Here is a 111,402-nt window from a genome sequence, read left to right on the forward strand (position 1 = left end):
TGCCGGGGGATCTACGGTAAACGTCAATGTTGGCGGCAACGAATTTGAGATGTTCACCGAAGGCGAATGGGCCTGGCCTGCCAGCACGGCAGATGACGCCAAAATCATTGCGGCCCTCAAGCGCGGTGCATCTGCGGTACTGACTGCCCGGTCGGGGCGTGGCACGATAACCAAAGACACCTTCTCGCTGTCTGGGTTTACCGCAGCCATTGAAGAAGCTGAGAAGCGCTGCCAGTAACCCCCCCGGGTTCAAACGGTTTTCGGAAAAGGGCTGCCACAGGCGGCCCTTATACTTTTTGTACGGTGTTTTTCAGGAGCCCTAAAGCGCCCGCGAACACACCGTCGCTTCAATGCGGTGCGAATGCCGGCTTCTACAGACCCCATGAATTTTGTAGGGTTAATGTAGGACGTTCAACGATTTCAGGGGTCGGACGGTGAGACGACGGGAAGTTGTTTTGGGCGGAGGGGTTCTGAGCTTGATTGGTCACATTGGCGGCGCGGCGACATCATCCGCAACCGGATACTTTGTTCCACCAGAGGAAGCGTTGCATCAGCGCACGTTCATGCAATGGCCGGTCAATCGCCGGGTCCACTCCGATCCGGTTTTTCTGGATATGACGCAACGGACAATTGCGGATATCGCAAATACGATTGCGGAATTCGAACCGGTAACAATGCTGGCCGCGTTGCAGGATCACGATAGCGCGCGAAAGAAACTATCCGCGGCTGTGGAATTGTGGGACATCCCAACCGAAGACCTGTGGTGCAGAGATGCCGGCCCGATCTTTGTGCGCAACGATGCGGGTGACCTGGCCATCAGCCATATTCAGTTCAACGGCTGGGGAGAGAAACAGGTACACCGCCGCGATTCAAAAATTGCGGAGCGTGTCGCCAAGCAATTGGGGTTACCGTTGCTCCCAACCGGCTTGCGGGGCGAAGCTGGCGGCGTTGAACAAGATGGCCACGGTTTGCTGATGGCGCACGCAAGCAGTTGGGTGAACAAAAACCGCAATCCCGGTCTTTCACAGCGGGAAGTTGAGGCACTTTTGCTGCAGGCCTATGGGGCTGACCGCATGATCTGGTCCGATGGTGTTTGGGGTGAGGACATTACAGATTACCACATTGACAGTCTGGCGCGTTTCACGGGGCCCGGACGCGTGTTGATCAATCTGCCGGATGAGCCCGACTTAAACGACCCGTTTCATGTGGCTGCCCTTGATACACATGACGTGTTGATCGCTGAAGGCATGGCCGTGGAAGTCATCCCCGAACCAGAGGTGCGCCGGGTGAAAAGCATCGATTTTGTTGCGTCTTATGCCAACTACTATGTATGCAACGGTGCCGTCATCGCCGCGGAATTCGGGGACACCCAAAGTGATCAGATTGCCGTAGAGGCTCTCGCACGCCACTATCCGGGCCGGGAAATCATTACCTTAAACGTCGATCCGCTGGGCGAGATGGGCGGCGGTATTCACTGCGCCACACAGCAGATGCCAGCGACATAAGCGCAAAGAAAAACAGTCAAAAAGCAGCCGTTGGTGCAGGCGCCACGACGGTTCGAATTATCGAATGCTCCGCTGTCATGATCTGGGTGCCGCGGCCCGTCTGAGGCGGTCATTGATGGCGCGACCCAGCCCGTGGTCTGGGACAGGCGACACAGCGATGGCTTTGGCCTGCATGGCGTCAAGCGCATGAAGATGCCCGAAGAGGTTGGCGGCCGCTTCGACCAGATCGCCCGCCGGCGAAAGATTTAGCGTCGCGTCCACGGGCCCAAAGCCCAACAACACCTCGTCCGGTAGAGGTGTTTCGGCATTTAGCCGAACCGGTGCACGTGGCGCATAATGCGAGGTCAGTTGCCCCGGTGCATTGAGAGGATCGCCGTCGGAATGCCGGGCAAGCGGGTGCCCCAGTGCAGCCTCCAACGCTTCGATGGGTAATCCGCCGGGGCGCAGGAGCGTTGGTTCAGACGCAAGCCCCAATATGGTGGATCTCGACCCCCACGTCGCAGGCGCCCCCATCCAGAATGGCCGCGATTTGACCGGATAGGCCTTGCGCCACATGCGCGGCGGTCGTTGGGCTGATACGACCCGATGGGTTGGCGGAGGGTGCCGCAATTGGCCCGCCAAAGGCCCCCAACAGCGCCTGTGCCACCGGGTGCGCTGGCACACGAATGGCGACGGTCGGTAGATCAGCCGTCACCAGAGGCGACAGGCCCGCATCGGCGCTCACCGGCAAAACCAAAGTCAGCGGGCCGGGCCAGAACGCGTGTGCCAAACGATCGGCATGATCCGACCAACAGGTCAGTTCTTGCGCAGCGTCAATGGAATTAACATGTACAATCAACGGGTTGAAGTGGGGGCGGCCCTTGGCTTCAAAAATCCGCGCAACCGCAATGTCATTTCTGGCGTCGCCTCCAAGTCCGTACACAGTCTCGGTCGGGAACGCCACCAGACCTGCGGCGCGCATGATTTCAGCAGCGGCGCTGAAGCCCTGAGCATCTGGAGAAAGCATTTTGGTCTGCACTGCGCGACCTCATGATTTTGACGCGGCGTTTTGGTTGATGGCAATAGCCGTTCGGATACGGTAGATCGCGAAAGAATTGCATATAGGGTGCGGCTTTGATTGCCAAGCTGCCCGATATTTTAGCTCAGGAGCCACTTATGCCGTATCGCGCACCGGTCGAGGAATACAAGTTCCTGTTTGATCACGTGGTCGGGCTGGAACAGGTCACTGAAACAGATCGATTTGCCGAAGCGACATCCGATATCACAGGCGCGATCCTGTCCGAAGCTGGCCGGTTGAGCGAAGAGGTTTTGTACCCGCTTCAGCGTGATGGTGATCTGCACCCTGCAAAACTGGAAAACGGAGTTGTCCGCACCAGCCCCGGATTTGATGAGGGCTATAAAGCGATTGCGGATGGGGGTTGGGTCTCGATCAGCGCCAGCCCCGATTTTGGCGGCATGGGACTGCCGATGACCGTGGCCACCGCAGTAAACGAAATGATGGCCTCGGCCTGTCTCAGCCTTCAGGTCAGCCCCTTGATGACCCAAGGCCAGATTGAGGCTTTGGAACACCACGCCAGCGATGCCATCAAGGACATTTACCTGCCCAAACTAATCAGCGGTGCGTGGTCCGGCACAATGAACCTGACTGAGGCGCATGCAGGTAGCGATGTGGGCGCATTGCGCAGCAAAGCGGAACCCAATGGAGACGGCACGTACGCGATTTCCGGGCAAAAAGTGTATATCAGTTGGGGCGACAACGATTTTACGGAAAACGTGTGTCATCTGGTTCTGGCGCGTTTGCCGGACGGGGTGGACGGAACCAAAGGCATCAGCCTCTTTCTTGTGCCCAAGCTGATCCCGGATGAAAACGGTGTGCCGGGTGTTGCAAACAACCTGAGCGTGGTCAGTCTGGAACATAAACTGGGATTGCACGGCAGTCCGACCGCGGTGATGCAGTATGACGGCGCGACAGGATGGCTGATTGGTCAGGAACATGATGGAATGCGGGCGATGTTCACCATGATGAACAATGCGCGTCTTGGTGTGGGGGGACAGGGGATTGGTACGGCTGAAGCCGCCTACCAACACGCGCTTGCCTATGCGTTGGAACGCAAACAAGGGCGCAGTCCGATGGCAAGTGGTGCCGGCGCGATTGTGGACCATGCGGACATTCGCCGGATGCTGACCACGATGAAGGCAGATATTTACGCGGCGCGCAGCATAGCGTTGGCTTGTGCAGTGGCCATCGACATGCAAACGGCAACTGGGGCTGACGAATGGGCGTCGCGCGCGGCGTTCCTGACCCCGATCAACAAGGCATTCGGGACGCAAACCGGCATTGATGTTGCGGACATGGGCATCCAGATTCATGGCGGCATGGGATATGTCGAAGAAACCGGCGCGGCGCAATATACCCGCGATGTGCGGGTGACGGCGATTTACGAAGGCACAAATGGTATTCAGTCGATGGATTTGGTGGCACGCAAGCTGATGGATGGTGGCGATGCGGCCCATGCTCTGCTGGACGAGATCGAGGCCCAGGCCGAAGCCGTCCGCACCGAGTTTCCAGACCTCGCAGAACCCGTGTGGCAAGCCTCAGAATCTCTGCGTGAAGCCGTCGAATGGATGCTGGCTCAAAAGGACATGAACCAGCGGTTTGCGGGTTCTGTCCCCTTTCTAATAGCATTTGCACGTGTTCTGGGCGGGCATTTTCACCTGACCGCGGCGATTGCGGAAAAGGGCGATGGTCCGCGCAGCAAACTCGCGCGTTTCTACATCACACGCCTGTTGCCGGAACATGTAGGCTTATTGGCCCATGCCACGGCGGGCGCGGACGATCTTTATGCAATCGATGTGCAGGATCTGAGCGCGTGATGAGCACAAAAAACGGCGTTTTGCGCTATCCTTGGGAGACACCGCCCGAACCCGGCCAGTCGATTGAAATTGCTGAAGGTGTATTGTGGATACGCCTGCCCCTCCCGATGGCGTTGGATCATGTGAACGTCTACGCGTTGGACGAAGGGGACAGCTGGAGCATTGTGGATACGGGCATCTATTCCAAACGCTCGGTATCTCTATGGGAAAACGTGTTGAGCGGGCCTCTGGGTGGCAAACCCGTGGGCCGTGTGATTCTGACCCACCATCATCCGGATCATGTGGGGATGGCCGGATGGCTGATGGCGCGCTTTGACGCCGAACTGGTTGCCACGCGGACCAGTTGGCTGATGGCGCGGATGCTGATTTTGGACGCCGAAGATCGCCCCACCCCTCAGGCGCTGAAACTATGGCGTGCGGCCGGGATGGATGAGGCGATCTTCGAGGAACGCAAGAACAGCCGCCCCTTCAATTTTGCTGATACATGCCACCCGCTGCCTGTGGGTTATACGCGGATCAAGCAAGGTGATGTCTTTTCCGCCGGAGGGCGGGAATGGGACGTGCATATCGGGAACGGCCACGCGCCTGAACACCTGACGCTTTGGAGCCGGGACGATAATCTGGTTCTGGCAGGGGATCAGATACTCCCGTCCATCAGCCCCAATATCGGTGTCTATCCGACCGAGCCGGAGGCGGACCCGCTGTCTGATTGGTTGGAGGCTTGCGCGCGATTTGCCACTTTGGCGCGCGAGGATCACCTGGTGTGTGGTGGGCACAAAGTGCCGTTTACCGGCCTTCCTGTTCGCATGCGCCAATTGGCGGAAAATCACCATGGTGCTTTGGCGCGGTTGCGGGAACATTTGGTGACGCCGCGCAGTGCCGGCGAGTGTTTTGCGCCCCTTTTCAAACGAAAAATTGATCACGGAACCTATGGATTGGCCCTTGTAGAAGCGGTTGCACATCTCAATCATCTATATCAGGCTGGCGAAGTCAGCCGCCACCGCCGCGAGGACGGGGCATGGATGTGGCTGATGAAGGGATGAGATGTGATGGACAATAAAATCGAAACGTCGGCGGAAGCGCTGGAAGCCGACGCGATACCGCGCTGTCATGAAGTGCACTCCGACCCTGAACGCTGTCGGGGCGGCAAGGACGTCACCGAGGGTGTTGATCTTCAACCGGTTAAACAAAAAAGCCCGGCACAATGGGCCTACGAGCGCCTGATCCTCTACATCCAAAATTTCGAAAAGACGCTGGATAATGAACACGAGGTCGCCATGGGTTTCACAGGCGGAGACGCCGGTGTGCTCAGGATCGAAGGCATGGGATATTTCGACCCGGATATCGTCACCTTCTACGGAAGCGATCCGACCGGGGGCAAAACCCAGCTGGTCCAGCATGTCAGCCAGTTAAACGTGATGTTGCGTACCCTGCCAAAACAGTTGGAGCAGGACGAACCAAACCGTATCGGTTTCCGTCTGGCGGAAGGCATCGAAAAAGCGTGAACAATGCTGTTGGTTTCGGGTGGTGACAGCCCTGATGAAATCAAGTATCCAACAGCGGAATTATGATGATACCTGCCTCAGGGGAATTGAAAATGGCTGATCACAAGCATGGCGAAATGAATACGGACGTTCAGGAAAAGACATTTGATGGTTTCATGAAAATCGTCACATGGACATGTGTGGGTATCGCCGTATTCCTGGTTTTTCTGGCACTGGTGAACGGCTGAAACCGCCTGCCTGACCGGTAATCTGGGGAAAACAATGCGAAATTTAATCCTCGCTTTGGCGGCGGCCATCGTATTGACGGGCTGCGCCGGGCAGCGCGTTTGGGCGCCGGATGAGGATGTGGCGCGTGCCGCCTACCGCCATGACGGACCGCCGCGCCTGACGCTTTTCACCATGATCAACAATCGCACGGGCGCGGGCGCGCATACGTCCTTGATGATCAATGGATCACAACGCATCATTTTTGACCCGGCAGGCTCCTTCAAGCACGAAACGCTACCGGAGCGGAATGATGTTGTCTTCGGCATTACGCCGCCGGTGGCAGACGTCTACACCCGCTATCACGCGCGCAAGACCTACCACGTGAAAGTGCAGGAGCTTAATGTGTCACCCGAAGTGGCCGAAGCGGCCATTCGCGCGGTTATGGCATACGGCGCAGTTCCTGCCGCGCAATGTTCGCGTAGCACATCATCGGTACTGGCGGGTTTGCCGGGTTTTGAGGCCATTCAGACGACGTGGTACCCGGTGAAATTGGCGGATCAATTCGGCCGAATCCCGGGCGTGCGCGAGCAAGATCTTTACGAATATGACAGCGACGACAACAGCAAGGTGCTGCGTGAATGGAACCCAAACGCCGTCGCCCGTGATGCGGTGGTGGTCCAGTAGACATTCAACCCCTTTGAAACGGCCCTGCACATTTGGTGGTTTCCGTTGCTGCGACTTGGCCCTAGATTGCGGGAAATGACGCCCCATCATGGGATATTCAATTGGCCAAGAATGAAAACCTTAGTGATTACCTGATCGCGCCCGACCCCGGTGCACACCGTTTGACCCGGGCCGTAGATGGTGTGGATCACGCAGGGCAGTCCACACGGATTTCCGTGGTGGAAGAACGGCCATTGACGATTTTCCTGAACGGGCAGGAAATCGTTACTGCTATGACAATCGGTGACTACCCCGAATATCTGGCGCTTGGCTTTTTGCGCAATCAGGGCATGTTGGGGACGGATGAAACCGTCGAGCGGGTTGACTACGATGATGATCTGGAAACCGTTGTCGTGCGCACCGACGGGCAGACCAGTTACGAAGAAAAGCTGAAGAAAAAGACCCGGACCAGCGGATGTGCCGTCGGTACCGTTTTTGGGGACATGATGGAAGGGTTGGAGAACGTCGTTCTGCCCGACCAACAGGTCAGAACATCGGATCTCTACACCCTTGCCAGCAAGATCAACCGTACCCCGTCACTTTACCTCGAAGCTGGGGCTATTCATGGCACCGTGCTCTGTCAGGGTAGCCGCCCTTTGGTCTACATGGAGGATGTCGGACGTCACAACGCGGTCGATAAAATTGCGGGATGGATGTTGTCCGAAGGCGTCGCCGCCGATGACAAAATGCTCTACACCACGGGCAGACTGACCTCGGAAATGGTGATTAAAACGGCGCTTATGGGCATACCGGTGCTGGCCTCGCGCTCGGGATTCACAGCGTGGGGTGTTGAGATTGCCAATGAAGTCGGTCTGACACTGATCGGTCGCATGCGAGGCAAACGATTTGTCTGTTTGAGCGGCGAAGCGCGCCTGTTGCGGGACGCGGACCCGGATCAGATTGCGGATGAACCAAGCAAATCCGGGCGCAAGGGAGCGCGCGGATGAAACAGCCACAAGGTGTAATACTTGCGGGCGGTTTGGCCACGCGGATGGGGGGCGGGGACAAGTCGCTGCTGGATCTGGGGGAAACCTCGCTTCTTGATCAGGTGATCGCGCGACTAGAACCACAAGTGGTCAACATAGCCCTGAATGCCAACGGTGATCCCTTTCGGTTTGCCCGGTTCAACCTGCCTGTCGTCCCGGACAATATTGAGGGTTTCGCGGGACCTTTGGCCGGCGTATTGGCGGGCCTTGATTGGGCGGCAGAACAGGGTGCTGAGACGATCGTGACTGTCGCCGGTGACACGCCGTTCTTTCCCTGTGATCTGGTGCCACGCCTTATGCTGGCCGCCGAAGGTCAGGACGTACCGCTTGTCTTGGCCGCGACGCCAGATGGCCGACACCCGACATTTGGATTGTGGCCCGTGGCGCTCCGGGATGATCTGCGAGAGGCGCTTCAGAATGGATTGCGCAAGGTTGTGGCCTGGACCGATGGGCATGGTGGAAACGAGGCATTGTTTGAGGGCGAAGGTGATCCGTTTTTCAACGTCAACACACCGGAAGACCTTGAAAAAGCGCGTGAAATACACAAGGCAATGACATGAAAATTTACGGAGTGGTCGGGTGGAAAAACGCTGGCAAGACCGGTCTGATGGAACGGTTGGTGACCGAAATTACCGGTCGGGGCTTCAGCGTATCAACCATTAAGCATGCGCATCATAGTTTTGATGTGGATCACCCGGGCAAAGACAGTCATCGCCACCGTGTTGCAGGTGCGCAGGAGGTTCTTCTGGCCTCACGCAACCGATGGGCCTTGATGCACGAGCTGCGCACCGAAGACGAACCTGTTTTGTCCGTTCTGTTGGCCAAGCTTTCGCCTGTCGATCTGATCTTGATCGAAGGCTACAAGCGCGATGCGCACCCTAAGGTCGAGGCGTTTCGCAGCGTGACGGGCAATAAATTGATTGCCATCGGCGACCAGACAATCCGGGCGGTGGCAAGCGATACAGACATTGATCTGGACCGCCCGGTTTTTGATTTGAACGACACGGCCGCTATTGCCGATTTCATATTGGCTGAGGTGGGGCTGTGACACCGAAACCGCCCCCTCTGCGCGACGATTGCTTTGCCTTGCCTGCAGGTGTTGACTGGACGCCGGTGGACCAAGCTTTGGCGATGTTGCGTGACAGGCTACATCCGGTTGTGGGCTCGGAACGCGTCTTGCTCAACGCCGCGCTTGAGCGTGTGTTGTCAGCACCTGTCGTGGCCGCGCGTTCCAATCCACCACAGGCCAATACAGCCGTGGATGGCTATGGATTTGCCTTTGGCAGCCTGCCGGATGGTGACCCCGTACTGCCATTGGTTGAGGGTCGTGCCGCAGCGGGTCTTGCATATGAGGGCGCAGTACCAGCAGGTCATGCGATCCGCATCCTGACGGGCGCGGCGCTGCCACAGGGCGTCGATACTGTGATCCTGCAAGAAGACGTAACGGTCGAAGGCGGTCAGATTGCGTTTCGTCAGGGCATTAAACGGGGCGCAAATACGCGCAAGGCGGGAGAAGATATCAGCGCGGGTGAAACGGCATTGCCTGCCGGACGGACGCTGACGCCGGCAGATCTTGCGCTGATGGCGGCCATCGGCATCGCCGAAGTGGACGTCTACCAACCCCTGCGGGTGGCAGTGATTTCAACCGGTGACGAGTTGGTCGAGCCAGGCACACGGGCGGCCGATGGGCAGATTTTTGATGCCAACAGGCCCATGTTGATTGGATTGATCCGCAAATTTGGGTACGAGCCTGTTGATCTGGGCAAAGTTGCCGATGACAGGGACGCGTTACGGAACGCGTTGGATCAAGCGGCAGAAAAAGCGGACGTGATCCTGACGTCGGGTGGGGCGTCCTCGGGCGACGAAGATCACGTCTCGGCGCTTCTGAATGATGCGGGTGCCATGGCTGAATGGCGGATTGCCCTCAAACCTGGCCGACCTTTGGCATTGGGGATGTGGCAGGGCACGCCGGTTTTTGGCCTGCCCGGCAATCCCGTGGCGGCCATGGTCTGTACCTTGATTTTCGGCCGACCTGCCATGGGCATCCTGGCGGGGTCGGGCTGGCACAGACCTCAGTCGTATCTTGTGCCCGCCGCGTTCGCGAAAAACAAAAAGCCGGGGCGGCGCGAATATCTGCGGGCCCGCCTGCGCGACGGGCAGGTCGAGGTTTTCAAGTCAGAAGGGTCCGGGCGCATCAGTGGGCTGAGCTGGGCCGAGGGTCTGGTTGAGATTTCCGACGAAGCGCAGGTGATCCAACCTGGCGATATGGTGCACTTTTTCCCATTCGGCAGCTTCTTTTGACCATGCGTGCGGCGCAATCCCGTCTGGACCCAACCGGATAATGGTGCAGGGCTCTGATTTCAGCCGCGATGGAGCGGTAAGGCTTACCAGGCCTTGTCCGATCACGCAGAGTTTGCTGGTGGGACCCGCTAATGATGTGCCAGAAGAGACGTTGATCTATCCCAAAGCGTTCGAAACCCTCTGATGCGTCTTTTCCTGCTGACTGCCCTTACCATGATTGCCTTTGCGGCCAATTCAGTGCTCAACCGCATGGCGTTGGCCGGGGGCAGTATTGATGCTGTCAGTTTTGGGATTGTCCGACTGCTATCCGGGGCGATCATGCTGGCAGTGTTGTGTTTTTTCTTGCGTGGCGGGCTGCGGCTTGGTGGCGCTGGCCGGGTGGCGGGCGTCCTGTCGCTCTTGGTTTATCTCTACGGATTTTCAACGGCTTACCGGGAATTGGATGCCGGTTTGGGCGCGCTCATTCTGTTTGGTATCGTTCAAATCACAATGTTCGCCGGTGGGCTGATCAAATCCGAACCCATGCCCGTGCGGCGCTGGGTCGGGGCAGGGTTCGCGTTTGCGGGTCTGGTCTGGCTTTTATGGCCCACGGAAAACGCCTCCATTAGCCTTGTGCACGGGCTTCTGATGGCTTTGGCCGGCGTTGGATGGGGTGTCTATTCATTGGCAGGCCGGCTCAGCGACGATGGTTTGCAGGGCACAGCTGCCAATTTCATTTTGGCCGCACCCATCGGGGTTCTGGTCGGGCTTGCCCTACCCACGGCGGAGCCTACAGTCTGGACATCACATGGTATTGTGCTGGCCATTCTGTGCGGTGCGATCACATCGGGTGTCGGATACGCACTCTGGTATACGGTTTTGCCCTCGTTGGCCGCATCGGTGGCTGCTGTGGCGCAACTCACCGTGCCGGTGATTGCCATGGCAGGCGGGATGCTCTTTTTGTCCGAAGCGCTGACATTGCAATTTGCTCTGGCCTCTATTCTGGTGCTGGGCGGCGTGGCCATATCCGTGGTCTCGTGGCCAAACCGCTGAAAAGAGTGCCATGCGACAACCATCGAGCTACATCACCAGTCGTTCCAACGGGTCATAGAGGACGGCGTCAGAAAAGGCGACATCCGCGAGACTGTCTGGTTTGACCTGCAATTCGGACATTTCAGAGCGCGTAACGAACCGCCTTTCCGTGACCACATCCTCAGGGTCTTGCCACGTGTCGTCAAGCGCGCCGCCAATAATGGTACAGCGAAAAAAGATATCCACCTGATGAAATCCCTTGTCCGGATCATGAAATTCGTTGACCAGACAAGGCGGGCCAACTTCAATGCGTAAACCGGTTTCTTCGTAAACTTCCCGCATCAGGTTTTCGGGCAACGATGCGCCCATTTCCGCGCCGCCGCCCGGAACGCACCACAGATCACTGACCCCGCCGGGAAAGGCGTTCACCAGTAACAAGCGGTTTTCATGGACAATTATGGCGCGTGTCGCCAGCCTAATGGGCATGTTTCATGTCTTCCGTTACGTGACAAACCCTTTTGTAATCGGGGTTTTGCGCGTATCTCAAGGGAATGAAGCGTCTTTTGTTTATCCTGTTTTTGCTTTTGCCCGCGACCGTGCGGGCTGAATGCGTGGTTTTGCTACATGGCTTGCAACGTACGGAAACATCTTTTCTGGTTCTCCAAGAAGTTTTGGAAGCTGAAGGCTATCAGACGGTCGCGCCGGGGTACCCATCGACAGAAAAGCGCATTGCGCGCCTTGCCGAAGAAACCCTGCCCCAAGCGGTTGCGGCCTGTGGCGATGAAACGGTGCATTTCGTCACCCATTCGATGGGTGGCATATTGCTTCGGGCGTGGCTCAAGGATCACCGGCCGGCAAATCTGGGCCGTGTTGCAATGCTGGCCCCGCCAAACCACGGATCGGAAGTGGTTGATGAATTGGGTGCATTGGAAGTGTTCGAATGGATCAACGGGCCCGCGTCGGTGCAATTGGAAACCGGGCCGGAAGGATTGCCAGAAAGACTGCCGCCCGTGGATTTTGAACTTGGTGTCATCGCCGGGACACGTTCGCTCAACCCCTATTTTTCGGTTCTGATTGAGGGGCCGGATGACGGTAAGGTGTCAGTCGATTCCACCCGGGTTGAGGGCATGGCGGATCACATCGAATTGCCGGTGACGCATACATTCATGATGAACAACCCGATCGTCATTGCGCAGGTTCAGGCATTCTTGCGGGATGGGCAATTCGACGATGATCTGGATATCGGAGAGCTTTTCTGGGGCGGCAGTGAATGACGGCACTTGAAGTTAAGTTCGTCGGTGCAGAGGTTCTGACGCCAGAAGGTATTCGCGTGCAACCGTTGTCGATTGCGGGAGGCACTGTCGTGGCTGATGACGTGTCACGCGCGGTCGATCTGAGCGGGTACTATGTACTGCCGGGCATCGTCGACATCCATGGCGACGGGTTTGAGCGGCATCTGGCGCCACGTCGTGGTGCGATGAAGGATCTCGATCAAGGGTTGGTCGCCGCCGAAGCGGAACTGGCGGCCAGCGGCATCACGACAGCCACATTGGCGCAATTCTATAGCTGGGAAGGCGGCATGCGGGGCCCTGAATTCGCAGGTCGGGTGTTCACCGCTCTGGCCGAGATGCGGGACAGTGTTGAGACCGATTTGCGTGTGCAACTGCGGTTTGAAACGTCGATGTTGGATGACTATGCGGCTGTCGAGGCGATGATTGCAGAACATGATATCAGCTATGTCGTTTTCAACGATCACCTGCCACATGACGCATTGGAAAAAGGGAAAAAACCGCCAGGTCTGACGGGCCAGGCTCTCAGGATCGGGCGCAATCCGGAAAAGCACCTTGAGATCATCAAAGGTCTCCATGAGCGTCTGCCCGAAGTTGGTCCGGCGGTCGATGACCTGTGCAAACGGCTGGCCGCGCGGGGCGTTCGCATGGGCAGCCATGATGACAACAGCGCTGACCAACGCACGGCGTGGCGCGCGCGCGGGGCGATCATTGCCGAGTTTCCCGAAACACTGGAGGCCGCAGAGGCGGCGCATTCCGCTGGTGACGGGTTGATCATGGGCGCGCCAAACCTGGTGCGCGGAGGATCACATAAAGGCAATGCCAGCGCGATTGAGATGGTGATGATGGGATTAGTCGACGCCTTGGCGTCCGATTATCACTACCCGTCACTGCGACGTGCGGCTTTTTTGCTGACCGACGGCGGCGTAATGGATCTGGCGGGTGCATGGGCACTGATTTCTGCTGGACCAGCGCGGGTATTGGGGCTCAGTGATCGTGGATCGTTGGCCCCGGGGCAACGCGCGGATGTGGTCGTGCTGCACAAAGCCAGCCGTCGCGTCGCAGCCACGATTGCTGGGGGTCGGCCAAGTTACATGAGTGGCGAAATTCTATCCCGTTTCATGGGGTAATCCCAAGGTGCACCTTCGGTGCGCCGGTTTCCCTCGTCCTTCGCCTGACGGCGGCGTCCTCAGCGCCTGCATCGGATGTGACATGCCAATTCCAGCGTATCGCCTTGGGGACACGGTGCAGATTGAGGCGTCAGCCCGATTTAACGATCCGATTGACGTGCCCCATTTTTCGGCCCGCCTTGGTCTGCGCCTTACCGTAGAGATGCAGTGACGCGGAGGGATCGCGGCTCAGCTCAGGCACGCGGTCCATGTCATCACCGATCAGGTTTTCCATCACAACATCCGCATATCGGCTGCCATCGCCAAGCGGCCAGCCAGTGATGGCACGGATATGTTGTTCGAACTGATCCACGGTGCATCCCTGCTGGGTCCAATGGCCCGAATTGTGTACGCGGGGTGCGATCTCATTGACGATGAGCGCATCAGGGGTGACGAAAAGTTCGACGCCCATAACCCCGATGTAGTCGAGCTTGTTGAGGATTTTGGCCGCCAGCAGGATCGCATCGGTACGCTGCGCCGCCGTCAGTCTGGCGGGCAGGGTAGTTGTACGCAAAATGCCGTCTTCATGCACGTTTTCACCGGGGTCAAAACACGAAACATCACCGGCAGCGTTTCGCGCTCCGATGACAGACACTTCGTGGGAAAACTCAACAAACCCTTCAAGGATTGCGGGTGCGCCCGCCATGTCTTTCAGGGCCTGTTCGGCATCTTCCGGCGATTTGATCCGGGCCTGGCCTTTACCGTCATAGCCAAAACGCCGGGTCTTCAGAATGGCGGGCAATCCGATTTCGGACATCGCCTCGGCAAGGTCAGTTGGGTCATCAACGGCCGCGAAGGGTGCCGTTTTTAGTCCAAGATCGGTCAGGAAGGCCTTTTCCACCAACCGGTCCTGACTGACCCGTAATGCCATGCGATCGGGCCGCACAGGGCAGAGGTCTTCGAGCAGGTCCAGTGCAGAGGTCGGTATGTTTTCAAATTCATAGGTGATGACATCAACGCTCTCAGCAAATTGGCGCAGCGCGTCCTGATCGTCGTAGTCGGCCTTGTAATGATAGTTGGCGACATGGCTGGCGGGACAATCGCCACCGGGCTCAAAAACGCAGACCTTGAAGCCGAGACGCGAGGCGGCAACGGCCAACATCCGGCCCAGCTGACCACCACCCAAAATGCCGATGGTTGCGCCCGTGGGGAGTGCGTCAGTCATCTTGTGGCACATCCGGGATCGAGGCCGACAGAGCCGTGCGCCAGTCATCCAAACGTTCCGCCAGGGCGGCGTCTGACGTGGCCAGGATCCCGGCCGCCATCAATCCTGCATTGGCGGCACCCGCCGCACCGATTGCCATGGTTGCCACGGGAAAGCCTTTGGGCATCTGGACGATGGAATAAAGGCTGTCCACACCGGATAGCGCTTTGGATCTCGACGGGGACACCAACCACAGGCACACGGGTTTTGGACGCCATCATGCCGGGTAGATGTGCTGCGCCACCGGCGCCGGCAATGATCACCTTGAGGCCACGATCAACGGCAGTTTTGCCGTAGTCCCAAAGCCGGTCAGGCGTACGGTGAGCGGACACAATCCGCGCCTCGAACGGCACGCCCAATTGGTCCAGAATGTCTGCGGCTTCGCGCATAGTGGGCCAGTCGGATTGACTGCCCATGATGATGCCAACCTGTGGATTTGCCATGACATGCCCTTTAGCAATGAAGCGCGCACTATACTGATCCTCTCAGAGGTTTCTACCAATAAGATGCAATGCTACGATGATTGCGCAGCAGTGCAGTCACGGCGCAAAAATTGGATGTGGGTATGATGGATAAAACCGAGGATTATACTGAGGCCAATCGCAATGCCTGGAACGCTTCGGCGGCAGCCTTTGAGCAGACCGAGTTTTGGCAGGACATGGTGGCGCAACTGCGCACACCGGGGTTTTCGGCTTTTGACGACACCATAAGTGCCACCCTGCGCGAGATCGGCGTTGAAGGGCGGCGGGCGGTGCAGGTTGGCTGTAACAACGGGCGCGAATTGCTGTCGCTACCGGCCTTTGGGGCAGAGCCGGGGTTGGGGATTGATATCGCGGATGACTTTTTGGCGCAGGCCCGCAAGCTGGCTGAGATTGCTGGATCGGATTGCCAGTTTCTGCGCGCGGATATCTATGACCTGCCCGCCGATGTGCCACGGGGCTTTGATCTGGGATTGATCACCATTGGCGTTTTGAACTGGATGCCCGATATTTCGGGATTTTTCCGCGCGGTTGCTTCGCTTTTAGCGCAAGACGCGGTGCTTGTGGTCTATGAGACGCATCCGGTGCTGGAGATGTTCGATCCGGAGGGGGACGATCCTTACACGCCAGATGAATCCTATTTCAGGAAAGATCCGTATGTCGAGGAAGAGACAATTGCCTATTTGGGTGCTGAAAGCACGAAAGGACCACCGCTTTATTGGTTTGTGCACACCATGGGCGATATCATCAACGCCTGCATCGAAGCGGGGCTTTCGATCGAGCGGCTGACCGAACATGCGCACAGCAATCGCGAAGAGCTATATGACAAATACGAAGAGCAGGATGCGCAATTGCCGATGTGTTTCACGCTGGTTGTGCGCAAGACCACGTAAGGGCGCTTAGGCGATGATGTCTGGGATCAGGCGATCTTCGATAATTGCGATGATGTCTTTCAGGCGCAACTTCTGCTGTTTCAAGCGTTTTATCGTAAACGGATCACGTGCGCCTTTTTCCTCTAGCGCGCAAATCGCTTCGTCCAAATCGCGGTGCTGACGGCGAAACTCTTCGAGCTCAACACGTAACACTTCTTCGGATTTCATCGACAGATCACGATAGGCGTTCATTCCTGGGCGATTCCTTGGTCACGTGGGAGTTGTAATATACTGTTTAACCAAGCATTCGCATAGCCCTTGCGCGGATCACCCTTAATGCCCATATTTATCGATGCAGGCTGCCAAAACGGGGCCCGCAAATGGACTGTCGCTTAACGCCAAGGACGTGTCGATGACAAAGCTTACTCTGGGGTCGCACCCTTATATGCTTGGGTTCGAACAACTTGAGCGCCTGCTGGAACGCAGCGCCAAATCAGGTAACGAAGGCTATCCGCCGTTTAATATCGAGCAAACTTCGCAGAATTCTTATCGCATCACGCTGGCCGTTGCCGGCTTTGGCGAGGATGACCTTTCGATCACGGTAGAAGACCGCCAATTGGTGATCCGTGGACGCCAAACGGATGATAGCGAAAACCGGATGTTCCTGCATCGCGGCATCGCCGCACGGCAATTTCAACGCTCTTTCGTGTTGGCGGATGGCGTCGAAGTGGGCGAGGCCATTATTGAAAACGGCTTGCTGCACGTGGATCTGACACGCGCGACGCCTGAAACCGTGGTTCAGACCATCAAGATCAAAAAGGGGTAAGCGATATGAATACGCAGTATAATTTTGGCACTGAAACAGACCAGCCGATTGTTTATATTCGCGCAGTCAACGTAGCGGACTTGCCTCAGGATATGCGTGAACAGGCGATGGGTCACGAGACACTCTATGCGGTTCATAGCGCCGAGGGTGAGCGTTTAGCATTGGTGCGCGACCGGTCGCTGGCCTTTGTACTGGCGCGTCAAAACGACATGGATCCTGTTGCCGTTCACTAACCGGTTCTTCCAACACTTAAATCTTAATGAATGGAGCGGTCAAACGCTCCATTTGTGCTGAATTTGTTTCGACGATAGCATCACGGGCATTTGGGTCTGAAAGGATCAAAGCATATGTCCAAATCGATTGTGGTCTGCTGCGACGGAACCGGTAACGAAATCAAAGAAAATCAATCTAACGTCCTGAAGTTCTTCAGGATCCTGAAGAAAGACGACAAGCAGGTCGTGTTTTATGATCCGGGTGTCGGCACGATCAGCAACAGCGGCCCGTGGTCCGTGTTCAAAAACAAAGCCAAGGGCGTTTTTGGCCTGGCAACGGGATACGGTCTGGATACCAACGTTCTCGAAGCTTACCGATTCATCATCCGGCACTACCAGCCGGGTGATCAGATTTACCTTTTCGGGTTCAGTCGCGGGGCGTACACGGTACGGGTCTTGGGTGGCTTCCTGAAACTCATCGGCCTTTTGTCGCCCGAGCAGGATAATCTATGTGGCTACGCGCTGACGGCCTACAAACAAGCCAGCCACGAAGATGATTTCAAGATCGCCTGGCGCATCCACCGGGTCTTGCAAACCACCTACGCGCCCATTCGGTTCATGGGGTGCTGGGACACAGTCGGATCGGTGATTATTCCGCGTCCGGATCGATTTTACATTCCATCCTTGGAGCGGCTTCCCTTTACAGAATTTAACCCGGCCGTGCAGTGTTTTCGTCATGCAATGGCCATTGATGAACGACGCCGCATGTTTCGGCTGACCCCTTGGGCCGAGCCACAATTGTACAAGTCCAATCCCTTTGTCAAAGACGAAGATGCTGAAGAACAGGATATCAAACAGGTCTGGTTTTCCGGCGTGCATTCCGACATCGGTGGCGGATATCCGGAGGCGGAAAGCGGGGCTGCCAAGATTGCCTTGAAATGGATGATGGATGAGGCCGCGGAAAACGGCCTTCGATTCCGTGAAAGGCTGCCCAAGTTGTTGGTTTTGGGCGAGAACCCTGAAAACAGTAAATGGCAATACACGGCCCCGGATGACACGGCAGATCTTCATAATTCCATGACGCTGGCATGGCGGGTGTTTGAATATCTGCCCAAACGGGTGCGTCATTTGGAATGGAAGAAACGCTTGCAGCTTCTTGGTTTTTACATTCCTTGTTCTGAGCCGCGTGCCATTGATCCCGACGCGCAGATTGATCCAAGTGTTTACAGCCGGTTTGACAAGCGATCTGATTATCGGCCGGAAAACCTGCCACCGCGTCAATAAAGGATGCCTCGAACGCGCGTCCCGTCAAGCAACAGCCATGCACCTGTCTGGTATGCTGCGATTGGGTTAAACCTTGTGAAATAACGGTCTTGAGCGTATGTCTGCGGCAATGGTCCCAAAGGGCAAACGAGGCAATGAGCGACGACACCCCCCATTTTCCAGCCGCTTGCGCGACAGGTTCATCGGCCTTGCCATGTTTGCGCCGATCGCCGTGGCGCGCCTCTTTCCCTATCGGCTGCGCATCCCGCTGGTGGGGTGGATGACATCGCGGCTGGTGGCACCGATTGCCGGGTACGACAGGCGGGTTCGCGAAAACCTGGCGCATGTACTGCCCGATCTGCCTGACGCAGAAGTGCGCCGCCTGATGCGGGCCGTGCCCGACAATGCCGGGCGCAACATGATCGAGCTTTTTTCGCATCGGGAGTTTTCCGATCGGACCCGCCATTCTCGGGTTTTTGGTCCCGGCATGGAAACGATCCGACAAGCACAGAAAGACGGACGTCCTATCATCTTCGTTACCGGCCATTTCGGTAGTTTCAACGCCGCGCGAGTGGCGATGATCGAACAGGGTTTCGAGATGGGTGTTTTCTACCGTCCCATGCATAATGACTGGTTCAACACGCGTTACACGGCTGCCATGGGCGCGCTGTCGCAGCCAATGTTTGAACAGGGCCGTCGTGGCATGATGCAAATGGTCAAACATTTGCGCAGCGGCGGCGTGTTGGCCATTTTGACTGATCTCAACGCCCATGATGGCGTGCCGTTGCAGTTTTTTGGCAAGCCTGCCATGTCTCCATTGGCGACGGCAGAATTGGCGCTGAAGTTTGATGCGCCTTTGGTACCTGTCTGGGGCATTCGGTCAGACAACGGCTTGGATTTCGAAATTCTGGTCGAAGAGCCGGTCGAACCTTCCGATGCGGTGACCATGACGCAAGAGGTCAATGACCGGCTGGAAACGCAAGTGCGCGAACGCATGGATCAGTGGTTCTGGATTCACCGCCGGTGGAAAGATGGCATCGGGCCTTTGGCGGATCGTGGCGCGCAGCAGCTGAATGAGCGCCAAAAAGGCTAGTCGTCATGCTCTGGCCAGATGCCATATTCATCGTGCATCAGGGCGGCACAGGCGCGGTTGGCCTTATCCCGGTTCATGCCGTTAACCGTTATGTTCTGTAGGCTGTGTGCGTCATCAAAGGCTAAGGACATGCCTTTGCGCGCTTTATCGGCAATCTGGATGAGTATGCCTTGTCGGGCCAAATGACCTGATAACCAGATGTCATCAACGGGCCACGCGGCGGCTGGCGGATCCATGGCATTACCAGACAGCCAATCTGGCTGCACCAGGACGCCGGAATACCCTTGCGCGATATCTGTCAGAGGCGCGCGTTTGCTTGATGAACGTCCCAGACGTTCGATGTCATAACCCGCGCCGGTCACTGCATGACCCGGTAGCTGGGCGCATAACAATTCGTTGGCCCAATGGGGCGGCATCAACCAATCATCGTCGCAGTAGATCAAGTGTTCCGATGTGCCCTTCAAAGCGTTGGCCGCAGGGATAACCTTTGTGGCGGGTCCGAAATCAACGTCCGACCAGAGCAAAGAGACACCAGTCGGCAAGTCAGGCAGGTCAAAACGGCCGGGAAACCGGCGAAACTCGCGGGGCAGGCAAAGCAGAACCTGCGCCGGAGCCGGATCTTGGGCCAGGAGGTGGTGTAGTACCGGGCGCAACCGGTGAAGGCGCGGCGGGATTGAGGTGAGCGAAATCCTGTACATTCCGGCCATACAACCAAAAACGGGCCGCTCCGCAAAGAGCCGCCCGTTTGTTGATGTGATCTGCGATATGCTTATCCGGCGATCAAACCCATTTGCTCAAGCTTCAAAATCACTTGGTGCGCGCAGTTGTCGACGTCCACATTTTCAGTCTCTACGCTCAACTCAGGATTCTCTGGTACATCGTAAGGGTCTGAAATACCTGTGAATTCCTTGATCTTACCTTCACGCGCCAACTTGTAGAGCCCCTTGCGGTCACGGCGTTCGCATTCCTCGATTGTCGTGGCCACATGCACTTCGACAAAGGCACCAAAGGCTTCGATGTCCTCGCGCACGGCACGACGTGTTGTGGCATAGGGCGCGATGGGCGCACAGATGGCGATGCCACCGTTCTTGGTGATTTCCGAGGCGACATAGCCGATCCGGCGGATGTTGAGGTCACGGTGCTCTTTCGAGAAACCGAGCTCAGAGCTGAGGTTTTTCCGTACGATATCCCCGTCCAGCAAGGTCACCGGGCGACCACCCATTTCCATCAGCTTGACCATCAAAGCGTTGGCAATGGTCGACTTGCCCGAGCCTGAGAAGCCGGTGAAGAAAACGGTAAAGCCCTGTTTGGAGCGTGGCGGACGCGTCTTGCGCAGCTCGGTCACGACCTCAGGGAAACTGAACCATTCCGGGATTTCCAGACCTTCCGCCAGGCGGCGACGCAGCTCGGTGCCCGAGATGTTCAAAATGGTGACGTTGTCTTTGTCGGCGATCTCGTCATTGGGCTCGTACTGTGCACGTTCCTGAACATAGACCATGTGTTTGAAGTCGACCATTTCACAACCAATTTCGGACTGGTTCTCACGGTAGAGATCCTGCGCGTCATAGGGGCCATAGAAATCTTCACCGGCGGAGTTCTTACCGGGGCCGGCATGATCGCGACCAACGATAAAGTGGGTGCAGCCGTGGTTGGCGCGGATCAGGCCATGCCATACCGCCTCGCGGGGGCCCGCCATACGCATCGCCAGGTTCAGCAAGCTCATTGTGGTGGTCGAGCCGGGATATTTGTCCAGTACGGCCTCGTAACAGCGCACGCGGGTAAAGTGATCGACGTCACCCGGCTTGGTCATGCCCACGATCGGGTGGATCAGCAAGTTGGCCTGTGCTTCCTTGGCGGCACGGAAGGTCAATTCCTGGTGCGCGCGGTGCAACGGGTTACGGGTCTGGAAGGCCACAACCTTGCGCCAGCCCAGTTTGCGGAAATAGGCGCGCAATTCGTTTGGCGTGTCGCGGCGACCGCGGAAATCATAGTGTACAGGCTGCTGGATGCCGGTGACCGGACCGCCCAGGTACACGTTTCCGGCGGTGTTGTGCAGGTAGTTGACGGCAGGGTGCGCATCGTCATCGGCGCCAAACACCTTCTCGGCTTCGCGCGCTTTGTTGGGAGTCCAACTGTCGGTCACGGTCATTGTTGCCAGGATCACACCTTCCTGATCGCGCAGGGCAATGTCCTGGCCTTCTTGCAGACCTTCGGCGAATTTCTCGGACACATCCAGCGTGATTGGCATTGGCCAGAGTGTGCCATCAGCCAAACGCATGTTCTCTACGACGCCAACGTAGTCTTCCTCCGACAAGAAGCCCTTGAGCGGGGCGAACCCACCGTTCATCAAAAGCTCCAGATCGCAAATCTGGCGTGGGGTCAGATCCCAGCTGACAAGGTCAGCCGCTTCAACTTTCAGCTTCTGCGCACTTTCATGCGACACGTAGAGTTCGGGGATGGGGGTAAGGTTGTTCTGCACGATACTGGTCCTGTGTTTAAGGGGAGCAAGGTTGCTTGCGGTGCCGGTTAGTTCGGCATGCAGAGCGTCATATTCTGCAAATTTCCGCGCGAGGAATTCGTCTGTTAAGTGCACTTTTTTGGCGGCGCCGCGGGAGGTGAGCGCATAAGCAAAGCGTTGACGTTTGTCTGCACCTTTGCGCTCGCTGATACGAATGAACCCGGCATCTGCCGCCGCGCGAAGCTGTGAATTAAGACCACCAAGCGACACGCCCAACGCCTCGGCGATTGAACGTTGGGACGCATCTGGCGCCAAGTCCAGTTGGCGCAACAGGCGAAAGAGCTGATCGTCTTCCGGCAGGCTGGGTTTGTTAGCAATCGAATTCATACTCGCGACTCAAAAGTGTGTTCACGGATGAACACATGTCACACCTCACAAAATTTCGAAAGAGGGAATTTGCCCGGCAACAGACTGTTTCGCGACTGTGGCCAGTTGAACACGGGCATCACCTTTCAGGTGCCCGCCCCTTCAGCGCGAAAGTTGGTATTTGAAGTAGCACTTTTTTGCTTCGCGGAGGTGGTCAGCCTTGGTCGCTGATCAGTGAACACAAAAACCGCACACCGCGATTTCACGCAAAGATTGCTCACCATTTTGGACTATGCCATTCTCATGTAATGACAAAATCCGCAGCCGTTATCGCGTCTAAACAGTTTCTGGATGAAGTGTGGACAGGGGAGCCGCCCTCCATTCCAAGGCTCATTGAGCTTCTCGATCGGTTGCTGGTGAGCTACCATAACACCGCCAGTACAAAAGCGCCTTACCACCTGTCCGAACCACCGGAAAAAGACTGGAAAGCCATTTACGATCAGGCAGGAAAACGATTTCAGGGGCTTGGGTTATATCCGATAACAGATCCATCAGAAGAAGGCGCCGGTACTTTGATGATGGGTGATGCGATTGACGATATTGCTGATATCACCTCAGATCTCCGCGAAACAATTTGGTACGCGGACAACCATAGTGATGAATACGCTGATGCCCACTTCAGGGCACTCTACTTTCATTGGGGTCAGCATGCGCGTGAACTACTTTTGTTATTGCACAGAAAACAAACCGGTTAACTCTTGTTGCAGCCCTAAAACAGCCCGTCGGGCGGATCGGCCACGATGCGCGCCGCCGTCAGATCAACGGTAGGCACGGCGGCCACGGTGAAGGGGAGTAAGACCGTTTCACCAGCAGCAGGTTTGATTTCCAAAAGATCAGACGCGCCGTGGTTCAGAACGTTTTCCACCCGGCCCAAAAGTGCACCACCCGTGTCGTAAACCTCCAAACCGATCAAATCGGCATGGTAATATTCATCATCGGGCAGGTTTGGCAAAACCTCGCGGTCCACAAAAAGACGCACGCCTTTGAGCGCATCGGCCTGTTCCTTGGTCTGCACGCCCGTAAGCCGCGCGGTAAATCCATTCTTGGTTTGACCAATCAGGCTGACAGAGAAACTCTGACTGCCATCTTCTGAGTGAACCGGGCTGTATCGCTCTATATCTTCAGGTGACGCGGTGAAACTTTTGAGGCGTACTTCGCCTCGCACCCCAAACGCCCCGGCGATGGCCCCGACACAAATGCGCGTGTCTTTTGTCATTTTGACGCTCCCGTGCAGAGGCCTGACTGCATTTCACCGCCAGCGGCGACACAACGTTCGCCATGTTGGAAACGCTCATAAAAAATGCCGGAGATAAAAACCATCGACATCATGATCAATGTGCGGATCGGTCGAAACATATTACCTGACCTCCACGGGCAAGCTGCCGCGGCGGGTTTCCCATCCTGCGGTTTCCAGCTCTGGCGTCAGGGTTTCTTCCTCCGGCCAGCCGACGCAGAGATAGGCGACCAATCGCCAGTCATCGGGTGTGTTCAGATCGCGGCAAAGCTGCGCGGGATCAAGAATTGAAACCCATCCGACGCCCAGCCCATGGGCCCGTGCACTGAGCCAGAATTGCGTGATGGCGCCAACAACGGAATAGGCGCGCGTTTCGGGCATGGTGGCCGCGCCAAGCCCCTCGCCCTTCTCGGTATCGTCGGCGCAAAAGATTGCCAGATGGACTGGCGCTTCCTGCATTCCCGACAATTTGAGCCCGCTATAGAGTTTGGCCTTGTCGCCGTGATACCCGGCAAGCGCCTCGGCATTGGCGGTCTGGAAATTACCAAGTGCGGCCTGTCGGCTGGCGTCACTTTGCACCCGGACAATGCGCCACGGCTCCGAAAGTCCGACGGACGGGGCCAACAGAAAGCTGTCGAGGCAGCGCGTCAGCACCGCCTCGTCCACATCATCTGTGCGGAAGCGGCGCACATCACGCCGCCACCGCATCAGATCGTGCAGGTCGTTCTGGAAGTCTGGTGTAAACTGCGACATTCCAGTGATTTCCTGTCTTACTTGTCTGCCGCTTCTTCTTCGGCAGGCGCTTCCTCAGCAGGTGCCTCTTCGGCGGCTGGTTCTTCTGCTGCGGCTTCTTCCACAGGCGCTTCTTCTGCGGGTGCTTCCTCGGCAGGTGCTTCTTCTTCCGCTGGTGCGGCAGCAGCTTCGGCAGCCGCGGCTGCTTTGGCCGCTTTCTCTTCTACGCGTTCCTTGGCTTTCGCGCCGGGCTCGCCTTTTTGCGGGTTGTTACGCTCTTTCTTTTCCAGAACGCCTGCTGCTTCCAGCATGCGGCTGATCCGGTCCGTCGGCTGTGCGCCTTCACCCAGCCAGTACTGAACGCGTTCGATGTTCATTTTCACGCGCTCTTCGCTGTCTTTTGGCAGCAACGGGTTATAGGTGCCCAGCTTTTCGATGAAACGGCCATCGCGTGGCATGCGGCTGTCGCTTGCCACGATGCGGTAAAAGGGACGTTTTTTCGAGCCGCCGCGGGCGAGACGAATTTTCATAGCCATGATGTATTCTCCTATTTCTTAGCTATTTGAGGGGCTTGGCGCCCCGTCATTCCTGATGTTTCTTGTGGTGTTGGATCACTTCGCCAATGATGAAGTTCAGGAACTTCTTGGCAAATTCGGGGTCTAGATCGGCATCAAGCGCCATGCGCTGAAGCCGCTCGATCTGCTGGCTTTCGCGCAACGGATCAGATGGAGGCAGGGTGTGGCTCGCTTTGAGCTCACCAACCGCTTGTGTGTGTTTGAACCGTTCCGCCAGCGTGTACACCAGCACCGCATCCAGACGGTCGATGCTGTGACGATGCTCCTTGAGCAATTCGGCGGCAACTTTGGAATGATCATCTGTCACGTGGCATTCCTTTCGGATTGGCTGTCATGGGCGCGCGCCGGCGTGTGGCGGTAGACCAGGATGGTATTGTCATGTGCGGTTTCCGCGCTTGCGTCACGACGGGCCCCCAGCCGTTTCGCCAGAGCGCGTGAGCGCGTATTGTCAGGATCAATCGTGCTGACGAGACTCGGCAGACCAAGTGTTTCGAAACCATAGGCACGGGCAGCGATCGCCGCTTCGGCGGCCAAGCCCTGACCCTCGGCCATTTCACGAAACATAAACCCAAGCTCAGGCTCGTGATCGCCGGGTTCAAACCCCAGCAAAACGAACCCGGCAACCTGACCATCGCTCTTTTGCTCAGCTGTCCACAACCCAAATCCGCGCAACATCCAGGCCGCGATCATTTGCGTGAAATCGTACCATGCGTTTTCGCGGCTCGGCTCCTCAAGCAGATGGGATCCACGCGGATCAAGTGTAATTTCCGCGTAGAATTGGAAATCCTTAATTGCGGGGGCACGCAGGATCAACCGATCTGTTTCCAGACGCGGGACATGGCGGCGCATCTCTTCGGAAAAGTCTGCAGCCCGTCCGGTGGATGGTTTTTCACATGCCATCATCACGTGCCTCCTTCCGCCGGATGCCGGTAAACCAGGCAATGTTCGTTCAATAACCTGCCTTCGCGCTCAAACACTGCGCCCAGTCGGTTTGCCAGGGAAATGGATCGTGTGTTTTCGGGGTGGATGTAAGACACGACGGCGTCCAATCCAAAGTGTTTGGCAGCATATGAGCGCGCGGCGAGGGTTGCCTGATAGGCATATCCCTTGCCCTCAAATCCGTCATAGATATGCCATCCCAATTCGGGTTCTTCCCACCCATCATTGAAGATCATGCCAACGCGACCCGCGACCTTGTGAGTTGCGCGGTGTTCGACGATCCACATACCGTAGCCGCGCAGCGCCCAATGCCCGATCCCGGCCATGAAGGACCGCCAGCAGCCCCAACGGTCCTGCGGGCCACCTGCAAATTGCGCACGCTCCGAGGTGCAGAATTCCGCAAAAGGCTCGAAGTCGTTTTCGCGATACCCGCGCAATATCAGATCGTCGGTTTCAACGATGGGGGCGTGACGGGCAGTGGTCATTGGATCGCCTCCGGTGCCGGGTGACGATAGACGAGCGTCCCCTCCCATTGTGGCAGGTCCGGGACGGCGGCAGTCTGATCCAATGTGCATCCCAACCGCTTGGCCAGCGCGATGGAGCGAGCATTTTCCGGATCGATATAGCTGACGGCCGTTGTCCAACCCAGGGTTTGATAGACATAGGTTCTTGTGGCCGTCACAGCCTCGAACGCATATCCATTGCCTTCGTTTTCAGGGTCCCAGACGCCCCAGCCCAATTCGGGCTCGACCCATCCTTCGGTAAAGAGCGGCCCGGCATCACCCAAAGCAACATCGGTTCCTTTCAGGCAATATACAAAGAGGCCAAAGCCGTGCACGGCCCAGTGGCCGATCAGATGGCACGAATGTACCCAAGCATCATGGCGCGAATACGGCCCGCCCATGTAAACGGTCCGATCGGTTCCGAGATAGGTCACACCGCGATCCATGTCTTGCGGACCAATGGCGCGCAAGGTCAGGCGTTCGGTTTCCAAAACCGGTGTGTCGGCCAAATGCGGTGTCATTCGCAGGCCTCCGATTGGGTGCCTGTGGGCGCCGAAATATCAAGCTCCGCAGGGGACGGATGACGGTACAGAAGGTCTTCGCCCAGATGCACATTGTCGTAGGTACGCTCATAGGCGGCCCCCATACGCTCGGCCAACGCGATGGAACGATCATTGCCCGGCTTAATGTTGGACGTCAGCGTGGTCAGCCCAAGCTCGCCATAGGCCCACTGACGCGCGCATTCCGCGCCTTCACGTGCCAGTCCTTTGCCCTCAAACCCGTCAAAGAGAATCCAGCCAAGCTCCGGCTCGGGCCAGCCTTCAGGGTTCCAAAGACCCGTGAGCCCGCAGGCCACGCCATTGTCCTTCTGTTCCATCGTGAAAAAGCCGTACCCGTGCAACGCCCAGTGGCCGATTGATGTGGCAAGCCAGCGCCACGCATCATCACGCTTAAGCGGCCCGCCAAATCCCCAGGATCGGCCTTCATTTGCATAGAATGCCGCAATCGGTTCGAAATCGCGCGCCTCTGGTCCCCGCAGGATCAGGCGGTCGGTCTCGAGCAGAGGGATATCAAGCGAAAGCGGCACGTGATTACTTCTTTTTGCCAAAGCCGGAGAGGCCAGGAGGCAACGCTGCCCCGCCGCCCAAACCTGGCAAACCACCACCAGGCAGGCCTTTGCCCATCTGTTTGGCCGCTTGTTCCAGCGCCTTGGGGTCCATGCCAGCGGCCATTTCTTCGGGGCTGGGGCCTCCTTTGCCAAACATGCCCTTCATGGCCTGTTTCAGCATGCCGCCTTTACCCATTTTGCCCATCTTTTTCATCATGTCGCCCATCTGGCGCTGCATCTTGAGAAGTTTGTTGAGCTCGCTAACTTCCATACCCGCACCCTTGGCAATGCGCTTTTTGCGGCTGGCCTGCAGGATCTGGGGGTTGGCGCGTTCCATCTTGGTCATCGACTGAATGAGTGCAATCTGCTGCTTGAGGATCTTGTCGTCAAAGCCCGCATCCTGCACCTGTTTGGCCATTTTCCCCATGCCGGGCATCATGCCCATCATGCCTTCCATGCCGCCCATCTTGATCATCTGCTCAAGCTGCATCTTCATGTCGTTCATGTTGAAACGGCCCTTCTGGAACCGCTTCATCATCTTCTCGGCCTGTTCGGCCTCGATGGTTTCCTGAGCTTTTTCAACCAGGCTGACAATGTCGCCCATGCCCAGGATACGGCCCGCGATACGCTCGGGCTCGAAGGTCTCGATGGCGTCCATCTTCTCGCCAAGACCCACGTATTTGATCGGCTTGCCGGTGACGGCACGCATACTCAACGCCGCACCACCACGTCCGTCGCCGTCCATCCGGGTCAGCACCACGCCGGAGACACCGATCTTATCGTCGAATTCCGTCGCTACGTTGACCGCGTCCTGGCCCGTCAGGCCGTCAACGACCAGAAGCGTCTCGCGCGGGTTGGCCACATCACGCACCTGCGCGGCCTGTTGGATCAGTTCAGCATCAATATGTAGCCGGCCCGCGGTATCCAGCATGTAAACATCGTAGCCACCAAGCCCGGCCTGTGTTTTCGCGCGTTTGGCAATCGCAACCGGGTCTTCGCCCTTGACGATGGGCAAGGTGTCCACGCCGATCTGGCGGCCAAGGATTTCCAGCTGTTCCATCGCCGCTGGGCGGTTGACGTCCAATGACGCCATCAGCACGCGCTTGCCGTCTTTTTCCTTCAGACGTTTGGCCAGCTTGGCGGTGGTAGTCGTCTTACCCGAGCCTTGCAAACCGACCATCAGGATCGGGGCAGGCGGGTTGTCGATTTTCAGTGCACCCGGTTCGCCTTCGCCGGTCAGCGTATCGATCAGCGCGTCATGTACGATCTTGACCACTTGCTGGCCGGGCGTGATCGATTTTGTGACGGCTTGGCCGGTGGCCTGTTCCTGAACCTTTTTGACAAATTCGCGGGCGACGGGCAGCGAGACGTCGGCCTCAAGCAAAGCCACGCGCACTTCGCGCAGCGCGGTTTTCACGTCATCTTCGGACAACGCACCCTGTTTGGTCAGCCGATCAAAGACACCAGACAGGCGTTCGGATAGATTTTCAAACATGCCTCGGCCTCCTTTGCCGGTTTCATCTCTGCCGCCTCAATCTAAGGGCAACGGTTCAAATCATAAACGCCCCCGTGGGCGCAACGCGCTGACGGAGGTCGATCCCAGGGCGATCCCTTGGGACCGGAAGTTTTAACGGACTTCCGAATGTGCCGTGCTGTTACTGTGCCCTAAGCCGGGAGTCAATTGCCCCGGTGGATTTCAAGCCATTTATTGATAACTGGGACCAGATTTTTTGTCCCCGGACCGCTGGTGTAAATTTCGGTCACGGGAATGGTCTTGGTTTGATCGCCATCCGTAACCACAAGTGACGGGCGGGTCATGGGTGGGCCACCGCCACGGCTCCGGTACGTTTTTTCGATAACGGCCTGGCGTACATCGTCCAGTGGTACGACGGTTTCCTTGTAACGGATCATCGTACGCGATCTGATCGTGGCCCTTTCTGCACGTCCATCCAGGATAACTTGCAGGCGTTCCACCAGAAAGGCCATTGCCCCGATACCCATACCGCCACCTAGGACAATAAACATCAGACCAAGCCATTGGCCGTCGGATATGGTGAACAGTCCAACAGCGACGAAAACCAGCGTGAATACCAGCAACAGTATGGCCATGATCCACGGGGTATCGTCGGCGATCAGCAGATCAGGTGTGTTTTGCGTGATCTTCATTGCCGAACGTTACGCAGCTTTCCAGATCAATGCACCTTGCATTTACGAACGAATAAGCGAATATTCGGTTTCGGTGTTGGTAATCGCACAGATGGAATTATGGATAATTGGGACGAGATCAGAACCGCCTACAACGTTGCGCGGATTGGAACGGTCAGCGGGGCTGCCGAAGTGTTGGGCGTGCATCATGCCACGGTCATCCGGCACATAGATGCCTTGGAGGATCGGCTGGGCGTGCGGCTCTTTCAACGGCATGCGCGCGGGTACACGCCAACAGAGGCGGGTGATGATCTGTTGCGTGTGGCACAGGCAACGGATGATCAATTCAGCCAGTTGGCGGGCCGGATCAAAGGGCAGGGTGACGCGGTCAGTGGCGAATTGGTCGTTACCTCTCTGGGTGGGCTCAGCCATATGCTTGTGCCAGTGCTGGCGGATTTCCAGATCGAATATCCCGATCTGATCGTGCGGTACCTGACCGGAGACCGCCTCTTTCGGCTTGAATATGGTGAAGCGCATGTGGCGATCCGGGCGGGATCCGTTCCGGATCAGCCGGACAATGTCGTGCAGCCGTTCATGAAGCAAAATTTCACGCTTTATGCCAGCGAGGCTTACGTGGCGCGGCATGGAAAACCCAGTGCTGTAACTGAATACGAAAATCACAGGTTTGTTGGCAGCGACGACGCAAAGTCGCGCGCGCCGTTTTACCGATGGATGCGCGAAAACGTTCCGTCGGAATGTGTGGTGTTCCGCAGTGGTGATGTCCATGCCCTGCGCCGAGCGGTTCAGAATGGCATCGGGATCGGGTTTATGTCGCAACTCCACGCGCATGAGTTGGGCGGGTTGGAGGAAATCCATACACCTTTGGATGAATGGCAAGCCCCCCTGTGGCTGGTCACGCATATGGACTTGCACCGCACAACCAAAGTGCAGACCTTTTTGAATTTCCTCAAAGCGCGGGCCAAATCCTGGGAAATTGCATGACCGACGCAATGCGCGGCCATCTAGCGATGTTGTCCTTTTCCGGGTTGATCGCAGGATCATTCGCGCTCGGCTCTATGGCCGCGCCGCATATTGCGCCCACGGCATTGAATGCGGTGCGATTTGTTTTGGCCTCCGCGTTGGTCGGTGCCGCGGTGATGGCCACCACCGGATTTTCGCGAGCATCCTTTGCAGCCCCATGGCGATATCTGCTGATGGGCGCCGCCATGGGCATCTATTTCGTGCTGATGTTTGAAGGGCTCAAAACAGCGCCACCGGTTTCGGCCTCGGCGGTCTTTACCCTGACGCCGATCCTGTCGGGCCTTTTTGGGTATTGGATGCTGCGACAGATCACAACGCGGCGCATGGCGCTGGCGTTGACCGTGGGTGGTGTTGGCGCGTTGTGGGTGATTTTTCGCGCTGATCTGCAGGCGCTGTTAGCGTTTCAGGTGGGCCGGGGTGAAATGATCTATTTCGTAGGGTGCGTGGCACACGCGTTCTACACCCCTTTGGTGCGCAAACTGAACCGGGGTGAGCCTGCGATTGTGTTTTCCTTTGGTGCGATGGCGGGTGCCGCCCTTTTGGTAACGATCGCCGGCTGGTGCGACATCCAGGTGACCGATTGGTCGAGCCTCCCCTCCATCGTCTGGATCACCATCGCGTATACGGCGATATTTGCCACCGCCGTGACGTTTGTCTTGCTGCAATACGCGTCGCTCAGACTGCCAAGCGCGAAAGTGATGGCATACACCTATCTCACGCCCAGCTGGGTGATCCTATGGCAGGCCGCGTTGGGCCATGGCTTGCCACCCGGGATGATCCTGATCGGGGTCTCGCTGACCATTCTGGCCCTGATGCTGTTGCTCAAAGACGAGGCGTGAGGGCAATTTCCGGGGAAATCTGCGGATTTTTCCCGTTATGGGCGAGTAATTCTCCACGTAGAAGCATTTTTGTTGTTTTTTCCGTGGGGGGAATCACCATGCTTAGTATTGAAAGTACCGTGTTACTTATTGCCTTCGGGCTATTTTTCGTCGGGCTTATTTGACGCTTCTGTCAAATCTTCCGTCTCCAAAAAACGTTCGAATGCATCCAAATTTACGGGCTCGAACTGTCCAAATCCTTGCATCCAGACGCTTGTTTCCTTCATGGCGTCTGGTTCAAGTTTGCACCACTTCACGCGGCCCCGGCGCTCCTGACTGATCAGCCCGGCGCGGCTCAGGATGTTGAGATGCTTGGAGATTGCCGCGAGCGATATATCAAACGGCTCGGCCACATCCGTAACGGCCATGTCATCCTCCAGCAGCATCGACAGGATCGCGCGGCGGGTTGGATCGGCAAGGGCTGCAAATACGATATCAAGACGCTCCGGCATGGCACCGGTGGTACGGGCATTCGAAAGCCGAGGTCAATTGCTGAATTTTTCGACCGTTTTGTTGCGTTTACTGTCAGACCGCCATGCAGTGATACAAAAATTCTCATCTAACTTGAAAAACGTGGTGGTGTGCTGGTCGGTGCGGCAGCGCAGATATCATGACCCGCGCCATTGCTTCTCTCCGGTCCTACATTCGGAGAGTTCTCACGCTGATGCCGGTTCTGGTCGCCCAGGGTACTAATCAAGTTGCCTCGCCGCACCTGAGTTGCGGCGGGGCATTGATGCGCTCCAGAATTGACATGGAACAAAGACCCATTTCCGCGTGCCCGATATCTTGAGGCATGACCTGCGTTCAAGAGGATGGGACATGTTTCAGCATATTATGGTGCCATACACATTGGCCGATCGCCACAAATGGGCCAAGGCCGTCAAAGTAGCTGGCGCATTGGCCCGGCAGTTTGATGCCAAGGTAACGCTAGTGACCGTTGGTGGTGGCATGCGCGGACCCCATATGAAATTTTCGCGAAATGACGAGCGGCTACTTGAGGCCTTCGCAGCAGGTATCAGTGAAACTGAAGGTGTAGATGTGGCAACACGAACCTACAGCGTCGGTGCGCCAAGTGCAGAATTGGACCGTATATTGATCGACGCCGTTGATGATATCGGCGCTGATCTGGTGGTCATGGCTTCCCACAAACCGGGCTGGATAGATTACTTCGTGGGCTCGCATGGCGGTCGCATGGCCGCGCGCGCGCAGGTCTCGGTATTCGTTGTTCGCGACGATGCGTGATCATCCATCACACTGAAAGCTCAACCAAATGGTTGAATATCGGCAAATCGGCATTAGGACGGATTTTGCCTCCACCGGGGCAGATGCGGTATTTTCGCGCGTCATAATAATATATTTGAAACAACAGCTTAGTCTGGTTCAGCGCTGGATGCGTGCTCGCTTGACTCACGGGACCCCGGCGCATAGCAAAGGGCATCCGATTGATGGGGGTAATTCCGCGTGACAGAGCCGGATCAAAGCGAGCGTTTAGCGCAGCTTGAGGCCAGGATCGAAGCGCTGAAGGCACAGGACGCGCCGACGCCACATCAGGAAACCCACTACTCTCAGGCACATTTGGCCTGGCGAATGGTGATCGAATTAGTGGTCGGTCTGTTGATCGGCTTTGGCATGGGGTACGGGCTGGACAGCCTGTTCGGGACACTCCCGTTATTCCTCGTGATTTTTACGTTGCTGGGCATGGCAGCAGGCATCAAGACGATGATGCGCAGCGCCAAGGAAATCCAGCAAAAGACAGAGACCGCGCCCGATCAGGGCGATGACGAGAGGACGAAAGATGGCGACTGAGCAGCACGACGGCGCAGAAAAAGGCACCGAGCTGGTATTCCACCCGATGGATCAGTTTATCGTCAAGCCGCTGTTCGGTGATGGCGCTGTTGGTCTTTTCACGGTAACGAACGTGACGCTTTGGATGGCTCTGACAGTGCTGTGCGTCATCGCGCTCTTGGTGCTTGGAACGTCCGGTCGCTCGATCATCCCATCGCGGATCCAGTCGATTGCCGAACTGTGCTACGGTTTCATTCGCAAGATGGTTGAAGATGTGGCGTCGAAAGAGGCCCTGCCGTACTTCCCCTACATCATGACGCTCTTTATTTTCATCGTCTTCTCGAACTTCCTGGGCCTTCTGCCGGGTGCGTTTACGACAACCAGCCATATTGCGGTGACTGCCGTGATGGCGATGGCGGTGTTCCTGGCGGTCACAATCCTGGGCTTTGTCAAAAACGGCATGGGTTTCCTGAGCCTTTTCTGGATTTCTGCCGCACCACTGCCGTTGCGGCCCATCCTGGCCCTGATCGAGATCATCTCGTACTTTGTGCGCCCGGTCAGTCACTCCATCCGTCTTGCCGGTAATATGATGGCCGGCCACGCGGTGATCAAAGTTTTCGCGGCCTTCGCGCCCATGGTCCTGATCTCAACAGGTATCGGACTTGTGGTGACGCCCTTGTCGATCCTCGCGATCACGGCGATCTACGCGCTTGAGGTGCTGGTGGCCTTCATTCAGGCCTACGTCTTCACGATCCTGACCTGTGTGTATCTCAAGGATGCGCTGCATCCGCACCACTAAGGACAACCGAAACAACGGCGGAATGATCCGCCACTCGAACAACAAGAACAACTCAATTCCATCGTAAGGAGAAATCAAATGGAAGGTGACGTCGTACAAATGGGTGCATACATCGGTGCTGGTCTGGCCTGTACAGGCATGGGCGGTGCTGCTGTTGGTGTGGGCCACGTTGTTGGTAACTTCCTGTCGGGCGCCCTGCGCAACCCGTCAGCTGCCGGTGGCCAAACCGCAACCATGTTCATCGGTATCGCGTTCTCGGAAGCGTTGGGGATCTTCTCGTTCCTCGTCGCACTTCTGCTGATGTTCGCCGTCTAAGCTTACGGAACCTGATCCTTGCGGCCGGGTGGCGGGCAACCCCTCCACCCGGTGTAATCGGAAAGTTTCCTAAGAAAGGACGACGACATGGCAACCGAAACCCACGATACGGCCAGCGCATGCGTCGACTCGTTCGGCGGCGCCATTGGCATGCCACAGCTGTGTGGCGAATGGTTTGGAAACCAGATCTTCTGGCTTCTGGTCACGCTCGTCGTGATCTTTTTCGTCCTGTCGCGTATCGCCCTGCCGCGGATTGCATCAATCTTGGCGGAACGGCACGGGTCGATCACCAATGATCTGGCCGCGGCCGAGGACTTCAAAGCCAAAGCCGTTGAAGCCGAAGAAGCCTACAACAAGGCTCTGGCAGATGCGCGCGCTGAAGCACAAAACATCGTTGCTCAGACCAAGGCGGAAATTCAGGGTGATCTGAATGATGCGATTGCCAAGGCAGACGCTGAAATCGCGGCCAAGGCCGCCGAGGGTGAAAAAGCAATTGCCGAAATTCGGGCCAACGCGCTTGAGAGCGTGAAGGTTGTCGCGAAGGACACCACCAAGGAAATCGTCTCGGCGATGGGTGGTAAGGCAGATGCCAAGTCAGTAACGGCTGCCGTCACCGCACGGATGAAGGGGTGAGACCATGCGCACAACGATTGCAACTCTGATCGCCCTGAGCGCCGCAAGCCCCGCATTTGCAGCATCCGGACCGTTCTTTTCGCTCGCCAACTCCAACTTTGTGGTGCTGATCGCGTTCCTGCTCTTTGTGGGCGTTCTGCTGTATCTCAAAGTGCCCTCCCTTCTGGGCGGCATGCTGGACAAACGCGCCGAAGGCATCAAATCCGATCTCGACGAGGCCCGCGCCCTGCGTGAAGAGGCCCAGACCGTCTTAGCTGGATATGAGCGCAAGCAAAAAGAAGTGCAGGAGCAGGCGGATCGCATTGTGGCGCAGGCCAAGGAAGAAGCCAAAGCCGCTGCTGAGCAAGCCAAGGCTGATCTGAAAGTGTCGATCGAACGCCGCATGGCGGCCGCGGAAGATCAAATTGCTTCGGCTGAATCCAGCGCGCTGAAAGAAGTGCGGGATCGCGCCGTCTCGATCGCAATTGGTGCCGCCAAGGATGTGATTGCCAAGCAGATGTCTGCGGCGGAGTCGAACAAGCTGATCGATGGTGCCATCGCAGATGTGGACGCCAAGCTGCACTAAGACCTGAGCGCTTGAAATTCGAAATTGGGGAACCCCGGGCCTGAGCGTCCGGGGTTTTCCGTTGGCGATCAGATACAAAACCAATCTAAGTTTTCAGGTGGCTGGAATTCAGCGTGGTTTGCGGTCAAATTTAGGGGCCACAAAAGAAAGGGGGCCGTTGATCCGGCCCCTCAGTCTGTCCTGCCTGGTGTCTTCAGTGAATAGAGAAATGCTGAAATGCCAGTGCGATGTAATCGATTGCAACAGGTATAGGCGACGCGAGATCAGAATCGGTCAACAGAAACTGATTCTATTCTGTCAAAAACGTCGTTTTTCTATCGTTTTAACGGTCAACCGGATGCTTCATCCGTGATCCCGCAGGATATGCCCAGCCAGATATAGCGAGCCGCAGATCAAGATCCGCGCATGGGGGAGTCAGCCACAATCTTTTGCACCGCTTCAAGAGCGTTCTCAGCCGTCGTGGCCGAGAGACCCACGCCGCGCGCAGCCTTAGCGGTTTCATCCGCGGGCAGGGTATTGGCCTCGCCGGGGATGGAAATGGCGATCAGCTGCGCCGCTTCCTGCGCAAGAGGCTTCAGATACCCGGCGATATCTTTGGTATTCAGCATCCCACAGACCAAATGCGTCGGACGGCGCGGTAACGACGCAAGGTGGCGCCCAAGGGCTTGACCCGCAGCGGCATTGTGCCCGCCATCCAGCCATAGCTCAGCCTCAGGTGCGGCATCAATCAGGGGGCCTCTCGCCAGTTTTTGCATCCGGGCGGGCCAGGACGCGGTGGTAACAGCGGCTTCGCAGGCCGCTTCATTCAAGCCCAGATGACGCAAGGCGGCCAACGCTGCCCCTGCATTCTCGATCTGGTGCGCGCCGGGCAGGTTGGGCATCGGCAGGTCAAGCAAGCCTCGCTCGTCCTGGAACACCAGACGCCCCCGTTCCGTAAACACATGCCAGTGTTGGCCCTGTGCTATAAGGGGCGCACCGACTTCTGCGGCCCTGGCTTCGATCACATCCATGGCATCGTCCTGCTGGGGGCCAACAACACACGGTATCTGCCGTTTGAGAATACCAGCCTTTTCCGCCGCGATTTTTGCAAGTGTATTGCCGAGGAACTGTTCGTGATCGATCGACACAGGCGTGATCACGGTTAGCGCAGGGTTGGCGATGACGTTTGTGGCGTCCAACCGCCCGCCCAGACCCACTTCGAGCAGGGTAAAATCCGCAGGCGTTCGCGACATTGCCAGCAAGGCAGCACAGGTCGTGATTTCGAAATAGGTGATCGCCTCTCCGTTGTTCGCAGCATAGCATTCGTCCAGCACAGCCATCAATTCTGGCTCGGAAATCAATTCACCCGCCAGCCGAATTCGCTCGTGAAACCGCGCCAGATGGGGCGAGGTATAGGCATGCACGTGATGGCCCGCCGCTTCCAGTCCCGCACGTATCATGGCTTGGGTCGATCCCTTGCCATTGGTGCCCGCCAGATGAATGACAGGGGGTAGATTGTCCTGCGGATTACCCAATGCGTCCAGCAGACGCCAAACGCGGTCTAGTGTGAGATCGATGATTTTGGGGTGCAGCGCCATCATCCTGTCGAGGATGATGTCAGACGTGCCGGCCGTCATTTTTTTGCAGTCTTCTTGTCGGCCGGAAGTTCCGTTGCGGCCGGATCGGGTGTTTGTTCCGATGGATCAGGGGCGGGTAGATCGCCTTTCACTGCCGGGGGAGGCCCAACAGCATGCGCGTTATGGTGATCAACTCGTCCCGCATTTGTGGACGCGGTGTGACGCGGTCGAGCATGCCGTGATCCAACAAGTATTCCGCACGCTGGAACCCTTCGGGCAGCTTTTCGCGAATGGTTTGTTCAATCACCCTTGGCCCGGCAAAACATATCAGGGCATTGGGCTCGGCAATGTGGACATCACCCAGCATCGCGTAGCTGGCGGTCACGCCGCCGGTCGTGGGATGCGTTAGCACCACAATGTAAGGCAGGCCTGCTTCTTTCAGCATCTGGACGGCCACCGTGGTCCGGGGCATCTGCATCAGGCTCAGAATGCCCTCCTGCATGCGCGCGCCGCCCGCCGCGGAAAACAGGATCAACGGGCGTTTGAGGCGCACGGCCTCTTCGGCGGCGGCAATGATCGCGTTGCCCACATACATGCCCATCGACCCGGCCATAAAGCTAAAATCTTGTGCCGCAGCGACGATGGGCGTCCGCCCGATTTCGCCCGTGGCGACCAGCATGGCGTCCGGCTCACCGGTCGACTTTTGCGCGGCTTTCATGCGTTCCGGATATTTCTTTTGATCGCGGAATTGCAGCGGGTCTGCGGTGGGCGCAGGGACGGCGACATCGCTGAAAATGCCCCCGTCGAACAGGGCCTTCAAGCGTTCACGTGGGGTGATCACCATGTGGTGGCCGCACCCGGTACACACCATCAGGTTTTCGCTGAGTTCGCGGTGGAACAGCATGGTGCCGCATTCGTCACACTTGGACCACAGGTTTTCGGGCATCTCGCGGCGCGAAAAGATCGAATTGATCCGAGGGCGCACGTAGTTGGTGATCCAATTCATCGAAAGAGGGTCCAGTTCGTCATGTTTCGGATCAGAAATAAGCGTGCGTGTCGGGAATTGCAATCAACGACGCAGTGCTACGCGTGCGGCCAGCCAACTGCAGAGCAGGATCATTAAATCCAGCGGTGCCCAAACATAAAGCTCATCCGGGGAGGCGAGCGAAAACGGGAAAGTATAGAGCGACAAACCATCAAAATTCCCCTCTGGGGCGGCCACAGCGATGGCGCTGAAATTATTGACCATGTGCAATGCAATAGCCGGACCTAACGTGCCCGACCGGGCCGTCAAATCGGCGGCTACAATACCAAAAATCGTGGCCCACGCGAAAACGACCAGCGCATTGGCCTGCGGTATTTCAGGATCGTAATGAAGGAACCCGAAAAGCACGGACGGCGCTACGATCCAGACCGCCGGATTGGAAAACCGCGCGGCCAGCTGGCTCTGAATATACCCGCGAAACGCAATTTCTTCTGCGGAGGTTTGAATAAGCAAACCAAGAAGAGACAAAGGCAGCAATAGCAACCACTGCCCCGCCGCCAGATTGGGTGTGACTGACAACCCATCCGGCAGTGGCATCAAGGCTGTAACGGCGAAGAGGATCATCAAAGCCAGACCCACCCGCCGGAACTGTTTGACCGCCAAAACCGTTGGTCCAATCAAGGAGCCAAGACCACGTTGATGAAGTACCCGCAGGGTGATCGCGATTGATATCGTGAGCAGCGCGAAGAAAAAGAGGTTCACCAGAACGCCCATCGGGGTTCGGGCGGTCTCAAGCTCGTCAGAGAAAGAGGCCCATCCGCCGCCCGGTAATAGCGCGCCCAACAGGAAGGACAGCATGTAGACCAGAACGATATAGGTCAGCACCGTCATCACCAAGCCGGTTGCAAGCAAATGCACGCGTGCGGTTGGGCGGGCGGGGGCGATCAGATGTTCATAAGGGTCATACCGCATAAGAGCGACCCTAGGACCGTGCGCGACCATGCGCAATCGCGCAAGGCCTTGTGGCACGTCTTCAATCCCGCTTGCCCAATGGCTGTCCGTGTCCTAGACCGATGCAGACAATTTTCCACGAGGCCTCGCCATGACAAAATTCGACAAAGCCAAGCTCCCTAGCCGTCACGTAACCGAAGGGCCCGCCCGTGCGCCGCACCGGTCTTACTATTATGCGATGGGCATGAGCGAGGAAGAAATCCATCAGCCGTTGATCGGCGTGGCCACCTGCTGGAACGAGGCAGCACCGTGCAACATCGCGCTCAATCGTCAGGCGCAGTCGGTCAAGATGGGCGTCAAGCACGCCAGCGGTACGCCGCGCGAATTCACCACCATCACCGTAACCGACGGGATCGCGATGGGCCATGAGGGCATGCGCTCTTCTTTGGCATCGCGTGAGGCAATTGCCGACACGGTTGAGCTGACCATGCGCGGTCATTGCTATGACGCGCTTGTTGGCCTGGCGGGCTGTGACAAATCCCTGCCCGGTATGATGATGGCGATGGTGCGCCTGAATGTACCGTCCGTTTTCCTGTATGGCGGGTCCATCCTGCCAGGCCGTCTCGATGGCAAGGACGTAACGGTGCAGGATGTGTTCGAGGCCGTCGGTCAAAACCAGGCTGGCAACCTCAGCGAATGTGAGCTTGAGAAGCTTGAAAAGGTCGCCTGCCCCTCGGCGGGTGCCTGTGGCGGCCAGTTCACCGCAAACACCATGGCCTGCGTGTCCGAAGCGATCGGGTTGGCCCTGATGAATTCCTCCGGCGCACCTGCGCCTTATGAAAGCCGGGATCAATATGCCGAAGCCTCAGGCTCCGCCGTAATGACGCTGCTTGAAAAAGGTATTCGGGCGCGTGATGTGGTCACGCGCAAAGCATTGGAAAATGCAGCGCGTGTCGTGGCGTGCACCGGCGGATCGACCAATGCAGGGCTGCACCTACCAGCGATCGCCCATGAGGCCGGAATCGAGTTTTACCTTGATGATGTCTGCGACATTTTCAAGGACACGCCCTATTTCGTTGATCTCAAACCGGGCGGTCAGTTTGTGGCCAAAGACCTCTACGAAGTGGGTGGCGTGCCGGTCGTGATGAAGGAATTGCGCAAAGCAGGCCTGATCCACGAAGACTGCATGACCGCCGATGGCATCACCATGGGCGAAGCGCTCGACAAGATCACGCGCGAGGCGGATGGCCGCGTGATCTATCCCGTCGAAACACCGCTCACGAAAACCGGCGGTGTCGTTGGTCTCAAGGGGAACGTGGCCCCGTCCGGCGCCATCGTCAAAGTCGCAGGCATGAGCGAAGAACAGCAGGTATTCACCGGCCCCGCACGCGTCTTCGAATGCGAGGAGGATGCTTTTGCTGCCGTGCAGGAGCGCTCTTACAAAGAAGGCGAGGTGCTTGTGATCCGCAACGAAGGCCCCGCGGGTGGCCCCGGCATGCGCGAAATGCTGGCGACCACTGCTGCGCTTAGCGGCCAGGGTATGGGCAAGAAAGTAGCCCTGATCACCGATGGTCGTTTCTCGGGTGCCACACGTGGTTTCTGTGTCGGTCATGTTGGCCCGGAAGCGGCCCATGGCGGCCCGATAGCCCTGTTGGAAAACGGGGACATGATCACCATTGATGCCCTCAAGGGCGAGATCAGTGTAGCGGTGAGCGATGAGGATATGGCCAAACGCAAAGCGGCATGGCCCGGCCCGCGAGAGACGATTTACGCCTCCGGTGCGCTCTGGAAATATGCGCAGCTGGTGGGCGAAACCTATAAAGGGGCTGTCACCCACCCCGGTGCTGTCGAAGAACGCCATATCTACGCTGACCTCTGATCTGCGAATGGCCCGGCAGCACAGTTGCCGGGTCTTCAAATCAGCTCGATTACAATTTCGTGAAGCGATCCCAAGGTGGATAGTAAGCCATCCGGTGAATTCCTATATTGGTCCAAACATTCCGCAGGGCAGTCAGGAAGAAAAACCATGTCACACAAGGTATTCACGCGTCGCGCGGCCGTTTTGAGCGGCATCTCGGCCTTGGCCGCACCTACATTGGTGCGCGCGCAGGACGCCAGCGCAAATCGCCGGAACGCATCCTCTTTCCTCACGCGCCATTGGAGTGATCATTTCGACACGCTTGGCAAAGGGGCGATTGTCGCTGATATTAGCAGTCGTGCATTGCATTACTGGGGACCGGACGACGAGACATATCGGCTCTATCCGTCTTCGATCCCGAAAACCGAAGAACTGACGCGCCGTGGTTACACGAAAGTGGTGCGTAAGAAAGTCGGCCCAAGCTGGACGCCGACCGCCTCGATGCGCGAACGCGATCCTTCACTGCCTGAATTTATGCCACCGGGCGAGGGCAATCCGTTGGGCACCCACGCCCTGTATTTGTCGTGGCCTGCGTATCTGATCCACGGCACACATGACACGCGCAAGATCGGTCGCATGTCATCGTCCGGGTGCATCGGGCTCTACAACGAACATATCGCGGCGCTTTTTGCCGAAGTGGACGTTGGAACCCAAGTGCTGCTCTTGTAAATCGACCTCGGGTCGCCCCCCCAACCGCTTGTCATTGGCGTTGACCGGCCCTCAGCCGGTGCTGTGGGATTTGGATCTATCTTCCAACGAATAGGGTGGATTGTTTCCAAATCATGGTTAATGCTATGGAAGGGCGACTTGGGGCAGACTGGGACGGAACCAGGGCAAGATGGATCCGCAATGATAAAACTACGCAGTGCTTTATTGGACTGGGCGCGTCACAAACGTGAATTGCGCCGGTGGAGCCGTGTGGCCCGTGATGCGCCAAAACTGCGTCATTCCTTACTGCGATCTGAGCGTGCGCGCGCCCGTAAGCTTATGTATTCACTCAACGAAGTTGTGTCAGTTGCGGATAATCGGTTGGCATTGCCGATGATCGGCTCCAACGCGTTCCCCAAGCCCCATGGTACAGACTGGTCGTGGCGTCCGTCTTTATGGCGCGAGCCGCTTTCCAACCCCGGAATGTCTTCGGTGGAAAGCAAATCCATGTTGGGCGACGAAGTAACACTGTTTCATGATTGTGCACATTCCGAGCTCACTTTGCGCCAATTGCGTAACAGTCGTGAGGCGGATTTGGCCCCGTTCGGCTTACGTATGGATGTTTTCAGCTTTGACGGTTCGTTTCTGTCTCTGGTGTTGGATTTGCCGTTCGAAGCGGTTGACCGTTTGACCCGGAACCACCTGATCCGCATGGATACGATTGTGGAACTGGAAAAGCCGCTGGAAATTTTTGCCCGTCTCAACATCAAACACGGGCCCAATACCGAACAGATCGTGCGCGAACTGCCCTTGCATGAAACCGATGTAATGGTCGAGTTTGATCTGGCCTATAGCCAATTGAATGAGAAACGCATTGAGCGCGCCTGGATCGATCTGATTTTTGAAAACCCGCAGATGAGCCAAGTGATCCTGCGCGATCTGACTTTTGGCCGCCGTCCACGGGCCGAGTTTTGACGGAGGCACTTATGCGAGATCTCACATTGACCAAAACGCGCCTGTTTGAAGGCGTATGGGAGGGGGTGCTGACCCATGAAGGGGAAGGCAACTATCAGCCTGAGATCGAAGTTACACATTTGCAAAAGCCTGTTCCCGGTGTGCAAGTCACGGAAAAACCGGCGGAAAACCTGTGGGTCTTGCGGGTACCGATCCCGGTCGAGATGATCGCGGATGGTGTGCAGACGTTCGTCATCTGCGATAAGCGCAGCGGTGAAATGCTGGACAGCTTCGCCCTGATGTCTGGCGACGCGCTAAGCTACGATATTCGCGCAGAGGTGGCGCTTCTGCGCGAAGAGCTGGACCTGCTCAAGCGCGCCTTCCGACGGCACTGTCTCGAAACCACTTAGGCTCGCAGGTCATTTCTCGCTTCTGACAACGCGTAGCTATTTCGCTGGTGGGCCAGAGACCTCCCAGTTTTCGATGATGTCCATGGCGTCCTGAGCCGTTTCGACAAACCGGAAGAGATCAAGATCTTCGGGCGAAATGGTGCCCGCGTCAGCCAGTGCTTCCCAATTGATGATCGAGCGCCAGAACTCTTCACCAAAGAGCAGGAAAGGCACGGGGTTCATCCGATCCGTTTGAATCAGAGTCAACGCCTCGAAGGTTTCGTCCAAAGTGCCAAACCCGCCCGGAAAGACACAAATCGCTTTTGCGCGCATCAAGAAGTGCATTTTGCGAATGGCGAAATAGTGGAAGTTGAAGCACAGATCGGGCGTCACATATTCATTGGGCGCCTGTTCATGGGGCAAAACGATGTTAAGGCCGATTGATTTGCCGCCTGCATCATCCGCTCCACGGTTGCCGGCCTCCATGACGCCCGGGCCGCCGCCCGTCACAACAACATTCTCGCGGCCATAGCTGGCCATGGATTTTTCTGTCATCAACCGGGCAAATTCCCGGGCTTCATCGTAGTAATGCGACAGATCAGCCAGCGTCTTTGTCCGGGCCTCATCCTTTTTGGACGGTTCGGGAATCCGGGCGCCGCCAAACAAAACCACTGTGCTTTCGATACCGCTTTCGTTGAGGATCATCTCGGGCTTGAGCAGCTCCAATTGCAACCGTACCGGCCGCAATTCATCGCGGCACATGAAATCCTGATCGTCGAACGCCAACCGGTAGGCGGGCGCACGGGTTTGGGGCGTATCGGGCACTTGTTCCACAGTTGAGCGGTCGGAATGTGCGTCGCGGAACTGGCTACGGCGGTCGTCTTTCATGGGTGGGACATCCTTGCTTGGGTATCTTCTGTAAGGGGTATAGGTTCTCTGTGGACTTGACCAGTGAAGGGCGTGAAATGGACTGGAAAGATAAAATATCCGAAGCGGCAGAGCGCATACGCGGCCATGTCAGACAGACGCCTGTTATCAAGGCGGATGTGCCGGGCGTGGCGCATCAGGTGACGTTCAAGTTGGAGCATCTGCAGCATACCGGCAGCTTTAAAGCACGGGGTGCTTACAATTCATTGCTGAGCGGTCCGGTGCCACAGGCGGGTTTGGTGGCGGCTTCGGGTGGCAACCACGGTGCGGCGGTTGCCCATGCGGCCCAGCATCTGGGTCATGTGGCGCAGATTTTTGTGCCTGAAAACGCAGGCCCCGCAAAAATCGCGCTTATTGAACGGTGCGGCGCAAAACTGACGGTTGTGCCGGGGGAATATGCGAATGCGCTCAATATGGCGCGAGAGGTGGAAGAGGCCAGTGGCGCGATGCAGATCCACGCGTATGACGCGCCCGCGACGGTGGCGGGGCAGGGCACCTGCATGGCGGAATGGGAAGCACAAGGTTTGGATGCGGACACGGTGATGATTGCCGTTGGCGGTGGCGGTTTGATTGCGGGGTCGTTGGCCTGGTTGAACGGTACGCGCAACGTCGTCGCGGTTGAGCCGGAAACTTGCCAAACCTTGTATGCGGCCCAAAATGCAGGGGATCCGGTGGATATTGCCGTGTCGGGCATCGCCGCAAATGCGTTGGGAGCCCGCCGTATTGGTGGAATTGGTTTTGAGATTGCGCAGAAATTTGGCATCAAAACGGTTCTGGTGAATGACGAAGAGATTACCGCGGCGCAGCGATGGCTGTGGCAGGCGATGCGCCTGTTGGTGGAACCTGCCGGGGCGGCTGCATTAGCGGCATTGATGTCGGGCGCCTACACGCCGGCACCCGACGAGCGGGTTGCGATCTTGCTCTGCGGTGGGAACATCGCGCCTGAGCCTTTGACGTAAAAGCCGCGCTCGGGCGGTCCCGCCCGCCCAAACCCCATGCCCTCGCGCGTCTTTGCTGCCGCGGTTTGCCCGCACGTGGTCGCATTGCGCATCGCGACGGGGCATCTTATAGGCGATGACAGAACATATCTGATCACCGCAAGGGAGCCCCGTCATGTCGAACGCACAGCTTGAAACAGCCATCGAAGCCGCATGGGATGTGCGCGATACCATCAATACCGACACGACCGGTGAAACGCGCGAAGCCATCGAAGACACGCTGCATGCGCTGGACAGCGGCACATTGCGTGTGGCCGAGCCCCGCGACACCGGTGAATGGCATGTCAATCAATGGGCCAAAAAGGCCGTTCTCTTGTCGTTCCGCCTCAATGACATGGCGATCATCGAGGGTGGTCCGGATAATGCTGGGTGGTGGGACAAAGTGCCTTCGAAATTCGATGGCTGGAACGAGAGCCAGTGGCGCGATGCAGGGTTCCGTGCGGTGCCGGGATCAATCGTTCGACGCTCGGCCTTTGTGGCGCCGGGCGTGGTGCTGATGCCGAGCTTTGTGAACATCGGTGCCTATGTTGACGAGGGATCGATGGTTGACGGATGGGCGACTGTGGGCAGTTGCGCTCAGATTGGGAAGAACGTGCACCTGTCGGGCGGCGTTGGAATTGGCGGCGTGCTGGAACCGATGCAGGCGGGCCCCACGATTATCGAAGACAATTGTTTTATCGGCGCGCGCTCTGAAGTTGTTGAAGGCTGCATCGTGCGCGAAGGCTCGGTTTTGGGCATGGGCGTGTTCATCGGACAGTCCACCAAGATTGTCGATCGTGAGACAGGTGAAGTGTTTTATGGCGAAGTGCCCCCCTATTCGGTTGTAGTGGCCGGTTCGATGCCGACCAAGAACAATATCAGCCTTTACTGTGCTGTGATCGTCAAACGCGTGGATGAGAGAACCCGCTCCAAGACCGGCATCAACGAGTTGTTGCGTGACTGACAAACCCAAGAAAAAGTCCCGCCAGCAGGCATTTACCCTGCTGGTGGAGATCGGCCGCAAGGAAGGTGACGGGTTGGACGCGAAAGCGACCGGCGCCGCTCTTGTGATCTATGCCAGCGGTATCGACGAAGCCGAAGCGGTGCGCGAGACAGTTGCCATCCTCAAGCAAGCCGATACGGCGCCGCTTGATGTCACGGGGTATGGCACATTGGATGAGCGTCTGGCAGAAGGCCATGAGATCAGCGATGAGGAGCGCGGCCTGATGCAACGCGCCTTGGACGAAAACGCCGTGATCGTCGCGCAGGTATCCCCGTTTTACGATTGACCCCTGCGAACAATCCTATGCAGCGCGGTGCATGGCCAATGTAATGGCTTCGAAAGGTTTCAGGACCGGCCATATCGGTTGTGGATGCTCTGGCAGATGTGATCTGTTTGCACCCGCCAACACACTTGCGTTCAACTGATCCGGTTTGCGCCGCAACCGACCGACAAACAGGCTCTCCACCTCGCACCCGGCGGCAATGATCGCCTCATGTCCTGGCAGCAATATGTGGTGATACGTCATGAGATCGGGACTGTCCGCGAAACGGGTGGATATGCCGTTCACAAGATGCCATGCCGGTGCCAATACGGCCTCTTTACCGAACATGTACTCAACTTCGGAGCCCCCCATCACCAGTCGTTGCTGCGGGGCCAGTACAACGTCGCGGTAGAGCCCGAAATACGGCGCGCGGATCAAAACGGGCCGGAAACTGCCGCGTGCGGGCACTGTGCGGCTGACGGTTTGAAGCACAGGCACAACGGTGCCATCCGCCGTCAGAACCAGATCACCGCGCCGCAGCCGATCGGCAAAAGTTGAACCCCGGGGCGTCGCGATCGGCACGCTTCCGGCCAATCCCGGCATGGGACCGACCGGCTCGATCCGCGAGGATACCGCGATGAAGTCGACCTCGTCATGCAGTTCTCGTTGGCGAGGGTCCGTGATGACATTATGCATGTCGCTCAGCGGAATGGGATGTGGCGGGTCCAGCATCACCGTATGTATTTTGTCTGTTTCCGGCTGCTCCAGCGTGAGGCGTGCCCATTTTCCTGGCGCGTCCCAGCAATAGGTCAGGCGCAAGACGCTGATCCGGTTGTTGGGGTCGTGGGGCAGCGTCACATGACGCACATCATCGCCTTGCGTTTCGACCAGAATGATGCCGCCTCCGGGCAGCATTTGTAGAGAGAAAGCGCCGATCCACGGATAGTGCCGACGGAAAGAAAGCAGGGTTTGTGGTCTCTTGGCCGGTGTAAGATGAGTTTCCAACATCAAGGTGCCACGCGGCATCAGTGTTTCGGGATCCCGCGGGTTGCCATCATGGCGGGCATTGGCGCCAAGGCCGCGCTCATCGAATCGACTGCCGATCTGATCGGCGATGCCAATCCAACCCATCCTAGGCGACCTTTGTGCCGGTCATGAGCAATTGCGCCTCGTAGCGTTTCAGCGTGCGTCGGGCCGCGGGGCTGTAGCCGGCACCTGTCTCAGGGTCGATTTCGGGAAAGAGGGTGCAAATCTCCTGCACGATTTCGGCTTCAAAACTTTTTGCAGTCTGTGGCCCCGGCAGGAAGCTTTCGGTTTCCAGACCCTCCGAAAACACCACCTGATGACGATCAAAAAGGATATGTACGTAGTCCACGCTACCGCCCTCCACGCGGCGGACGGACCGGTCATTGACCAGATCGCGGGCGGCGACCAAAACCTCTGCCTCGCCGAACAACAGCTCGGCCAGACTGTCGCGGATCAAAACCCGGTGCAGCGGCGACAACAAGAGCTCGCGGTGACTGCCAAAGGTTTTTGCAGCAATGCGGATTGGGGCAAAATCACCCACGGCGTCAACGCGCCGTTGCCCGATCCAGCGCAAAGGCTGCGCACCGTCATCTTGCGTCATCACCAGATCACCCGGTTCCAGGTGATCCACAGGAACTTCACCATCTGGTGTGCGGATCAGCGTGCCTGCCACAAAACACGGGATCGATGACACGGTGACAAAACCGACATCTGTCGCGCCGGTCGTGCTCGAAACCTCGTAGGTGAAATTGACATCTTCAACATCGCCGTCGCCCACGATGGTAATCGTGCCATCACCGTTCACCGTGATCTGTTGACCGCTGCCCAACGTAATTATCGAACCTGCCGTTACGGATTGGCCGTTGATTTCGGTGATCGTCAGCGTGCCGCCGGTATTGTTGATGTCATTGCCCAACAGGTCGATGGTCTTGGACCCGGTCGGGAATAGATTCGAGCTGTCATCCGTGGCCACGAGTGTGGTCTGTATGCTGTCACCGGCAATGAGAAGAGTGGAATCGTAACGATTGTCGGCCACGTCCGCGATACCGATCCGGATCGAATTGAGATCGCCACTATTGACCGGAATGGTCAATGTCATGGTGACGGTAAAGCCGTCCATTTCAGTGTTGAACTGATCGGCCGTGTTATCAATGAACAGGTTGCCGTTGCTGCCCGAATTCACATTGTTGGGATCAATGTCACCATCGCCGACGGCCAGATCCACCTGTGTCCCGTTGATCCAGACGCCCACAAAATCCTGAAACTGACCGTTGGTGAATTCGGGATATTCTTCAGATGAAAAGACGAATTGCATCGTCATCACATCGCCGGTCGGGATGAAATCGACGTCTATGTAGGAGGCATCGAAAGTCGAAGTACCAGCTGCGGCGTTGAAGAATGGGTCGTTGTTGGGGCCACTGGAATTTGTGGTCGTGCCCGTGCGCAGGTTGGATTGTGACGCGTTGTTGGTGAAACCGCGCAGATCGCCAGTGGAAAAGAGTACGCCCGTATCGCCGGGTGTAACATTTGGCGAAATGGCGTCGCCGTTCGTGTAAATGCCCGACGAATCCCGGTCGCCCGTGTAAGACGCGGTGACAACGGTCACGCCGTCGCCGAAAATCGCCTCTGCCATCTGCGTCGCAGTGGCATTTCTATTGATCGGTAACTCTGTACCTGCAACCATCTACTGCCCCAACCCATATGTTGGAGACAGCGCAAAACGCCAGCGTGACAGGGTTTTCCCTGCCTTATTTTATTTGGACAATCTGATTGCCCGCTCGATATGGGGCCTTTGCGGCCCTGCTGATTTTGCCCTGCCTCGGGTCATTTATTAAGGACTGGTTAGCAAATAAAGCGGCACCTGTTAAGGTTTAAAATCTGAACATCTGCACAATCTGGAAATATGCGATTTTTTTGTGGCATTTGCGCTTTGCAGAAATCCGCGCTAGGCCGCAAAGAGGTAAGAAAAGCTGTGAGCGATCATGTCCCAAAGCCCTGTTGATCCCGTTGAGTTGACCGCTGCCCTGGTACGATGCCCGTCTGTGACACCACAGGAAGGGGGTGCGCTTGTCCTGTTGGAAAAACGGCTGGAACAGGCAGGGTTTGACTGCACACGGGTTGATCGGAACGGGATATCCAACCTCTTTGCCCGGTGGGGCGATAAAGATGCTGCCAAGACTTTTGGGTTCAACGGCCACACCGATGTGGTGCCTCTGGGTGACGAAGCCGCATGGAGCATGCCACCTTTCGGGGCTGAGATCAAAGACGGCAAGCTTTGGGGCCGTGGATCAACGGACATGAAGTCAGCCGTTGCGGCCTATGTGGCGGCGGCAATCGATTTTACCCACGAGATGCCAGCAGATGGCGCATTGGTAATTGCGATTACCGGTGATGAGGAAGGTGACGCCGTGGATGGAACCGTTGCGTTGCTGGATTGGATGAACGCCAACGATGAAGCGATGGATGTGTGCCTTGTGGGGGAGCCGACCTGTCCTGATGTGATGGGCGACATGATCAAGATCGGGCGGCGCGGATCCTTGTCGGCGTGGTTCACGGTTACTGGCGTGCAGGGGCATGCCGCGTATCCGCACCGGGCGCGGAACCCGATGCCCGCGATGGCACGTTTGATGGACAGGTTGTCATCACGCGTGTTGGATGAAGGCACAGACCATTTCGATCCCTCCACGCTGGCCGTTGTGACAATCGACACGGGCAACCCGACAACCAACGTCATCCCGGCGGAATGCAGTGCAACCGTCAATATTCGCTTCAATGACGCTCATAACAGCCAAAGCCTGATCGACTGGATGCAACAGGAGCTGGACGACGTCAGCGCGGCATTCGATGTTAGCGGAGCGATGAATGTCAAAGTGTCCGGTGAAAGCTTTGTGACGCCTCCGGGCGATTTGTCGGATTTGGTGGCCGCTGCGGTTGAGGCGGAAACCGGTATTGTGCCGGAGCTTTCGACAACCGGGGGCACGTCCGACGCCAGATTTATCAAGGACCATTGCCCGGTGGTTGAATTTGGCCTTGTCGGCCAGAGCATGCATCAGGTGGATGAACATGTCGTGGTCGAGCAGATTAGCCAGTTGAAATCGGTTTATACTCGCATTCTGCGCGATTATTTCGCCTGAGATCATGCATCCCACGCTGGTTGTCATGCTAAAAGAACCACGTCCCGGACGCGTCAAAACCCGTCTTGGTCGCGATATCGGCATGGTCGGCGCATCCTGGTGGTTTCGTCACCAAGTTCAGCGATTGCTGCGAGAGCTAGAGGACCCGCGTTGGCGCCTGCTGCTTGCCGTTGCACCGGACCATGCTGGCCTGATGTCCCGCGTGTGGCCGGCGCATTTGGCACGTTTCCCACAAGGACCGGGTGATTTGGGCGCGCGAATGGGCCGTTTGATGCAAGAGCTTCCGCCGGGCCCGGTTTGCATCATCGGCGGTGATATTCCAGGCATCCGCAAGTCCCATATCGCCCGTGCGTTTGCGACATTGGGCGGGCATGAAACCGTTTTCGGGCCCGCGCCGGATGGCGGATACTGGTTGGTGGGCATGAAACGTATCACCGTCCCGGCAGGTGTGTTCAAAAACGTGCGCTGGTCCACGGAACATGCGCTCGCGGATAGCATGGCCAGTATGGCGGGGCTACGGATTGCACAGATAGATATGTTGCGCGATGTAGATACCGTTGCTGATCTTTGAGCCCGCTGGTGCCAACTGGAGTTCGCGATCGCTCACGCTGGTTGGCATGCGTTCAGGGCACGCAGCCCTTGGGGTTTCACCCCAAACCCTGACCCGCCGCACGGGTCTTTCCTGCGTGGTACACCCCTCGTTTTCATGTTAGGCGTGGGGCATGAGCAAGATGCCGACAAAAGATGAAATCCTGCAGTGGATTTCCGACAACCCGACCCTGACCTCGAAACGCGATATTACCCGTGCCTTTGGCATCAAAGGGGCGGCGCGGATCGATTTGAAACGTATGTTGAAGGAGCTCGAGGCGGAAGGGCATCTGCAGAAGCGCAAGAAAACCTACCGCGACCCCGATAAATTGCCGCCTGTCAGCGTGTTGCAGGTTTCGGGCCAGACGCCCGACGGCGATTTGATTGCGCAGCCCATGGAATGGCAGGGGGAAGGCAGTGCACCAACGGTTCTTCTTGTCGCAAAAGCCAGTGATCCCGCTTTGGGTGAGGGTGACCGCATCCTTGCCCGCCTGACCGAAATTCGTGGTGAAGCGCACCAGTATGAGGGGCGGTTGATCCGGCGCATCGGCACAAATCCGTTGAAGGTGCTGGGCATTTTCCGCAAGCGGACCGAGGGCGGTCGGATCATGCCGATCGACAAGGGTGACAGCAAGGAATGGGAGGTTCTGGGGGACGCGACTGGTGGGGCCAAGGATGGCGAGTTGGTCGAGGCTGAACAGGCCGGCCCAAAGGGGCGCATGGGGCTGCCGCGCGCGCGTGTCGTGCAGCGGTTGGGAGACCCGTCTGCCCCCAAAGCCGTATCTTTGATTGCCATTCACCAGCACGGCATCCCGGATGATTTTTCCGACGACGTGATTGCGGAGGCGGACGCCATGACACCCGCCGGTCTGGATGGTCGCGAAGACCTGCGTGATATGCCGTTGATTACCATTGACCCGGCGGATGCACGTGACCACGACGATGCCTGTTTTGCCCACGCGGATGACGATCCCAAGAACGCAGGGGGGCACGTAATCTGGGTCGCGATTGCGGATGTCGCCCATTACGTCACATCGGCAAGTGCCCTTGACCGCGAGGCACGAAAACGCGGGAATTCCAGCTATTTTCCGGACCGCGTGGTGCCAATGCTGCCGGACCGGCTCTCGGGTGATCTCTGTTCTCTGCATGAAGGCGTGCCACGTGCCTGCATTGCCGTGCGCATGCAGGTCAACGCCCATGGCGAAAAGATCGGGCACCGGTTTCACCGCGGCCTGATGAAATCGCCTGCCTCGCTGAACTATCAAGAGGTTCAAGCGGCGATGGATGGCGCGCCCAATGAAAAATGCGCGCCGTTGATGGAGGATGTGATCCGCCCGCTATATGCCGCCTATGACGCACTCAAGGACGCGCGAAAGAACCGGCAACCGCTCGATCTCGATCTGCCGGAACGCAAGGTTGTTCTGAGCGAAGATGGTGTGGTGGAAAGCGTGAAATTCAGCGAGCGGCTCGAGGCGCACAAACTGATCGAGGAGTTCATGGTGTTGGCCAATGTGGCTGCCGCAGAGACTCTGATCGCTAAAAAAACACCGCTGCTTTTCCGGGTCCACGAAGAGCCACCACCTGAAAAACTCGACAGTCTGCGCGAAGTGGCCGAAGCCGCGGGTCTGGTGCTGGCCAAGGGGCAGGTGCTGAAAACCGCGCATCTCAATGCGCTGTTGCACGCCGCGCAAGACACAGATCATTCAGAGCAGATCAACATGTCGACCCTGCGCGCCATGACACAGGCCTATTATGCGCCTGCGAATTTTGGCCATTTCGGGTTGGCCCTCAAGGCCTATGCGCATTTTACCTCACCAATCCGGCGCTATGCCGACCTGATCGTGCATCGGGCACTGGTGACGGCGCATGGCTGGGGGGATGACGGCCTGAGCCAGGCGGATCAGGATCAACTTGACGGCACTGCGGCGCATATCAGCGATACCGAACGCCGTTCCATGATGGCCGAACGCGACACGAATGATCGTTACCTTGCTGCGTTTCTGTCCGAACGGTTGGGCGAAGATTTCAGTGGCCGGATCAGTGGCGTGGCCAAGTTTGGCGCCTTTGTGCGGCTGGATGAAACCGGGGCCGATGGGTTGATCCCGGTGCGCAGTCTGGGACGCGAATTTTTCAATTTTGACCGGGACAGCGCCACGCTGACGGGTTCCGATACAGGCGTAACCATCGGGCTGGGTCAGCGGGTGACTGTGCGCCTGGCCGAAGCCGCACCGGTAACAGGCGGCTTGGCGCTTGATCTGATCAGCCTTGATGGCAAGGCAATGCCAAAATCCGACAATGGCCGACGCGGTGGGCCGGTGAAACGCCGTCTCAAGAGTGCGAAACGCAAGTCCGACAAAACCAAGCGCAAGGTCAAGCGGCGTCGCTGAGGTGATATGTCAGCGCGTGTCGGACCAGATGCGCCAGACGCTCCGGTTCAATCTGCGCGACATCGTCGAATAACACGGCCCGATTGCCATCTATCCGGTCCCAGCCGGGAAAGGCTTGCGCATAGCTGCTGATGATCGTGCTCTGGCAGTGGGCGAATATGGCAAAAGTCGCATCGCGATGCGGGCCGAGCCTCAGCGTTGATCCTGCACGGTTATGTGTAAGATACGCAGGTTGACCCCATCTAAGTGCTTCTTTCAACGGACCCACTGCAGGAAGCGTTGCCGCGACGTTGAAAATCACCAATCGGAGCGCCATTACACCCTCCTGAACGGGGGGTGTATAAAGGCTGATGACACGGCTCACGTCTGAGGGCGGGGGCGAAATTTTCATGCGTTATCTCGAAATGCGATTTTACGGGAACGTTACGCCTCGCAGATGACAATAACTGTCAGCATGTGCGAAGATACTGCCATCATGACACGCACTCATCGTCTTTTTCAATTGATGCAGGCCCTGCGCAACGCGGCACCGCCAGCGACAGCATCTGATCTGGCCCACACCCTTGGGGTCACGCCGCGCACGATTTACCGCGATATCGATGCTTTGCGTGGGTTAGGGGCGGTGATCGACGGGGCGGCAGGTTTTGGGTACACGCTGATCGAGGATGCGGCCCTCCCCCTCTCAGTTTTGCAGATGAAGAGTTGGAAGCGCTTGTTCTTGGCTTGCGGGAAGTCGGTGAGGTCGGTGATCCCGCTCTTGCAAAGGCAGCGGCATCCGCGATGTCGAAACTGCGTGCACGGCTGCCTGCCAGTCAGGCACACCGGTTGGAACATGCGGTCCTGACGGCACGCCGGTTCGCCCCATTGCCAGAGCCGGGGATTGACGTAACGCAATTGCGCCAGGCCACGTGGGATGAGCGCACGATCAAGTTTGACTATTCCGATGTGGAGGCTCGGCAGACGACGCGCAGTGTGGATCCCTTGTCGATCGTCTATATGCAGGCATCGCATTGTTTGCTGGCCTTTTGTCATCTGCGGCGAGATTTCAGAGCTTTCCGGCTGGACCGTATGCGAAATCTGGATATCACCGATACGTCCTTCCGGCCGCGGCGTGTTCCAATGCTGCGTGAGTGTCTGGCGCAGATGTGTGCATAAGCCACCTTAATCGGCAGAACACCGCACCGCACGATTTTGTGTCCTTTAGATTTGACCGTTTTCCGATTATGCTTGGGAAAAAGAAAACAAAAAGGGCCGAGCAATGCGCATCAGTATTTTGTGGGCCGCGATGGCAGGCACATCTATAGGCATATCGGCGCTGGCAGCAGCACCGGTGGAAACGTCATTGAGGCCGCAAGTCCGGCCTGGCACCCCGACAACGGATGCGGTGATTGTCAGCATCGACGCACCTTTGCGCACGTTGCGGCCTTTAGCACGCCCGTCAGTGCAGTCGACCACGCCCACGCCTGAAATCATCAAAGTCGCGACATCAAACCCCGATTTTGATCGCTGGATCAGGGGATTTCGCGGGCGTGCCTTGAATGCCGGGATATCGGGTCAGACCTTCGACCGAGCCTTCAAAGGTGTGCAGTACAACCCGGATGTGATCAAGAAAGACCGCAATCAGGCGGAATTCAAGCGCCAGATATGGGATTATCTGGACAGTGCGGCGTCTCCTCCGCGGGTGGATGGCGGCAAGAAGGCGTTACGCAAACACCGAAACGCATTGAACCGGATTGAGCAGAGATACGGCGTTGAAAAAGAGGTTGTGACGGCGGTCTGGGGGCTTGAGAGCTATTATGGAACGCGCAAGGGCGACACGCCCTTGATCGGTGCGCTGGCAACGTTGTCCTATGACGGGCGGCGCGGTGCGTTTTTTGAAAAACAACTGATTGCCGCGCTCAAGATCATCCAATCGGGCGATGTCGCGCCACGCAATATGACCGGGTCCTGGGCCGGGGCGATGGGGCATACACAGTTTATTCCCACATCCTATCTGGCCTATGCGGTGGATTTCACCGGCGATGGCAAGCGTGATATCTGGTCGGACGATCCAACCGATGCCTTGGCCTCGACAGCCGCGTATCTAAAGCGGTTCGGCTGGCGCAAAGGGATGCCCTGGGGCGTCGAAGTGCGCGTGCCGCGCGGCAAGAACCCAGGCACAGCCAAACGCATGCCATCGGACTGGGCGTCGCGCGGCATTGTCGGGACCGATGGCCAATCCGTGCGCGACTATGGCGCGGCGCGCATCCTGCAACCGGCGGGCCCCAATGGCGCATCCTTCATGGTCTTTGCCAATTTCGACGTGATCAAGCGCTATAACAACGCCGATGCCTACGCGATTGGCGTGGGGCACCTGTCAGACCGGATTGGCGGCGGCCCCGCGATACAGGCCAGCTGGCCGCGCGGGTACACGCCGGTGACGTTCGAGGAACGCATGGAAGTGCAACGCCTCCTGAAACGCCGTGGCTACAAGCTTGAGAAAATCGACGGCATCATCGGCCCCAACAGCGCCAAAGCCATTCGTCATTTCCAGCAATCGGTGGGTGCCAAACCGGACGGTTATGCCTCAAAAGAAGTTTTGCAACTGCTCAAGACCCGTTAGATGTGATTGAACTTTAAATGAGGTCTGATTGAGCCCAGACTCACCCATGCTGCACGTTGCGCATATGTCAGCATTCTTTGACATGCTAAGGTCGCACCATCGGCAGACACCAGCGGTCTTGCGGCAGAAAATCGGAAAGGTGTCAATTGAGCTCTTCAGCGCGTAAATCGGTCATTCTTGCTGCGGATGTCGTCGGATATTCGCGGATGATGAACGAGGATCATGAAAAGGCGCTAGAGGCCCTTAGATCAGCCCGCGATAAAACCATTGAGCCTTGCATTGTGGCGGAAGGCGGCAAGGTGATCAAAAGGCTCGGAGATGGGTGGTTGGCCGCGTTCGACGCTGGCGCAGACGCATGCGTATCGGCCCTCAAAATCCAAGAACAGTTGACCTCTGATGGTGCCCCAACATTGCGCATCGGTATTCACGACGGCGCGGTCAGTTTTTTGGATGAGGATGTTTTTGGAAGTGGGGTAAATGTCGCATCGCGATTGGAGGCCCTCGCACAGCCCGGCGGCATCGCAATATCCGACATCGTGTTTGCCGACTTGCCGGATGCTCTGAAAATATCGTTTGAGGATGCCGGAGCGCGATCGCTGAAAAATATCACGGATCCGGTCAAGGTTTGGGCGTATGGAGGCATTCCCCCGACCTCGAATGCAACTGAACCAGTTTCTGTACTCTTAAACGACTTTAACGGTCCCTCGGCATCCGGTGACTTCGGCTCAGAGATCCCCGACGCCATCGCTATGGAGCTTGAAAAGTACCGCTGGCTGGACGTCCTCAGAATTGACGGTGATGGTGCAGCTCCGACCTACATTTTGGACGGCACCCTTCGTCGGTCAGGTGACCGGCTACGGGTCACGGCTGCCCTTTCGACAAAAGATGATGGGCGGCGGCTTTGGAACGAGCGATTTGACCGGATCGCCACGGACGGTTTCGAGCTTCTGGATGAGCTTGGTGTGGCCATCGCTTTGCGGGTAAGCGCGGAGATTGACGCATATGAAAAACTACGCGCCGCGATGCGTCCGCCAGAACAACTGAACGCGGCCGAACTCAGTGCCCGGGCCAATGATCTCATGTCATCAGGTCAGCTTGACGCCTTTGAAGAAGCGGATGCCATGCTCACAAGGGCTGTCGCGCTCGAACCTCGGAATCCCTCAGCCCATATTCAGAAGTCTTTTGTCGGCTATCGCAAGGCGATGAGTGGGGCGTGGCCTGTACACGCGACGCTCGAGGTGGCTTTGCAGACCGCAATGGAGGTTGTTCGAATTGATCCAAAAATGCCGGGCGGCAATGTGATGTTGGCAAGCGTGTATGGCATGTTGGGCAAAACGGAGGCTGCGATGGAAGCGGCAGCACAAGTCGAACGGTTGAATCCGAATGCCTGGGGTGCTCCGCATGGTCGATCCATTGCCTATACATTTGCATCCTCCGATTGGGCCGAGACGCACGACCCTGACGCCCTAAACCTCATCGCGGCTGCTGAACGCACGCTGGACCTATCGGAATCGTCCAAATTCCGATCCGGACACCTTTTCTTTTTGGGCGTGGGTCAACTCTTGCACGATGAAGCTGACATGCGGCCCGCAGTTTCCACCTTGGAAAGATCTGCCGGTGCGATTGGCGCGAATTGGTGGCCAAGTCTGTTTCTTGCGTTAGCCGAACTGCGGCGGGGTCAAAAGCCGCGCGCGCAACAGCATGTGTCTGCCGCGCATGTACTGTTCCCGGCACTTTCACGGACCATCATCCAGGACATTTTTGGGAACAGCCGAATCTGGCCCGTCTGGCAAAAGGAAATTGAGCAACTGTCAGACGTCGGCGTGTCGGCCTGACTTGTATCCGCGTTGCTCCGCCACCGGTTCCATGTTCTGAGACGTGCAATGACCAAGACCGGTTTTCTAACAGGGGTTGGGTTTGGCTCTCATTTGCGAAATGGCGCTATGTCCGCAGAGCGGGCTTAGGTTAGGCCAGTTCCGAGCATTGATATTGCGATCGCGCCAGCCATTCGGGGTTGATCTCAATGCCCCATCCGGGCTGATCCGTGACTGTCGCATGTCCGTCCGTGATGCCGTAGGGGTCGGTCACGTAGAGCCCTTCTTGCCACGGGTAGTAGTCTTCACCTTCGATGGAAAACTCCAGGTATTTGCCCGCGCCGGGGATCGCGCGCAGCAGGTGCATGGTGAAGAGCGTGACGAGCGACAGGTTGGCGCAATGCGGCGTGACCGGAAGCCCGGCTGCGTGTGCCATTTTGCAGACCCTCAACGTTCGGGCAATGCCGCCCAGATAGAGGATGTCCGGCTGCACAATGTTAACCGCGCGCATGTCGATCATCCGCCGCCATGTGGGCAGGTCGCAATCCTGCTCCCCGCCAGTCACGTCAATTTCCAGCGCGTCGGTAACCTCTTTGGTCTGCTCCAGCTCCCAATAAGGGCAGGGCTCTTCGTAATGGCAAAACCCGTGATCCTGCAGCATATGACCCACCTCGATGGCGCGCGCAGGTGCGTAACAGGAATTGGCGTCAATCAGCAGATCGGCATCCGGCAGGGCCTTGCGCATTGTCGGGATAATCTCTTCGGTGCGGCCCGGCCATTCATCCTGACCCCGCCCTACTTCAGCCCCGGCGCGGACCTTGAAGGCGGTAAATCCCTTTTCACCCGCCAGCCTTTGCATCCGCGCGGCCTCATCCGCGGGCGTGATGTCGCGCTTCATGGAACTCGCATAGGCGCGGATGTGCCCGGCGCTGCCGCCCAGCAACTCGGCCACCGGCTTACCCGCCACCTTGCCGCGCAAATCCCACAGCGCGGTATCAAATCCAGCCATTGCCCGCCGCAGATAGGAGCCCGGGAATTTATGTTCGCGTTCTGCCACCAGATCCAGAAGGTCATCCAGATCGCTGGTATCCTGCCCCAACACATAGGGCGCCACCTGACGGTGCAGCACCTTACAGGTGATGTCCGAATGATAGGTCGAGACCTGACCCCAGCCTTGGTTGCCGTCGCGGTCGGTGATCCGGACAAAGCCCACGAATTCGTTTGTGAAGGTTTCAATGCGGATCGGCGTCATCAGGCGGCACTCCCTTGGGTGTTGTCTTCGAGTATCATATCGCTGGCCTTTTCGCCCACCATGATGGCGGGTGCGTTTGTGTTGCCCGTGGTGATGGTTGGGAACACTGATGCATCGGCCACACGCAGACCAGTGAGCCCATGGACCCTGAGGCGGCCATCAACCACGGCCTGCGACGGGTCATTGCCCATCCGGCAGGTGCCACACGGGTGAAACACCGTCCAGGCGTTGTCACGGGCATAAGCGCCAAGGTCTGCATCACTGGTCACCGTCGCGCCTGGCATGATTTCGGTATCTATCACACTGGCCAATGCCGGGGCGCTTGCCAGCCGCCGCATCAATTTCAACCCATCAACAGCGGCCTGCCTGTCATCTTCGTTAGCAAGGTAATTCGGGTGTATGTCGGGTTCCGCAAAAGGATCGGCGGAACTGATCCCCAAGTGGCCCCGGCTAGAAGGGCGGCACTGGTTGAACCCCAGCAGGAAGCCGGGAAACGGGTCCGGCGTCATCAGCGGGCGGGTGCCCACCGGCGCACGGGTGTAGCTGAGCGGTGAAAAGTAGAGCTGCAGATCGGGCCCGCCGTCACCGTCATGGGTGCGGACAAACCCGCCGCCTTGGTTGACGCTCAGGCTCAGTGGTCCGGTCCGTTTGATCAGGTATTCCATTCCCACGCGCACCCGGCCCAGCCAAGGGCGCAGCACCTGGTTAAGCGTCGGCACCGTGGCGCGGTAAAGGTTATCGAGCCCCAGATGATCCTGAAGGTTCTGACCCACATGCGGGGCGTCGAGCGCCACGTCGATCCCCTTGTCTTTCAGGAACGCCGCGGCGCCAATGCCCGAGCGTTGCAAGATCATCGGGCTGCTGATGGCCCCGGCGGCAAGGATCACCTCCCGTCCCGCCAACACCGTCAGTTCGCGCCCGTTTTGGCGATAGTGCAGGCCCGTCACCCGTCGCCCTTCCAGCGTAAGCGTCGTGACATGTGCGCCAAGCGCAACGGTCAGGTTTGGGCGCTTCATCGCCGGACGCAGATAGCATTCAGCGGTTGAGGCGCGCATGCCTTTGCGGGTGGTGATCTGGTAGATCATGGCGCCCTCCATGGACGCGCCGTTGTAATCCGGGTTGGTGGGAATGCCGATTTCCTGCGCGGCTTTCAGATAGTTTTGGCATAGCGGATGAACCGCATCATCGATCTTTTGCACCGATAGCGGCCCGCCTGATCCGCGATGTTCATCCGCCCCGCCGGACCAATCCTCCATCCGGCGAAACACGGGCTCAACATCTGACCAGGCCCAACCCGGTGCCACCTGCGCCCAGTCGTCATAATCTTGGCGGTGGCCGCGCACATAGACCATAGCGTTGATCGACGACGAGCCGCCAATGACCTTACCACGTGGCCAATAGCTTTGGCGCCCACCCAGACCCGGAACAGGCTGCGTTTTGAACTTCCAGTTGAACCGCGCGTCATAATAGGCTTTGCCATAACCGATGGGCATGCGGATCCAGGGGTGGCGATCATGTCCGCCGGCCTCAATCAAAAGGACCGAATGACGCGGATTGGCACTGAGCCTGTTGGCCAGCACCGCCCCGGCCGAACCGGCACCGACGATGATATAGTCAAACTGGCGCGCGTCGCCGGCGGGTGCGTTCATTGCTGTTTCTTGTCCTTACCAAACAGCTGCGCCAGTACCATAAGAGCCGACGTAATCAAGATCATGATGGTTGAGATCGACGCGATTGTCGGATCGATCTGATCGCGGAGCGCGTTGAACATCGAGCGCGTCAGAGTGGTATTGTCGCCGCCCGAGATGAACATGGCCACGACGACCTCATCAAAGGAGGTCAGGAACGAAAGCAACGCGGCGGTGATCACCGAGAACCGGATTTGCGGCAGGGTGACAGTCAAGAACGCGCGCGCACGCGAGGCGCCCATGCTGCGAGCTGCCATTTCCTGGTTCATGTCATAGCTCTTGAGGCCCGATGCCGTGACAATCAGCACCAGTGGTAGCGCCAGCATCGAATGGGCCAGAACCAACCCCAACAGCGTGTAGAGAATGTTGAGCTTGACGTAGACATAAAACGCGCCGATCGCGATCAGGATTACCGGCACCATCATCGGCGTGATCAACAGGGCAAAGATGTATTTGCCAAACCGCATCTGCGAGGCATGCAGGCCATACGCGGCCAAAACGCCGATGGGTGTGGCCACCAGCATGGTCAAAAACGCGGCTGTCAGCGATGTGGCCGTGGCTGACATCCACATCTCGGACCCGAAATAGTGGTCATACCAGCGGGTGGACCAGTTTTCCGGCGGGAATTCGAGATACTGCGAATCCGAGAAGGACATCGGCATGACCACCAGCGTGGGGGCCACCAGCCAGATCATCATCAGCACGGAAAAGGCATAGAGCCAGAGGCGGCTGCCATGGGTGATCTGCGTCTCGGACGCGGGACGGCGGAGCCAACCGATCATCAGTGACTTCCCCCGCCATGTTCTCCAGTTTCATGAAGCGCGAGGCGATCCAGAGGATGATCATTGTCAGGACCAGAAGGACAACACCCAATGCGCTGGCCGCGCCCCAATTGACGAACATTTCGATATTGGACGCGATCTTCATCGACACCATGATCACGCGGCCGCCGCCCAGAACCGCCGGCGTCACAAAGAAGCCGAGGCAGAGGACAAAGACGATCAACGCGCCTGCAAACAATCCGGGCACTGAAAGCGGAAAAAACACGGTCCAGAAGGCGCGCACCGGGCTCGCCCCCATGTTGGCGGCGGCCTTGAGGTAGTCGCGGTCAATCGCTTTCATCGAATTGTAGGCGGGCAAAACGAGGAAGGGCAACATGATATGGACCATGCCGATCAACGTGCCGGTCATGTTGTGCACAAACTTTATCGGCTCATCCCAAAGCCCCATGCCGATGGCCCATTCGTTGATCAATCCGCGCTTTTGTAAAAGCACCAGCCACGCGTAGGTCCGCACCAGGAGCGACGTCCAGAAGGGTAAGAGCACGGTGATCAGAGCAATATTGGCCCATTTGTTGGGCAGTTGTGACAGGAAATACGCAAACGGGTAGCCGATCAAAACGCAGATTCCGGTGGTCAGAATACTGATGATAAACGTCGTCTGGAAAATGCGCGCGTAAGACTTGCGCTCGATCATCCGTTCGTAGTTTTCCAAGGAAAAGCTGCCATCCGCCCCGATGAAGGAGAGATAGAACAACCACCCGACGGGGATGACAAGAATGACCAGAACGATGAAAACCGCTGGCGAGCACAGCCCGAACAGGGCCATTTTTTCGCGAAACGCGTCGCGGCGCAGCCCTTCGGCATTGTTTGCGCGTCGCGTTTCGTGATCCGGCGCATCAATGGCGATTTGTGTCATGCCACGTCTCCGCCCGCGGGGATCAACACCGTGTCACGGGCGTGCAGACCAAGCGTAATGGCATCGCCCGCCTTGGGCAGAGCCTCAAACGTGCCGCGCCGAACCACGTCGCGCAGGGCCAGCGTTTCACCATCCTTGAGCGTGGCATAAAGCAGGAAACTGTCTCCCTGATAGACCACATCCTGCACCGTCGCGTCGAACCGATTGATACTGGCATCGCCCTGCGCGTCGACCAGTTGCAGACGTTCGGGGCGCAGGATCACCAGGAGGTCATCGGTATCAGACGGTGCGGTTTCGGTGCTCAACGGACGCCCGCCGCAGAGAATATCCGAACCTTTGCGCGCAGCAGGCAAGAATGCGGAATCGCCAATGAAATCAGCCACAAAGCGGTTGGCGGGTCGGTCATAGATTTCCACAGGCGTGCCAAGCTGCATCAGGCGGCCATGGTTGATCACCGCAATCCTGTCTGACATGGTCAGCGCCTCGCGCTGGTCATGCGTCACGTAAACCGTGGTCATGCCAAGCTTGTCATGCAGGTGCCGCAGCTCGATCTGCATCTGATCCCGCAGCTTCTTGTCGAGGGCGGAAAGAGGCTCATCCATTAACAGGATGCGCGGCTCAAACACGATGGCGCGGGCCAGTGCCACGCGCTGCCGCTGGCCGCCGGAGAGTTGCCCGATGCGTCGGTCGCCATATCCGCCAAGCTGCACCGTCTCAAGCGCCTGTTCCACGCGCAGTGTGGTCTCGGCCTTGGACACGCCGCGAATTTTGAGCGGGTAGGCCACGTTTTCGGCCACGCCCATATGCGGGAAAAGCGCGTAGTTCTGAAAAACCATGCCAATGTCGCGCTTGTGCGGGGGCGTCCGGATCATTTCCGTATCGCCAAATTTCAGACTGCCGTGATCCGGCCGGGTAAACCCCGCCAGTACCATCAGAAGCGTCGTCTTGCCCGAACCGGATGGCCCGAGAAGCGTCAGGAATTCACCGCTCTGGACGTTGAGATCCACCGCATCCAGCGCATGAACATCGCCATAGGTCTTGGTCACATCGCGAACAGTGATTGGCAGAGCGTCGTTTTGCATGTCGGTCAGAATTCCAGTTTGGATTTGGGGTGGCCCGGATGCGCCACCCCTATTGGTTTTACACAGGTGCTGATTATTCCGTCAGCATTTCCTCGTACATCTCTGCCGCGATAGTTTCCCACTCGGCATACCACTCCAGGCTGACAGGTACTTGCAATCCGGCATTGTCCGGATGCGATGGCAAGGCTTTCAGGATCGCATCATCCACTTCAGCGACATCATAAGCCGCCTTGTTGGTGGGGCCGTAAGTAATGTGATTGGGCAGGTTCGCCTGATATTTGGCCTGTGAAATGACGTTCAGGAATTCCATGGCCACATCTTTGTTGGGCGCACCCTTTGGAATGGCAAAACAGTCATAGTCCAGCAACGCCTGATTGAAGCTGTAGGCTACATTGGCGCCGTCCTTCTTGGCGTTGTCAAAACGGCCATTCCAGCCGGTGGTCATGTCCACTTCGCCGTCCTTCATCAGCTGCGCATGCTGCGCGCCCGAGGTCCAGAAGACAGCGATGTTGGGCTTGAGTTCACGGATTTTGTTCAAAGCGCGCTCGATCCCCTCTTCGGAGCCCAGCACGTCGTAAACATCCTCAGGTGCTACGCCATCGGCCAGCAATGCTGGCTCAAGCGCACCGGCAACCTTGCCGCGATAGGCGCGCGTGCCGGGGAACTTTTCAACGTCCCAGAAATCTGCCCAGCTTTGCGGCCCGCCTTCGCCGTATGTATCTGTATTCCAGGCATAAACGGTCGAAAACACATCACCGCCCACGCAATAATCCGTGTAGAGACCATCATAGAAGGTCGTCACATCAATCACGCTGTAATCCAGCTTTTCCAGCAAGCCTTCAGCGGCCGCACGTGCTGCTGATCCCGAGCCTGAGGCTACGATATCCAGCGTCACAGCACCCGATTGCACCTGCAGGCGCACATCCGACATACCGCCATAGGTTTCCTGCTTCACTTCAATGCCCGTGTCCGCAGATGCCGGCTCAAACAGCGCCTTGCTTTGCGCTTCTTGGTAGGAACCACCCCAGCTTGCGATGGTCACGGTCTTGTCGGCGGCAAGCGCGGTGGTGCCCGTCAGGGCCACCGCCATTGCAACGCTCGCGTAGAATTTGAAGGTCATAATATTCTCCTCTCTGTTTAGTGTCCGGTGCGATATGCGACCCGGCTGAAATGCCCTTGTTTTTGTGCCGTTGCGGATGGGCATGCCCTGCGACGGTGTCTTTCACCGCTTGGCCTATGGGGCTTGCGGATTTTGGTGAGATTGGCGGGCCGCTTGGCGCACCTCGGCCCTGTCCCGCCACCGGTACCAAGCGACGGCTGCCGGCAAAAACCACGGCTTGCCGCTGTAAAGTGGACGTGTCGGGAACGGCAGATCGTCAAATGCGGTTTTGGCCTCAGGTAAACCCAAAACACGTTGCCCCGTGCGCATGCCCAGATAACTGGCCACCGACACACCGGCACCGCAATAGCCCATCGAATAGTGGATGCCCTCATGCACACCGCAATGGGGCATTTCGTCAAAGGTATAGGCGACAAACCCCATCCAGGAATGGGAAATACGTGCGTGGGCCAACTGTGGGAAAATCTCGATCATATCGGATTGCAGACGTGGACCGCTGACTTTGGGGTCCGTTTCGCCGGTCGACACGCGTCCGCCGAAAATCACCCGCGTCCCATCCGGCGATGGGCCGTAATAATAAACCACCTTGCGGGTATCGGTGATCAGGCGCTGTGTCGGAAACGCCGCCTGGATCAGGTCTTTGGGCAAGGCTTCTGTGGCAATGACATAGCTGCCAATCGGGATGACCCGGCGTTTGAGCCAAGGGGTCAGCTCGGTGGTATATCCGTTGGTTGCGACCACCACGTCGCGTGCGCGGATATTGCCTTGCGGTGTGCCAACGACAAATTCTGAGCCTTCTTTGGCAATCGACGTGGCGGGGCAATACCCGATAATCGATGCCCCGGCGGCGATGAGGCGCGCCATTAACCCATGGTGATACCGGGCAGGGTGCAACGTGGCGATACGTGGATAAAGAACGCCGCCGTGATAAAATGTGCTTCCGATCTCACTGTGTTGCTCAGCGCGGGGAATGACATGCGCTTCAACGCCTTCGTCTCGCTTGAGCGCTTCTACATCGCGCGCGATCTGGTCAAAGCTTGAGGGTGAATGCGCCCCGTGAAACCGCCCGCTGCGGCGAAAGTCGCATTCGATATTTTCGGACGCGGTGAAGCTTTCGATCCATTCCAGCGCATCTGCACCTTCCCCGCGAATGGCGCGCGCGCGGTCCGCCCCGTATTGGCGGGTTAGCGCGGCCAAGCCCGGTTTGATGCTGGTGCTGATATGCCCGCCATTACGCGTACTACAGCCCATTCCGGGCGCACCCGCTTCGAGTACAAGGGTGTGGCGTCCACTCCGCGCGGTCTGCAACGCCGCGTTCAAACCAGTATAGCCCGACCCAATGACAACCACGTCGGCGCGGTCCGGTAAGGTGGATCCGCTGACATCGGGTGCGGGCGCTGTGGCATCAAGCCAATAAGAGCTTTCTTTGAAATCCGCAGCAAAAGGCGAGGCAGCCTGTACCGCCCCATTCAATCCTGTTGCTTTGTTGTTTCCGCCCACCAGACCCCCCGGGTGTTATCCAGAGTTCATGGTTTTGTTGAACGCTAGATAAAGTCAATTGAATTGATATGATGTATTTATAAGCATTTTTTATGCGAAGCATGAGGTCTGCACACTGATGTCCTTGAAACACCGCCATTTGCAGGTGCTCGACGCATTGATGAAAGCTGGATCGGTTTCTGGTGCTGCGGAGCGTTTGAACGTCACCCAACCCGCTGTCAGCGTTGCGCTGTCAGATTTGGAAAAGCGCGTCGGATTTCGCCTTTTTGAACGGTCCAAGGGGTTCTTCGCGCCGACCCGGGATGCGCAAGCTTTCTACGATGAGGCGGTACAGGGGCTGGCTGCGATTTCGCGGGTAGAGCGGCTGGCCGCGGACATTCGGGACAGCAAGGTTGGCAGCATAACGATTGTGAGCAATGGTGCGGCGGCGATCAATTTATTGCCACGTGTGATTGCCGAATATCAACAGGAAAACCCCGGCATTCGTGTCGATCTGGAAGTGCGAAGTTCACGACAATGTGCTGCGGCGGTAAGCGGACGGCAGGCCGATATCGGTCTGATCGATGCGCCGGTGCCGGTGGCCGGTCTTGAGGCGCAGATTTTTCGTTTGCCTTGCGTATGTGCCATGCGGGAGGAAGACCCGTTGGCAGAGCATGCGGTGGTACGACCCGCGCATTTGAAGGATCAATCGGTCATTGCCATCACGGGCGACCACCAGATCGATCGACAACTGGATGGGTTGATGGCTGAGCGCAACAGCAGCGTGGAGCGGCGGGTTTCGTGTTCCTACTTTGCCATCGCCCGAAACATGGTGCGGCGCGGCGTTGGTGTTGCACTTGTTGATTGTGTGAATGGCCGGATGGATTTGGGCGACGGCGTGATCTGGCGGCCATTTGAGCCAAAAATTTCGTTTGAATTGGCGATGATCGTGGCGCGTGATCAGGGTTTGCAAAAAAGTGTCGCGGGGATGAAAGAGCGCATTGAAAATGCCTTGAACGCGCAAATCAGCGGTTCATAGCGGCGTGAAACGCCGCCCTGTGCCACATCGGCCCAAGGCGGCGTTCATATTACTTGCCCGCTTCTACTACGTCCTCGACGGTGCGAAGGCCTGTCTTGGGCGATTGCACCAGCGCGGCCATGTTGCCGGGCTTGTGCTCGTTGTTCATCATCTTCGTGTGTGCCGCCGGAATGTCGCTCCATGAGAACACTTCAGACATGCAGGGATCAAGACGACGCTCTACCATCAGTTTGTTGGCCGATGCGGCTTGCTTGAGATGCGCAAAGTGTGACCCCTGCAGACGCTTCTGGTGCATCCAGATGTAACGGACGTCAAACGTACAGTTGAAGCCGGATGTCCCTGCGCAGATCACCACCATGCCGCCTTTTTTGCAGACAAAGCTCGAGACGGGGAATGTGGCTTCACCTGGGTGTTCAAACACGATGTCGACATTGTTGCCCTTGCCGGTGATGTCCCAGATGGCTTTGCCGAATTTGCGCGCCTCTTTGAACCAGTCATTATATTCCGGTGTGTTCACCGTGGGCAGCTGACCCCAGCAGTTAAAGTCCTTGCGGTTCAGAACGCCCTTGGCGCCCAGATCCATCACAAACTGGCGTTTATCTTCGTCACTGATCACGCCGATGGCGTTACCACCCGCCGCATTGATCAGCTGGATCGCGTAGGAGCCCAAACCACCGGACGCCCCCCAGACCAATACGTTCTGGCCGGGCTTGAGTTCATGGGGATGATGCCCAAACAGCATCCGGTATGCGGTTGCCAGCGTCAGCGTGTAACAGGCGCTTTCTTCCCAGGTCAGGTGCTTGGGACGCGGCAACAATTGCTGCGCCTGCACATTGGTGAACTGCGCGAAGGATCCGTCAGGCGTCTCGTAACCCCAGATCTCGTTGGCTGGGCGAATACATCGGGTCGCCGCCATTGCATTCCTCGTCGTCACCATCATCCTGGTTACAGTGAATGACGACCTCGTCGCCAACTTTCCAGTTCTTGACCTTGTCACCTACAGCCCAAACGATGCCAGAGGCGTCGGATCCTGCGATATGATAATCTTCGCCGTGGCCATCAAACGGGCTGATTGGAACGCCCAGACCGGCCCAGACGCCGTTGTAGTTCACACCTGCGGCCATGACGAGAACCAACACTTCATGGCTGTCCGGCATCGGCGTGTCGACAACTTCGACCTTGAAGCTCTCTTCGGGAACGCCGTGGCGCTCACGGCGGATCGCCCACGCGTACATCTGTTTGGGCACATACCCGACGGGGGGCATTTCGCCTACTTCATAAAGATCTTTCTCCGGTGCGTCATATGGTGTGATACCGGTTTCCGTGTCCAAAGCCATTTTATGTCCTCCGTGTCAGAGCGTTCAAAGAAGCGCATTTCGCCGCGATGCAGAATCACGATTTCCGGGCAATAGGTAGCGTCGGGCGCGCAACAATGCAATGCCATTGAGAGTAGTTTTGTAATTTTATAACCGAGCGACTGCAGAAAAATCAGCCGCTATTTGCTGCGACTGCGAAAAAGATGTTCGATGGATGCTGCATAATAGGCCACAATGGGCCGATCTTCTTCCACCAATTTCAACGCATCACCGTCCTCAATCACAAGCTTGCGTTTGATCAGATTGCGCAGGCCAACCTCGACGGCATAGTCCTCGTCATCGCGGGGCAGGTGGACATGGGCCTTGGGCAGCAACGTCATCATTTCCTGCACCTTTTCGGCCAACGTTTCGCGCGTCAGCGGCTCTTCAGCGTTTGTCAAAGCACGTGCAACCAATGGCACCGGCAATACCGGCACTTCTTCTCCGATGCGTTTCATCAAAAGACGCGCCAGCCCCTTTACATCGCCCTTGGGGTTCTCCGACAGAAAGGTATTCAGCGACACCGGTGCGCCAAAACTGGCCGCAGCATAGCCATGGCGGTGATACTTTCCGGTGAGGCGCAGTTTGATCTGCCGTAGGATAAAGAGGGACACCACACTGATACGGGCCCGGAAACGGCGCTCTCCTTTTTGTCCGGCAGCAACCAGAATGCGGTCTTCGAACACCCGGTCATAATTGACGGCGACGGGCACAAACACCACGTCGCGGTCAGAATTGGTGCGCCCCTCAACGATGTATTTCAGCAACCCCAGCTTTGGCAGGGCCAGTTTACCGTCGAGGCTTAGCCCTCCTTCGGGGAACATCGCTTGCGTGACACCCCCATCGGTCGCCAGCCCGACATATCGGGCCAGTACACGCCGATAGAGATCATTGCGTGACTTGCGCCGAATAAAATACGCGCCCATGGCTTTGATCAGTTTGCTGAGCGGCCAAACCCGGGCCCATTCACCCACGGCATAGCTCAGCGCTGAGCGTTCTGCCGCCAACCACGTGACCAAAACATAGTCCATGTTCGAGCGATGGTTCATGACAAAGACAACGGTGGCATCCTTGTCGACCGCGCTCAGCGATGCTTCATCAAAATGGCCCAACCGGACCCGATACAGCGACCGGCTGAGCCATTTGGCGGCCCGGATCGCAAAGCCAAAGTATGCGGTTGCTGAAAATCCGGGCACGATTTCCCGGGCGTAGCGTTTGGCTTGCTCAAAAGCCACGTTTTCGGGAATGCCCTCGGCTTTTGCATGTTCAGCCACGGCTTGCGTGACATCCGGATCATAGATCAACCGCTGAATCATGTCGTATCGCCGCGCCAGTTTGAATGGCTCGATCGGGCGTTCAAGCCGTTGGTTCAGCTTGGTTACAACCCGTTCCATCCGGCGGCGAAAGAACCACCGAACGGAGGGAAAAAGAAAGTGAGAGGCAAATGTCACGGCTGCGAAAAGCAACAACAACACCAGCGCCCATAATGGCATCTCGACAGCACGCGTCATGGGGGGACTCTTGCAGTATTGGCGCGCAGGGTAAATATCAGTTGAACAATTAAGCACAGAGGCATCATGTCCGACATAACCATTCAGCCGGGGTTCACGCAGATGCAACGCCCTGTTGCCGCGGCGTTGTATTGGGATGCCTTCAAGGGAAAACTGGGCAAGGTTATGGGCTCGGACGCCCGCGCGTTATCTTTTTTTGAGGCCGTAATGGATGCGCAATACGCCCTGTCCGCTGTCGATACCAAGGGAAATTTGTTGGGTCTGGCGGGGTATAAGACGTCACAAGGTAGTCTTGCAGGCGGCACAATGCGCGACATGGCGCAGGCCTATGGCTGGTTCGGCGGCACGTGGCGCGGGCTCCTGTTGTCAACGCTGGAACGAGAAGTGCAGCCCGGTATTTTGCTGATGGATGGGATCTGTGTTGATCCTACAGCCCGCGGGATGGGCGTGGGCACGGCGCTTTTGGCCGCCGTCAAGGATCAGGCGCGCGCGCTGCAACTAACGCATGTCCGTCTGGATGTCATCGACAGCAACCCGCGTGCCCGCGCGCTTTACGAGCGACAGGGCTTTGAACCTGTGAGCAAAACACATACAGGCCCTTTAAGATATGTTTTTGGCTTCCGTGAAGCGCTGGCGATGCAATGTCGCGTGGGATAAAAGGTTCGAAATGCCGCAACGCAGCGAATTGACATCGGTATAATCTTCCAAGTATCAATCGCTGCACGTAACAAAGTTGCGCAACCTGATTCACGAGGCTCGCCCATGTCGCAGACGCAGAAAGATCGCCCCTGGCTCATCCGCACCTATGCCGGACACTCCACCGCCAAGGCCTCGAATGCGCTTTATCGGTCGAACCTCGCCAAGGGTCAGACCGGCCTTTCCGTGGCCTTCGATCTGCCCACGCAGACAGGCTATGACAGTGATCACATCCTGTCGCGCGGTGAGGTTGGCAAGGTTGGGGTTCCTGTTTGCCATCTGGGCGATATGCGCACGCTTTTTGACGACATCCCGCTGGACCAGATGAATACGTCGATGACGATCAATGCGACGGCGCCGTGGCTGCTTTCGCTCTACATCGCCGTGGCCGAGGAACAGGGCGCGGATATCGGCGCTCTGCAAGGTACGGTCCAAAATGACCTGATCAAGGAATACCTGAGCCGCGGAACCTATATCTGCCCGCCCAAACCCAGCCTGAAGATGATCGGCGACGTGGCTGAATACTGTTACACGAACGTGCCGAAGTGGAACCCGATGAACGTGTGTTCCTATCACCTGCAAGAGGCGGGTGCCACGCCGGAACAGGAATTGTCCTTTGCGCTCTCTACCGCGATTGCCGTGCTGGATGAGTTGAAGCCGCGCGTTCCGGCCGAGGATTTCCCGGCACTTGCGGGGCGCATTTCCTTCTTCGTCAACGCGGGCATTCGGTTCGTGACCGAGATGTGCAAGATGCGCGCTTTTGTCGATCTCTGGGACGAAATCCTGGAAGAGCGCTATGGCATCGACAATCCGAAATACCGCCGCTTCCGGTATGGCGTGCAGGTGAACTCGCTCGGATTGACCGAGCAGCAGCCCGAAAACAACGTCTACCGCATCCTGATCGAAATGCTGGCCGTCACACTCAGCAAAAAAGCGCGTGCCCGCGCTGTGCAATTGCCTGCGTGGAACGAGGCGCTTGGTCTGCCGCGCCCCTGGGATCAGCAATGGTCAATGCGGATGCAGCAGATTTTGGCATATGAAACGGACCTGCTGGAATTTGACGATCTGTTTGATGGCAACCCTGCTGTCGATGCCAAGGTGGAGGCGCTGAAAGACGGCGCGCGCCACGAGCTTGCCAATCTGGGCAGCATGGGTGGCGCAATCGGGTCGATCGAATACATGAAATCGCGGCTGGTGGATTCTGAATGCCGAACGTCTGAACCGGATCGAGAAAAACGAAACCGTCGTTGTTGGCGTCAACAAATGGACCGAAGGCGAGGTCAGCCCGCTGATGACAGGCGATGGCGGTATCATGGTTGTTGATCCGGCGGTCGAGGCGGAGCAAATTGCCCGCCTGAACGAATGGCGCGCGGATCGGGATGCAGATGCTGTCAAAGCCGCTTTGGCCGAGCTGCGCGAAGCCGCAAGCAAGGGCGAAAATGTCATGCCCGCGTCGATCAAGGCCGCCAAGGCCGGGGTCACCACTGGCGAATGGGCCGCGCAGATGCGACAGATCCATGGTGAATATCGCGGGCCAACCGGCGTTTCCGCCAGCCCGTCGAACAAGACCGAAGGCCTGGATGACATCCGCGACGCGGTGGATGCGGTGAGTGACAAGCTGGGTCGCCGACTGAAGTTTCTTGTTGGAAAACCGGGTTTGGACGGGCATTCGAACGGGGCCGAGCAGATCGCCTTCCGTGCCCGTGATTGTGGTATGGATATCGGGTATGAGGGCATTCGTCTGACCCCTGAAGAGATCGTGAATGCGGCGCTTGAAGACAAGGCGCATGTGGTGGGTCTTTCGATCCTTTCCGGCTCACATCTTCCGTTGGTGGAGGACCTGATGGAACGGATGCGCGACGCTGGCTTGACAGATGTGCCTGTGATTGTTGGTGGTATCATTCCGGACGAAGACGCAAAACGCCTCCTGGAAATGGGCGTTGCGCGGGTCTACACGCCCAAGGATTTTGAGCTCAATACCATCATGATGGACATCGTGACGCTGGCGGACCCCAAGGCGGTTGCCGCCGAGTAATCGGCGGTTTCACCCCGGCATTTTGGGCGCTACACTCTGGCCGACCAAGCCGAGGATGCGCCCATGAAGACCCCTATTGATGCCGATGCCCGCCGCGCCATCAAGCCGGTGATCTGCTACCCCAATGACACGTTGCCGGAGCCCGATCTGGCGCTTTATGCCAAGGCGCGCGACAGTGCTGAAAAGACGGGTGAGGTTTTGGTCCCTGCGCGCGAAGCGGCGTGTTTTCGCGTTCCCGCCGGGCATTTTTTCCGCATTTCGTCGGTTGAGGGGCCGCAGGTGGGTGATCTGAACCTGTGGAACGCCAATGACCCGTCCGAGCGGTTCTACTCCGGCAAATCCCGGGCGTTGCATGGCACGCACCTGACCACCGGTGAGCGGATGTGGTCATCCTTTCCAACGCTCCGGCCGATGGCCACGATCACAGCGGATACGCTTGGCTGGTATGGGATCGACCAATATGGCGGGTCGGTGCATGACGTGATCGGAACGCGCTGTGATCCCTATACCGGCAATCTGCTCAGTGGCACGCAGTATCACCATTGCTGCCATTCCAACCTGATCCGGGCACTGGCGGATGAAACGGGCCTAACCTATGCCGAAGCTGAGCCACATGTGCACGACGTCCTGAACGTGTTCATGTGCACCGGTTTTACCCGCGACACCGGCCAGTATTTCATGAAGGCCAGCCCGGTGCGCCCCGGTGACTACCTTGAGTTTTTTGCTGAGATCGACCTTTTGGGGGGCTTGTCCGCTTGTCCCGGCGGTGATTGCTCAAGCGAGCATTCAAGTGATGAGGCTTCCTGTCATCCGCTGCTGGTCGAAATATTCGCACCATCAGATGCCGCGCTGGACGGGTGGCAGAGTCCGCCGCCCAATGGCTACAACCGCCAACACGCTGACTGAAACATCAAGACCGCGCGTATTTGATGAAGGGCGTCAGCGTCGCAATCCGGTCATAGAGCTTGCGGGCTTCTTCGTTGAAATCCTGCGTCAGCCAGTAAACCGACGGGCACCCATCCGTATCGGCGGCGGCATAAACCGCCTCGATCAGTTTTCGGCCCACACCGGTGCCCCGTACGGACGGGTCAGCATAGAGATCCTGCAGATAGCACACATCGTCCAACCGCCAGTTATGGGCGTGGTAGATGTAGTGCACCAACCCCACCAGATCGCCGCCTTTGACCGCTACAAAAGCCTTTTGGTTCGGGTGTTTATGCGAACAGAGCCTTTCGAAAGTCGCATCATAGACCGCTTCCGATACGCTGCTGTTGTAAAACTCTAGATAGGCCGTCCAAAGCGGGCGCCATTGGGATTTATCGGCTGTTTCGATGGGGCGGATGGCAATGTGATCTGACATGAGGAGAACGGCCTTGGAAGCAAGTGATTGGTGCGCCAGAGCCTATGGCAGAACCCATCCGGAAACCAAGGCAAAGCTGAGCCCAATCGCTATTTGTCTTTGGCCAGTTGCACAATCGTCGGATCGGTCTCTGGCGCCAGTTCCTCGAAGTCGAAATTATCAAGCCGCTTGGCGCGCCGCCCGGCCTTGTCGGCGCTGATCTTGATGTCGGCAATGTCCTTGGAGGCCTGGCCGAAATGACGGTCAAGATTTTCCACCCGCGTGCTCAGCCGTTCGACATCACCAAAGAGCAAGCCCAGCTCACGCCGTATGGCGCCGGCCTGTTCGCGCATCCGTGCATCCTTGAGGATCGCGCGCATGGTATTGAGCGTGGCCATGCAGGTGGTGGGTGAGACGATCCAGACCCGCGCGGCGAACCCCTCGCGCACGAGTTCGGGAAAATTGGCATGAAGTTCGGCATAGACCGCCTCAGACGGCAAGAACATCAGCGCACCATCGGCGGTCTCTCCATCTAGAATGTATTTGTCGGAGATGTCCTTGATGTGCTTTTTGACGGACGTGCGCAGGAACTTGGCGGCCTCGTTCACTTCCCAGTCGTTGCTGGCGTTACGCAGGGCCTCATAGGCTTCCAGCGGGAATTTACTGTCGATACATATCGGACCCGGCGGGTTGGGCAGGTGGATGAGGCAATCAGCGCGTTTGCCGTTGGAAAGCGTGTGCTGCATAGCATAGCTGTCCGATGGCAGCGCCTTGGACACGATGTCCGTCAGCTGGATTTCGCCAAACGCCCCCCGCGTCTGCTTATTCGATAGAATATCCTGAAGCGTCAACACATCGCCCGACAGCTTGGTGATATTGTCCTGGGCCTTGTCGATGGCCACCAGGCGTTGCTGCAAATCCCCCAGGGATTGCGCGGTGCGCCGGGCCGAGCCTTGCAGGTTTTCATTCATCTGGGTCGACACCTGGCTCAGGCGTTGTTCCATCAGTTGCAGCATGTTGGTCTGGGCGGCGGCCTGCGCCTCGGACACGTGGTTGAGACCCCCGGCCAGTTGTTGTTGCCCATTTCCCAGCTCTTGTACACGGTTGCCCATCTGGGTCAGTTGCTGGGCCAACGGCTCCGCCATGCGCGCCGATTTGCCCGCCGCTCGGACCGCCATGATCAGGAGGATCAAAATCAAGAGGAGCGCACCAGCACCGATAAACGCCGCCAGCGTCAGCGGATCATTGAGATCAAAGCTGTAGGGGCCAATCTGGATCATGTGCGCCCAAACAGCCGCTCGATATCGGCGAGCTTGAGTTCCACATAAGTAGGCCGCCCGTGATTGCATTGGCCGGAATGGGGCGTGGCCTCCATCTCGCGCAGGAGCGCGTTCATTTCTTCGGCCTGCATCCGGCGCCCCGACCGGATTGAGCCGTGACAGGCCACCCGGCTCAGGATCGCCTCGATCCGGGTACGAACGGTGGTGCTGTCGCCCTGATCGGCCAGTTCATCCAGAATATCGCGGACCATGGCGCGCGCATCAATTTGCCCTAGGATTGCGGGCGTTTCGCGCACGGCGATGCTGCCCGGGCCGAAAGGTTCGATCACCAGCCCCAATGTGGCAAGGTCCTCGGCCATCTCCAACAGGCGGGCGGCGTCGCTTTCGGACAGGTCAACGATCTCGGGGATGAGAAGAGCCTGGGACGCGACGCCGCGATCCGCCATCTGGGTTTTGAGTTTTTCGTAGACCAGCCGTTCATGGGCGGCGTGTTGATCAATGATGACCATCCCATCGGCTGTCTGCGCAATGATGTAGGTTTCATGGACCTGCGCGCGGGCCGCACCCAGAGGATGGTCCTGTGGCGCATCGGCCATTGGCGCGTCGATGCTTTCGGTCACAACAGGTTCGACGCGCGCGCTGTAATCGCCCTGCATATCTGCAAACCCGGTGGCGGCCATCGGGGTGCGGGGCGCATGGCCTTGCGGGGCAGGGCGGTCCATTTGGTAGACGCGCGGACCTGTTGGCTCAGTACGGAACGCGCCCAATGTTGCATTCGCGACGGTGGATGAGGCGCGATGTCCGGCCTCGGCCAAGGCATGACGCAGACCAGAAACGATCAGCCCGCGCGCCAATCCGGGATCGCGAAACCGCACTTCGGATTTGGCAGGGTGTACGTTTACATCCACGAGCGTCGGATCACAGTCGATAAAGAGCGCCGCCGCCGGATGGCGATCCCGGCTGAGGAAATCATGATACGCCGCGCGCAACGCGCCGTAGAGCATCTTGTCCCGCACCGGGCGTCCGTTCACGAAAAGATACTGCGCCACGGAGGACCCGCGCGAATAGGTGGGCAGTGCGGCATACCCGGTCATGTGCAGGCCTTCGCGCATGGCGTCGATTTTCAGCGCGTTATCGGCAAAATCCGTGCCCAGGATGCGCGCCAGACGGCCATGAAGTGCGCCAAAGAGATCTCCGGTTTCAGCATCGGCTCGAAACGTGATGCGCCCCTCACCGCCACCAGACATGTCGCGCAGTGTAAAACCCACAAAGGGTTCTGCCATGGCAAGGCGCTTGATCGTGTCGCTGATCGCCTGTGCCTCTGCCCGGTCGGTGCGCATGAATTTCAACCGGGCCGGGGTGGCATAAAAGAGGTCGCGCAGGGTTACGATGGTGCCTGCGTTCAGCGCAGCCGGTTTGACGGCGCCGACCTGCCCACCGATGACGGTGATTTCGGCCGCATCATGCCCTGCAGCCCGCGACGCCAGCGTCAGACGCCCCACGGCACCCAGGGAGGGCAAAGCCTCGCCCCTGAAGCCGAAAGTGTGGATATTGAGAAGGTCGCTACCGTCGATTTTCGATGTGGCGTGGCGCGATAGTGCGAGCGGCAAATCACCAGGGGCAATGCCGCACCCATCATCCGTCACCCGGATCAGGGTCTTGCCGCCGTCCGCATAGGCAATGTCGATGCGCGTCGCACCCGCATCCAGCGCGTTTTCAACGAGTTCCTTGACCGCAGAGGCTGGCCGTTCCACCACTTCGCCCGCCGCGATGCGGTTGATCGCAGCGTCGTCGAGTTGGCGAATAACGGGTTGTTTTTCGCTTATATTGGGGGCGGATTGGGCCATGCCACAACACTTAGCATGAATTCGCACGATTCGGGAACTGGATAACAGTGGCGAGGCGCACCCGATTGCGCTAGGCTGCGGCCCACATGAATTGGCAATGAAATGAGGCGGATATGCAGAGCGAAACCATAGACGGCGCGGTTTTGGAAACCTGGGACGTGGAAGAGGTTGCAGCCGCCTGGGCGCGCAATGAGATCGTGCTGATCGACGTGCGCACCATTCAGGAATACGGAATGGAACACATCGAAGGGGCACTGTTGTCTCCCATGTCGTTTTTTCATGCTGAAAAGCTGCCGGGACAGTCGGACAAACAGATCGTGTTTCACTGTGCGGGCGGGGTTCGGTCCGAGAAAGTGGCGCGGGCCTGCATTGCTGCGGGGATCACCCGAGTGGCGCATCTTGGTGGCGGATTTGGCGCGTGGAAGGCCGCCAAGCAGCCATTCCTGACGATCAACATGGCCACAGGCGCGCCGCAACGCGTGAATGCGGGATAGGTGGGGTGAGTTCCGGACAGTTAAGGCGTGTGACCTTATGACCGCTTTGCGCCCAAATTGCAAAATGCTGCGCCTCATACTAACGTCTGCTCATTGAAAACGGAGGGGCATTTTTGAATGGTGTCTGGAGGCCAGAACGGCGTAACAGGAATATCGGTACAAAAAGCGCGGGCTATTCGAAGTCGAACGATATGCGAATTCCAGAAAGCTGGCTCGACAAGCATGGAAACTGCTCACTGTACTATGAACGCATTGAGCTTCCTCAAGTAGAAGAAGTAACCGTCAATAGTTTCCAATTGAAGGTGCTATATGAGGAGCCACATGAAGGCTTCACTTACGGTTGCTCTCCTGAAGATGTCAAAAGGTTGTTATCATCGGCGGCGGAAATGGTTCCCGCTCTGCCAGATATTGTTGCGTTCCGACAACCTACTCGAAAACAGCGACAGCGATTTCCGGTTTGGGGTCGATTTCTTTACGTTGCCGAGTTTGGAAAGCATCAAGGCACAGCAATTGTGTTAGAAGCGCAAGAGTTGGGTGCTTTTCTAAAAAGAACCAAAAGCATGAGTCTAGAGGATCGGGCCGAGTATGAGCGTCTCATCCGTGACGGATACTCTTTCCGGGAAACCAAGCGGCATTTCGTGGCGAAACTTACCGAAGATGCCGTGCGAAACACAAAATTGTACCGCACACTTCCGCACGAGCTTGGGCATTTAGCTGACTACCACCAAAAAGTCCTTAATGAGCGAACGGCACTCGATCCTGACCAGGACATTGCTGCTGACCTCTATTTTTCGAGACCGACCTCTGAACGCGAGGTATTTGCTCATAGGTTTGCAGAAGAACTCGCCCAATCCCTTAGATCGGCCGGCAAGATACCTTTTGGACCTCTGGGGTTCGCGTAAGCAGACATCCCAGGCGAGACAAGCAACGGCAGCTTCGTCCCGCATAACAGACATTCCTATATCACGGCAGCGGAATGAATTCATGATCATCGCAGGGGGGCAATTGGAACCGTCCATCTGCCCAGTCGCCTGCGGCCCATGCCTCTTTGGCCGCCTCGATTTTTTCCTGGTTTGAGGCCACAAAATTCCACCACACATACCGCGGACCGTTCAGGGTTTCTCCGCCCAGGGCCATCAGCCGCGCGCCTTGCTCTCCTGCTTTGAGGGTGATCGCATCGCCCGGGCGGAAGACCATCATCCGGCCCGCCTCAAACACTTCGCCGGCAATCTCGACCGAGCCGCCCGTGATGTAAACGCCGCGATCTTCATGGTCCTCCGGCAGCGGCAGCATGGCGCCGGCTTCCAGCACCACATCGGCGTAAAACATGTCGGTGAACGTGCTGACAGGTGCGCGCTCTCCCCAACCCCGCCCCATGATCAGGCGAAGCTTTGTACCTTCGCTCTCCAGATACGGTAAGGCGCCTGCGCCGTGATGCTCGAAACTGGCGGGGTTGTCCTCCGCCACCTCGGGAAGGGCCACCCAGGTCTGGATGCCAAAGAGCTTACTCTGCCCGGTGCGTGTAGCTTTGCTGGTGCGCTCGGAATGGGTCACACCGTGGCCTGCAACCATCCAATTGACCTCACCTGGATAGATCATCTGATGCGTGCCTAAACTGTCGCGATGCTCAAACTCGCCATCATACAAATATGTAACCGTGCCCAGGCCAATATGAGGATGCGGGCGCACATCAATGCCCTGGCCGGTCAAAAATTCTGCGGGCCCCATTTGATCGAAAAAGACGAACGGGCCCACCATCTGACGCTCGGGGGCAGGCAGGGCACGTCGGACTTCGAAACCGCCGATATCCCGCGCACGGGGCACGATCATGGTCTTGATGTCATCCAGATTGCCCGCATCCGGGCAGCGTGGCTCAAGTGTGGGGTTCCAGCTCATGATCGCCTCCTGACGAAATGTCGTGGTTGAGATACTAGATAGCATTTCAGGCAGGTGCGACCTATCCCAGAGCGTGCACAGACATTGTGCAGAACAGCAAACCAACCGCACCGTTGCGCCAAATAAAAAACCCGGGCGCGAACGCCCGGGCTAGATATTTCAACTGTCCTGATCAGGAAGTGTCAGGTGGTCGAAAACTCAGGATACGCTTCCATCCCCAATTCGGTTGTGTCGAGGCCGTTAATCTCAGCTTCTTCATCAACCCGCAGGCCCATTGTGGCCTTGAGCAGGAACCAGACCAGAGCCGATGCCAGAGAGACAAACACACCGACTACGACGATTGCATAGAGCTGCGTGCCGATGCTGGCAGCATCATTGGTGAAGCAGACGGCGATTGTGCCCCAGATGCCTGCAAAGAGGTGAACCGGGATGGCGCCAACCACGTCGTCGATCTTAAACTTATCAAGCATTGGGACGGTGAAGACCACAATCGCGCCGCCAACACCGCCGATCAGAGTGGCCTGGATCAAAGAGGGTGTGAGAGGTTCTGCGGTGATTGAAACAAGGCCCGCCAATGCGCCGTTCAGGATCATTGTCAGGTCGGGTTTCTTGTACATCAGCTGTGTCATGATCAACGCAACCACTGCACCAGAAGCCGCAGCCGTGTTGGTGTTGGAGAAGATGCGGCTGATATCCGCGACGTTGCCAGCGGTGTCCATGTAAAGCTGTGAGCCGCCATTGAACCCAAACCAACCCAGCCACAGGATGAACGTCCCCAATGTGGCAAGTGCAAGATTTGAGCCGGGCATCGGATTGACACGTCCGTCTTTGTATTTACCCAGACGAGGCCCGAGGATGATGGCACCCATCAATGCGGCCCAGCCACCTACGGAGTGCACAACGGTTGAGCCTGCGAAGTCTTGGAAACCCATGGCATCAAGGAAGCCACCGCCCCATTTCCAGCTGGCCTGAACCGGATAGATTACCGCGGTCAGCACGATCACAAAGACCAGGAAAGGCCAGAGTTTGATCCGCTCGGCCACGGCACCGGATACGATGGATGCGGTGGCAGCACAGAACATCAGCTGGAAGAAAAAGTCAGAACCGACGGAGGCATATGTAAGGTCAGGTTCTGCGCCTTCGAGACCAACTGGCTCAAGCGAGGTGATTGAGAACGCACCCAGCATGCCATCGATCGACCACCCGTCGCCCGGATACATCAGGTTGTAGCCGAGGATGTAGTAGAAGATTGATGCGAGCGAAAAGAGCGCCATGTTTTTCGTCAACTGCATGGTCACGTTCTTACCGCGTACAAGACCCGCTTCCAGCATGGCGAAACCAGCTGCCATGAAAAACACAAGGAAGCCTGATACCAGAAACATGAAGGTCGTGAAAATAAAGCCGATATCGGCATTGGTCGGCGTTGTGTCGGCCTCTTGCGCCAGGCCCAGATTGGGCAGCGCAATCAGCGCCGTGGCAAGGCCCAGTTTTGTCAGGGTTTGCATGTCTTTTCTCCTGTAAAGTTTCGGTTCAGAGCGCGTCTGCATCGGTCTCACCGGTGCGCACTCGAATGGCTTGCTGAAGATCGAGTACAAAAATCTTGCCATCACCGATTTTGCCGGTGTGGGCGGTCTTGGAAATGGCGTCGGTTACCTGATCAGCCATGGCCGATGTCACCGCGATTTCCAGTTTGATTTTTGGTACAAAGTTGACGGCGTATTCGGCGCCGCGGTAGATTTCAGTATGGCCTGATTGTGTGCCGAAACCCTTGATTTCGGTTACCATCATCCCTTGCACGCCGATCCCTGTCAGCGCCTCGCGGACTTCATCAAGCTTGAAAGGTTTGATGGTCGCAATGATCAGTTTCACCCTATTCCCCTTTATTGTCTGCTTTTGAGACGTGTCCCTATGACTGGAGGAAAGAGAATTGATTCTGCGGCGCAGCGAAAGTTTGAGCCGCTGGGCTGAGCAGATTTTGCGAAGGCGCTGCACATAAATTGTGCAAAAATTTTGAAATGCTTAAAAAATAGACAATGCAAAAAGCGATCACAGGTATCGACCAGGGGTCTACATTTGAAGTCGTGCGATATAGAGTGGCGAAAACAAACGGGTCCGGGCAGGACGAGCATGAGTAAATCTGGTGGCAAACGGCCCCCTTTGGTGGCCGATAAGCGGTATAAAAAGCCCAAATCGAAGTCCGCAGCGGCAAAGCGCAAGCCTGCGTCCAAACGCAAGCGGCGTGCACCTGCGCGCAAACGCAACCCGATTGCGGCGTTTTTCATTCGCATATTCCGGTGGATCATGCGGGTTGTCTGGTGGTTCACGTGGCGGATCACGGCTGTGGTGACTGTCATCGTTGGGCTGGCTGTCGGGTATGTGTATCTGTCGCTGCCCGATGTTACGCAGTTGTTGGATGGACGGGCGCGGGGGTCCGTTACCCTGCTGGATCGCGAGGGCGAGGTGTTTGCCTGGCGCGGGGACCAGTTTGGTGGGGAAGTGAACGCCAAGACCGTCAGCAAGCATCTGAAAAACGCCGTTGTCGCCACGGAGGACAAACGGTTTTACCGCCATTTCGGAATTAGCCCACGCGGCGTGGCCAGTGCCGTGCGCATCAATTTAAGTGAGGGGCGCGGTCCGCTGAGCGGCCATGGCGGGTCAACCATCACCCAACAGACGGCCAAATTGCTCTGCCTCGGCGTTGAGTTTGACGCGACACAGTGGAAGGACGAGGCGGCTTATGTAAACGACTGCCGCCGCGGGTCGATGTCACGCAAGATCAAAGAGGCAGTTTATGCCTTGGCGATGGAGGCGAAATATACCAAGGATCAGATCCTCTCGATCTATCTGAACCGCGCCTACATGGGAGGTGGTGCGTATGGGGCTGAGGCGGCATCACAGCGCTACTTTGGCAAATCATCCGCCCAGATTGGCGCAGCAGAGGCGGCGATGCTGGCTGGCCTGTTGACGGCACCATCATCGCTTGCCCCGACCAGCAATCTGAAACGCTCGCAGGACCGCGCGGCAACCATACTGCGCCTGATGCAGGAACAGGGGTACCTGACGCCCAAAGAGATGCGCGACGCACAGGCCAATCCGGCAACACTGTCCAAAGCGGCCAACGCACAGACTGGTGGCTATTTCGCGGATTGGGTGATGGATAGCGGGCCCGAATTCTTTACCCGTGACACGACCGAGGATGTGATCATCCGAACGACTCTGGACCAACGCATTCAAAAAGCGGCAGAAGATGCGTTGGCTTTCATTTTTGAGAACAAGGTGCGCGAAGGCTCCAAGGCGCAGGCCGCCATCGTGGTGATGTCCGCCGACGGCGCCGTGCGCGCGATGGTGGGCGGGCGTGATACCAAGGTGGTGGGCGCGTTTAACCGCGCGACACAGGCCAAACGTCAGACCGGATCGGCGTTCAAACCATTTGTTTACGCCACGGCGCTGGAGTTGGGGTACAATTGGGACTCGGTGGTTATGGACGAACCTTACTGTCTTGATATCGCCGGATCAGGTCGCTGGTGTCCGGAAAACTATGACAAGAAATATCGCGGACGTGTCACCCTTAACCAGTCACTGCGTCAATCGCTGAACATTCCGGCGGTGAAGGTCAGCGAAAGCGTGGGCCGTAATCTGGTGCGCGATGTCGCAACCGGCTTTGGCATCGACAACAAGCTGGCGGACGGGCCTGCGCTGGCACTTGGTGCATCGGAAAGCACGCTGCTCGAGATGTCAGGCGCGTATGCGGGCATTCTGAATGGCGGCTCATCGGTTACACCTTACGGTCTGACGGAACTGCGTCTTCTGGGTGATGATACCGCGATGATGGGCGTCAGCGGCGGCATCGGAGAACGTGTCATTCAACAAGATGCCGCCCGTGAGCTGACCTGGATGATGTCACGCGTGGTTGAAAACGGAACTGGCCGGCGCGCCAAGCTGCCCGGCCGGGAGGCCGCGGGGAAAACCGGCACAACCCAAGCCGCCCGCGACGCATGGTTTTTGGGCTTCACGGCCGATTACGTCACCGGTGTGTGGATGGGATACGACGACAACACACCGCTCACGGGCGTCACTGGCAGCGGACTTCCAGCGGAAATCTGGCACGAAACGATGACGCGGGTTCACGAGGGCACTCCCGTAAATGCGTTGCCCATGGCGCGCCCGGCACCGACGCAGCAGGTTGCCCCGCGTGACAATCGTCAACGGCGTCAGCGCGGCAACGCCATCGAAAACATCTTGCGTGATCTCTTTGGGGTGAACCGGTGACCGGGTGGCTGCGTTACCGCAGCCATTGCTCGAGCGGCATGTCCTTGAGGCGTTTTCGGTACTGACCTGCAACCTCTTTCAATGGTTCAGTCTCCTCAGCTGAAAACCGTCCATCGCCGTCCGTGTCGAACGATGCTATTACTTGCGCATAGGGTGTCAGGAATTCGTCCTGACTGACCGCGCCATCGGTATTTTGGTCGAAGATCGGCATGACCCAGAGTGGCCCGCCCCAGCCGCTGCCGTGTTCACGTAGACGCGCGCCGATAGTATTGCGATCCGCGGGATATTCAGCGGTGGCCCCCGCAACCAGTTCTTCGAAGCTGAAAACACCGTCATTGTCGAGGTCATGTAACCCTTCTAGACGGTTCTCGACTTTGTCAGCCAGTTTTTGCTCGATGACAGACGGATCAATGCTCTCTACAGCCGCGCCATACGCCAATAAACCGCCGCGCGCGTCGGGCAGGTAGGTCTGGTGAATTTCCTCAATCGTCACGGAGCCATCGCCATCGACATCATGGGCGGCCCAGTAAGAAAATGAGCTCTTGCGCCGCTGCACAACGGCCAGCCGTTCCCGCAACAACGCATCCTCAGCAGTTATGCTTCCGGAGTTGTCGACATCGGCGCGGAAGTAAATGTCACGTACTATGTCAATCAGTTCGGGCCCGGGGGATTGCGCGTTTTGTCCACGGGCCAGCGCCGCAAGGTGGGTTGTGACGCGCATCGTTTGTTCATCTGCGTCCTGGGCCGAAACTGGCGCGGTCAACGCTGGAGCGAGTATCATGGCACCGATCACGGCCGAGAAAACATGCTTCATGACGGTCTTGTCCTTGTATCAACAACAGCACGCGTAAATGCCGCGCGCATTCGCTCCAAACCCCGAGAAACGAGGTCAGAGCGCGATTGTTTTACAAATCAAATGTGGCAAAAACTGGGGCGTGATCGGACGGTTTTTCCCAGCCGCGTGCATCCCGGTGGACACGCGATGAATGGGCCGCCCCAGAGATATCTGGCGTGGCCCAGACATGATCCAGCCTGCGCCCTTTGTCGGCCGCATCCCAATCCCGGGCGCGGTAACTCCACCAGCTATAGAGCTGGCCATCTGGGATGTCGGCGCGGGTCACATCGACCCATTTGCCCGCGTCCTGCGTTTCGGCCAGATGTTCGACCTCAATCGGCGTGTGGCTGACAACTTTCAGCAGTTGCTTGTGGCTCCACACATCGTCTTCGCGCGGTGCGATGTTCAGATCACCTACCAGAATCGATTTTTGCGGGGTCTCAGCATGGAACCAGTCGCGCATATCGGTCAGGTAATCCAGTTTCTGACCGAACTTTTCGTTCTTGTCCCGATCCGGCACATCGCCGCCCGCGGGCACATAGAAATTGTGGATCGTGACACCGTTTTCCAGTTGCCCTGCAATGTGACGGGCATGGCCGAGTTCTGCGAAGTCCTTTGAACAGACCTCGGTGATCGGCAGGCGCGACAGGATGGCGACACCGTTATATCCCTTCTGCCCCCGCGCAACCATGTGGCAGTATCCAAGGGCCGCAAAATCGTCGAGCGGAATTTTGTCGACCGGTGATTTGCATTCCTGCAGGCAGAGCACATCAGGTGCTTCCTCGCTCAGCAGCTTGCAGACAATCGGCGCGCGCAAACGGACGGAATTGATGTTCCAGGTGGCAAGGGTGAAGGACATGGGCAGGCTCCGCTCGGATCAGTTGCTGCCAGTCATATCGGAAAGCACGGAAAACAGAAGGGCCTGAAACGCGTCCGGTGCCTCAATCTGGGGGATATGGCCAACATCTGTCAGCATATGCGGCGGTCCTTGGCCGATCAGCGCGGCCAGGGTATCGGCCTGTTCGGGCGGTGTCACGGTGTCCTTGTCACCCCATATCAACTGTGTGGGCAGGCTGAGGGTCTGGTAATTTTCCGCGCGGGTGCTGCGGGCCTCCGGGGGTGGCACCAGAAGCGAAGGTAGCCAATCTGAAAACGCGGCGGTCGACCCTTCGATCACCATCGGCTGTTGCAGGATATCGACCACCTCATCCGTCGCGGCCTCCTTGATGTAAAGAAGCTGGGCAAGAAGGGTTTTGGTCAGAAGCGGGTTGGTGCCCGTCAGGGAAACGATGATCTCGCGCAACCATGTTGGGCGGAGTGGCGCGGGCAGGGATTTGTGTGTTTCGTGACTGCCCAACCCCACAGCGCCGTCGATCATCAGGAGCCCGGCAAAGGCCGATTGGTCGATCATCACCGCCTCGGTTGCAGGAGCTGCACCAAAGGAATGCGCAACGAGAATGGGGCGCAGTTGCAGGGCATCTGTGAGGGCCAGGATCCGGCGCGCCTGTGTCTGGCGGCTGTAAACACCGTCCGGGTCACGTTCGGAAAATCCAAAAGGTGGCATGTCAAATGCTAGCACACGGTAGCCCTCTGCCGCGAGGGCCGTGGCTGTTTCTGCCCAGAGACCTGACCACGCGGCGGTGCCATGGGCGAGAAGCAGCGGCGTGCCGTCCTCGGGTCCGGAAACCTGCACGTAAATCGCGCCCTTGTCGGTGGCGATCATCCGCCCTGCCTCGGGCCGTGCCTCGGCGGCGGTTTGTGTTTCGCGCAACATGGCCGCGCCCCGAAACCCCAGAGTGACCACCACGACGAGTACAACGAGCGCGATCAGGATGCGTTTGAACCCTTTCATGATGCGCCTGCGTGCATGAGGGGAAGTTCGGTTGTGTCCTTGATCTCTTCCATCACGAAGCTGGCCGATACATCCCCCATCGGCACACGCGCAATCAGGGTTTGGTAGAGTCGGTCATAATCGGCCATATCCGCGACGCGTGCACGGATCAGGTAATCGAGATCGCCGGTCATGCGGTAGACGCCGGTGATTTCAGGCGCGGCGCGGGTGGCGCGGGCGAATTTCTCGAGCCATCCGGCATCATGTGCCGCGGCCTTGATCTGCATGAAAACCTCAAGCCCCAGGCCAAGTTTCGCAGCATCCAGAAGGGCCACACGCGCTCGGATCACGCCATCGCTTTGCATTGCCCGGATGCGTCGCCAACAGGCATTGCGCGAGAGGCCCACGCGGTTACCTAGCTCTTCCAGCGGTAAATCGGCATTGCGCTGCAGTTCTGTCAACAATTTTCGATCAATATTGTCAAATTCGCTCATGATCCTGGATTATCGTGGGAGGAAATCACAAAATCAATTGAAATCGCCCAATGTTTGGGAAATCTTCACGGTTTCCAGGCGGTACTATCAATCAAACGCCACTCATGGAAAGGGCCACCGCAATGATGAACCGTATTTTTCTCGACCACCCGCATAGCGTTGATGAAACCTATGCTCAGCATCTGGTCTTTGCCGGAAAATTTGGTCTCAAGCTCTTTGCCGCCGGGTTTTGTGCGATCATCCACGCCATCATTCCCTGCGCGTTTGAAAAGACCGCCAGCCGTATGATCGCGGATATGTACGCCAAGACCCACAACCGGGGTCAATAAGCGTACTGGAACGCAAAAACGGAGGCCGATCAAAGCCTCCGTTTTCTGTTTTCATCAAGGGGTAGCGGCCTAGCCCGCCAGCGCCTTGTTCAGGTTCTCATCGACTTTTTCGAGGAAGCCCATGGTGGTCAGCCAGCCTTGATCCGGGCCGACCAGCAGAGCCAGATCCTTGGTCATGTGACCGGATTCCACTGTGTCCACGATGACCTTTTCCAGTGTCTCTGCGAAATTGTTCAACGGACCATTCCCGTCAAGTTTGGCGCGGTGCTTCAGGCCACCGGTCCACGCATAGATCGACGCGATCGAGTTGGTCGAGGTCTCTTCGCCTTTCTGGTGCTGGCGATAGTGACGGGTCACCGTGCCATGCGCCGCTTCGGCTTCGACGATCTTGCCATCCGGCGTCATCAACTGCGAGGTCATCAGACCCAGTGAGCCGAAGCCTTGCGCCACGGTGTCGGACTGCACGTCGCCATCGTAGTTTTTGCAGGCCCAGACAAAGCCGCCGGACCATTTCATGGCGCTTGCGACCATGTCATCAATCAGACGGTGCTCATAGGTGATGCCCGCCGCCTTGAACTTGTCGGCAAACTCTTCGTCAAAAACTTTCTGGAACAGGATCATGAACTGGCCATCATATTGCTTGAGGATGGTGTTCTTGGTCGAAAGATAGACGGGCCAGCCGAGAGACAAGCCGTAGTTGAACGAGGCACGGGCGAAATCGATGATCGACTGATCAAGGTTGTACATGCCCATATAGACACCGGATGACGGCGCCTGGAAAACTTCGTGCTCGATCACTTCGCCGTCGTCGCCGACAAATTTCATGCTCAGCGTGCCGGGTCCGGGAAATTTCATATCCGTCGCACGGTACTGATCACCATATGCATGGCGGCCGATCACGATGGGCTGGGTCCAGCCGGGCACAAGCCGTGGCACGTTTTTGCAGATGATCGGTGCACGGAACACAACCCCGCCGAGGATGTTGCGGATCGTCCCGTTCGGGCTGCGCCACATCTTTTTCAGGCCAAACTCCTCGACCCGGCCTTCGTCGGGCGTGATGGTTGCGCATTTGACGCCCACACCGACTTCCTTGATCTTTTCCGCCGCATCAATGGTGATCTGATCTTCGGTGCGGTCGCGCTCTTCGATGCCCAGATCGTAATAGAGCAGGTCAACGTCCAGATAGGGCAGGATCAGTTTCTTCTTGATGAAGTCCCAGATGATCCGGGTCATCTCGTCGCCATCAAGCTCGACGACGGGGTTTTCTACCTTGATCTTGGACATAAAGCGCATCCCTTGCGGCTGGGTGAATCGAAAAACTGCTGCCTCATAGCCTATCCAAACGGGTTAGGAAAGACGGTATGCAACAGTATACATAAAATACGTTTTCCAGATCATCCATCGCTGTGATCTGTTGTTGCCAGAGGCACCATCAAAACCCGCGCCACGAGTGCACAGGCCAAGACACCAATGATCAATGGTATCGGTGTGCCATCAAAGGCCAATCCAATGGGCACGGCCAGCACAACGGATCCTACCGTTGCCAGGCCGGAAATCAGACTGGCCGCCATGCCCGCAACGTGTCCCAGTGGCTCCATCGCCAATGATGTGAGGTTCCCGAGCGTTAGTGAAACCATGGCGAACAGGCTGGCTTGCCAGAGAAAATACACCGCAAATCCTGCGTTCGGGTCTAATGCCAGTTGCATCAGGGCAAGCGTCAGCAGGCACAAAACGATTTCGATACTCAGCGCGGCGCTTACCAGACGCCGCATGCCAAAGCGCATCACAAGAGCGGCGTTCATCAGACTGGTTGCCCCGGCAAGAAGCGCGATCAGCCCAAACCAATAAGGAAATTGCGCGTCGCGGCCATAGGTATCGGCCATGATCTGTTGGATTGAACTGAGCGCACCAAAGAGCACAGCAAAACAGAGCGTCTGAACGGCAATCGACAGGCGAACAGACCGAAACGATAGAACCTGAACGGCTGCCTGCCAGAGGGTGTACAGCTCGAAAGTGCTTCTTTTTTCCCGGGGCAGGGGTTCGGGAAGGCGTAGCATCATCCATGCGGTGAAAATCGCAGCAAAGATCAGGAAACTGCCAAAAATGCCGCGCCACCCCGCCACGGCGATGATGCCGCTGCCAATCAGAGGGGCCACGGCAGGGATCAGCGTGAACACCATCATGACAAATGACATCAACCGCGCCATTTCCCGGCCCGCATAGAGATCACGGATGATGGCCATCGAAACAATGCGTGCGGCGGACACACCCAAGCCCTGCAGGATGCGCGCAAGGATCAGGACTTCCAGAGATGCCGCCCCCAGGGCCATCAATGCCGCCAAGGCATAGATCAAAGAACCAACCAGAATAACCCGCCTGCGCCCAAAGGCGTCTGACAAGGGGCCGACGACAAAGGTTCCCAATCCCATGCCCAAAACAAACGACGTCACCACAAGCTGCGCGCGGTTGATGTCGTCGGCTGATAAATCCGCGCCTATGGTTGGCAGAGCCGGGAGCATGGCATCAATCGAATAAGCCACGACACCGCCCATCATCGCCATCAAGGCTATGAATTCAGTTACCCCCATTTTTGGTTTCGGGTCTGCCGCGGGCTGGGTCATTTTCTGGTTTCCCTAGCGGCCAGAGGATCAAAGCACGTCCGTAAGCGCCGCATAGGTTGGGTTGGAATTGCGATGGTTTCAGCCGGCCTCATCAGCCTTGGCTGTCAATTCATCAATCACTTTGATCCACAGCTCCGCCGGTTGGCAGCCGGGTACAGCCTGTTGGCCATTCACGATAAAGGTCGGCACGCCGGTGATGCCCATTTCGCGAAATCGTGCATCGCGTGCGCGGATGTCTTCGAGGTCCGAATTTGTCTCCAGCAGGCGTTGGATCATCGCACCGTCCATTTCGAGACTATCAGCGATATCGGCCAGTACCTCGGCATCGCCAATATCACGTCCTTCGTCGAAATAGGCGGCAAAAAGGGCCATCGCCATAACATCCTGCCGCTCTTCTATCCCTGCCCAGTGGAGCAGGCGATGCGCATTGATGGTGTTGGGTGTCCGTTTGATGGCAGCAAAATCGATGGTCAGTCCGGCCTGCTCGGCACGTTCCAGCACGGGCGCATAGGCACGGATGGCCCCTTCCTTACCGCCGAATTTCCCCTCAAGGTACGCGCGGCGGTCCATGCCCTCTGGCGGCATGTCCGGATTGAGCTGGAATGGATGCCATTCAATCACAAAGGGATGATTGGGACGTTGTGCAAGCGCTTGATCCAAAAGTGTTTTGCCGATGTAGCACCACGGGCAAATCGGATCGGAGATGATATCAAGCTTGATCATTTTAGACTTTCAAAAATCGGACGCAATGCGCGCCGCAGGAGTTTGCCGTTGGCCCCGGTGGGCAGCACCTCAAGGTGATAGAAACCGCGTGGCGTTTTGTAGGGAGCCAACCGCGATGCCAGATGCTCTTGCAGCGCTTCGTCCGACAAGGCGTTCGGACCAGTATAGAAGGCCATTATCACGCGTGCATCTTCTTTTACTTCGATGTCGGTGACCGCCGCCTGCGTGATCCCCGGGTGATCGTTCAAGGCCGCTTCGACCTCGATCGGTGAGACGCGGAAGCCACCGGCGTTCATCATGTCGTCGGCGCGGCCCAGATAGGTGATTTGCCCGTCTGCATCCATTCTGCCTTGATCGCCGGTTATAAACCACGCGCCGTCATACCGCGCGGCGGTTTCCTCCGGTGCATTCAGATATTCCAGCATCAGGCCCGGATCAGATTGATGAATGGCAATACTGCCCTCTTCGCCAATCGGAACAGGTCCGTCGGGTCCCAATATGGCAACGCGTCGTCCGGGCTGGGGTTGACCCATTGCGCCATCAGCGGCGGGATTTGCTGCACTTCCTGAAATGAAGGTCGAACATTCTGACATGCCAAACGCTTCATAGACCTGTGTGCCGGTTGAACCGATCCACGCGTTTTGCACGCGTTCCGGCATCTTCTCCCCGGCGGACAAGGCATGGCGCAATTTTGGCAGGTTGATCTTGGCATCGCCGCGCAGAAATTTCCGAAAAACACCCGGTGCCGCGGCAAAAATCGTTGCATCATGTCGCTGCATCAACTGCGGTAAGTCTTCGGGCGCGGTTCCCGGCTCTGCAATCAGTGCGGTTGCCCCGATGGTCCAGGGATCCATCAAGCCCGTACCCAACGTGTAGGTCCAGTTGAACGCGCCCGCATGCAAAAGCCGATCTTCCCGGGTCAGCCCATACCAGCCGTCAAACATCATCTGCCTTGCCCATATCGCCCGGTGTGCGTGGGCGACGGCTCGTGGTTTGCCTGACGTGCCAGAAGTATAAATGATGTAGGCCAGCCGATTGGGATCACCCATATCAAAGGTGGCCGGTGGCATGCGCCGCATTTGTATCAGCGCGTCCTGATCAAGAATTGGTATTTCAGTGGCAGGACAGGCGACGCCGGGTCCTTTCAGGATGGCCGCGGGTTTCACGGTTTCTATAATCCCGCCCACTTCGGTTTCGGTCAGTTGCGAAGAGGTCGGGACCGGCACCAGACCAACGCTCAGACAAGCCAAATAGGCGATCGGGAATTCAACCGTGTTCCCAAGCCGCATCAAAACAACATCGTCGCGGTTGAGGCCTGTTTCGAGCAGTCCGGTTGCCGTGCCCAAAACGGCTGATTTAAGCGCGCTGTAGGACCACGACTGGGCACCGGACAGGCTCAAAACCTCGAGCGCAACCTTGTCCGGCACATGATCGGCGCGCCCCAATACATGCGCCGCCATATTGAAAGGCTCAGGGCAAGCGGGCGGGGGCCTTGATTGAACTCGGACAACATTTCCAACGCTTAGGGCGCTGGCGCATTGGTTGCAAGTAGCCGCCGGGCTGCGGTACAAAGAAGCATGACGCAAAGCCATGGTAATCTGATCCGAGTGGCCCGTGAAAACGGCAAATCGGCTGAAACCGAGCCCCTCAATCTGGGCGCGCGGGTGCGCGAGTTGCGTAAGGCGCGCAAATGGACATTGGAGCAAGCGGCCACGCAGGCTGGGCTGGCCCGATCAACGCTTTCCAAGATAGAAAATGGCCAAATGTCCCCGACATATGACGCGTTAAAGAAATTGGCCGTGGGTTTGGAAATCTCCGTGCCTCAGCTCTTTACCGCGCCGCAGCGCGACAAGATCAATGGCCGGATGTCGGTGACCAAGGCAGGCACCGGGGCGCATCAGGCAACCACCACCTACGAGCATGAATTACTGGGTGAAACCCTCACGAAAAAGCAAATGCTGCCCTATCGTGCCCGCATCCGCGCCCGCAGCATCGAGGAGTTTGACGGCTGGGTGCGCCATGATGGTGAGGAATTTTTGTACGTTCTGACCGGGGTGATCCGGCTCTATACGGAATTCTATGAACCGATCGAAATGCGCCGGGGCGACAGCGCCTACTACGACGCCACAATGGGACATAATGCGATTTCGGTAAGCGATGAGGATGCGACCATCCTGTGGGTCACGTCGCTGACCTGACGGGCGCGCCTAGAAATCGACGGCGATACCCTTCTTTTCCCAATCCCCGAACCGGACAGGTTCCGGGCCTTTGCGACCTCCCAGTTCCTTTGGCAAATCCAACGCGTCCGCCTGCCGACGGCGCTCTTCGGCCTCGGCCAACGCGCGCAGGGCTTCGGGGGGCAGATCGCGATCTTCTTCGCTCATCGTCGGGGTTCCTTTGGCTGACACCCCCTGATATATGCCGCGCGCAGCCCGCCGCCAAGGAAAATGCCTGATGACTACGCCAAACTACACGCCGCGCCGCTCGGCTGTCTTCCTGCTCGATCAGGTTCTGGGCGAAGGGCGGCTGATGTCGGATCTGATTGCAAGTGGCAAACTCGACCGCCTGTCGCCCCCGGATCGCGCGCGTGCACAACGTTTGGCCAATGACACATTGCGTGGACTGGACCGGGCAGATCGGTTGTTGAACCGTCAACTGCGCAAACCGCCCGCCCTACACGTGCACAATATCCTGCGATTGGGCACGGTCGAATTGTGTATGGGCGGCGATGCGCACGGTGTAGTGAACGAACTGGTCGGCCTGATAGGCAATGACCGCCGCCATGCCAAGCTCAAAGGCCTGGTCAATGCGGTCCTGCGCAAAATGGCGGGTGATGCGGGCAAACCGTGGAAAGACCTGCGTTTGCCGCGTCTGCCAACCTGGCTGCGTGATCCATTGGTGGCCGCGTGGGGCGCGAACCCGGTTAATCAGATGGAAAAGGTCCATTTCGCTGGCGCGCCCTTGGACATCACGGCCAAGGGTGATGCCGCCAGTTGGGCTGAAAAACTCGGTGGTGCGTTGATGCCCACCGGCACGATCCGTTTGACGGATCCCGGTCAGGTGTCGGCGCTTCCCGGTTTTGAGACCGGCGACTGGTGGGTGCAGGATGCGGCCGCGGCCCTGCCGGTTTGGGTGTTGTCCCCGGCACCTGGCGAAAAGATCCTTGATCTGTGTGCCGCACCCGGAGGTAAAACGTTGCAATTGGCAGCAGCAGGTGCGGACGTCACAGCGCTTGATCTCAGTGAAAAACGCATGAAACGGGTGTCCGAGAACCTGACGCGCACCGGGCTTACCGCAAAATGCATCGTGGGTGATGCATTGGAACATGAAGGCCAATACGATGCGGTCCTGCTGGATGCGCCATGTTCGGCCACGGGCACAATTCGCCGCCACCCAGATCTGCCCCATGCCAAAGACGGGTCCGATTTTGCCGAGCTTATGACGCTGCAATCCAAGATGATCGACCATGCGCTGACGCTTTTGAAGCCGGGTGGGCGTTTGGTTTATTGCACCTGTTCGCTGTTGCCCGATGAAGGGGAATGTCAAGTGGATGATGTTCTGGCACGTCATGATGGGTTGCGCACGGATATCGCGGCACTTGATCTTCCGGGCGTCGATCCAGCCTGGGTGACCGAGGAAGGTGGTTTGCGCCTGCGCCCGGACTATTGGCCGGAAGAGGGCGGCATGGACGGGTTCTATATCGCCTGCCTGCGCCACTAAACGCCGATCACAAATCTTGTCCTAATCTTTACGTGACGTATGCCAACCACACGGTATACTGGCGCTAATAACGCCGCGAAGAGCGTTCAGAGGCAAGGCAATGTTCAACTCGGAAAATCTGTCCGTCCAATGGACGCGAATGATGGACCGCGCGCAGGCGCGCAGGGCCACGCGCGCGCGGCCCGTGACAGCCTTCGTGCAACAGCCCGAACCCCGAACCATCGGCAGCTTCGCCCGAGGGCGGCAGTTAACGGCGGGCAATTTCGTTTTTGCCGGACATCTCGTGCAACAACCGGGCACAAGCATCTGGGACCTGCCCAGCCCTGACGCGACCTTCACCGAAGAAATGCATGGTTTTGTCTGGCTGGATGACCTTGCTGCCGCCGGTGATGTACCCGCGCGGCAACGGGCTCAGGCCTGGCTAAGTGACTGGATCGAACGGTTTGGCAATGGCCGTGGCCCCGGCTGGACCCCGGAATTGACGGGTCGAAGACTGATCCGGTGGATCAACCATGCGCTCTTTGTCATGCTGGGGCGTAACGATGCTTCGGTGACCACGCCGTTTTATCGTTCGCTGGCGCAACAGACGATCTTTCTGGGGCGCAGGTGGCAAGCGTCGCGCCCCGGTCTGGCGCGGTTCGAGGCGTTGACCGGTCTGATTTACGCGGGCCTGTCGCTGGAAGGGATGGAGGAGCATGTCGGACCTGCGATCAAGGCGCTTGGCCGTGAATGCGATACGCAAATCGGTGCCGATGGGGGCTTGCCGACACGAAATCCCGAAGATCTGCTTGAAGTCTTTACCCTGCTCAATTGGGCCGCCGTGGCATTGACCGAAACAGATCGGACGCCGGGGCGCGAACACTGGCAGGCAATCGAACGGATTGCGCCAACACTCCGCATGCTGCGTCATTCAGATGGTGATCTTGCGCGGTTTCACGGCGGCGGGCGCGGTCTTGAGGGGCGCTTGGACAATGCGCTGGCATCCAGCGGCGTGAAAGCGCGGCAACCGGACGGCCTGTCGATGGGCTATGCCAGATTGAGCGCGGGCCGGACAAGCGTGATCGTGGATGCGGCACCGCCGCCGTCGGGCAAGGCGTCGGCGAATGCCCATGCGTCGACACTGGCGTTTGAGCTGACCTCCGGGCGCCGTCCGTTGATTGTGAATTGCGGATCGGGCGCGAGTTTTGGCCGCGATTGGCGTCGTGCAGGGCGCGCCACGCCGTCACATTCCACGCTGGTGCTTTCCAGCCGTTCCAGCGCGCGATTGGGCACGGGCAGCCTGAGTAAGGAATGGCTGACCGAAGCGCCCAAAAACGTCCCAGTTCAAATGAGCCAAGCACCGGATGGGTTACGGTTTGAGGCCGCGCATGACGGGTATGTCCCGACCCATGGCCTGACCCATGTGCGCAAGATCGAAATGACATTTGATGGCCGGGGCATCGCGGGCGAAGACATGTTGTTGGCGATCAATGACCCCGACAAACGACAATTTGATCAGGCAATGGAGGCACGACAGCTGCAAGGCATCCCGTATGATCTGCGATTCCATTTGCATCCGGATGTCGATGCGGCGGTTGATTTGGGCGGCACGGCGGTGTCGATGGCCCTCAAATCCGGTGAAATGTGGATTTTCCGCACGGATGGGCCGTTAAAATTGTCATTGGATGTCAGTGTTTATCTGGAAAAAACCCGTCTAAAGCCGCGCGCGACCAAACAGATTGTTCTATCTGGCGTCGCAATGGAGTATGCGACCCGCACAAGATGGTCACTGTCCAAGGCGCAGGACACCCCGATCAGCATACGCGATCTGAAACAGGAAGCGCTTGAACCGGTGGCCGACGAATAAACACATACGTCACATGACCACGGGATAGCTGCCACATGACCGACCTCGCCCCCCTGCGCCGCGCGCTTCTTTCTGTATCCGACAAAACCGGCCTGATTGATCTGGGCAAGGCATTGGTAGATCGCGGGGTCGAGCTGCTCTCGACCGGTGGGACGGCCAAGGCGCTGCGCGAGGCAGGGCTTGCGGTGCGTGACGTGGCGGATGTGACTGGGTTTCCGGAAATGATGGATGGCCGCGTCAAAACCCTTCACCCAATGGTACATGGCGGTCTGCTGGCGCTGCGGGACAACGATGATCACGTGGCGGCAATGGAAACGCACGGTATTGGCGCGATCGATCTGTTGGTCGTGAACCTTTATCCATTTGAGGAAACCGTGGCCAAGGGTGCGGACTATGACACCTGCATCGAAAATATTGATATCGGCGGCCCGGCAATGATCCGGGCGGCGGCCAAGAACCACAGTTTTGTCAGCGTTGTGGTGGATGTCGAAGATTACGCGCCGCTCCTGGCAGAACTTGATGCCAACGATGGCCAAACAACATTGGGCTTTCGTCAGAAACTTGCGCAAACCGCCTATGCCCGCACGGGCGCCTATGATGCAGCCGTGTCCACGTGGATGGCCGGTGCGATTGGGGCGGACGTTCCGCGCCGCCGCGCGGTGGCAGGAACGCTTGCGCAAACCCTGCGCTACGGTGAAAACCCGCATCAGGCGGCAGCATTCTACACCGATGGTTCCAACCGCCCCGGGGTGGCTACGGCCACACAGCTGCAAGGCAAGCAACTGAGCTACAACAACATCAACGACACGGATGCGGCGTTTGAACTGGTCAGTGAGTTTTTACCAGAGGACGGCCCGGCCTGCGCCATCATCAAACACGCCAACCCTTGCGGTGTGGCGCGCGGCGAGACGCTGAAAGAGGCCTATGGCCGTGCGTTTGATTGTGATCGGACCAGCGCGTTTGGCGGTATCATCGCTTTGAACCAGCCTTTGGATGGCGCAACAGCCGAAGAGATTGCTCAGATTTTCACCGAAGTCGTCATTGCCCCGGGCGCTGATGAGGCCGCGCGGCAGGTCTTTGCGGCCAAGAAAAATCTGCGCCTGCTGACGACAGATGGCCTGGCCGACCCGCAAACGGCGATGATGACCCTGCGACAGGTTTCAGGCGGGTATCTGGTGCAGGACAAGGACAATGGCCATATCGACGCCGATGACCTGAAGGTGGTGACCAAACGCGCGCCCACGGATCAGGAAATGTCCGATATGCTCTTTGCCTGGAAAGTCGCCAAGCACGTTAAATCCAATGCCATCGTCTACGTCAAGGATGGCGCAACCGTGGGTGTCGGCGCAGGCCAGATGAGCCGCGTGGACAGCTGCCGGATTGCCGCGCGTAAGGCTGAGGATATGGCCGAAGCCCTGGGCCTGGCCGCACCGCTGACCCAAGGCAGTGTTGTGGCCTCGGACGCGTTCTTTCCCTTTGCCGATGGTCTGTTGACGGCGGCTGAGGCGGGCGCCACGGCTGTGATCCACCCCGGTGGGTCGATGCGTGATGACGAAGTGATCGCCGCGGCGGATGAGGCCGGGCTGGCGGTCGTGCTGACCGGTATGCGGCACTTCCGGCACTAGAGGAAAAGAACCATGCGCACCGTATTCTGGGTTGGTACGATCACATTTTTGCTGGATCAAATCAGCAAATACCTTGTGGTTCATGCCATGGGTCTGCGTGAATTGGGACGCATCGATGTCTGGCCGCCTTTTATCAATTTCCGCATGGCGTGGAACTATGGGATCAACTTTGGCCTGTTCTCGGCAGACAACCCTCTGACGCGGTGGATACTGATCGCCATTGCGATTGGCATTACGGTGGCGGTTCTTGTCTGGATGTCCCGGATGGAGACCAACCGCTGGCAACGCATCGCGGGTGGTTTGCTGGTCGGCGGGGCCTTGGGCAACGTGATTGATCGCCTGATTTACGGTGCCGTCGCAGACTTTCTCAACATGTCATGCTGCGGATTTGACAACCCTTACGCGTTCAATGTGGCTGATATCGCCGTTTTTGCCGGTGCTTTTGGCCTCATCCTGTTCACATCCGATAAAAAGCCCTCGTGACCTTGGCAAAGCTATGCGATAAACCAATCCAAGAAGGTTCAGGAGGGTGGCGATGATGTTGTCGCGGGTATTGATGGTGATCGTTGCGCTGGCACTGACGGCCTGCGCCAACAAGGACAAACCACTGTCACGGATCAAGAAAACCGGCGAAGGCCCGGATGAGTTTACGATCATCCCAGGCAAGCCGCTGCAGACCCCTGAAAGCTTTACAGCTTTGCCAACACCCACCCCCGGCGGCAGCAATCTGACGGACCAAAACCCGTTATCTGACGGCGTCGCCGCCTTGGGCGGCAATACCGCCGTTCTGGCCAGCGGTGGCATTCCGGCAAGTGACGGTGCTGTGGTGCGCCATGCCAGCCGCTATGGTGTGACGCCAGGCATCCGCCAAACCCTGCGCACCGAAGACAAAGCCGTGCGCCGCCGTCATGGGCGCGTGAACATTTTGCGCATCGGTCCGACGGATGATTACACCAACGCCTACAAACGCCAGTGGCTCGATAGTGCGTCGGAGTTTCGCCGCTTGCGCCGCGCCGGCATCACGATCCCGACCGCGCCACCGGAAAATTAACGGCCTATCGGATTTCACAAGCCTGTCAGTTCGTTGCCATCGGCACTTGAACCGCTTCGATTGCGCCGTATCTTCACCTAGACATCCGACAACCGGATTTACAGGAGATATTTGATGCGCCTATTGATCGCGGCAATTGCCTTTGCCGCCGCCGCCTTTCCAGCCATGGCCGACGACAGGGTCACTGATTTCACACTTGATAACGGCATGCAGGTTCTGGTGATCGAAGACCACCGCGCGCCCGTTGTAGTGCACATGGTCTGGTATCGTGCGGGATCTGCCGATGAGCCGCCCGGCGAATCCGGTGTGGCGCATTTTCTCGAACATCTGCTGTTCAAAGGAACCAAAACGCTGGCGCCCGGTGAATTTTCAGCCACCGTCGCGCGCAATGGTGGCACGGACAACGCCTTTACCAGCTACGATTACACCGGGTATTTCCAGCGCGTTGCGGCGGATCGCCTTGAGTTGATGATGCGCATGGAAAGTGATCGAATGATCAATATCCAACTGGGCGAAGACGACATCCTGACCGAGCGTGACGTGATCATTGAGGAGCGAAATCAGAGGGTCGAGAACAACCCGTCCGCGCTGTTTCGTGAGCAAAAGAATGCGACCCAGTTTCTCAACCACCGCTATGGGGTGCCGATCATAGGATGGCGTCATGAGATGACGGAGTTGACCCTAGAGGATGCGCTGTCGTTTTATGGCACATATTACTCGCCCAATAACGCCATTCTGGTTGTCGCCGGAGATGTACAGCCCGACGATGTGCGCGCGTTGGCCGAGAAGTATTACGGTGTGATCCCTGCCAATCCGGAACTGCCTGAGCGTATCCGGGCACAAGAACCCCTACAGATGGCCGAACGCCGGTTGGTCTACGAAGACCCGCGTGTGGCGCAACCCTATGTCAGCCGTTCCTATCTGGCCCCCGAGCGTGACAGTGGCGCGCAGGAAGAAGCCGCAGCGCTGACGATGCTGGCGGAAATTCTGGGTGGCGGGATCACGTCGGTCATGGCCGAAAAGTTGCAATTCGACAGCAAGATCGCTGTGCAGACGGCGGCGTGGTACGGCGGGTTGTCCCTTGATGACACGACCTTCAATCTGGTCGTGGTCCCCACGGCAGACGTATCACTGGAAGAGGCCGAAGCCGCGATGGATCAAGTCCTCAGCGACTTCATGGTCGATGGCATCAATGCGGAACAACTGGACCGGATAAAGATGCAAATTCGCGCATCGCAGATATACGAACGTGACGATGTTGGGTCTCTCGCGAACCGTTACGGTCGCGCGTTGACCCAAGGGTTGACCGTTGCGGATGTGCAAGCCTGGCCCGAACTGCTCGAAGCAGTAACCGCAGATGACATTATGTCCGCGGCCGAAAAAGTCTTTAACCGCAAAAACGCTGTCACCGGATGGTTGACCGCACCGGAGGTGACACAATGATCCGCTTTTTCGCTGCTTTTGCCACCCTTTTGATCCTCACGATGCCCGCCCGGGCCGAAGTGAATATCAAGGAACTTACAACGCCTGGCGGCATTGAAGCCTGGCTTGTTGAAGACCATTCAATTCCTTTTGTGGCGCTCGAACTGCGCTTTCGCGGTGGTGCTGCGCTGGACTTGCCCGGCAAGCGCGGGGCCACCAACCTTATGATGGCGTTGTTGGAGGAAGGCTCTGGTGACCTCGATTCACGCGGGTTCGCCCGCGCGACCGAGGCTTTGGCCGCCTCCTTCGGGTATGACACCGGTGATGACACAATCTCAGTCTCAGCCAAAATGCTTAGTGAGAACCGCGATGAGGCCGTCGCCCTGTTGCGCGCCAGCCTCGTTCAACCGCGGTTTGATCAGGCGGATATCGACCGTGTTCGCGCCCAGGTGATCTCTTCGATCCAATCTGATCTCAAAGACCCGCGGAGTATTGCATCGACCGCATTTGACACGCTTGTTTACGGCGATCACCCCTATGGCAGTTCACGTGACGGCACGCTCGAAAGCGTTGCGGCTTTGACCCGTGATGACATCATTGTGGCCCATCAAAATGCCCTGGCGCTGGACCGTATTTACGTAAGCGCCGTGGGGGACATCACATCCGATCAACTGACCGCGCTGCTGGATGATTTGTTGGGTGAATTGCCTGCCACCGGCTCTCCGCTGCCACAGGACGCGGATGTAAACTTGCCCGGTGGCATCAAAGTTGTGGATTTTGACACGCCCCAATCGGTTGCCACTTTTGCGCAGCCAGGGATTGACCGGGATGATCCCGATTTCTTTGCCGCCTATTTGCTCAATCACATTCTGGGTGGTGGCGGATTTGAAAGCCGACTGATGACCGAAGTGCGCGAAAAGCGGGGCCTGACATATGGCGTTTATTCCTACCTTCTGGACATGGACAGCGCACAGGTTTGGATGGGGTCCGTTTCATCCGCAAATGACCGCGTTGCCGAGGCCGTTGCGGTGATCCGTGATGAATGGGTCCGCATGCGCGAAGGTGGCGTGACCGAAGCCGAGCTGAACGATGCCAAGACCTATCTGACCGGGGCCTATCCGCTTCGGTTTGACGGCAACGGTCCGATTGCCAACATCGCCGTCGGGATGCAGATGGAGGGCCTGCCCACCGACTACATCGCCACACGCAACGACAAGGTGAACGCGGTCACGATGGACGACATCACCCGCGTCGCGCGAGAACTTCTGGACCCGGATCGCCTGACATTCGTCGTCACGGGTAAGCCGGAGGGGCTTGAGACAACGATCAACTAGGGCGTTCCGACGGCTTCACAAAAGTGCAAACCGAAGATTTCAAGCCAGAATGGGCTTTGCAAAGTCGAAAACGTAATCGTCAACCAGTGAGGAGAGTGGCCTACGGTCGAATTCCGCAACACGGGAACACACACGGGAGTATTGCACTCGAGCCTTGGCGATTTCCAACCCACCGAAAAGCGCGCAGACCTGCGCTATTGCTCGGTTATGTGGGTGAAGTACGGATTGATTGTTGAAGGCCGTGATACCTACGACAATGCCACCATCGCCCACCTGCCAGTGTTGGTAGTTTGATAGGTTAAAGTCCGTTTTGAGCCCGAAGCGGACATTGATGATTTGTACTTTGAGACTCATTTAAAGATGGCTTAGGCAGGTGAATGGCTGCGCAATCTTTTCATTCACTCCGGTTAATAAGAGGTAAGTTGTTTCGATGTCCACAAAGTGGAAAAGAGTTTTCTATGTCGTACTTTGGCTGGCTTTCTACTTCGTCGTCACAGCACTGCTTTTTCCGCCATTGACCGACTTTGAATGGAAATGGCTTCTAGGATTATCGATTGGTTCATTCATCTGGTTGCTACGCAAAAACAGTGATGAGCAATAGCTTCCATCTTGGCCACTTCAAATGGCATCTTTGAGCCCAAAGCAGAAATTATCGTCAACTTAACTGAGCTGGAAATTCATTGAGTTTGGCTGATTTGGACATTGCGGATGTTTCCCCTCTGTGCTGCATAGAGAGCAATTCCGGCGAAAGAGAAATTGTGGGGGTAAAAGGAAATGCGCAGTGTGGTCCTGATGGCAGTCTTTATGGCTCTTCCCTTGTCTGCTGCGGCTCAAACAGACTCAGATAGATGCGATTTCTTCGTTGTTCACCCGGAGAACGAAGCTCTTGTTTTTGACAGAAATGGAAACATAAAGCGCAAGGTGGGTCCCGGAATACACAGTTGCGTGCCGTTCCTTGAGACTTTTTCGATTGAAAATACTCATTCGTTACGGCGCGAGGAGGTCGAAAGTTCACGGTTTGATGGTCGATGCATATTTAAAATTTCAGTTCATTGGCGTATTTCCGATTTGAAAAAGTTCCATGAAATTGGGCGGGAAGCTGTTGTTGTTCCCAGGGTCCGAAAGGCGGCGTTGAACGCTCTTGATTATGCGATTGCTTATCATGCAGAGGTTTTTGGCACCGAATTTCCAGAAATTACAAGATATCAGGCGACTTCATTTCTAGACCGCAATAGTGCAGCGCTTCGTAGAGAAAGTGCAGCATTTGAGGAACTTGGTGTAGAGTTTCGACATGCCGGGGACTTGGAAATATGCGCGCAGGGATAATTGGGCGTTTGGATTGAACGGTAGCTAAGTCCGCAAAGCCGTCACATACTCTGTGATAGAATCCGCCCCAGTATTCGACCGCCAATGATATGCATGTGAAAATGCGGTACTTCCTGTACGCCGTGGACACCGGCATTGGAAATGGTGCGATATCCTTCGCCACTTTCGCCCGGTTGAATGCCCTTCATCTGACAGATCTTGCCAATAGCGCGGGTGAAATCCGCAATCTCGGCATCGCTGGCCTCAAGTGCAAAATGGTCGTGGCAAACATAAGCCCCTTTGGGGATCACCAGCACATGTACCGGTGCTTGTGGCTGGATGTCGTTGAAAGCCAGACAATGCTCCGTTTCCAGAACGGTGTCATTTGGAATGTCGCCGCGCAGGATTTTAGCAAAGATGTTCTGATCGTCATAGGCATAAGGCATCGGGTTGCATCCTTAGTCGGCAAAGAGATGTTCGTGTTCGACAACCTTCTGCGTGGTATCGACCGGAAGATCAAGGAAGCGCGCCAGAAGGTCAGCATTTTGCTTGGGCTCAGCCGTTTGCCGCATCACCATGTGATTTTCAAATTCTGCATCTCGGATCCGGTCCGACTCGAAGGTCATATCACCCCGAATGGTTGGCAAAAGCCGCTCGAGTGTTTCGGGCGGCGTCTGTTCCCCTGCCAGACCCACGCGCATGGCATGGCCTGTCAGATATTCGTCGGTAAATTCACACTGGACTTCCAAGAGCTTCGTTGTCGACCGGTCGCCACAAAAATCCTGCAGCAAATCCAGATTTCCGGGATCAATGCACACAATCAGGCGGTCCGTTTCATAGTAATCAAACAGCATCCGCATCAAAGCGCGTCGGTGCCTGGTGCGTTTGCCCAAGGTTGCCTGAATGCCCCCAAGGTCGGGCAGGGCGGTGTTTTCCTCATTAAAGAGGTATTCGATCGCAGGCACGTTGGTGATGTGGCGGATTTTTTCGATCAATCGCTTGGCCACATGCCATTTTTTGCAAATCACGATCATCAGCTCGCGTTCCCGGCCTAACGTACTTTCGGTTTCCCAAAAGCGGCTGGCAAAGCGGCGCCCAATCCGACCCCGCCCGCTGAGAAATTTGAACAGGCTCCGGCCTTCGTTCGATATCTGGAATTGCGTCGCATCGTCCGCATAAAGCGCGCCAAGACGTTCCTTTAACTCCAATGCTTCCGGGCTGATCTTGCGGGCAAACAGAAAATCCTGGCTGAGCAGCAGATCGTAGTGGTCGTTGTAAAACGTCACCGGCATGCCGTAGTCAGTGAACATCAGAAAGGTCAGCGTGCGCGTCTCAATCTCCGCTTCGGGGACCACATGGCGCACCAGCGTCTGAAAGAATGTCTCATCCGGGATCCATGTGGATCGGAAAAAGCGCATGACGTCCTTACGGTCCCGCGTAAAATCCAAAATCCATTCGATTGTCCGCCGGCGCAGACACCACCATTGGCTGCCGATCTGGATCTGGATGTCATGCGGGATATCGCGCGTCAGTCCAAGTTTCTTTTGTGCTTTGAAGCTGGCGTAAAACAGACGCTTATGTTTCCGCTCGTTAAAGAAATGCCGGTAGATCAGCCGCTCTTCCTTCATGCCGGTCTTGATCCAATCGCTATCGAAATAATCGAAGCTTTCGATGTAATCCATGTCATTCGCATCAAGGAAATCATGCGCGTACTTGGCAGACTTGATCGCGGCGCAATCACCGGACAACATGTAAAAATGCGTGGCACGCGGGAAGTCTTTGACCGCAGCTTCGATCGCATAGAGCGTTGCCTGAACAAGGCTCCACTCACCCCACCCACATTTCACCCGTTTTCGGGCAAACGTCACATTGGGATTGTCGGCAAGGGCCGCGCGAATTTTCTTATAGTATTCCGGCTTGGCGCGGGCATCGAAATGGATGGACATGTAATCGCCAGCAGCGGTCAGCATTTCTGCCTGACCAATGATCGCGTCCGGATCCTTGTGACACAGAAGAATAAAGGCGATTTTTGCCATTTTGGAAACGGTTTATCCGGTGCTGCTGCGATTGTTTACATTGTTAAGCATGAACAAGCGTTGAATAAACAGGGTTTCTTTGAATTTTTTAACGGGGTAGACACGATAAAGCCCTCAAAAGGCGGGCAAATGAGTGCGGAGTCAGTAGAATGGGGTTTCCCGGCACCTGGATGACCGAAAGTGAAAGCGTGGTGTATCGCGTGGTGCCAAAATGCGCCTGCTCGACCATCGGTCAAATCATGTACTATTCGGATCATGGCGAATTCTTTGATGGCGATATCCACGACGCCACGGAAGGGCTGCATAAATGGGCGCGCGAGGAAAGCCAGCCCAGTATCACAGCCAATGTGACGGCGCACCAATCCTATGCGTTTACATGTGTGCGCAATCCCTACACCCGCGTCCTGTCCAGTTTTTTCGACAAGATCTGTGGCATTCAGCGTAATGGGCGCCGGTATCGCGGCAAACTTGTGCCCCTGTTGGTCCAGAAATATGGGATTGAGGTGGGCGGTGAAGATGGCAAACAGGAGTTTGACCAGATCAAGAGCTTCCGCAGATTTCTGCTTTTTGCCCGAGATACCATCCGCTGGCGGCGTCCGATGGAGCCGGACATCCATTGGTCAGCCCAGGCCGGTCATGTCTCGACCTTCATCGTGAACGGCGGCACCTACGACAAGATTTTCTGGACCGAAAGCTTCAATGACGGCATGTCAGAAGTGCTGAAATCCATTGAGACGCCCAAGAAGGTGAACATCAAGAAAATCCCGCGATTTAACGAATCCGAAGGCCATGGTCCCAAGCGCGAGCATCCGGTCGAAGACTATTTTGACGATTTGTCGATGCATTTGGTCTACGAGATCTACAAACGCGATTTTGACCTCTTCAAGTATGATTTTGAAGACCCGTCGAACAAAATGCCCATCGGTGAAATCGATCTTGATGAAGTGCATATCAAGCTGGGCGAATAGGCCTTAGATACTGATTTTATTTGGTTTTGATGCCGGCCTAAGCCGGTTTGCTTGCCGCGTTCATTGCCGGGCCCGCGCCCGACTTCGTGTATCTGCCAGATATGCGCGAACCCTAAAATTTCCTTAAATTGTCACGTTTTCGAATTCTAAAGGTCAGGATTTCCTGACCTATCTATTTCTCGTGAAATATTGAAAACTCAGTTTCAGGGGCAAATTTTAGTATGATGAATAGTATCTCCCGACGTACTTTGCTCTTGGGTGGCGGGGCGGTGATTGGTGGGTGGGCGACCCGGCATTTCACCCCCGCCAAACCCGTCTTGGATGGGACCACATCTTTGGTACCACCCGGCGGAGCCAGCACGCTGAACGACGCCAGCGGCCTGAGCGAAACACCTATTTTCCGACATGCGATTCTAAACCAAGATCCCGGCGACGCTCTTGTGGCCGCTATTCGTGCGGAGATCAGTGACGCGCGGGCCAACGGATTGCCCTTTAATGTGGGCGCGGCGCGTCATTCGATGGGCGGCCAAGCGATACCTCACCTTGGCTATGCGGTTACATATGACAACGGATGGATCGAGCCGGACACGGCAAATGGGATTTTCCGCGTGCATGCCGGCGCGCGTTGGAGCCAGGTGATTGCCGCATTGGACCCTCTTGGATTTGGTCCAAAGGTGATGCAATCCAACAATGATTTCGGCGTCGCGGCTACGTTTTGCGTGAATGCCCATGGCTGGCCCGTGAAAATGGGGCCTATGGGCGCGACAGTGCGCAGCTTTGATATGGTGTTGCCTTCGGGCGAGTTGATCACGTGCTCCCGCACCGAAAATGCCGATTTGTTTGGCATGACCATGGGCGGCTACGGCCTCACCGGTGCGATCACCTCCATGGAGGTCGAAATGTCGAAAAACGCGCGGTTAAAGCCGTCATTCGAAAAATTTCCGGCCGTTGAATTTGGCAGTCGATTTGTCGATGCGGTGTCGGATAACGCCGTGACGATGGCCTATGGCCGCCTCAACGTGGACAAAGCGAACTTCTTCCAGGATGCCTTGATGATCAGCTATCAGGCGACGTCGGATCAATCTGATCTGCCTGCCGCCAGCGGATCGGGATTTTCTGCAAAACTGGCCAGCCGCCTCTACCGTGCGCAGCTTGGGAACGAACGATTAAAACGGGTACGCTGGTGGACAGAAACAGATCTGGGTCCAAAATTGACCGGCGGAGAGGTTACCCGCAATTCCCTGATCAATGAGCCTGTGATCACGCTGGATGACCGCGATCCGAACCGCACGGACATCTTGCATGAATATTTCGTCTCACCGGAAAGGTTCCCGGAATTCCTGGATATGTGTCAACGGGTTATCCCCGCATCCTATCAGGAATTCCTGAACGTCACGTTGCGCTTTATCGACACCGATCCCGACAGCTGGTTGGCCTATGCACCCGTGCCGCGCATTGCCGCCGTGATGTCGTTCAGTCAGGAAATGACCGTGCGGGCAGAGGCAGATATGGCGCGCATGACACGGGCGTTGATCGACGGCATCACGGATATCGGCGGTACGTATTATCTGCCTTACCGGCCGCATGCGACACTGGCACAATTGGCCCGGGCGTACCCGCGCGCCGCAGAATTTGCAGGTGCAAAGCGCACGCTGGATCCGGACTTGATCTTCCGCAACAATCTTTGGGACAAATATTTGAGCACGCTATGAGCACATTACAGAAAATTTCCGTCGGATATTTTGTCGCGCTGATGATTGCGGCGTCATTGAACTACATCCCCGGCTTGACTGATGATCAAGGCCTCGCGTTCGGCATCTTCGAACTCGACCTTTTTGATGATGCATTGCACGTGGCGTCGGCTCTTTGGGCCTTGTCAGCGGGTCTGATAAGCCACCGTGCCTCCAAAATCTTTCTGGTGATTTTCGGCGCACTTTATATCGGCGATGGTATCTTTGGCTTTTTCACGGGCTACGGGTATCTGGATATGGGGATCTTCACCAATCCGTCTGCCGGTTTGTCATTCACAATACAACGCGTCTTGGCCAACCTGCCGCATATCGCACTTGGGGGTTTTGCCCTCTGGGCGGGCCTCAAGCTGGACCGTGACTGATGCGCTGGCTCTTCAAAACCCTGATCAGGCTGGTTTTGATCCTCGTTTTGGTTATTGGCGGGCTGTTGCTCCCGGTGGGCTATGTCGAGACGGCCTGTATCCGCGAACCGGTTGAAGAGGATTACGCCGCGCAATTGCCCGCCGATCATCACCGTGCGGAGGCACGCACGCTTTTGACCTATCCGGAATGGCATATCGTGCATGCGTATGACGATTACGCCAAGGTGATTGCCGAAGGCGACCCGCACGAATTTCGCTATCTTCAATCCATCCGCGGATTTTGGTCGTCGCTTTGCGAGTTGGCCTATGCCAGTGCCGAACACGGCGGATTTCCCGGTGAAACCAAACAAATGGTCTACACGATTGGTGTCAGCTTCACCGCAGAGATGTTGGCCAAAGCCGCCTATGAAGAGACCTTGGGGCGTCTGGTCACGCTGATGCGTGGCCCGGACCGCGCGCCTCTTGATGATCTCTCGGCCGAACAGGCGGCAGCATATGCCGCGTTCTTGCAGCAGGTGCCCTGGTACAAATGGGATTTTGCTGAGGTTGCCGGTGCGCTGGCGGCAACAACAACTGGCAGCTTACGGGACACGGAAAGACTTTTGGCGCTGAGCGCGGAATACGGTGTCAAAACACTCTATGCCGGCGTGATCGAGCAGGCCGTGGCCAATATCGGCGCGGATGAGTTGCGTCTGCGGATGGTCGTGCGCGACGCCACGCCCGAGGCGCTGGCCGCCTATCCGGATGTAACAGTGATCGGCCCTCGGGGGAGGGGATCGAAATTGAAACACCGCGCTACCGGGTGCTGACCAATCTGCTGCAGGAGATGGCGCAAGATGGCGTGAATTTTGACGAGATCGCAGGCAATGATGACATTCTGCTGACCGCCACTGCGCCCGGTGGGCGGGTGAACAGCGCGCTCTACAGTTTTCCGCGGCAGGGATACGGCGATTACCGCCACCTCATCTTGCTGAAAGTTCCTGCCTTGGCTGAAAGGCTCCGGGTGATGCGTACCGGTCCGCTGACGATCGAGCACATTCATGACTATTAAACACTGGGTCTTTGCACTTTGCGCGGTCATCGTGGGTTGGGTTGCGACGCTTGCTCTGGTCATGGTCGCAACAAACGCGGCACCCGGTGCGATCGTTCTGCTACCGGCAGATGATTTTGTCTCGGAACTGCCGGAAGGCGCTGCCGTGGTCGGCAAAGGAACCGGATGGATCGCCGTCAAATCCAATGCGCCGGGCCTTGGCGTGGCGCTTTACCGGGCGGGCGGTAAGCTGGTTTTGCCAGCTGGTCTGCCGGGGTGCCTGCCATTGCTGGTTTGACGCGGCCTTTCTGGCGCAGGCCCTTGCAACACAACGCCGGGTACGCCATGTAAACCACACCCCAACATTATCAGCACATCGGAGTGGCGCGATATGATTGAACTTGGCAGCCAACCCCCCGCACAAGACCTGATCAAAGATGTATCCGAGGCCGATTTTATGGTCGAGGTGATCGAAGCCTCGCAAACCGTACCGGTGATCGTTGATTTCTGGGCCCCGTGGTGCGGACCGTGCAAAACACTTGGACCCGCCCTTGAAGCTGCCGTAACCAAAGCCAATGGCGCGGTAAAAATGGCCAAGGTCAATGTCGATGAAAATCAGGGAATTGCAGGGCAATTGCGGGTGCAATCCATCCCGACCGTGTACGCGTTCTGGCAAGGCCAACCGATTGACGGGTTTCAGGGCGCCGTTGCCCCATCGGAAATTGACGCCTTTGTCGCCCGGACGGTTGAGGCCGCAGGGGGCGAAGTTGCAGGGAACGGTCTGGACGAAGCAGTGGATGCGGCCGACGAGATGCTGGAGGAAGGTGCTGTTACCGATGCGGCGCAGACATATGCCGCCATCTTGCAGGAAGATCCGGCCAATGCCCGGGCGTATGCCGGGCTGGTGCGTGCGCATATAGCGTTGGATGATCTGGAGCAGGCGGAGGCCATTTTGAATGGTGCGCCTGCGGAAATCAGCACATCGCCCGAAATCGAAGCCGCGCATGCGCAGCTGGAATTGGCGCGGCAGGCGGCTGATGCGGGCCCTGTTGGCGAATTGACAGCCGCGGTTGAGGCCAACCCGGATGACCACCAGGCACGGTTTGATCTGGCATTGGCCCTGAGTGCCAACGATCAGGCCGAGGAAGCGGTGACGCATCTTCTGGAACTTTTTCGTCGCGACCGTGAATGGAATGACGGAGCGGCCAAACAACAACTCTTTACGCTCTTTGAAGCGCTCAAACCGAATGACCCTGTTGTTCTGAACGGGCGGCGGAAATTGAGCTCAATGATATTTGCCTGAGCCCTTTGAAGCGCTAGATAAGATATATGAAAAATCCCGCAGATCTGCCGGACGTCGTCCCCATCTTTCCGCTGCCCGGAGCCTTGATGCTGCCTCGGTCTCGTCTGCCGCTGCACCTGTTTGAGCCACGGTATCTGGCAATGCTGGACGATGCGCTGAAAACACCTGAACGGATCATCGCGATGATCCAACCGAACAGGGTTCCTGATGGCTTTAAAGACGCCTTGTATTCCATTGGCTGTGCGGGGCGGGTAACGCAGTTTTCCGAAACCGAAGACGGTCGCTACATGATTACCCTGTCTGGCATGTCGCGGTTTCGCATCGTCGAAGAGCTTGACGGGTTCACACCCTATCGCCGCGCCCGCGTGGATTGGAGTGGGTTTGAGCGGGATCTTGGACCGACCGACGTAGACCTGGAATTCCAACGCGGGCCGTTTCTGGAGCTGTTGGGGCGTTATTTTCAGTCGCGCGAATTACAGACGGATTGGGAATCCTTGAAAGAGGCGGATGATGAATTGCTGATCAATTCTTTGTCGATGCTTCTTGGGTTCGAACCCGAAGACAAGCAGGCCTTGCTTGAAGCGCCATCGCTCACAACGCGGCGCGAAACGCTGGTCACACTGATCGAATTCGCTCTGAGGGGCGGGGATGATGAGGAATTGATGCAATGACAGCAGACGCGACACCGCCCGAGTTTGACCGCCATATGCTCGAAGCATTGGTTTGTCCGCAAACCCAGGGCCGGTTGGAGTATGATGCCAGCGCGCAAGAGCTGGTCAGCAAAGCGGCAGGGTTGGCTTTCCCGATCCGCAGCGGCATCCCCGTCATGCTGATCGACGAAGCCCGCACACTGGATTGATTTTCAGCCTTTTTAGGCTGACGGGCCGGGCAAAACTCTGAGAGACAGAACGAAATTCACGACCTTGGCGGCCGGCATTTCGCATGGCTTGAGCCGTGCGC

The 111,402-nt window shown here is 57.3% G+C and carries 111 protein-coding genes and 9 pseudogenes (2 of these 120 running past the window's edge); 67 read left to right on the forward strand and 53 right to left on the reverse strand.

Annotation, left to right across the window (positions count from 1 at the left end; genetic code table 11):
* Together ACZ1HJ_RS07870 and ACZ1HJ_RS07875 are read left to right on the forward strand one after the other, a co-directional pair.
* A protein-coding gene (locus ACZ1HJ_RS07870; RefSeq protein WP_472721752.1) for an invasion associated locus B family protein crosses the window boundary here: on the forward strand, positions 1-238 show its final stretch. It extends 290 nt beyond the left edge of the window; the window shows 238 of its 528 coding nt (coding positions 291-528); its start codon lies beyond the left edge, outside the window; the stop codon is at positions 236-238.
* Positions 239-470: 232 nt separating this feature from the next.
* Positions 471-1,505 carry an agmatine deiminase family protein gene (locus ACZ1HJ_RS07875; RefSeq protein WP_472722182.1) on the forward strand — a complete coding sequence of 345 codons (1,035 nt, stop codon included), beginning with the start codon at positions 471-473 and terminating at the stop codon, positions 1,503-1,505.
* 75 nt (positions 1,506-1,580) lie between these two features.
* On the opposite strand, the pseudogene ACZ1HJ_RS07880 reads toward ACZ1HJ_RS07875, so the two are convergent.
* Positions 1,581-2,511 (reverse strand): annotated as a pseudogene (locus tag ACZ1HJ_RS07880) (L-threonylcarbamoyladenylate synthase).
* A 149-nt stretch (positions 2,512-2,660) separates the two neighbouring features.
* On the opposite strand from ACZ1HJ_RS07880, the gene ACZ1HJ_RS07885 reads away from it, so the two are divergent.
* From ACZ1HJ_RS07885 to ACZ1HJ_RS07930, 10 genes are all read left to right on the forward strand, one after another.
* Entirely contained in the window at positions 2,661-4,379 is a 1,719-nt protein-coding gene (locus ACZ1HJ_RS07885) for an acyl-CoA dehydrogenase (protein ID WP_472721753.1), read from the forward strand.
* Positions 4,379-5,422: an MBL fold metallo-hydrolase gene (locus tag ACZ1HJ_RS07890; RefSeq protein WP_472721754.1), complete on the forward strand. Its 1,044-nt coding sequence runs from the start codon at positions 4,379-4,381 to the stop codon at positions 5,420-5,422. Before ACZ1HJ_RS07885 ends, ACZ1HJ_RS07890 begins: the two co-directional genes overlap by 1 nt.
* A 6-nt stretch (positions 5,423-5,428) precedes the next feature.
* Positions 5,429-5,884 (forward strand): DUF6173 family protein, encoded by a 456-nt coding sequence (locus ACZ1HJ_RS07895; protein WP_472721755.1) that lies wholly within the window; start codon positions 5,429-5,431, stop codon positions 5,882-5,884.
* 92 nt (positions 5,885-5,976) lie between these two features.
* Positions 5,977-6,111, forward strand: coding sequence for an aa3-type cytochrome c oxidase subunit IV (locus tag ACZ1HJ_RS07900; protein ID WP_472721756.1), 135 nt, complete (start codon positions 5,977-5,979; stop codon positions 6,109-6,111).
* A 34-nt stretch (positions 6,112-6,145) separates the two neighbouring features.
* Complete coding sequence (locus tag ACZ1HJ_RS07905; RefSeq protein WP_472721757.1) at positions 6,146-6,775, forward strand: hypothetical protein; 630 nt, start codon at positions 6,146-6,148, stop codon at positions 6,773-6,775.
* A 95-nt stretch (positions 6,776-6,870) separates the two neighbouring features.
* Positions 6,871-7,761 carry a formate dehydrogenase accessory sulfurtransferase FdhD gene (gene fdhD, locus ACZ1HJ_RS07910; protein ID WP_472722183.1) on the forward strand — a complete coding sequence of 297 codons (891 nt, stop codon included), beginning with the start codon at positions 6,871-6,873 and terminating at the stop codon, positions 7,759-7,761.
* Complete coding sequence (mobA, locus tag ACZ1HJ_RS07915) at positions 7,758-8,360, forward strand: molybdenum cofactor guanylyltransferase MobA (RefSeq protein WP_472721758.1); 603 nt, start codon at positions 7,758-7,760, stop codon at positions 8,358-8,360. Before fdhD ends, mobA begins: the two co-directional genes overlap by 4 nt.
* Complete coding sequence (gene mobB / locus ACZ1HJ_RS07920) at positions 8,357-8,848, forward strand: molybdopterin-guanine dinucleotide biosynthesis protein B (RefSeq protein ID WP_472721759.1); 492 nt, start codon at positions 8,357-8,359, stop codon at positions 8,846-8,848. The genes mobA and mobB overlap by 4 nt, the downstream gene beginning before the upstream one ends.
* Entirely contained in the window at positions 8,845-10,101 is a 1,257-nt protein-coding gene (locus ACZ1HJ_RS07925) for a molybdopterin-binding protein (protein WP_472721760.1), read from the forward strand. The genes mobB and ACZ1HJ_RS07925 overlap by 4 nt, the downstream gene beginning before the upstream one ends.
* Positions 10,102-10,284: 183 nt before the next feature.
* The gene (locus ACZ1HJ_RS07930; RefSeq protein WP_472721761.1) at positions 10,285-11,133 is read left to right on the forward strand and encodes a DMT family transporter; all 849 of its coding nucleotides are present in this window, start codon (positions 10,285-10,287) and stop codon (positions 11,131-11,133) included.
* A gap of 27 nt (positions 11,134-11,160) precedes the next feature.
* Here the strand turns inward: ACZ1HJ_RS07930 and ACZ1HJ_RS07935 are convergent, their stop codons facing one another.
* The gene (locus tag ACZ1HJ_RS07935) at positions 11,161-11,598 is read right to left on the reverse strand and encodes an NUDIX domain-containing protein (RefSeq protein ID WP_472721762.1); all 438 of its coding nucleotides are present in this window, start codon (positions 11,596-11,598) and stop codon (positions 11,161-11,163) included.
* Between the two features lie 65 nt (positions 11,599-11,663).
* Between ACZ1HJ_RS07935 and ACZ1HJ_RS07940 the strand changes: the two genes are divergently transcribed.
* Positions 11,664-12,386 (forward strand): alpha/beta fold hydrolase, encoded by a 723-nt coding sequence (locus ACZ1HJ_RS07940; RefSeq protein ID WP_472721763.1) that lies wholly within the window; start codon positions 11,664-11,666, stop codon positions 12,384-12,386.
* Positions 12,383-13,531 (forward strand): alpha-D-ribose 1-methylphosphonate 5-triphosphate diphosphatase, encoded by a 1,149-nt coding sequence (locus tag ACZ1HJ_RS07945; RefSeq protein WP_472721764.1) that lies wholly within the window; start codon positions 12,383-12,385, stop codon positions 13,529-13,531. The genes ACZ1HJ_RS07940 and ACZ1HJ_RS07945 overlap by 4 nt, the downstream gene beginning before the upstream one ends.
* A gap of 130 nt (positions 13,532-13,661) precedes the next feature.
* Here ACZ1HJ_RS07945 and ACZ1HJ_RS07950 read toward each other — a convergent pair whose 3' ends face one another.
* Together ACZ1HJ_RS07950 and purE are read right to left on the reverse strand one after the other, a co-directional pair.
* The gene (locus ACZ1HJ_RS07950; RefSeq protein WP_472721765.1) at positions 13,662-14,735 is read right to left on the reverse strand and encodes a 5-(carboxyamino)imidazole ribonucleotide synthase; all 1,074 of its coding nucleotides are present in this window, start codon (positions 14,733-14,735) and stop codon (positions 13,662-13,664) included.
* Positions 14,728-15,217: pseudogene (gene purE, locus ACZ1HJ_RS07955) on the reverse strand (5-(carboxyamino)imidazole ribonucleotide mutase). The gene ACZ1HJ_RS07950 and the pseudogene purE overlap by 8 nt, the downstream one beginning before the upstream one ends.
* Before the next feature lie 122 nt (positions 15,218-15,339).
* Here purE and ACZ1HJ_RS07960 point away from each other — a divergent pair.
* Positions 15,340-16,146, forward strand: coding sequence for a class I SAM-dependent methyltransferase (locus ACZ1HJ_RS07960; RefSeq protein WP_472721766.1), 807 nt, complete (start codon positions 15,340-15,342; stop codon positions 16,144-16,146).
* A gap of 6 nt (positions 16,147-16,152) precedes the next feature.
* On the opposite strand, the gene ACZ1HJ_RS07965 is transcribed toward ACZ1HJ_RS07960, so the two are convergent.
* Positions 16,153-16,377 carry a YdcH family protein gene (locus ACZ1HJ_RS07965; RefSeq protein ID WP_472721767.1) on the reverse strand — a complete coding sequence of 75 codons (225 nt, stop codon included), beginning with the start codon at positions 16,375-16,377 and terminating at the stop codon, positions 16,153-16,155.
* 160 nt (positions 16,378-16,537) lie between these two features.
* On the opposite strand from ACZ1HJ_RS07965, the gene ACZ1HJ_RS07970 reads away from it, so the two are divergent.
* The 4 genes from ACZ1HJ_RS07970 to ACZ1HJ_RS07985 all read left to right on the forward strand — a co-directional run bounded on the left by ACZ1HJ_RS07970 (position 16,538) and on the right by ACZ1HJ_RS07985 (position 19,519).
* Positions 16,538-16,951 (forward strand): Hsp20 family protein, encoded by a 414-nt coding sequence (locus ACZ1HJ_RS07970; RefSeq protein WP_472721768.1) that lies wholly within the window; start codon positions 16,538-16,540, stop codon positions 16,949-16,951.
* A gap of 5 nt (positions 16,952-16,956) precedes the next feature.
* A complete protein-coding gene (locus ACZ1HJ_RS07975; protein ID WP_472721769.1) occupies positions 16,957-17,184 on the forward strand; it encodes a DUF1150 family protein in 228 nt (75 codons plus the stop codon).
* A gap of 114 nt (positions 17,185-17,298) precedes the next feature.
* Positions 17,299-18,447: a DUF2235 domain-containing protein gene (locus ACZ1HJ_RS07980; protein WP_472721770.1), complete on the forward strand. Its 1,149-nt coding sequence runs from the start codon at positions 17,299-17,301 to the stop codon at positions 18,445-18,447.
* Positions 18,448-18,640: 193 nt separating this feature from the next.
* Positions 18,641-19,519 (forward strand): lysophospholipid acyltransferase family protein, encoded by an 879-nt coding sequence (locus tag ACZ1HJ_RS07985; RefSeq protein WP_472721771.1) that lies wholly within the window; start codon positions 18,641-18,643, stop codon positions 19,517-19,519.
* On the opposite strand, the gene ACZ1HJ_RS07990 is transcribed toward ACZ1HJ_RS07985, so the two are convergent.
* Both ACZ1HJ_RS07990 and ACZ1HJ_RS07995 read right to left on the reverse strand, forming a co-directional pair.
* Positions 19,516-20,217 (reverse strand): hypothetical protein, encoded by a 702-nt coding sequence (locus tag ACZ1HJ_RS07990; RefSeq protein WP_472721772.1) that lies wholly within the window; start codon positions 20,215-20,217, stop codon positions 19,516-19,518. The two genes, ACZ1HJ_RS07985 and ACZ1HJ_RS07990, sit on opposite strands and share 4 nt — an antisense overlap.
* Positions 20,218-20,288: 71 nt before the next feature.
* On the reverse strand, positions 20,289-22,364 hold the full coding sequence (locus ACZ1HJ_RS07995) for a bifunctional sulfate adenylyltransferase/adenylylsulfate kinase (protein ID WP_472721773.1): 2,076 nt from the start codon (positions 22,362-22,364) through the stop codon (positions 20,289-20,291).
* A 287-nt stretch (positions 22,365-22,651) separates the two neighbouring features.
* Here ACZ1HJ_RS07995 and ACZ1HJ_RS08000 point away from each other — a divergent pair, with 287 nt between their 5' ends.
* On the forward strand, positions 22,652-23,098 hold the full coding sequence (locus ACZ1HJ_RS08000) for a hypothetical protein (RefSeq protein WP_472721774.1): 447 nt from the start codon (positions 22,652-22,654) through the stop codon (positions 23,096-23,098).
* Between the two features lie 14 nt (positions 23,099-23,112).
* Here the strand turns inward: ACZ1HJ_RS08000 and rimM are convergent, their stop codons facing one another.
* The 10 genes and pseudogenes from rimM to ACZ1HJ_RS08050 form a co-directional block, all read right to left on the reverse strand.
* Positions 23,113-23,619 (reverse strand): ribosome maturation factor RimM, encoded by a 507-nt coding sequence (gene rimM, locus ACZ1HJ_RS08005; protein ID WP_472721775.1) that lies wholly within the window; start codon positions 23,617-23,619, stop codon positions 23,113-23,115.
* Positions 23,620-23,760: 141 nt separating this feature from the next.
* Positions 23,761-24,390, reverse strand: a complete 630-nt coding sequence (gene bluB / locus ACZ1HJ_RS08010; protein ID WP_472721776.1) for a 5,6-dimethylbenzimidazole synthase — start codon at positions 24,388-24,390, stop codon at positions 23,761-23,763.
* A 128-nt stretch (positions 24,391-24,518) separates the two neighbouring features.
* Positions 24,519-24,905 (reverse strand): annotated as a pseudogene (gene rpsP / locus ACZ1HJ_RS08015) (30S ribosomal protein S16); the annotation flags it as partial.
* 46 nt (positions 24,906-24,951) lie between these two features.
* Entirely contained in the window at positions 24,952-25,251 is a 300-nt protein-coding gene (locus tag ACZ1HJ_RS08020; RefSeq protein ID WP_472721777.1) for a chorismate mutase, read from the reverse strand.
* Entirely contained in the window at positions 25,248-25,847 is a 600-nt protein-coding gene (locus tag ACZ1HJ_RS08025) for a GNAT family N-acetyltransferase (RefSeq protein ID WP_472721778.1), read from the reverse strand. Before ACZ1HJ_RS08025 ends, ACZ1HJ_RS08020 begins: the two co-directional genes overlap by 4 nt.
* Entirely contained in the window at positions 25,847-26,368 is a 522-nt protein-coding gene (locus ACZ1HJ_RS08030; protein ID WP_472721779.1) for a GNAT family N-acetyltransferase, read from the reverse strand. The genes ACZ1HJ_RS08025 and ACZ1HJ_RS08030 overlap by 1 nt, the downstream gene beginning before the upstream one ends.
* The gene (locus ACZ1HJ_RS08035; protein ID WP_472721780.1) at positions 26,365-26,907 is read right to left on the reverse strand and encodes a GNAT family N-acetyltransferase; all 543 of its coding nucleotides are present in this window, start codon (positions 26,905-26,907) and stop codon (positions 26,365-26,367) included. Before ACZ1HJ_RS08035 ends, ACZ1HJ_RS08030 begins: the two co-directional genes overlap by 4 nt.
* Positions 26,904-27,473 carry a GNAT family N-acetyltransferase gene (locus ACZ1HJ_RS08040; protein ID WP_472721781.1) on the reverse strand — a complete coding sequence of 190 codons (570 nt, stop codon included), beginning with the start codon at positions 27,471-27,473 and terminating at the stop codon, positions 26,904-26,906. The genes ACZ1HJ_RS08035 and ACZ1HJ_RS08040 overlap by 4 nt, the downstream gene beginning before the upstream one ends.
* 4 nt (positions 27,474-27,477) lie before the next feature.
* Complete coding sequence (gene ffh / locus ACZ1HJ_RS08045) at positions 27,478-28,989, reverse strand: signal recognition particle protein (protein WP_472721782.1); 1,512 nt, start codon at positions 28,987-28,989, stop codon at positions 27,478-27,480.
* Between the two features lie 182 nt (positions 28,990-29,171).
* On the reverse strand, positions 29,172-29,660 hold the full coding sequence (locus ACZ1HJ_RS08050) for a hypothetical protein (RefSeq protein WP_472721783.1): 489 nt from the start codon (positions 29,658-29,660) through the stop codon (positions 29,172-29,174).
* Positions 29,661-29,759: 99 nt separating this feature from the next.
* Here ACZ1HJ_RS08050 and ACZ1HJ_RS08055 point away from each other — a divergent pair, with 99 nt between their 5' ends.
* Both ACZ1HJ_RS08055 and ACZ1HJ_RS08060 read left to right on the forward strand, forming a co-directional pair.
* The gene (locus ACZ1HJ_RS08055; protein WP_472721784.1) at positions 29,760-30,641 is read left to right on the forward strand and encodes a LysR family transcriptional regulator; all 882 of its coding nucleotides are present in this window, start codon (positions 29,760-29,762) and stop codon (positions 30,639-30,641) included.
* The gene (locus tag ACZ1HJ_RS08060) at positions 30,638-31,519 is read left to right on the forward strand and encodes a DMT family transporter (RefSeq protein WP_472721785.1); all 882 of its coding nucleotides are present in this window, start codon (positions 30,638-30,640) and stop codon (positions 31,517-31,519) included. The genes ACZ1HJ_RS08055 and ACZ1HJ_RS08060 overlap by 4 nt, the downstream gene beginning before the upstream one ends.
* A gap of 140 nt (positions 31,520-31,659) precedes the next feature.
* Here ACZ1HJ_RS08060 and ACZ1HJ_RS08065 read toward each other — a convergent pair whose 3' ends face one another.
* The gene (locus ACZ1HJ_RS08065; protein WP_472721786.1) at positions 31,660-32,010 is read right to left on the reverse strand and encodes an ArsR/SmtB family transcription factor; all 351 of its coding nucleotides are present in this window, start codon (positions 32,008-32,010) and stop codon (positions 31,660-31,662) included.
* Positions 32,011-32,377: 367 nt separating this feature from the next.
* Here ACZ1HJ_RS08065 and ACZ1HJ_RS08070 point away from each other — a divergent pair, with 367 nt between their 5' ends.
* From ACZ1HJ_RS08070 to ACZ1HJ_RS08095, 6 genes are all read left to right on the forward strand, one after another.
* Entirely contained in the window at positions 32,378-32,800 is a 423-nt protein-coding gene (locus ACZ1HJ_RS08070; protein ID WP_472721787.1) for a universal stress protein, read from the forward strand.
* Positions 32,801-33,019: 219 nt separating this feature from the next.
* The gene (locus ACZ1HJ_RS08075) at positions 33,020-33,364 is read left to right on the forward strand and encodes an AtpZ/AtpI family protein (RefSeq protein WP_472721788.1); all 345 of its coding nucleotides are present in this window, start codon (positions 33,020-33,022) and stop codon (positions 33,362-33,364) included.
* Complete coding sequence (locus ACZ1HJ_RS08080) at positions 33,354-34,142, forward strand: F0F1 ATP synthase subunit A (RefSeq protein ID WP_472721789.1); 789 nt, start codon at positions 33,354-33,356, stop codon at positions 34,140-34,142. Before ACZ1HJ_RS08075 ends, ACZ1HJ_RS08080 begins: the two co-directional genes overlap by 11 nt.
* A 78-nt stretch (positions 34,143-34,220) precedes the next feature.
* Complete coding sequence (locus ACZ1HJ_RS08085) at positions 34,221-34,457, forward strand: F0F1 ATP synthase subunit C (RefSeq protein WP_085799500.1); 237 nt, start codon at positions 34,221-34,223, stop codon at positions 34,455-34,457.
* 87 nt (positions 34,458-34,544) lie between these two features.
* A complete protein-coding gene (locus ACZ1HJ_RS08090; RefSeq protein WP_472721790.1) occupies positions 34,545-35,090 on the forward strand; it encodes a F0F1 ATP synthase subunit B' in 546 nt (181 codons plus the stop codon).
* Between the two features lie 4 nt (positions 35,091-35,094).
* Positions 35,095-35,655 carry a F0F1 ATP synthase subunit B gene (locus tag ACZ1HJ_RS08095; RefSeq protein WP_472721791.1) on the forward strand — a complete coding sequence of 187 codons (561 nt, stop codon included), beginning with the start codon at positions 35,095-35,097 and terminating at the stop codon, positions 35,653-35,655.
* Between the two features lie 342 nt (positions 35,656-35,997).
* Here the strand turns inward: ACZ1HJ_RS08095 and ACZ1HJ_RS08100 are convergent.
* From ACZ1HJ_RS08100 to ACZ1HJ_RS08110, 3 genes and pseudogenes are all read right to left on the reverse strand, one after another.
* Positions 35,998-37,271: pseudogene (locus ACZ1HJ_RS08100) on the reverse strand (bifunctional folylpolyglutamate synthase/dihydrofolate synthase).
* A pseudogene (gene accD / locus ACZ1HJ_RS08105) lies at positions 37,268-38,217 on the reverse strand (acetyl-CoA carboxylase, carboxyltransferase subunit beta). Before accD ends, ACZ1HJ_RS08100 begins: the two co-directional pseudogenes overlap by 4 nt.
* A 63-nt stretch (positions 38,218-38,280) precedes the next feature.
* A complete protein-coding gene (locus tag ACZ1HJ_RS08110; RefSeq protein WP_472721792.1) occupies positions 38,281-39,168 on the reverse strand; it encodes a lysostaphin resistance A-like protein in 888 nt (295 codons plus the stop codon).
* Between the two features lie 130 nt (positions 39,169-39,298).
* Between ACZ1HJ_RS08110 and ilvD the strand changes: the two genes are divergently transcribed.
* From ilvD to ACZ1HJ_RS08130, 4 genes are all read left to right on the forward strand, one after another.
* Complete coding sequence (gene ilvD / locus ACZ1HJ_RS08115) at positions 39,299-41,026, forward strand: dihydroxy-acid dehydratase (RefSeq protein ID WP_472721793.1); 1,728 nt, start codon at positions 39,299-39,301, stop codon at positions 41,024-41,026.
* 147 nt (positions 41,027-41,173) lie between these two features.
* Complete coding sequence (locus ACZ1HJ_RS08120; RefSeq protein ID WP_472721794.1) at positions 41,174-41,734, forward strand: L,D-transpeptidase; 561 nt, start codon at positions 41,174-41,176, stop codon at positions 41,732-41,734.
* Between the two features lie 180 nt (positions 41,735-41,914).
* Positions 41,915-42,688, forward strand: coding sequence for a DUF6478 family protein (locus ACZ1HJ_RS08125; RefSeq protein ID WP_472721795.1), 774 nt, complete (start codon positions 41,915-41,917; stop codon positions 42,686-42,688).
* An 11-nt stretch (positions 42,689-42,699) separates the two neighbouring features.
* Positions 42,700-43,077 (forward strand): hypothetical protein, encoded by a 378-nt coding sequence (locus tag ACZ1HJ_RS08130; protein WP_472721796.1) that lies wholly within the window; start codon positions 42,700-42,702, stop codon positions 43,075-43,077.
* Between the two features lie 36 nt (positions 43,078-43,113).
* On the opposite strand, the gene ACZ1HJ_RS08135 is transcribed toward ACZ1HJ_RS08130, so the two are convergent.
* On the reverse strand, positions 43,114-43,944 hold the full coding sequence (locus ACZ1HJ_RS08135) for an LOG family protein (RefSeq protein ID WP_472721797.1): 831 nt from the start codon (positions 43,942-43,944) through the stop codon (positions 43,114-43,116).
* Between the two features lie 77 nt (positions 43,945-44,021).
* On the opposite strand from ACZ1HJ_RS08135, the gene ACZ1HJ_RS08140 reads away from it, so the two are divergent.
* The 3 genes from ACZ1HJ_RS08140 (at position 44,022) to ACZ1HJ_RS08150 (ending at position 46,249) form a co-directional block, all read left to right on the forward strand.
* Positions 44,022-44,942 carry a threonine/serine dehydratase gene (locus ACZ1HJ_RS08140; RefSeq protein ID WP_472721798.1) on the forward strand — a complete coding sequence of 307 codons (921 nt, stop codon included), beginning with the start codon at positions 44,022-44,024 and terminating at the stop codon, positions 44,940-44,942.
* A 154-nt stretch (positions 44,943-45,096) separates the two neighbouring features.
* A complete protein-coding gene (dapD, locus tag ACZ1HJ_RS08145; protein WP_472721799.1) occupies positions 45,097-45,924 on the forward strand; it encodes a 2,3,4,5-tetrahydropyridine-2,6-dicarboxylate N-succinyltransferase in 828 nt (275 codons plus the stop codon).
* Positions 45,875-46,249 (forward strand): hypothetical protein, encoded by a 375-nt coding sequence (locus ACZ1HJ_RS08150; protein ID WP_472721800.1) that lies wholly within the window; start codon positions 45,875-45,877, stop codon positions 46,247-46,249. The genes dapD and ACZ1HJ_RS08150 overlap by 50 nt, the downstream gene beginning before the upstream one ends.
* Before the next feature lie 15 nt (positions 46,250-46,264).
* Here ACZ1HJ_RS08150 and ACZ1HJ_RS08155 read toward each other — a convergent pair whose 3' ends face one another.
* Together ACZ1HJ_RS08155 and ACZ1HJ_RS08160 are read right to left on the reverse strand one after the other, a co-directional pair.
* On the reverse strand, positions 46,265-47,356 hold the full coding sequence (locus tag ACZ1HJ_RS08155; protein WP_472721801.1) for a Hint domain-containing protein: 1,092 nt from the start codon (positions 47,354-47,356) through the stop codon (positions 46,265-46,267).
* Position 47,357: 1 nt separating this feature from the next.
* A complete protein-coding gene (locus ACZ1HJ_RS08160) occupies positions 47,358-48,935 on the reverse strand; it encodes a Hint domain-containing protein (RefSeq protein ID WP_472721802.1) in 1,578 nt (525 codons plus the stop codon).
* A 298-nt stretch (positions 48,936-49,233) separates the two neighbouring features.
* Between ACZ1HJ_RS08160 and dapE the strand changes: the two genes are divergently transcribed.
* The 3 genes from dapE to rnr all read left to right on the forward strand — a co-directional run bounded on the left by dapE (position 49,234) and on the right by rnr (position 53,360).
* On the forward strand, positions 49,234-50,385 hold the full coding sequence (gene dapE / locus ACZ1HJ_RS08165) for a succinyl-diaminopimelate desuccinylase (RefSeq protein WP_472721803.1): 1,152 nt from the start codon (positions 49,234-49,236) through the stop codon (positions 50,383-50,385).
* 4 nt (positions 50,386-50,389) lie between these two features.
* Complete coding sequence (locus tag ACZ1HJ_RS08170; RefSeq protein ID WP_472721804.1) at positions 50,390-50,956, forward strand: TIGR04282 family arsenosugar biosynthesis glycosyltransferase; 567 nt, start codon at positions 50,390-50,392, stop codon at positions 50,954-50,956.
* 151 nt (positions 50,957-51,107) lie between these two features.
* Positions 51,108-53,360, forward strand: a complete 2,253-nt coding sequence (gene rnr / locus ACZ1HJ_RS08175; RefSeq protein WP_472721805.1) for a ribonuclease R — start codon at positions 51,108-51,110, stop codon at positions 53,358-53,360.
* On the opposite strand, the gene ACZ1HJ_RS08180 is transcribed toward rnr, so the two are convergent.
* Positions 53,344-53,676: a DUF1801 domain-containing protein gene (locus tag ACZ1HJ_RS08180; RefSeq protein WP_472721806.1), complete on the reverse strand. Its 333-nt coding sequence runs from the start codon at positions 53,674-53,676 to the stop codon at positions 53,344-53,346. The genes rnr and ACZ1HJ_RS08180 overlap by 17 nt on opposite strands.
* A gap of 159 nt (positions 53,677-53,835) precedes the next feature.
* Here ACZ1HJ_RS08180 and ACZ1HJ_RS08185 point away from each other — a divergent pair.
* The 3 genes and pseudogenes from ACZ1HJ_RS08185 to ACZ1HJ_RS08195 all read left to right on the forward strand — a co-directional run bounded on the left by ACZ1HJ_RS08185 (position 53,836) and on the right by ACZ1HJ_RS08195 (position 57,797).
* Positions 53,836-54,515, forward strand: a pseudogene (locus tag ACZ1HJ_RS08185) (helix-turn-helix transcriptional regulator).
* A 103-nt stretch (positions 54,516-54,618) separates the two neighbouring features.
* Positions 54,619-55,962, forward strand: coding sequence for a lytic murein transglycosylase (locus ACZ1HJ_RS08190; RefSeq protein WP_472721807.1), 1,344 nt, complete (start codon positions 54,619-54,621; stop codon positions 55,960-55,962).
* A gap of 146 nt (positions 55,963-56,108) precedes the next feature.
* On the forward strand, positions 56,109-57,797 hold the full coding sequence (locus ACZ1HJ_RS08195; protein WP_472721808.1) for an adenylate/guanylate cyclase domain-containing protein: 1,689 nt from the start codon (positions 56,109-56,111) through the stop codon (positions 57,795-57,797).
* A gap of 130 nt (positions 57,798-57,927) precedes the next feature.
* Here the strand turns inward: ACZ1HJ_RS08195 and ACZ1HJ_RS08200 are convergent, their stop codons facing one another.
* From ACZ1HJ_RS08200 to ACZ1HJ_RS08230, 7 genes are all read right to left on the reverse strand, one after another.
* A complete protein-coding gene (locus ACZ1HJ_RS08200) occupies positions 57,928-59,028 on the reverse strand; it encodes a mandelate racemase/muconate lactonizing enzyme family protein (protein WP_472721809.1) in 1,101 nt (366 codons plus the stop codon).
* On the reverse strand, positions 59,028-60,677 hold the full coding sequence (locus ACZ1HJ_RS08205; protein WP_472721810.1) for a GMC family oxidoreductase: 1,650 nt from the start codon (positions 60,675-60,677) through the stop codon (positions 59,028-59,030). The genes ACZ1HJ_RS08200 and ACZ1HJ_RS08205 overlap by 1 nt, the downstream gene beginning before the upstream one ends.
* Positions 60,674-61,372, reverse strand: coding sequence for an ABC transporter permease (locus ACZ1HJ_RS08210; RefSeq protein ID WP_472721811.1), 699 nt, complete (start codon positions 61,370-61,372; stop codon positions 60,674-60,676). Before ACZ1HJ_RS08210 ends, ACZ1HJ_RS08205 begins: the two co-directional genes overlap by 4 nt.
* Positions 61,308-62,414, reverse strand: coding sequence for an ABC transporter permease (locus tag ACZ1HJ_RS08215; protein WP_472721812.1), 1,107 nt, complete (start codon positions 62,412-62,414; stop codon positions 61,308-61,310). Before ACZ1HJ_RS08215 ends, ACZ1HJ_RS08210 begins: the two co-directional genes overlap by 65 nt.
* The gene (locus ACZ1HJ_RS08220) at positions 62,411-63,496 is read right to left on the reverse strand and encodes an ABC transporter ATP-binding protein (protein ID WP_472721813.1); all 1,086 of its coding nucleotides are present in this window, start codon (positions 63,494-63,496) and stop codon (positions 62,411-62,413) included. Before ACZ1HJ_RS08220 ends, ACZ1HJ_RS08215 begins: the two co-directional genes overlap by 4 nt.
* A 73-nt stretch (positions 63,497-63,569) precedes the next feature.
* Positions 63,570-64,616: an ABC transporter substrate-binding protein gene (locus ACZ1HJ_RS08225; RefSeq protein WP_472721814.1), complete on the reverse strand. Its 1,047-nt coding sequence runs from the start codon at positions 64,614-64,616 to the stop codon at positions 63,570-63,572.
* Positions 64,617-64,730: 114 nt separating this feature from the next.
* Complete coding sequence (locus ACZ1HJ_RS08230; RefSeq protein ID WP_472721815.1) at positions 64,731-66,116, reverse strand: NAD(P)/FAD-dependent oxidoreductase; 1,386 nt, start codon at positions 66,114-66,116, stop codon at positions 64,731-64,733.
* Between the two features lie 118 nt (positions 66,117-66,234).
* On the opposite strand from ACZ1HJ_RS08230, the gene ACZ1HJ_RS08235 reads away from it, so the two are divergent.
* Positions 66,235-67,134: a LysR family transcriptional regulator gene (locus ACZ1HJ_RS08235; RefSeq protein ID WP_472721816.1), complete on the forward strand. Its 900-nt coding sequence runs from the start codon at positions 66,235-66,237 to the stop codon at positions 67,132-67,134.
* Between the two features lie 49 nt (positions 67,135-67,183).
* On the opposite strand, the pseudogene ccrA reads toward ACZ1HJ_RS08235, so the two are convergent.
* Positions 67,184-68,471, reverse strand: a pseudogene (gene ccrA / locus ACZ1HJ_RS08240) (crotonyl-CoA carboxylase/reductase).
* Between the two features lie 158 nt (positions 68,472-68,629).
* Positions 68,630-70,000 carry a 1-acyl-sn-glycerol-3-phosphate acyltransferase gene (locus ACZ1HJ_RS08245; protein WP_472721817.1) on the reverse strand — a complete coding sequence of 457 codons (1,371 nt, stop codon included), beginning with the start codon at positions 69,998-70,000 and terminating at the stop codon, positions 68,630-68,632.
* Between the two features lie 66 nt (positions 70,001-70,066).
* Here ACZ1HJ_RS08245 and ACZ1HJ_RS08250 point away from each other — a divergent pair, with 66 nt between their 5' ends.
* The 3 genes and pseudogenes from ACZ1HJ_RS08250 (at position 70,067) to ACZ1HJ_RS08260 (ending at position 73,637) form a co-directional block, all read left to right on the forward strand.
* A complete protein-coding gene (locus ACZ1HJ_RS08250; RefSeq protein WP_472721818.1) occupies positions 70,067-70,657 on the forward strand; it encodes a GNAT family N-acetyltransferase in 591 nt (196 codons plus the stop codon).
* Positions 70,658-70,762: 105 nt separating this feature from the next.
* Positions 70,763-72,731, forward strand: a pseudogene (locus tag ACZ1HJ_RS08255) (methylmalonyl-CoA mutase family protein).
* A gap of 63 nt (positions 72,732-72,794) precedes the next feature.
* Positions 72,795-73,637 carry an urea carboxylase-associated family protein gene (locus ACZ1HJ_RS08260; RefSeq protein ID WP_472721819.1) on the forward strand — a complete coding sequence of 281 codons (843 nt, stop codon included), beginning with the start codon at positions 72,795-72,797 and terminating at the stop codon, positions 73,635-73,637.
* Positions 73,638-73,641: 4 nt separating this feature from the next.
* Here ACZ1HJ_RS08260 and ACZ1HJ_RS08265 read toward each other — a convergent pair whose 3' ends face one another.
* The 3 genes from ACZ1HJ_RS08265 to mutL form a co-directional block, all read right to left on the reverse strand.
* A complete protein-coding gene (locus ACZ1HJ_RS08265; RefSeq protein WP_472721820.1) occupies positions 73,642-74,091 on the reverse strand; it encodes a GNAT family N-acetyltransferase in 450 nt (149 codons plus the stop codon).
* A gap of 89 nt (positions 74,092-74,180) precedes the next feature.
* Entirely contained in the window at positions 74,181-75,350 is a 1,170-nt protein-coding gene (locus ACZ1HJ_RS08270; RefSeq protein WP_472721821.1) for a DNA recombination protein RmuC, read from the reverse strand.
* On the reverse strand, positions 75,347-77,197 hold the full coding sequence (mutL, locus tag ACZ1HJ_RS08275; RefSeq protein WP_472721822.1) for a DNA mismatch repair endonuclease MutL: 1,851 nt from the start codon (positions 77,195-77,197) through the stop codon (positions 75,347-75,349). Before mutL ends, ACZ1HJ_RS08270 begins: the two co-directional genes overlap by 4 nt.
* Before the next feature lie 113 nt (positions 77,198-77,310).
* Between mutL and ACZ1HJ_RS08280 the strand changes: the two genes are divergently transcribed.
* On the forward strand, positions 77,311-77,691 hold the full coding sequence (locus ACZ1HJ_RS08280; RefSeq protein WP_472721823.1) for a rhodanese-like domain-containing protein: 381 nt from the start codon (positions 77,311-77,313) through the stop codon (positions 77,689-77,691).
* 113 nt (positions 77,692-77,804) lie between these two features.
* Positions 77,805-78,593, forward strand: a complete 789-nt coding sequence (locus tag ACZ1HJ_RS08285; RefSeq protein ID WP_472721824.1) for a hypothetical protein — start codon at positions 77,805-77,807, stop codon at positions 78,591-78,593.
* 61 nt (positions 78,594-78,654) lie between these two features.
* Here the strand turns inward: ACZ1HJ_RS08285 and ACZ1HJ_RS08290 are convergent, their stop codons facing one another.
* The 3 genes from ACZ1HJ_RS08290 to ACZ1HJ_RS08300 all read right to left on the reverse strand — a co-directional run bounded on the left by ACZ1HJ_RS08290 (position 78,655) and on the right by ACZ1HJ_RS08300 (position 81,456).
* Positions 78,655-79,587, reverse strand: coding sequence for a pirin family protein (locus ACZ1HJ_RS08290; protein WP_472721825.1), 933 nt, complete (start codon positions 79,585-79,587; stop codon positions 78,655-78,657).
* Positions 79,588-79,769: 182 nt separating this feature from the next.
* Entirely contained in the window at positions 79,770-81,092 is a 1,323-nt protein-coding gene (locus ACZ1HJ_RS08295; protein WP_472721826.1) for an ammonium transporter, read from the reverse strand.
* Positions 81,093-81,117: 25 nt separating this feature from the next.
* On the reverse strand, positions 81,118-81,456 hold the full coding sequence (locus ACZ1HJ_RS08300; protein ID WP_472721827.1) for a P-II family nitrogen regulator: 339 nt from the start codon (positions 81,454-81,456) through the stop codon (positions 81,118-81,120).
* Between the two features lie 258 nt (positions 81,457-81,714).
* Here ACZ1HJ_RS08300 and ACZ1HJ_RS08305 point away from each other — a divergent pair, with 258 nt between their 5' ends.
* Positions 81,715-83,856 (forward strand): transglycosylase domain-containing protein, encoded by a 2,142-nt coding sequence (locus tag ACZ1HJ_RS08305; protein ID WP_472721828.1) that lies wholly within the window; start codon positions 81,715-81,717, stop codon positions 83,854-83,856.
* Positions 83,857-83,869: 13 nt separating this feature from the next.
* Here ACZ1HJ_RS08305 and ACZ1HJ_RS08310 read toward each other — a convergent pair whose 3' ends face one another.
* The 4 genes from ACZ1HJ_RS08310 to ACZ1HJ_RS08325 all read right to left on the reverse strand — a co-directional run bounded on the left by ACZ1HJ_RS08310 (position 83,870) and on the right by ACZ1HJ_RS08325 (position 87,016).
* Complete coding sequence (locus ACZ1HJ_RS08310) at positions 83,870-84,670, reverse strand: dockerin type I domain-containing protein (protein WP_472721829.1); 801 nt, start codon at positions 84,668-84,670, stop codon at positions 83,870-83,872.
* A gap of 91 nt (positions 84,671-84,761) precedes the next feature.
* Positions 84,762-85,550, reverse strand: a complete 789-nt coding sequence (locus ACZ1HJ_RS08315; protein WP_472721830.1) for an exodeoxyribonuclease III — start codon at positions 85,548-85,550, stop codon at positions 84,762-84,764.
* A gap of 18 nt (positions 85,551-85,568) precedes the next feature.
* Positions 85,569-86,543: an alpha/beta fold hydrolase gene (locus ACZ1HJ_RS08320; RefSeq protein WP_472721831.1), complete on the reverse strand. Its 975-nt coding sequence runs from the start codon at positions 86,541-86,543 to the stop codon at positions 85,569-85,571.
* Positions 86,540-87,016 carry an Lrp/AsnC family transcriptional regulator gene (locus ACZ1HJ_RS08325; protein ID WP_472721832.1) on the reverse strand — a complete coding sequence of 159 codons (477 nt, stop codon included), beginning with the start codon at positions 87,014-87,016 and terminating at the stop codon, positions 86,540-86,542. The genes ACZ1HJ_RS08320 and ACZ1HJ_RS08325 overlap by 4 nt, the downstream gene beginning before the upstream one ends.
* Before the next feature lie 122 nt (positions 87,017-87,138).
* Here ACZ1HJ_RS08325 and ACZ1HJ_RS08330 point away from each other — a divergent pair, with 122 nt between their 5' ends.
* A complete protein-coding gene (locus tag ACZ1HJ_RS08330) occupies positions 87,139-87,345 on the forward strand; it encodes a DUF6356 family protein (RefSeq protein ID WP_472721833.1) in 207 nt (68 codons plus the stop codon).
* 69 nt (positions 87,346-87,414) lie between these two features.
* Here the strand turns inward: ACZ1HJ_RS08330 and ACZ1HJ_RS08335 are convergent, their stop codons facing one another.
* The 4 genes and pseudogenes from ACZ1HJ_RS08335 to ACZ1HJ_RS08350 all read right to left on the reverse strand — a co-directional run bounded on the left by ACZ1HJ_RS08335 (position 87,415) and on the right by ACZ1HJ_RS08350 (position 92,202).
* On the reverse strand, positions 87,415-88,629 hold the full coding sequence (locus ACZ1HJ_RS08335; protein WP_472721834.1) for an NADP-dependent isocitrate dehydrogenase: 1,215 nt from the start codon (positions 88,627-88,629) through the stop codon (positions 87,415-87,417).
* Between the two features lie 110 nt (positions 88,630-88,739).
* On the reverse strand, positions 88,740-89,966 hold the full coding sequence (locus ACZ1HJ_RS08340; RefSeq protein ID WP_472721835.1) for a multidrug effflux MFS transporter: 1,227 nt from the start codon (positions 89,964-89,966) through the stop codon (positions 88,740-88,742).
* A 78-nt stretch (positions 89,967-90,044) separates the two neighbouring features.
* Positions 90,045-90,689, reverse strand: coding sequence for a DsbA family oxidoreductase (locus ACZ1HJ_RS08345; RefSeq protein WP_472721836.1), 645 nt, complete (start codon positions 90,687-90,689; stop codon positions 90,045-90,047).
* A pseudogene (locus ACZ1HJ_RS08350) lies at positions 90,686-92,202 on the reverse strand (class I adenylate-forming enzyme family protein). The gene ACZ1HJ_RS08345 and the pseudogene ACZ1HJ_RS08350 overlap by 4 nt, the downstream one beginning before the upstream one ends.
* Before the next feature lie 64 nt (positions 92,203-92,266).
* On the opposite strand from ACZ1HJ_RS08350, the gene ACZ1HJ_RS08355 reads away from it, so the two are divergent.
* Positions 92,267-92,887, forward strand: a complete 621-nt coding sequence (locus ACZ1HJ_RS08355; protein WP_472721837.1) for a helix-turn-helix domain-containing protein — start codon at positions 92,267-92,269, stop codon at positions 92,885-92,887.
* A 9-nt stretch (positions 92,888-92,896) separates the two neighbouring features.
* On the opposite strand, the gene ACZ1HJ_RS08360 is transcribed toward ACZ1HJ_RS08355, so the two are convergent.
* Entirely contained in the window at positions 92,897-93,073 is a 177-nt protein-coding gene (locus ACZ1HJ_RS08360; protein WP_472721838.1) for a DUF1674 domain-containing protein, read from the reverse strand.
* Between the two features lie 70 nt (positions 93,074-93,143).
* Between ACZ1HJ_RS08360 and ACZ1HJ_RS08365 the strand changes: the two genes are divergently transcribed.
* The 7 genes from ACZ1HJ_RS08365 to ACZ1HJ_RS08395 all read left to right on the forward strand — a co-directional run bounded on the left by ACZ1HJ_RS08365 (position 93,144) and on the right by ACZ1HJ_RS08395 (position 101,687).
* Positions 93,144-94,409, forward strand: coding sequence for an RsmB/NOP family class I SAM-dependent RNA methyltransferase (locus tag ACZ1HJ_RS08365; protein WP_472721839.1), 1,266 nt, complete (start codon positions 93,144-93,146; stop codon positions 94,407-94,409).
* 100 nt (positions 94,410-94,509) lie between these two features.
* Positions 94,510-96,255: a heparinase II/III family protein gene (locus ACZ1HJ_RS08370; protein ID WP_472721840.1), complete on the forward strand. Its 1,746-nt coding sequence runs from the start codon at positions 94,510-94,512 to the stop codon at positions 96,253-96,255.
* A gap of 35 nt (positions 96,256-96,290) precedes the next feature.
* Positions 96,291-97,880: a bifunctional phosphoribosylaminoimidazolecarboxamide formyltransferase/IMP cyclohydrolase gene (gene purH, locus ACZ1HJ_RS08375; RefSeq protein WP_472721841.1), complete on the forward strand. Its 1,590-nt coding sequence runs from the start codon at positions 96,291-96,293 to the stop codon at positions 97,878-97,880.
* Positions 97,881-97,892: 12 nt separating this feature from the next.
* On the forward strand, positions 97,893-98,363 hold the full coding sequence (gene lspA / locus ACZ1HJ_RS08380; protein ID WP_472721842.1) for a signal peptidase II: 471 nt from the start codon (positions 97,893-97,895) through the stop codon (positions 98,361-98,363).
* 52 nt (positions 98,364-98,415) lie between these two features.
* Positions 98,416-98,931, forward strand: a complete 516-nt coding sequence (locus tag ACZ1HJ_RS08385) for a DUF3035 domain-containing protein (RefSeq protein ID WP_472721843.1) — start codon at positions 98,416-98,418, stop codon at positions 98,929-98,931.
* A 114-nt stretch (positions 98,932-99,045) separates the two neighbouring features.
* Positions 99,046-100,374, forward strand: a complete 1,329-nt coding sequence (locus tag ACZ1HJ_RS08390) for a M16 family metallopeptidase (protein ID WP_472721844.1) — start codon at positions 99,046-99,048, stop codon at positions 100,372-100,374.
* Entirely contained in the window at positions 100,371-101,687 is a 1,317-nt protein-coding gene (locus ACZ1HJ_RS08395) for a M16 family metallopeptidase (RefSeq protein WP_472721845.1), read from the forward strand. Before ACZ1HJ_RS08390 ends, ACZ1HJ_RS08395 begins: the two co-directional genes overlap by 4 nt.
* A 39-nt stretch (positions 101,688-101,726) precedes the next feature.
* On the opposite strand, the gene ACZ1HJ_RS08400 is transcribed toward ACZ1HJ_RS08395, so the two are convergent.
* Positions 101,727-102,041 carry a hypothetical protein gene (locus tag ACZ1HJ_RS08400; RefSeq protein ID WP_472721846.1) on the reverse strand — a complete coding sequence of 105 codons (315 nt, stop codon included), beginning with the start codon at positions 102,039-102,041 and terminating at the stop codon, positions 101,727-101,729.
* A gap of 429 nt (positions 102,042-102,470) precedes the next feature.
* Between ACZ1HJ_RS08400 and ACZ1HJ_RS08405 the strand changes: the two genes are divergently transcribed.
* The gene (locus tag ACZ1HJ_RS08405; RefSeq protein ID WP_472721847.1) at positions 102,471-103,013 is read left to right on the forward strand and encodes a hypothetical protein; all 543 of its coding nucleotides are present in this window, start codon (positions 102,471-102,473) and stop codon (positions 103,011-103,013) included.
* 41 nt (positions 103,014-103,054) lie between these two features.
* Here the strand turns inward: ACZ1HJ_RS08405 and ACZ1HJ_RS08410 are convergent, their stop codons facing one another.
* Both ACZ1HJ_RS08410 and ACZ1HJ_RS08415 read right to left on the reverse strand, forming a co-directional pair.
* The gene (locus ACZ1HJ_RS08410) at positions 103,055-103,438 is read right to left on the reverse strand and encodes an HIT domain-containing protein (RefSeq protein WP_472721848.1); all 384 of its coding nucleotides are present in this window, start codon (positions 103,436-103,438) and stop codon (positions 103,055-103,057) included.
* A 12-nt stretch (positions 103,439-103,450) separates the two neighbouring features.
* Positions 103,451-105,028 (reverse strand): DUF5928 domain-containing protein, encoded by a 1,578-nt coding sequence (locus ACZ1HJ_RS08415; RefSeq protein ID WP_472721849.1) that lies wholly within the window; start codon positions 105,026-105,028, stop codon positions 103,451-103,453.
* Positions 105,029-105,177: 149 nt separating this feature from the next.
* On the opposite strand from ACZ1HJ_RS08415, the gene ACZ1HJ_RS08420 reads away from it, so the two are divergent.
* The 9 genes from ACZ1HJ_RS08420 (at position 105,178) to ACZ1HJ_RS08460 (ending at position 111,301) form a co-directional block, all read left to right on the forward strand.
* Complete coding sequence (locus ACZ1HJ_RS08420) at positions 105,178-105,996, forward strand: sulfotransferase family protein (protein WP_472721850.1); 819 nt, start codon at positions 105,178-105,180, stop codon at positions 105,994-105,996.
* A gap of 221 nt (positions 105,997-106,217) precedes the next feature.
* The gene (locus tag ACZ1HJ_RS08425; RefSeq protein WP_472721851.1) at positions 106,218-107,708 is read left to right on the forward strand and encodes an FAD-binding oxidoreductase; all 1,491 of its coding nucleotides are present in this window, start codon (positions 106,218-106,220) and stop codon (positions 107,706-107,708) included.
* Positions 107,705-108,109: a hypothetical protein gene (locus ACZ1HJ_RS08430; protein ID WP_472721852.1), complete on the forward strand. Its 405-nt coding sequence runs from the start codon at positions 107,705-107,707 to the stop codon at positions 108,107-108,109. The genes ACZ1HJ_RS08425 and ACZ1HJ_RS08430 overlap by 4 nt, the downstream gene beginning before the upstream one ends.
* Positions 108,109-108,918: a hypothetical protein gene (locus ACZ1HJ_RS08435; protein ID WP_472721853.1), complete on the forward strand. Its 810-nt coding sequence runs from the start codon at positions 108,109-108,111 to the stop codon at positions 108,916-108,918. The genes ACZ1HJ_RS08430 and ACZ1HJ_RS08435 overlap by 1 nt, the downstream gene beginning before the upstream one ends.
* Complete coding sequence (locus ACZ1HJ_RS08440) at positions 108,912-109,160, forward strand: hypothetical protein (protein ID WP_472721854.1); 249 nt, start codon at positions 108,912-108,914, stop codon at positions 109,158-109,160. Before ACZ1HJ_RS08435 ends, ACZ1HJ_RS08440 begins: the two co-directional genes overlap by 7 nt.
* Positions 109,150-109,437, forward strand: coding sequence for a hypothetical protein (locus tag ACZ1HJ_RS08445; RefSeq protein WP_472721855.1), 288 nt, complete (start codon positions 109,150-109,152; stop codon positions 109,435-109,437). The genes ACZ1HJ_RS08440 and ACZ1HJ_RS08445 overlap by 11 nt, the downstream gene beginning before the upstream one ends.
* Before the next feature lie 93 nt (positions 109,438-109,530).
* Entirely contained in the window at positions 109,531-110,442 is a 912-nt protein-coding gene (locus tag ACZ1HJ_RS08450) for a tetratricopeptide repeat protein (protein ID WP_472721856.1), read from the forward strand.
* Between the two features lie 26 nt (positions 110,443-110,468).
* Entirely contained in the window at positions 110,469-111,113 is a 645-nt protein-coding gene (locus ACZ1HJ_RS08455) for an LON peptidase substrate-binding domain-containing protein (RefSeq protein WP_472721857.1), read from the forward strand.
* Complete coding sequence (locus ACZ1HJ_RS08460) at positions 111,110-111,301, forward strand: Trm112 family protein (RefSeq protein ID WP_472721858.1); 192 nt, start codon at positions 111,110-111,112, stop codon at positions 111,299-111,301. Before ACZ1HJ_RS08455 ends, ACZ1HJ_RS08460 begins: the two co-directional genes overlap by 4 nt.
* A gap of 12 nt (positions 111,302-111,313) precedes the next feature.
* Here the strand turns inward: ACZ1HJ_RS08460 and ACZ1HJ_RS08465 are convergent, their stop codons facing one another.
* Positions 111,314-111,402 carry the 3' end of a hypothetical protein gene (locus tag ACZ1HJ_RS08465; RefSeq protein ID WP_472721859.1) on the reverse strand. Its footprint extends 184 nt past the window's final position, so the window shows 89 of its 273 coding nt (coding positions 185-273); its start codon lies beyond the right edge, outside the window; its stop codon occupies positions 111,314-111,316.

It is taken from the genome of Roseovarius sp. JB2-10 (assembly GCF_055693585.1).

Coding starts and splice junctions, on each gene's coding strand:
- ACZ1HJ_RS07885 (WP_472721753.1), top strand. CDS start 2,661: ATGCCGTATCGCGCACCGGTCGAGGAATACAAGTTCCTGTTTGATCAC.
- ACZ1HJ_RS07890 (WP_472721754.1), top strand. CDS start 4,379: ATGAGCACAAAAAACGGCGTTTTGCGCTATCCTTGGGAGACACCGCCC.
- ACZ1HJ_RS07895 (WP_472721755.1), top strand. CDS start 5,429: ATGGACAATAAAATCGAAACGTCGGCGGAAGCGCTGGAAGCCGACGCG.
- ACZ1HJ_RS07900 (WP_472721756.1), top strand. CDS start 5,977: ATGGCTGATCACAAGCATGGCGAAATGAATACGGACGTTCAGGAAAAG.
- ACZ1HJ_RS07905 (WP_472721757.1), top strand. CDS start 6,146: ATGCGAAATTTAATCCTCGCTTTGGCGGCGGCCATCGTATTGACGGGC.
- mobA (WP_472721758.1), top strand. CDS start 7,758: ATGAAACAGCCACAAGGTGTAATACTTGCGGGCGGTTTGGCCACGCGG.
- mobB (WP_472721759.1), top strand. CDS start 8,357: ATGAAAATTTACGGAGTGGTCGGGTGGAAAAACGCTGGCAAGACCGGT.
- ACZ1HJ_RS07930 (WP_472721761.1), top strand. CDS start 10,285: ATGCGTCTTTTCCTGCTGACTGCCCTTACCATGATTGCCTTTGCGGCC.
- ACZ1HJ_RS07935 (WP_472721762.1), bottom strand. CDS start 11,598: ATGCCCATTAGGCTGGCGACACGCGCCATAATTGTCCATGAAAACCGC.
- ACZ1HJ_RS07940 (WP_472721763.1), top strand. CDS start 11,664: ATGAAGCGTCTTTTGTTTATCCTGTTTTTGCTTTTGCCCGCGACCGTG.
- ACZ1HJ_RS07945 (WP_472721764.1), top strand. CDS start 12,383: ATGACGGCACTTGAAGTTAAGTTCGTCGGTGCAGAGGTTCTGACGCCA.
- ACZ1HJ_RS07950 (WP_472721765.1), bottom strand. CDS start 14,735: ATGACTGACGCACTCCCCACGGGCGCAACCATCGGCATTTTGGGTGGT.
- ACZ1HJ_RS07960 (WP_472721766.1), top strand. CDS start 15,340: ATGATGGATAAAACCGAGGATTATACTGAGGCCAATCGCAATGCCTGG.
- ACZ1HJ_RS07965 (WP_472721767.1), bottom strand. CDS start 16,377: ATGAACGCCTATCGTGATCTGTCGATGAAATCCGAAGAAGTGTTACGT.
- ACZ1HJ_RS07970 (WP_472721768.1), top strand. CDS start 16,538: ATGACAAAGCTTACTCTGGGGTCGCACCCTTATATGCTTGGGTTCGAA.
- ACZ1HJ_RS07975 (WP_472721769.1), top strand. CDS start 16,957: ATGAATACGCAGTATAATTTTGGCACTGAAACAGACCAGCCGATTGTT.
- ACZ1HJ_RS07980 (WP_472721770.1), top strand. CDS start 17,299: ATGTCCAAATCGATTGTGGTCTGCTGCGACGGAACCGGTAACGAAATC.
- ACZ1HJ_RS07985 (WP_472721771.1), top strand. CDS start 18,641: ATGTTTGCGCCGATCGCCGTGGCGCGCCTCTTTCCCTATCGGCTGCGC.
- ACZ1HJ_RS07990 (WP_472721772.1), bottom strand. CDS start 20,217: ATGTACAGGATTTCGCTCACCTCAATCCCGCCGCGCCTTCACCGGTTG.
- ACZ1HJ_RS07995 (WP_472721773.1), bottom strand. CDS start 22,364: ATGAATTCGATTGCTAACAAACCCAGCCTGCCGGAAGACGATCAGCTC.
- ACZ1HJ_RS08000 (WP_472721774.1), top strand. CDS start 22,652: ATGACAAAATCCGCAGCCGTTATCGCGTCTAAACAGTTTCTGGATGAA.
- rimM (WP_472721775.1), bottom strand. CDS start 23,619: ATGACAAAAGACACGCGCATTTGTGTCGGGGCCATCGCCGGGGCGTTT.
- bluB (WP_472721776.1), bottom strand. CDS start 24,390: ATGTCGCAGTTTACACCAGACTTCCAGAACGACCTGCACGATCTGATG.
- ACZ1HJ_RS08025 (WP_472721778.1), bottom strand. CDS start 25,847: ATGATGGCATGTGAAAAACCATCCACCGGACGGGCTGCAGACTTTTCC.
- ACZ1HJ_RS08030 (WP_472721779.1), bottom strand. CDS start 26,368: ATGACCACTGCCCGTCACGCCCCCATCGTTGAAACCGACGATCTGATA.
- ACZ1HJ_RS08035 (WP_472721780.1), bottom strand. CDS start 26,907: ATGACACCGCATTTGGCCGACACACCGGTTTTGGAAACCGAACGCCTG.
- ffh (WP_472721782.1), bottom strand. CDS start 28,989: ATGTTTGAAAATCTATCCGAACGCCTGTCTGGTGTCTTTGATCGGCTG.
- ACZ1HJ_RS08050 (WP_472721783.1), bottom strand. CDS start 29,660: ATGAAGATCACGCAAAACACACCTGATCTGCTGATCGCCGACGATACC.
- ACZ1HJ_RS08055 (WP_472721784.1), top strand. CDS start 29,760: ATGGATAATTGGGACGAGATCAGAACCGCCTACAACGTTGCGCGGATT.
- ACZ1HJ_RS08060 (WP_472721785.1), top strand. CDS start 30,638: ATGACCGACGCAATGCGCGGCCATCTAGCGATGTTGTCCTTTTCCGGG.
- ACZ1HJ_RS08065 (WP_472721786.1), bottom strand. CDS start 32,010: ATGCCGGAGCGTCTTGATATCGTATTTGCAGCCCTTGCCGATCCAACC.
- ACZ1HJ_RS08070 (WP_472721787.1), top strand. CDS start 32,378: ATGTTTCAGCATATTATGGTGCCATACACATTGGCCGATCGCCACAAA.
- ACZ1HJ_RS08080 (WP_472721789.1), top strand. CDS start 33,354: ATGGCGACTGAGCAGCACGACGGCGCAGAAAAAGGCACCGAGCTGGTA.
- ACZ1HJ_RS08085 (WP_085799500.1), top strand. CDS start 34,221: ATGGAAGGTGACGTCGTACAAATGGGTGCATACATCGGTGCTGGTCTG.
- ACZ1HJ_RS08090 (WP_472721790.1), top strand. CDS start 34,545: ATGGCAACCGAAACCCACGATACGGCCAGCGCATGCGTCGACTCGTTC.
- ACZ1HJ_RS08095 (WP_472721791.1), top strand. CDS start 35,095: ATGCGCACAACGATTGCAACTCTGATCGCCCTGAGCGCCGCAAGCCCC.
- ACZ1HJ_RS08110 (WP_472721792.1), bottom strand. CDS start 39,168: ATGCGGTATGACCCTTATGAACATCTGATCGCCCCCGCCCGCCCAACC.
- ilvD (WP_472721793.1), top strand. CDS start 39,299: ATGACAAAATTCGACAAAGCCAAGCTCCCTAGCCGTCACGTAACCGAA.
- ACZ1HJ_RS08120 (WP_472721794.1), top strand. CDS start 41,174: ATGTCACACAAGGTATTCACGCGTCGCGCGGCCGTTTTGAGCGGCATC.
- ACZ1HJ_RS08125 (WP_472721795.1), top strand. CDS start 41,915: ATGATAAAACTACGCAGTGCTTTATTGGACTGGGCGCGTCACAAACGT.
- ACZ1HJ_RS08130 (WP_472721796.1), top strand. CDS start 42,700: ATGCGAGATCTCACATTGACCAAAACGCGCCTGTTTGAAGGCGTATGG.
- ACZ1HJ_RS08135 (WP_472721797.1), bottom strand. CDS start 43,944: ATGAAAGACGACCGCCGTAGCCAGTTCCGCGACGCACATTCCGACCGC.
- ACZ1HJ_RS08140 (WP_472721798.1), top strand. CDS start 44,022: ATGGACTGGAAAGATAAAATATCCGAAGCGGCAGAGCGCATACGCGGC.
- dapD (WP_472721799.1), top strand. CDS start 45,097: ATGTCGAACGCACAGCTTGAAACAGCCATCGAAGCCGCATGGGATGTG.
- ACZ1HJ_RS08150 (WP_472721800.1), top strand. CDS start 45,875: ATGAGAGAACCCGCTCCAAGACCGGCATCAACGAGTTGTTGCGTGACT.
- ACZ1HJ_RS08155 (WP_472721801.1), bottom strand. CDS start 47,356: ATGGGTTGGATTGGCATCGCCGATCAGATCGGCAGTCGATTCGATGAG.
- ACZ1HJ_RS08160 (WP_472721802.1), bottom strand. CDS start 48,935: ATGGTTGCAGGTACAGAGTTACCGATCAATAGAAATGCCACTGCGACG.
- dapE (WP_472721803.1), top strand. CDS start 49,234: ATGTCCCAAAGCCCTGTTGATCCCGTTGAGTTGACCGCTGCCCTGGTA.
- ACZ1HJ_RS08170 (WP_472721804.1), top strand. CDS start 50,390: ATGCATCCCACGCTGGTTGTCATGCTAAAAGAACCACGTCCCGGACGC.
- rnr (WP_472721805.1), top strand. CDS start 51,108: ATGAGCAAGATGCCGACAAAAGATGAAATCCTGCAGTGGATTTCCGAC.
- ACZ1HJ_RS08180 (WP_472721806.1), bottom strand. CDS start 53,676: ATGGCGCTCCGATTGGTGATTTTCAACGTCGCGGCAACGCTTCCTGCA.
- ACZ1HJ_RS08190 (WP_472721807.1), top strand. CDS start 54,619: ATGCGCATCAGTATTTTGTGGGCCGCGATGGCAGGCACATCTATAGGC.
- ACZ1HJ_RS08200 (WP_472721809.1), bottom strand. CDS start 59,028: ATGACGCCGATCCGCATTGAAACCTTCACAAACGAATTCGTGGGCTTT.
- ACZ1HJ_RS08205 (WP_472721810.1), bottom strand. CDS start 60,677: ATGAACGCACCCGCCGGCGACGCGCGCCAGTTTGACTATATCATCGTC.
- ACZ1HJ_RS08210 (WP_472721811.1), bottom strand. CDS start 61,372: ATGTCCTTCTCGGATTCGCAGTATCTCGAATTCCCGCCGGAAAACTGG.
- ACZ1HJ_RS08215 (WP_472721812.1), bottom strand. CDS start 62,414: ATGACACAAATCGCCATTGATGCGCCGGATCACGAAACGCGACGCGCA.
- ACZ1HJ_RS08220 (WP_472721813.1), bottom strand. CDS start 63,496: ATGCAAAACGACGCTCTGCCAATCACTGTTCGCGATGTGACCAAGACC.
- ACZ1HJ_RS08225 (WP_472721814.1), bottom strand. CDS start 64,616: ATGACCTTCAAATTCTACGCGAGCGTTGCAATGGCGGTGGCCCTGACG.
- ACZ1HJ_RS08235 (WP_472721816.1), top strand. CDS start 66,235: ATGTCCTTGAAACACCGCCATTTGCAGGTGCTCGACGCATTGATGAAA.
- ACZ1HJ_RS08245 (WP_472721817.1), bottom strand. CDS start 70,000: ATGACGCGTGCTGTCGAGATGCCATTATGGGCGCTGGTGTTGTTGTTG.
- ACZ1HJ_RS08250 (WP_472721818.1), top strand. CDS start 70,067: ATGTCCGACATAACCATTCAGCCGGGGTTCACGCAGATGCAACGCCCT.
- ACZ1HJ_RS08260 (WP_472721819.1), top strand. CDS start 72,795: ATGAAGACCCCTATTGATGCCGATGCCCGCCGCGCCATCAAGCCGGTG.
- ACZ1HJ_RS08265 (WP_472721820.1), bottom strand. CDS start 74,091: ATGTCAGATCACATTGCCATCCGCCCCATCGAAACAGCCGATAAATCC.
- ACZ1HJ_RS08270 (WP_472721821.1), bottom strand. CDS start 75,350: ATGATCCAGATTGGCCCCTACAGCTTTGATCTCAATGATCCGCTGACG.
- mutL (WP_472721822.1), bottom strand. CDS start 77,197: ATGGCCCAATCCGCCCCCAATATAAGCGAAAAACAACCCGTTATTCGC.
- ACZ1HJ_RS08280 (WP_472721823.1), top strand. CDS start 77,311: ATGCAGAGCGAAACCATAGACGGCGCGGTTTTGGAAACCTGGGACGTG.
- ACZ1HJ_RS08290 (WP_472721825.1), bottom strand. CDS start 79,587: ATGAGCTGGAACCCCACACTTGAGCCACGCTGCCCGGATGCGGGCAAT.
- ACZ1HJ_RS08295 (WP_472721826.1), bottom strand. CDS start 81,092: ATGCAAACCCTGACAAAACTGGGCCTTGCCACGGCGCTGATTGCGCTG.
- ACZ1HJ_RS08305 (WP_472721828.1), top strand. CDS start 81,715: ATGAGTAAATCTGGTGGCAAACGGCCCCCTTTGGTGGCCGATAAGCGG.
- ACZ1HJ_RS08310 (WP_472721829.1), bottom strand. CDS start 84,670: ATGAAGCATGTTTTCTCGGCCGTGATCGGTGCCATGATACTCGCTCCA.
- ACZ1HJ_RS08315 (WP_472721830.1), bottom strand. CDS start 85,550: ATGTCCTTCACCCTTGCCACCTGGAACATCAATTCCGTCCGTTTGCGC.
- ACZ1HJ_RS08320 (WP_472721831.1), bottom strand. CDS start 86,543: ATGAAAGGGTTCAAACGCATCCTGATCGCGCTCGTTGTACTCGTCGTG.
- ACZ1HJ_RS08325 (WP_472721832.1), bottom strand. CDS start 87,016: ATGAGCGAATTTGACAATATTGATCGAAAATTGTTGACAGAACTGCAG.
- ACZ1HJ_RS08330 (WP_472721833.1), top strand. CDS start 87,139: ATGATGAACCGTATTTTTCTCGACCACCCGCATAGCGTTGATGAAACC.
- ACZ1HJ_RS08335 (WP_472721834.1), bottom strand. CDS start 88,629: ATGTCCAAGATCAAGGTAGAAAACCCCGTCGTCGAGCTTGATGGCGAC.
- ACZ1HJ_RS08340 (WP_472721835.1), bottom strand. CDS start 89,966: ATGACCCAGCCCGCGGCAGACCCGAAACCAAAAATGGGGGTAACTGAA.
- ACZ1HJ_RS08345 (WP_472721836.1), bottom strand. CDS start 90,689: ATGATCAAGCTTGATATCATCTCCGATCCGATTTGCCCGTGGTGCTAC.
- ACZ1HJ_RS08355 (WP_472721837.1), top strand. CDS start 92,267: ATGACGCAAAGCCATGGTAATCTGATCCGAGTGGCCCGTGAAAACGGC.
- ACZ1HJ_RS08360 (WP_472721838.1), bottom strand. CDS start 93,073: ATGAGCGAAGAAGATCGCGATCTGCCCCCCGAAGCCCTGCGCGCGTTG.
- ACZ1HJ_RS08365 (WP_472721839.1), top strand. CDS start 93,144: ATGACTACGCCAAACTACACGCCGCGCCGCTCGGCTGTCTTCCTGCTC.
- ACZ1HJ_RS08370 (WP_472721840.1), top strand. CDS start 94,510: ATGTTCAACTCGGAAAATCTGTCCGTCCAATGGACGCGAATGATGGAC.
- purH (WP_472721841.1), top strand. CDS start 96,291: ATGACCGACCTCGCCCCCCTGCGCCGCGCGCTTCTTTCTGTATCCGAC.
- lspA (WP_472721842.1), top strand. CDS start 97,893: ATGCGCACCGTATTCTGGGTTGGTACGATCACATTTTTGCTGGATCAA.
- ACZ1HJ_RS08385 (WP_472721843.1), top strand. CDS start 98,416: ATGATGTTGTCGCGGGTATTGATGGTGATCGTTGCGCTGGCACTGACG.
- ACZ1HJ_RS08390 (WP_472721844.1), top strand. CDS start 99,046: ATGCGCCTATTGATCGCGGCAATTGCCTTTGCCGCCGCCGCCTTTCCA.
- ACZ1HJ_RS08395 (WP_472721845.1), top strand. CDS start 100,371: ATGATCCGCTTTTTCGCTGCTTTTGCCACCCTTTTGATCCTCACGATG.
- ACZ1HJ_RS08400 (WP_472721846.1), bottom strand. CDS start 102,041: ATGAGTCTCAAAGTACAAATCATCAATGTCCGCTTCGGGCTCAAAACG.
- ACZ1HJ_RS08410 (WP_472721848.1), bottom strand. CDS start 103,438: ATGCCTTATGCCTATGACGATCAGAACATCTTTGCTAAAATCCTGCGC.
- ACZ1HJ_RS08415 (WP_472721849.1), bottom strand. CDS start 105,028: ATGGCAAAAATCGCCTTTATTCTTCTGTGTCACAAGGATCCGGACGCG.
- ACZ1HJ_RS08420 (WP_472721850.1), top strand. CDS start 105,178: ATGGGGTTTCCCGGCACCTGGATGACCGAAAGTGAAAGCGTGGTGTAT.
- ACZ1HJ_RS08425 (WP_472721851.1), top strand. CDS start 106,218: ATGATGAATAGTATCTCCCGACGTACTTTGCTCTTGGGTGGCGGGGCG.
- ACZ1HJ_RS08430 (WP_472721852.1), top strand. CDS start 107,705: ATGAGCACATTACAGAAAATTTCCGTCGGATATTTTGTCGCGCTGATG.
- ACZ1HJ_RS08435 (WP_472721853.1), top strand. CDS start 108,109: ATGCGCTGGCTCTTCAAAACCCTGATCAGGCTGGTTTTGATCCTCGTT.
- ACZ1HJ_RS08445 (WP_472721855.1), top strand. CDS start 109,150: ATGACTATTAAACACTGGGTCTTTGCACTTTGCGCGGTCATCGTGGGT.
- ACZ1HJ_RS08450 (WP_472721856.1), top strand. CDS start 109,531: ATGATTGAACTTGGCAGCCAACCCCCCGCACAAGACCTGATCAAAGAT.
- ACZ1HJ_RS08455 (WP_472721857.1), top strand. CDS start 110,469: ATGAAAAATCCCGCAGATCTGCCGGACGTCGTCCCCATCTTTCCGCTG.
- ACZ1HJ_RS08460 (WP_472721858.1), top strand. CDS start 111,110: ATGACAGCAGACGCGACACCGCCCGAGTTTGACCGCCATATGCTCGAA.